Below are 115,343 nucleotides of genomic sequence, written 5' to 3'. Positions count from 1 at the left end.
GACGCTTCGCCGTGGGGCATTCCTCAGCGCTTCGAGCCAGACGGACGCACGGTGGCGACCGTGTGGTTCCCAGGCCAAGTGGCGCCCGGTCGGGGGACCACCAGCCACACCTACGTGTTCGATATTCTGGCGGCCAATCTGTCGGTACAGGATGCCAGCGGCGCTTTCTCCACCGTCGCCGAATCGGAACGGGTGCTGGGAGCGGGAACGTGGACGCTGGCAGTCCGTCTGCAGCACGAATGGCAGCCAAACTACTGGCGCGAAGCGGCGTTCATTCCGGTGATGCGGCTTCAGGTCTCCGTGGCTGGCGAGGTCTCATATGCGGTCTTCGACGATGTGCTCGGGGGCGTACACCCGTAGGTCTTCCAACTGCCCGGTCGGCCCGCTGCAATCCTGGCGCGCGGCCGACGCACGATGCCGGCGCCGCGCGGAAGGTCAGGCGCGTAGCGGCCGGCAGCCCTCGCCGAGGTTGGGCGCATGACCGTTGATCCGACGGTCCTTCCAGGCCTGCTGCTGCTCCTGGCCGAACTCGCCGTGCTGGCCGCCGTGGGCTATGTCGTGGTGCGGGTGGCGCTGCGACAAGCCGACGACCGGCTGGCGCTGGCCCAGGGTCTCGCGGTCGGCCTTTTGCTGTGGGGGCTGGTGGTCAACTTCGTGCAATACGTCGTGCCCGGGCTCGCGGGCGCGGCCGTGGGCTGGGGGGCGCTCCTCACGCTAGGCGCGGTCTTGTCCTGGCGCGCGCGCGCCCAAATCCTCCTGCCGCCTCGCACGGTTGCGGCATTCGTCGGCGTCGTTTTGGCGCTCTTCGTGGCTGGGATCGCCAGCCGGCAGCTCCTGCCGATTCCCGACATGCCGATTCACCTGGGCTTGGCGACCACGATCCGAGCCGGCGTTTTTCCGCCGGAGCTGCCCTGGAGCCCAGGGGCGCCGCTGCGCTATCACCACGGCCCCTCGCTGATGGTCGGGCTGCTGACGCCGCCGTTTGGGCCGGACTTGGCGTTCGTGTCGGAATTGCTGGGCGTCTACGCCTGGATCAGCTACGTGCTGGCGGCCGTGTCGCTCGTCGCCCAGCGCGTTTCGTGGGTGGTCGCCCTGATTCTCGCCCCCCTCCTGATCACGATCGGCGTCTGGACGACTGGCGAGTGGGAATGGGAGGGCATGGGTGGCGGAATCCTGCAGATTCCCATTCCGGCAGGGCTGCCGGCGGCGGGACTGCGCGCGTCGCTGACCGACATCTACTGGCCGTCGGTCGGGCTGGGCGAGACGTTTCCCGCACCGATCTTGCCCGACATCTGGAAACCAGAATTCACCCTGGGCTATGCGCTGGCGCTCGTGGTGTTTGAGCGCGTGGCACGCGCGGAAGACCGGTCGTGGCCTGCCGTTCTCACACTCGGCGGGCTGGTTGGATTCCTGGGCCTGCTGGTGACGACGCTCGTTCCGGTAGTGGCGGCCGTGTGGGCAGGCTCCGCGGCGTTGCGGCTCATGCGGTCGCGGCGGGATCGCGCGGCGTTGGGCGCGGCCATGCGGTCGGCCGCGGGGCTGGCGTTGGCCGCGCTGCTGCTGCTGGCCGGCGGCGGGCTTTTCACCAGCTTTTTGGACGCTTCGGCGCCCTCCGAGCTCTTGCTTGGGTGGCATGGCCATCCGGACGGATGGCTGCTGCTGGGCGTGTTCGATCCGTTGCCCGGCGGCGTGGCCCTGGTGGGGGTCGGTCCGGTGGCGTTGGCGGGCATCACCCTGCTGCTCGAGCGGCGCAGCCGGCTGGTGCTGACACTGGCAGCAGGCGTGGGCCTGCTGGCGCTGGCGTGGCTGGTGGTGAGCTATCCGCCCGCGCCCTGGGACGTGAACCGCCTGGCCGGGCACGCCCGGAACTTTGCGCTTGTGGGTCTGCTGTTGGCGCTCGCTACCCGCCTGCCTCAACTGTGGTCCGGGCGCTGGCGCTATGCGGTGGCCGTGCTGCTCGTGGGGCTTGTCGCCTGGCCGAGGGTGGTGGAACCCGTGCGGCATGCCGGCCTCGCGGTCGGCAACGGCATCCAGCTGGCCAACGCCGCGGCGGTTGAGCCGGATCGGCGCGAAGCCGAACCCGCGGGGCCTGCGGGGCGCACGCCGATGCCGGCCCTGTCCGACCGCATTGCCACCTACATCCGGGACCACACGGCCACCGAGGCGCGAGTGCTCGCCGGTGAGCCGCACCCCTATTGGCGCGTGTTCCTCGCCACCGGGCGCGCCAACGCCGCGGGATTCGCCGGTGTCATTCACCAGATCTTTCACCAGGGACCGGAGTATCTCGATGCCCTCAAGCATCTCGAGCCGGCCGCGATCCGGCGGCTGGAGATCGACTACATCTATGCGACGGATGACTGGGTGGCCGGCTTGCCCGCACGGGCGCAACGATGGCTGGCCGATCCTGGCCTGTTCGAGCTCTTGGTGCGCGACGGCGCAGAGGCGCTCTACCGCGTGCGGCCGGAATTCACGGGGTTGACCGCGGAGCCGTCCCCCGGATCGTTCGAAGCGCTGCGAGACATCCCCGCATCCACCACGGTGCATCTGACCCCACATGTCCCACCGTTTACCAAGCTTCGAGTCGCTGCAGCGCTGTCACACGCGCGGTTGCTTGGGGAGGCTCGCACCGAGCTCCTATTCGCCCGCTCATCCGTTCCGTGGGAGGTGATGCCGCTCGGGGAGCAGACGCCGGACCTTGTGGTCCTTCCCACGTCGATCGAGCCCTGGACCTGGATGTTTCTACCCGCCGACGGGCGGCGACCGATCTGGCGGAACGACGAACTCGTGATCTACGCGCCGCACGGGTCCGTCGCCCCGATCGTGACGCCGCCGGACCGCGCCGCGCCGCCCGTCGCTGTTCGGGTGTCGGGGCTGAGCGCCGAGCGAGGCCAGGTCACGTTCGATGCGGCGTTTAGCGAGCGCACGCCAGAGCACTGGACGGGCCAGGATTGGGTCATCGTCGAGCTGGACGATGGGCCGTGGCCGATGCCCGCCAGATTCCGGGGCGGCGGCCTCGGACCTGAAGTGGCCAAGTGGTTCAACGGCTTGCTCTCGGCGGGATCGGCGACGAGCGCCCACACCTACGCACTCGATGTCCAGGTTCCCAGCCTGTCGGTCCGCGATGACCGCGGCGCCTTGACTCCGCTGCCGTCGTCGGAGGGTGTGCTTGGCGCTGGAGCCTGGGTCTTGGCGCTGCGGCTGCGGCACGAGTGGCGGCCTGCAACTTGGCGGGAAGCGGCCTTCATTCCAGTGCTCCGGATCACAATCGCCGAATCCGGTGAGGTCGCGGTCGCGGTCTTCGACGACGTGCGCGACGGGACGTCGCAGTCCGAGAGTCCAGCAACGCCATAACTCCGTCGGGCAAGATGGACGAAATGCCCAGGATCGACGACAGAAATACTCGCGGCCTGCGAGCTCCCGATCAACCGAGCAGCCGCGGCCGTCGTAAGCCGTCGCCGCGCCTCGAGCACCGCGATCTGGTCGTCGAGGTCCGACGTCAACCGCTGGATGTGCCGCGGAGGTCGGGGGCTTGATCCTCGATCCGGCGGTCGTTCCGGGCCTGCTGCTGCTGGCGGCGGAATTCATCACCCTGGCCGCGGTTGGCTACATCGTCGTGCGGGTCGTGCTGCGGCAGAGCGATGAGCGTGCAGCCTTGGCCCAGGGGCTGGTGGTCGGTCTCGCCCTCTGGGGCGTGCTCACCAATTTCGCGCTCTACATCGTCCCGGGTCTCGCGGGGGCGGCCGTCGGCTGGGCCGTCCTGCTGGCCATCGGCGCCGGCCTGGCCTGGCGGACAAGCCGTCGCGTGCGGCCCCAGGCCCGCACGGTCGCCGGGTTCAGCGTCGCAATGCTGGCGCTGCTGTGGGTCGCGCTTGCCAGCCGCCAGTTGATGGTGATTGCCGACCCGCAAACCCATCTCGGACTGGCCGCCACCATCAGAGCCGGTGGCTTTCCCCCGGAGTCGCCCTGGAACGCGGGCGTCCTCATTCGCTATCACCACGGGAGGGACCTTCTCGTCGGCCTGCTGACGCCGCCGTTCGGTCCGGACCTCGCGTTCGTCTCCGAATTGCTGGGAGCCTTCGCCTGGACAAGCCTGGTCCTGATCGTGGCGACGGCGGTGCTGCAGCGGGCATCACTCGTCGGCCTGCTGGTCACGGTCCCGCTCATGCTCAGCAGCGGTCTCTGGACCCTCACCAATGTTGGACCCGGCGTGTTGCAGCTGCCCATTCCGACCGGGCTGCCCGAGGCGGGCCTGCGCGCGTCGCTCGGCGATGTCTATTGGCCGCACGTCGAACTGCCCCCGGTCACGGATCGGTCCAATGCATTGGCCGACATCTGGAAGCCTTCATACCCGCTGGGATACGCCGTGGCCTTCGTGGTGCTGCAACACGCGGCGGGCGGCAAGCGTTGGTCGTGGCGAGATGCGCTGACGCTGGCCGGCCTGGTCGGCTTCCTGGGCCTGCTGTCCATCACGCTCACGCCGGCGGTGCTGGTCGTGTGGGCCGGTTTGGCGCTGGTGCGCTTTTTCCGTGATCGAAGGACCGAGCCGGCGGCGCGGGCGGCGCTGCAATTGGGCGCGGGCCCCGTGCTTGCCGGGCTGTTGCTGCTCGGCGGCGGCGGCGCGTTTACCGGAGTCTTGGACGGATCGCGGCCGTCAACCTTGATCCTGGCGCAGGGCCTCGAGTCGGAGCACTGGCGGGCGCTAGGGTCGTTCGAGGCGCGTCCTGGCGGCCTGGGCCTGCTGGGCTTGGGGCCGGTCGCGCTTGCGGGCGTGGCGGTGGCCCTCGCGCGGCGCGACCGACTGGTGGTGACGCTGGCAGCGTGCGCCGGCGTGCTGGTGCTGGTCTGGTTCGCGGTGACCTATCCGCCGGCGCCGTGGGATCTCAACCGCCTGGCGGGGCACGCCCGCAACCTGTCACTCGTGGCGCTGTTGTTGGCGCTCGGCTCCCGCCTCTCCGACCTTCCGCCCGGACGTTGGCGCGTCGGTGTTGGCGCGCTGGTGGTGGGTCTCATCATCTGGCCAACGGCGATGACACCCGCGCGCAACCTCGGCCTCGCGGTCGGCCACGGCGTGCAGCTGGCCAATGCCCGGTGGGTGCAGACGGAACTGCGAGACCGGGGCGTGGACGTGCCCTTGCGCCGGTTTCAGCTACGGGCATTGACCGGACCCGTGGCGGACTACATCCGGGACCACACAGCCGTGGATGCACGCGTGCTCGCCACCGAGTGGCCCTATTGGAACGTGTTCCTCGGCACCGGCCGGCCGAACAACGCGGGCTTTGCCAGCGTGATCCACCTGAACTACCACCGAGGCCCGGAGTATTGGGACGCCCGCCACTACCTGGAGCCAGCCGCCATCCGGCGCCTGGACCTCGAATACGTTCACGCCACCGACCTGTGGGCAGCGTCGCTGCCGGATCGGGCCCGGCAATGGCTGGCGGATCCGAGCCTGTTCGAGCTGTTGATCCGCGTGGGCGACGAGGCGCTCTATCGCATTCGGCCGGCATTCCGCGAGCTCGATGTCGCGCCGCATCCCGAGTCGTTTGAGGCGCTGCGCTCGGTGCCGCCGGCCACCACGGTCTACCTGACTCCGCAAACCATTTGGGTGGACCGACTCCGCGTCGCGTCGACGCTGCGGCACACCCGGCTGGTCGGCGCCATCCACTCACTGCCGCTGCACGTGCGCACGACTGAGCCGTGGACGGTTGAGCCGCTGGGTGAGGACGCACCCGACCTGATCGTCCTCCCGGCGTCCGTCGAACCGTGGACGTGGATGTTTCCGCCCGGCAGCCGGCAACCCATTTGGCAGAACGACGCGGTAGCCGTCTACGCGCCAAACGGAGCCGTCGCACCAATCACGCCGTCCCGGGCGGTGCTCGAAGCACCGCCGGTGGCCGTCGAGGTCGCCGATGCCCGCATTGACGATGGACGCATCGTCTTTTCCGCCACCTTCGATGACCGGGCGCCGGAGCGCTGGACGGGACAAGATTGGGTCATCGTCGAGCTGGACGATGGGCCGTGGCCGCTTCCCGCCAGGTTTCTGGGCGACGGCCGCGGACCTGCAGTGGCGAAATGGTTTGACGGCCTGATCTCGTCGGGTTCGGCGACCGGCCCACATACCTACGAATTCGACGTGCCGACGGCACGCTTGGCGGTACGCAACGACGCCGGGGCCTTTGTGCCGCTGGACGCAGCCGAGGGCGACCTGGGCGCGGGAACTTGGGTGCTGGCGATCCGCCTGCGGCACGAGTGGCAGCCAAACGTTTGGCGGGAGGTCGCCTTCATTCCGGCGCTGGAGATCACGATCTCCGATGCCGGTCAGGTCACGTTCGCGGTTTTCGACGACGTGGGCGTGGCGACGTTGCCGCCCGGGACTCAGGCGACCCCGTAGCCAGGTCGGGCAAGATGGGCGCGATGCCTTGTCTGGACGAACATGACTCCGGCGGCGCGCCGTCGCCGGAGGCTTCCCTCAACCTCTGCCCTGGTGAGGCTGCGGCTCACGAGTCTGCGATGGCTTTGACGTGGGGGCGGCGCGCTTGACCGTCGATCCGGCGGCCATTCCGGGTCTGCTGCTGCTGGCGGCCGAGCTGACCGCGCTGGCGGCCGTCGGATTCGTGGTGGCGCGGGTGGTGCTGCGACAGACCGACGATCGGGTGGCGTTGGCCCAGGGTCTGGCCGTTGGGCTCGCCCTCTGGGGCTTGTTCACCAATTTCGTGCTCTACGTCGTTCCGGGGCTCGCGGGGGCGGCCGTCGGCTGGAGCATCACGCTCGCCCTGGGTGCGGCCCTGGCGTGGCGGGCGCCGCGCGCCATACGTCCGCGGCCGCGGGTGGCCGCGGGCTTCGCCGTGGCGGTCCTGGCGCTCATGTGGGCGGCGCTCGCCAGCCGCCAGCTGATGCTGATTCCCGACCCACCCATCCATCTCGGGCTGGCCGCCACGATCCGTGCGGGCGGATTCCCGCCGGAGTTGCCGTGGCACTCGGGCACGCTCATCCGCTATCACCACGGCACCGATCTCCTCGTGGGTCTGCTGACGCCGCCGTTCGGACCGGACCTCGCGTTCGTCTCCGAACTGCTCGGCGCCTACGCCTGGACGACCCTGGTCCTGATCGTGACCACCGCGCTGCTGCAGCGGGCATCGCTCGTCGGCGTGATCGTCACCGCCCCGCTCATGCTGAGCAGCGGACTCTGGACCTTCAGCAACGTCGGCGCAGGGGTTCTGCAGCTGCCCCTACCGGCCGGACTCCCCGAGGCCGGCATTCGGGCCTCGTTCACCGACATCTATTGGCCGCACGTCGAGTTGTCGGCGAGCGCGAACTTCTTACAAGTGCTGCCGGACATTTGGAAACCCGGATTCCCGCTGGGATACGCCCTGGCTTTCGTGGTGCTGAACTTCGCGGCGCGTCATGAACGCTGGTCCTGGGGAGCGACGCTGACGCTCGCGGGATTGGTCGGCTTCCTGGGCGTCCTTTCGACCACGCTCGTTCCGGTGGTCCTGATCGCTTGGGCCGGACTGGCCGTGATGCACTTCCTGCGCGCTCGCCAGACCGAGCCGCCGGTGCCGACGGCACTCCGCCTGGGCGCCGGTCCGGTCCTGGGTGGACTGCTGCTTCTCGGCGGCGGCGGCGCCTTCACAGGATTGCTGGATGGATCGCCGCAGGCTGGCCTGACGCTGGCAGAGAGCCTTGATTCGGTGCAATGGCAAGCGCTGGGCTCGTTCGACGCGCGTCCCGGCGGCCTGGGCCTGCTGGGCTTGGGGCCGGTGGCGCTTGGTGGCGCGGCGGTGGTGTTGGCGCGGCGCGACCGGCTGGTGGTGACGCTGGCGGCGTGCGCCGGATTGCTGGTGCTGCTTTGGCTGGCGCTCACCTATCCGCCAGCGCCTTGGGACACCAACCGCATCGCGGGACATGCCCGCAACCTCGCGCTCTTGGCGCTGGTGCTCGCGATGAGTTCGCGCCTTTCCACCTTCCCACCCGGACGCTGGCGCTACGCCGCCGGCGCGGTTCTGGTCGCCCTGATCACCTGGCCCACCGTCGTGGCGCCCGCCCGCAGTCTGGGTTTGGCGATCGGCAATGGCGTGCAGCTGGCCAACGCCCGGTGGGTGCAGACGGAGCTGCGCGACCGGGGCGTGGACGTGCCCATGCGCCGGTTTCAACTTCGGGCCTTGACGGGACCCGTGGCCGACTACATGCGGGACCACACGGCTGTGAATGCACGCGTGCTCGCCACCGAGTGGCCCTATTGGAACGTGTTCCTCGGCACCGGCCGGCCAAACAACGCGGGCTTTGCCGATGTGATCTACCTGATCTACCACCCGGGCCCGGAGTATTGGGACGCCCGCCACTATTTGGAGCCGGCCGCCATCCGGCGCTTGGGCCTCGAATACGTTCACGCCACCGATTCCTGGGTAGATTTGCTGCCGGCTCGGGCCCGCGAGTGGCTGGCGGATCCGAGCCTGTTCGAGCTTCTCTACCGCGACGGCGACGAGGCGTTTTATCGCATTCAGCCGGCATTCCTCGAACTCGACGTGGCGCCGGACCCCGAGTCGTTTGAAGCGCTGCGGTCGGTACCGCCATCGACGTCGGTCTACCTCGCCCCACAGAGCAACTGGCTGGACCGGCTTCGAGTCGCGTCGGTCCTGCCTCACGCCCAACTCGTGGGCGCCATCAACACGCTGCGGCTGGCCGCGCGTACGCCCCCGCCCTGGACGGTGGAGCCGCCCGGCGAGGACATTCCGGACCTGATCGTCCTCCCGGCGTCCGTCGAACCGTGGACGTGGGGCTTTCCCCCCGGCGCCCGGCAGCCCATCTGGCGGAACGAGGTCGTCGCGGTCTACGCCCCCAACGGGACCGTCGCGTCAATCACGCCGCCGCGGGTGACACTCGAAGCGCCGCCGGTGGCCGTCCAGATTACCGATGCCGTCCTCGAAGACGGTCGCATTGCCTTTACCGCCACGTTCGACAACCAGGCGCCGGAGCGTTGGACCGGGCAGGATTGGGTGGTGGTGCCGGTGGACACCTGGCCGTGGGAGCTGCCCGCCATCTTTCCCGACCACCGCCTTGGTCCGGAGATCGCCAAGTGGTTTGCCGGGCTGATCTCGTCGAATTCAGCCAGCAGCACGCACTCGTACGAATTCGATGTGGCGGCGGCCACCCTGGCCGTGCGGAACGACCGCGGGGCCTTGACGCCGCTCGACGCCTCGGAGGGCGGCTTGGGCGCGGGGACTTGGGTCTTGGCGCTCCGCCTGCAGCACGAATGGCAGCCAAACCGCTGGCGGGAGGCGGCCTTCATTCCGGTGATGCGGATTGACGTCGCCGAGGACGGACGGGTCACCTCCTCGGTGCACGAGAACGTCCGCGGCGAATCGCTGCCGTAGCGTTCCGCCAGGCCGTGTTTGCGCCGAATCGGCGGCGCGCGGCGCTCACGCGGCGGACCCGCCTGCCGCCAGCAGAATCGCGTAGCACCATGTGACGCATCGCGAGCGCCGACGCATCCGGTAAGAGTGGGCGAATGATCGTTGATCCGGCAGTTGTCCCGGGGCTGCTGCTCCTGGCGGCGGAGCTCGCGGCGCTGGCCGCGGTCGGCTATGTCGTCGTCCGCGTGGCCCTGCGGCAGACCGATGCACGGGCGACGTTGGCGCAGGGGCTGGTTGTCGGCCCCGCGCTGTGGGGATTGATCACGAACGTCGTGCTCTACGTTGTTCCGGGGCTTGCGGGAGCGGCCATTGGATGGAGCGTCACGCTGGTCCTGGGCGCGGTCCTTGCGTGGCGCGCGCCCCACCCGATCCGGCCTCACCCACGCATGGCGGCGGCCTTCGCCGTTGCCGTCCTGGCCCTGCTGTGGCTGACGCTCGCCGGGCGGCAGTTGCTCGAAAGCCCGGACCCCACGCTGCATCTGGGGTTGTCGGCATGGATCCGCGCGGGCGGATTTCCGCCGGAGACGCCCTGGAATCCAGGCAGCCCGGTGCGCTACCACCACGCCGTCGATTTGCTGGTCGGCCTGCTCACGCCGCCGATCGGGCCCGACCTGGCGTTCGTGCAAGAGTTGCTGGGCGCCTACGCCTGGACATCCTTCGCCTTGGTGGTGGCGACGGGGCTGTTGCGGCACGGGGCGTGGCGAGTGGCGCTGGTCGTTGCTCCGCTGCTGCTCACGGCCGGCGCCTGGACCTGGACCGACTTGGGCGGTGGCGTGCTGAAAGTTCCCTGGCCCGCCGGACTCCCGGCAGGCGACGTCGGGGGCGCCCTTGCCGAGGTCACCTGGCCATCGCTCGGTCCGTCGTGGCCGTCGGAACCGGCGGCGCTGCACGACATCTGGACGCCAGCCTTCACTCTCGGATACGCCCTCACGTTCGTGGTGCTGGGGCACGCCGCCGGACCTGAGCGCGCGACGTGGGCCGGCGTGCTGACGCTCGGGGCAATTGTCGGCTTCCTCGGCATTTTGGTGACTTCGCTCGCACCCGTCGTGGTTGTCCTGTGGGCCGCTCTGGCGGCAGTCCACATCGTGCGAGAGCGGCCCGGGGGCGGCGAAGTGCTGCGACTGGGCGCTGGGCTCGGGCTGGCGGTGCTCCTGATGCTGTTTGGCGGGGGCGCCTTCACCGGGCTCCTTGACGGTGGACCTGCCAACGGCCTCGGCCTGTCGTGGGACCTCAGTGGAACGCACTGGCAGGCGCTCGGGGCGTTCGACGCGCGTTCGGGGAGTATCGGCGTGCTGGGCGTTGGTCCCGCGGTCTTGGCGGGTGTCGCCGTTGTCCTGGCGCGCCGCGATCGTCTTGTCGTGGCACTGGCTGCGGGGGCCGCACTGCTGGTGATGGCCTGGCTGATTCTCAGCTATCCGCCGGCGCCGTGGGTGCTCAGTCGCCTGGCAGGGCACGCGCGCAATCTGGCGCTCGTGGCGCTGCTGCTCGCGCTGGCCGCCCGGCTTTCGAGCCTGGAGTCGGCCCGATGGCGATTCGGCAATGGCCTGCTGCTCGTCGTCCTCGTGGTCTGGCCGACGATTGCGGGCCCTGTGCACAGTCTCGCGGCGGCAGTTGGGAGCGGCGTGCAGCTGGCCAATACCGGATGGGCGGCGCGGGACCAGCGCAGCCAGAGCCCGGCCGCGTCTCCGCGGCGGTTTGAAATGCCGGCGATGTCGGACCGGCTGGCGAGCCGCATCCGCGACCACATCCCGTTGGACGCCCGCATGCTCACACCCGCGTGGCCGTATTGGGCCGTGTCCCTGGCAACCGGCCGGCCCGGTAGCGCAGGGTTCCCAAATCTGTCCCACCTGATCTTCTTCACTGGGCCGGAGTACCTGGACGCCGTCAGCTACCTGGAGCCCAACGCCATCCGCAGGCTGGGCGTCGAGTACGTCCATGCCACGGACGCCTGGGCGGCCGCGCTGCCACCGCGGGCGCGGGGCTGGTTGGCCGATCCGAGCCTGTTCGAACTCCTGGCGCGCGACGGCGCCGAAGCGCTTTACCGCATCAGGCAGGCGTTCCTAAGGCTCGACGTCGAGCCGCATCCCGAGTCATTCGAAGCGCTCCGCGCGGCGCCGTCGGCGGCGGTCGTGCATCTCGCCCCGGAGCTCGGCTGGTTAGACGGACTGCGCGTCGCCTCGGTGCTGTCCCACACGCGCCTGACCGGCGCCGTGGACACGCAGCCCCTGCACCTCCAGGCGCCCACGCCGTGGACGGTTGAGCCGTTGGGCGAGCAGGCGCCCGATCTGGTGGTCCTGCCGGCGTCGGTCGAGCCGTCGCTGGCGACTACCCAGACGTGGATTCAACTCTGGCGCAACGACGAGATCGCGGTCTATGCGCCGGCCTCCTGACGCAGCCGTGCCACGAATGAGTCCTGGACCGCGCACACCGCATCCACAGGAATCGGCTGATCGGCGGCCACGGGCTCGCGCACAAGGGCTCCGTAGGCAAGCCCCAGCGGCAGCACGCCGTCGGCACGTCCCGCTTCCGCCCGGTCGATCAGGCCGTAGACCAACTGCCCGCCGGAGCCGTCCAGCGTGTCGCCCGGCTGGAGGTCGCGCTTGGCATATGCCAGCACCTCGGAGGTCGGCGTCTCGCGCGGCGCGCCCGATGTCGCGCCCAGCAGCGCCGCCTGCGCAATGCTCAGCGGCGTCTCTACGCCGCACAGGTGGTACTCGCGAAACAGCAGCGTGCGATCGCCGTCGCGTGAGACGCGCGTGCCGTGGATGCGCAGGTCCTCGCGCACGCGCTCGTCGTCGCAAGTGACCACGGCCCACACGCCGGTGGCGATGTGCTCCGGCATCTCCGACGCGCCGTCGGGCGCCACGGCGTTCGCCAGATCGACCACGCCCGTCCGGTGCAACAGACCACCGGCCTCGCGCGGCGCGAACAGGTCGGCCAGCTCGTTCAAGCCGGCCGACGGCTCGTGCATGCCGCGACGGTCCGGCGGCAGGCCCGTCATGTTGGACACGGCGCACATCTCGATTTGGGACTTGGTGCCGTCGCGAAACGAGTTGTACATCTGCGCGTTCAGGCGGAGACGGCCCGCCGTCTCCGCGTCGTAGCCGAGCCGCGCCAGGGCTTGATCGGCGTCTCCGTGACGGTCGTGCGGGTAGAGCCGCGTGCCGCGTCCCACGGCCACGGGTTCCAGGCCCAACGCGACGGCCCAGTCGAACAGCTCCATGATCGCGATCGGCTGGTCGCCGGCGGCGAGCGTGTAAACCACGTCCTGCCGCCGCGCCTCGCGCGCCAAGGCCCAGCCGCAGCTCACGTCGGCTTCGACCGTGACCATCACGACATGGCGACCCCGGCGCAGGGCCTGCCAGGCGTTGTGGGCGGCCACGTCCGGGATACCGGTCGCGTCCACGAACACCTCGATGGGCGCGGAGACCAACGCGTCGGCGTCGGGCGCAAGCGCGGCATTGCCGGCTTCAACAGCCGCCTGCGCGGCGACCGGGCTCTCGCAGCGCTGCACCTGGTCGTCCGCCCAGCCGGCGGCGCGAAGGGCCTCCGCGCCATTGGACACATTGGGATCGGCCACCGCCGCCAGACGCAGACCGTCCATCTGCGCGATCTGCGCCGCGATGCTGGTCCCAAACCGCCCGGCGCCCGCCAGCGCCACCGTCACGGGTCGGCCGGCCGACGCGCGCGACTCGAGTCGCTCGAGCATTGGACGCATCATGGGGTTTTTCCTAGTCGCTCGGCGGACCGCACGGCGGCCCGCCCTTAGTCTTGGACATCAGGCCGCGACCGTCTATCGGCCACCGCGCAGTCACGAATTCTCCACGACCGCTCGGGCCCGGTGGCCCGTGCGGCGTGCAGCGTGGGACCATAGCCATTCCGGATGTCGATTGGAGGGCGCGTGATGACCAGCCTATTCCGCCGTCGTGATCTGGGAGCTGCCCAGGCGCTGCTCTGCGCGGCGGTTCTCGGCGTCGCGCTGTTCGCCTGGGGCGATCAGACCCACATGTTCAGCCGGCCTGGTCTCGCTTCGACCGACAACTGGACCTGGCGGCTCTGGCAGATCGGCGCGTTGCTCATGGGTATCTCCGGTGCCTGGTGGATCTGGCGCGGGACCTCCCGCGTGGCTTGGACCCGCAGCGTGACTTTGACCGTCCTGGCGCTGATCGGATTTCTCAACGCGTATACCGACGCCCTCTCCGCAGAGCATTTCGGGAACGTCTGGAAGACGCTCAATCCGATATTTCTCGGCTGTAGCACCATTGCCGTGGCTACCCTTTGGCGTCGCGGCGGCTTCTGGGACGGCATCGGCGCCTCGATCTTCGCCGCTCTCGGAACCGTGCTGTTCATCAACGCCTACTTCGTCAACCACGACGTCCTCTGGGAGGCGCTGAACCCGCTGCGGGCCCTCGTCTTCCTGCTGTGGGCGATTGCGGCATTGCAGGTGGACGCTCAACCCCCGGAGTCCACCCATGAATGACGAGCCTCTATTCGAAGCGGCCTACCCGTTTCAGGACGATGTGCTCGCGCTGCCCGTCGCGGACCTCGATCAGGCGTCGGAGTGGTATGGCCGGTCCTTCGGCCTCGCCGAAGCGGAGCGCCGCGACCGCCCGGTTCCCACCGTGTTCATGGAGCGTGACGGCGTGCGGTTCGGCTTCGCCGTGAACGGCGGCGATGCCAGCATGGACGGTGCGGCCATCCTGGTCAGCGACATCCACCGCGCCCGGCAGGAGCTGGAGGCCAACGGCGTCGCCACCGCGAACTGGCGCGTGGACGAGCGCGACGGGCAGAGGTTCCAGGTGTTCTTCGTCGTCGCGCCGGACGGGCTCTGCTGGTATTTCCATCAGCCCATCGGATAGCGACCGGCGGCTGCTGCGACCGGGACGAGCGGGTGAATAGCCTCGGGACCACGCCGAGCCTGCGGTGACCGTTCAGCCTTGGCGTCCCGGCGATCAGGTCGTCATGCGCAGCGTGTGGGGCGAGCGACTCCAAATCGCCATGCCCATGACGGTGATCGCCGACACCGAGCGAATCACGGCCCTTTACCTCGCCGCCGGCACGCCAATCAAGAACAAGAGCACCTATCGGTCGGACCACTTGCCGCTTGGCGACTGGGAGATGGTCGACGACGTATGGCGGGATGATCTGATCCGCATCAAGTACGCGGACGACGCGCACGCCTTCTACGCTATGTGGAAGGGCGACCGGTTCCATCGGTGGTATATCAACCTCGAAAGCGCCTACCAGCGCACGCCCATTGGCTTCGACTTCACCGACCACGTCTTGGATATCGTCGTCCGTCCCGATCTGTCCGGCTGGCACTGGAAGGACGACGACGAGCTGTCACGAGCGGTTGCGCTCGGATTCGTCACCCAGACTCAAGCCGATGCCTTCTATGCGGAAGGCAAGCGCGCGATCGCCCGGCTGGAGGCGAACCGCTCGCCGTTCGCCGACGGCTGGGAGACGTGGCATCCAGACCCGGCATGGTCAGTTCCCCCGCTGCCGAGCAACTGGGACGTCATCGACTAGCGTCGCGTGCTGCCCGGTGGCGGCCGCTAGTTCACTCAGGTGCCGAAAACGTACGTCTTAGGTTCCTCGCTACGCTCGGAACGACAAGACAGCCTGCCTACAATGCGGCTCTCGCTATGGATGGGGGACGGCCTGATGCCGACGCTCTGGGGACGTGACTACACCCGCGCGGAGTTGATGGCGCGCGTTGGCGATCTCTCCCAGGTCGGCGGCGTCCGCGAATACCGCCTGGACGGCGGCTCGGGTGATGGCGTGGAGGCGGTCGATTGCGACACGGGGTCGGGTCTGCGCTTCACCGTGCTCCCGGGGCGCGCCCTGGACATTTCGAGCGCTTCATATCGCGGCATCCCCCTGGCGTTCCGCACGCCGACGGGCGACGTGCAGGGCGCGCGCTATGAACCCGGCGGGCAGGGCTGGATTCGCACCACGGTGCTCGGCCTGCTGGTGACCGGCGGCCTGACCAACGTGGGCGACCCGGTGGACGACGACGACGCGGGGGGCGAGGAGGGCCTGCACGGACGGCTGTCCAACCTGGGCGCGACCAATGTCTGGGCGGACGGCGCGTGGGACGGCGACGAGTACCGCATGTGGGTCCAGGGGCGCGTGCGCCAGGCGATTCTCTACGGGGAAAACCTGGAGCTCGTCCGCCGCATTGAAACTTCGCTGGGCTCAAGCGCCATCGAAATCCACGACACGGTGACCAATCACGGCCACCGCACCCAGCACATGATGATCCTGTATCACATGAACCCCGGCCATCCCCTGCTCGACGAGGGGACCCGATTCCACGTGCGCAGCCGGTCGCGCCGGTTCCACGACATCTATACCGGAGCAAGCCCGGAGGGGTGGGAGGTCTACGAAGGCCCGTCCGTCGACTGGCAGGTGCAGGTGCTAATTCACGACGTGGACGCGGAGGCCGACGGCACGGTCCACGCGGCGCTGGTCAATCGCGGGCTGGGCGACGGGCTTGGGCTGGGGTTTACCTGGAACAAGAATCAGCTGCCCTATCTGAACCACTGGCGAAACACCACGCCCGGCGACTACGTGACCGGCATCGAGCCCGGCAACGCGACCGTGCTCGGTCGGGCGCGCAACCGCGCCGACGGCACCCTGCACTCCCTCGAGCCCGGCGAGACGGCGTCGTTCGACGTGCGCATCGAGGTGCTCGACGGGGCGAACGCCATCCACGCCTTCGTCGCGCTCGTCGGGGCGTAGTCCACGGCAGGCGGCCAATGACTCGCGAACGCCTGGACGCCCCCGATGCGCCGCCCGCTCACCGCGAGACCCTGCGCGTGCGCTATTCCGATACCGACGCGCAGGGCATCGCGCACCATTCCAGCTACATCCTCTGGCTCGAAGAGGCCCGGCTCGGGTGGCTGCGCGCGATCGACCTGGGCTACGCGGACCTCACCGCCGGCGGCCTGTTTCTATCGTTGGTCGAATGCAGCTGCCGCTACATCTCCCCGGCCATGGGTGAGGACGTGGTGACCGTGGACGTGTGGGTGGGCGAGATCTCACGCCTGCGGGTGCGGCTGCGCTACGAAATTCGGCGGGACGACACGCTGCTGGCCACGGCCGCGACGCAGAATGCCTTCGTGGACGGGGACGGCCGACCCAGGCGGCTACCTGCCGATCACCCGGCGTGGCTCAAGCTGCGGGAGCTTTGAGGGGGCGACCGCAGTTCACGGTTTGTGGGCGCCGTGTGCTTGTGCGCAACTGAACGGGCGGGTCTGAGACCCGCCCCTACCCAACCATCACGGGCCACCGGTGTCGACGGAACTGGATCTCGGCCCACTTCACCTACGGCAGGCTCTTTGCCGGCATGACGGGTGGATTCCCGCCTGCGCGGGAATGACTTGAACGGTGCCGCGGCCGGCTATTAGTGCGGGGGCGTGATGAAGTCGCACCTCGGTCCGGTGGCGCGGCTAAGCCTCCGATCGAGCGTCACGATCGGATAGTCGAGGGCCTCGGCCAGCGCGACGTACCACGCGTCGTAGCTGGTGACGTTTGCGCGCAGCGCCCACACGCGCTCGGCATACGGGGCGAACGAAAACAACGCAATATCCAACCGCAGCATGTCTCGGTGGCTGGCGGTGGCTTCAAGCGTTGAAATCCGGCCGGATCGCTCCATCCGGCGCAGGATGTTGCTCGTCTCGGCCAAGACGAACTCCGGTGCGGCCAGGGGGCCTTCGACAACAGCCGCTTCGGCCCAGGATCCTACGGGTCCCGTCTCGACTAGAGCCGCGACGAGGACGGATGCGTCGACGACGGCCCTCACCGCCGGTCGGCGTCGCGGGCCTCGAGGATTTCTGACGCCGTCACGCGCGTGCCGAACGCTTCCTTGCGCCGGCGTACTTCCTCCAGCAAGACGTCGTTGGAGGGCCGCGACGCGATGCGCTCCAGCTCGCCGCGCAGGAACTCCTGCATGGACTGGCCGCGACGGGCCGCGCGCGACGCCAACTCGTTGCGCACCTCTTCGGGAACGTTGCGGATGTTGATTTGGACTGGCACCGATGCGCCTTGCGGTCGGCCGATTGCAGCGTCGATGCCCAGTCGCGCAATGTCGCGACGCCCCTGAGCCTCCGCTAGTTCAGATCCGACGCCCCGTAGCCCGACAGGGTGTGGATGGGCATGTTGTGTCGAATCGACGCGTCGGTAATCACGCGCTGGGTGCGAGATGAGGTGGACGACTCGTCCAGCAGCAGGCGCAGGATGCCTCTCAACACGCCCAACGCCCTGCGGGGGACCACTCGAAAGCCCGTCACCGCCAGACGCGCCCAGCGAAGCGGAGCAGCCGGACGCCGCGGCAATGCTTCCGGTGACCTGACGACCGGCTGGTAGCGGCGGATCACACCGGGCGCGTAGCGGCGCGCACCTGCGGCCTTGCGAAAGTCGGAATGGCCATTGGCCCTCGACACGTAGAACCGATTCGGCCCTGAAAAGTCGGCGTTCGGCAGATGGCCCCATGCGTTCGCCCGCTCGCGCCTTTTTCGTGCGACCCAATCGCCGAGACGATCGGCAAGACTCCGCAGATACCCGGCAGGGTTCGTTCGCAAACCGCCCCCAGCACATGCCACGAGGGCACCTGGAGAATCGACCAGCCTGGAGTCCGGCCGGCGCCGGAAAGACGAAGACGTACGCAAGAGTCTCGCTATCCCACCGTGCCGTCGTGTCGCTGGTGCAGCACAAGCAGGTTGCCCTCCGGGTCCCGGATTGCGGCGCTGGCGCACCATTCGTTGCCCTGGGGTCCGGCCACCACCTCCACACCCTTCGCCTTGAGCTCTTGGATCGCGTCGCTCACGCTATCGACGGACAACGCGACGGCCACGCCCTCGACCTCCGCCGCCAGCGCGATCGTGGTGTCGCCGGCCGCCAGCTCCACCCACTCGTCGCCCCACGCCTGGCCGACCGGCATCCCCAGGGCGTCGCGATAAAAGCCCAGGGCCCGGTCCATGTCGCGCACCTGGATCTGAACGAAGTCGACCGCTCGAACCTTCATGCCGTGCTCGTATCCCGCGCGCGACTCATGTCGGACCGATGCTACACCGGACCGACAGTCGGCGTCCCAGCAGGCCATGGGCGGCCAAGCGATAAGGCCGTCCGATCTGCCTTTGACGAAGATTCGTTCGCCCTGAGCCTGTCGAAGGGCCGTTCATGGTTCGACCGGCTCACCACGAACGGCTCGCGCGGCGTTGAGCACTTGGCTGCTGGCAGCCGCCCATGCACCGTCAGTCGAGGGGATCGAAGTAGGTGAAGTCCGTGCCGAAGCTGTCCATGGCCTCGACCGCGGCGCCGCGCAACCGCACGCGGATGTCACGGGTCCGGTGTTTGAGCACCAGCTCCCGCGTGGGCAGCGACGCGTGCAGGGTGATGGTCTGATTGGGCGTTGGGCTCGGGAACTCCAGGTAGCCGCCGGCGAAGCGACGCTCGAGCCCGGCCGGCTCGACCTCGATATCGTCCAAATTGAGCCAATCCGGAATGCGAATCGCGACCGGCCCGCCGCGGAGCGGCGTGACCTGGAGTATGCCCTCCGCATACTTTGACTCCACCAGCGCGTCGGCGGTGTGGCGGTCGAACCACAGGTTTACGCGGGTGACGTCGCCGTCGCGGCGCACGGCGTCCGCGAACGCCTCGCAGAGCGAGCCCGTGGTGCCGGCGACGATGTCCCAGCTGGGCGCGACTTCTGGAATTCCGATCGGTCGGTGCGCGTAGGGGGCGCAGAAGCCGAACATCCCCAGCGCGCGATCGGCCACGTCGCGGCGCGCGTCGCTGTCGTCGGGTTCCGGCGCCGGCCCCGTGAACGACGTGTCCCGAAACTGCGACGGCAGGATGTGCGCGCGCAGCATCTGCTCGGCGTCGTCGTAGTAGCTCGGGTAGCCCCGCCGCGCCAGGATCAGCGCCGTCTCCAGCATGTCGCCGGTGTTGTTCAACTCGCCCTGGTCGGGGTTGCGGCCAGCGTCGCTGCGCTCCATCACCCAGCCGATCTCGTCGCGGATGGTCCACAAGCCCCGGTCGTAAAACGTGCGGACCCGTTCGAGCAACGCGGCGTCGTCGGTCAGGTCGGCCAGCTGCGCCAGCGAGGACATGACGCAGGTCGTCGAGTGCCCGTGCGCCCCGAAGCGCTCGGTTTCGTAGGAGCCGTCCGGCAGGAAGAACTTGTCGAGCGCGTGATCCTTCAGGGTCTGCGCCAGCTCCAGCGCCGCGACCGATCCGGTCGTGCGCACATATTTGACCAGCGGCCCGATGGCTCGACCCACACCCTCGACGAAGGTCGGGCGCGCCTGAAAGTCCAGGCCGGACCGGCGATTGAGCGACGCCAGGTCCCAACCGCTCTCCGGCGACCAGAACTCCTGGATCGCCGCGATGCAGCGCTCGGCCAGCTCCGCCGCCTGGTCGTTACCGCGGTGGCGCACCAGCGCGCTGAGCCCATGGAATCCCTCGCGAATGCTGTGCTCGTCCACCTCGACCAGCGGCCCGCCCATCTCGCGCCGGTTGCACGGCAGCGGCACCCGCCCGGTGAAGGAGAACAACGACCCCCGCGTGTGCTTGGCGATGGCTTCCTCGTCCACCGGCGCGCCGGTGACCTCCGCGGCCCGCAGCATCGCTTCCAGGTGACGGCCCGACACCTGCACGGCGCAGTGCCACGGGCTGAACCCGAACCAGCCGTCGGGCCACAAGCGGGAGTACATGAAGGGGAGATCGTCGTCGTCGGCGTTGAAGCAGCGGGCCATGGCGCGCGCGCCCAGCTCGATGGCGCTGCGGATGTCGGTGGTGTTGACGTTCGAGACGCGACGCGGGCCGCGCCCACCGGTCGCGACCGCCGGGGCGTCGTGCGGCTGGGCGTCGTCGGAGGCCGACCGGACCGTCATTCCCTCACCTGACCGCAGCGCTTACGACTCGCCGGCGGCGTCATGCGCGGCCAGCACGGCTTCCGCCCGCTCGCGCAGCGTCGGATCGTCGCGCTCGATGATTCGCTCCAACGCGCCGAGCGATTTGTTCACCAGTTCGGGCGGCAGCGTCCCGTCTTCGAACTCCTCGAGCGTCAGAGCGTCCACCTGCTCGAGATGGACATCGTTGACTTCGGCGATCGTGGTCTCGAGGTCGGACCAGTAGTACTTCAAGTCGTCCGACTCCCAGCCGGCGTAGACCTCGTCCCAGGTCGTCACGCCCATATGCGGCAGCAGGCTCCGTTGGAGCACGGGCTCGCGAGCGCATTGGTAACGGCCATCGACGGACATGCGGAACCGGTCGCCCCTGATCGGCAAGCCACGGTGCACCGTCAGGCTGTGGAAAATGAGGACGTCACCCTGGCGAAACTCGTTGGTCGCCCAGGCGCCTTTCAGCGGATCAATCACGGCGATGCCACCCGCGCCGAGGGCCGGTCGATAGTCGTAGACGCCCCGGCGGTGCGAGCCGGCCGCGACCGCCAGCCCACCCATCGAGGCCGGCAAGTCGTGCAGCGGAAACCACGCCGTGTAGACATCGGCCGAGCCCTGCACGTGCGGGAAGTCCTGATGCGCGGGCGTGGTGAACATCTCCCGCTGCGGGAACATCACGCGGGAGATGATGCTGGGATGGGCGAGCACCGGGGGTTCGAGCAAAGCCTCCATGACCCCGAGCAACGCCGGCTCCAGCTGCAGCGCGTGGAACGATTCGAGCAGGTAGAGCCGCGCGTAGGTGTCGTTGGGGATGCTCCCGCGGCCCTCCGGGATCCCGGCGGGGTTCACCAGCTGGTCCCGGTAGCCCTCGGCGTCGGTATAGCCCTCGTCCCGCAGGACCTCGAGAAACTCCAGCCGCACGCGCTCCAGGTTCGAGACCGGCAACAGGTCGCGTATGAAGAGATAGCCGTCCGCTTCGGCGCGGGCGCGCAGGCGGTCCGCATCGCCGACGAGGTCGGTCGAGTCGCGAAACTCGTTCATGGAACTACGGGGTGGGCAGACGGTGACGGCAGCGATGATAGCGCCGCGCGGGCTCAGTCGCTCGCGTCTCCTGCGGGGGGCCAGTCGGATTTGAGCACCGCGTAGAAGGCGTCGTCGACGCGCTGGCCATGCGCGACGCGGTTGTCGCGAACCTCGCCGACCTGGACCATGCCCACCTTCTCCAGCACCCGCCGCGAGGCGCCATTGCGCACGTCGGCGCGGGCGTACACCCGCTCCAGGTCGGTGGTGGTGAATACCGCGTTGACCACGGCGCTCACGACCTCGGTGGCGAAGCCCAGGCCCCAGCGCGGCCTGGCGATGGCATAGCCGACCTCCGCGTGACGGTTCTGCGGGTCGGGCCACAGCCCGATGTGTCCGATCAGTTCCCCGTCCAGATCGGCTGCCCACCACGACGGGTCGTTGCCCCAGTCGTCCAGCATCCGTCCGATGACGAATTCCTCCGCGTCACGGCGCGTATAGGGGAACGGAAGTGGGAAATAGCGGGCCCATTCGGCGTCGTTGCAATAGACCTGGCGGGGCTCGATGTCACGCAGCTCGAACGGCCGCAGGGTCAGTCGCGGCGTGCGGATCGTGCGCGGAAGGCGGTCCATTGGGGGCTAGCGTACGGCATTCGGTCGTGCTCTGGTCCGGTAGCCCATGCTGCGCGCAGCATTGGAGATTCACCCGTGTCCAGTCCCACGCTGCACGCAGCGCGGGCCACCGGAGGCTTCTCGTTTCTGTCGTTCCGAGGCGCAGGCGAGGAACCTAAGGGGCGGGGAGAACGCACAACGCCCTTAGGGAATCTCTGAACAAATCCCTGAACCGCACCCCAATCCGTTCGTGGTGAGCTTGTCGAACCATGAACGGCCCTTCGACTTCGCTCAGGGCGAACGGATCGGGGTCAAATCCATGGGCTTTTTCAGAGCATTCTTAGATTCCTCACTCCGTTCGGAATGACCTTTCTGTTCGCTTGGTCAGCTGCTGTCCACCATCCCCGGCACCACTGTCGCTTTGAGGGCGGTCATATTCGTGGCCGCCGCGATCGCGGCCGTCACGCCCTGCTCGCTCAGGGCGAAGTTGGTGTGCAGGCGCGGCCAGTCATGGTCGGACTGGATGGCGTGCAGGTCGCGCATGGCCTGGGCGACCTCGTGGGGCGTGAAGGCCCAGCTGCCGAGCAGCTGGATCTCCTTGGTGCAGATGCGATGCCAGCTGGTGTCGAAGCTCCCGGCGTCGGTGAACTGCCCCATCTCCACGAACGTCCCGCCGTCGCGCAGCATCTCCACGCCCTCGGGTCCGGCGGCCGGATTACCCGAGCACCCGATCACGATGTCGGCGCCCGCGCCTCCGACGGCCTCGTGCACCGCCGCTATTCGATCCGCGGCGTCCGGTGTCGCCGCGAGCGACACGGTGGCATCGGCGCCAAAGGCACGCGCCAGGGCCAGTCGCGGCGTCTCCGGATCGCCGACCGTCACCACCGTCGCGGCCCCGCGCTGGCGCGCGGCGACGGTGGCCAGCAGGCCGATGGGTCCGGCGCCCTGGATCACCACCGACGCGCCCGCGGTACCCGCCCCAATTCCCAGCGCGTCCACCCGGTTGAAGGCCCGCGTCACGGAGCTGTAGGGCTCGACCAGCGTGCCCACCATCAGCGGCATGTCATCCGGCAGCCGAAAGAGCTTGGTGGCGGGGAAGGCGTCCAGGTCCACGAACAGCATGTCGGCCCAACCGCCCCAGAGATGCGGCGGGCGCTCGAAGGGGATCTTGCGCCCGTAGTAGGTCGGATTTAGGCACTTGTTGGCGCGCTCGGGCGAGTCCACGCAGACCTCGCACACGCCGCAGGCGTTGAGCGGCGGCAGCATCACGTGGTCGCCCTCGCGGAGCGCCACGCCGGCGGCGTCTGCCCGCAGGTCCGGTCCAATCTCCTCCACCACGCCCGCCAGCTCGTGACCCAGCGTGATCGGCCATGGCAGCGCACCCGGCCAGTGCCCCTGCAGGATGTGCAAATCGGTGCCGCATACCCCGCAAGCCTCGATGCGGATCAGCGCGCCTCGCGGCGGTATCGAGGGTCGGGGAACGCGCCGCAGCACCGGGGGCGTGCCGGGACCGTCGAAGGTCACCACGCGGATGTCGCTGGCGGCAGCGGTCATTGGCTTAGGGACTCCGTTGCATCAGCCCGGCAGGTGCAGGGTACGTGCGAGGCGCCCGGACCGCTCCAGGCATCGTGGCGGTGGATTCCCGCCTCCGCGGGAATGACGGAAGGGAGGCGGGAATGACGGCAGAGCCACGGGCGTCAGTATGCCCGGCGGCACGCCACCGGCTCAGCCACGGCAGCGGCGTTCCGCTAAGTGATAGACCGCCGGACGCCACCAGGGGCCCCTGGCGACGTAAGGCCACGGTGTGGTCTGCTATCAATGCAGCGCAGCAGGCTACCGGAGCCAGGGGCCATGGGCGATATTCGCGGCGTCATTCCCATTCTCAAGACTCCGTTCGATCTCGACGACCGGGTGGACGAAGAGAGCCTGCGCCGCGAGGTGGACCACTGCGTCGACGCCGGCGCGCACGGCCTGGGAATCGCTTTCGGCAGCGAAATCCCCAAGCTGAGCGAGGTCGAGCGCACGCTGGTGGCGAGGGTCGTCATCGAGCAGGCCCGCGGGCGCATACCGGTCGTTATGTCAACCGGGTATCCCGCCACCGTGCTCGCCGTGCGCGCCAGCCAGGAGGCCGAGGCGCTCGGCGCGTCGGCGGTGATGCTGATTCCGCCGGCCAATGGCCTTTCGGAAGCGGAGCTTCACGGTTACTTCCGGACAGTCGCCGCGGCCGTCGACATCCCAATCGTCCTGCAGGTGATGACCGGCGCGCACCTCTCGGGCGACGAGCTGGCGGCGCTGGCTCGGGCGGTGCCGCAAATCCAATACGCCAAGGTCGAAAGCGCGCCGCCGGCGGAATCCGTCGCCGAGGCCATCGCCAGCGCCGGCGATCGGGTCACGATCATCGGCGGCGCCAGCGGCAGCGCGCTGATCGAGGAGCTGGAAGTCGGATCGCAAGGCACCATGCCCCACGCCGCCCTGGTCGGCTCGTTCGCGCGCATCTGGGATCTGTGGCACGCGGGCAAACGCGAGGCCGCCCGCGAGACCTGGCAGCGCGAGATCGCACCCCTCAATGCCATCGGCGGGGCGGTCTACAAAGAGATGCTGCGGCGCGAGGGCGTGATCGCCCACAGCCATTTCCGCGCGCCGGCTGAGAGCCACTTGGACACCGACGCGCTGTGCAAGCTGGATCGGCTCTGTGAGACGCTTGGCATCGGCTGAGCGCCCGCACCCGGCATGATGCGCCCATGATCGAGACGATCGTGTTCTTTGTGATCGTGGGGACGATCGTGCTCGGGGTCGGGCTCGATTTGGGATACCGGCTGTGGCGCGTCGTGACGCGGCGCAACGTGCGCGAGGCGCCGACGGCCGTTGCTCCGGAACTGCCGGTCGACGACGCCTAGCGGGCGCGAACCTTAGGGAACGCCGCCCGTGGACTCCAATCCCAACCTTCCCCCTTCTACTCAGACCGGGGAGAAGGTTAAGGTGAGGGTGGAAAAGAGGGGATGCCAATGCCGATACCGGAGCCGGACCCTATGAAACTCGCCGCGCCGGGTGACACCGGCAACCTCGGCGGCGCGCCCTGGCCGTCGGGCGACGACCTGGCCGACATGCAGGCGTCCGACTACATCCTGCACGCCACCGGCGGACGGCTGCACCGCGTGCCGGTTGCCAAGTCGACGCTGCCACACGATCCCGCGGGTCACCCGCAGATGATCCATGCGGCGCGCGCTCCGGACGGCGCCATATTCGTCAACCAGGGCTCGCTGATGTGCCGCAGCGACGACGAGGGCCGCACGTGGACGGCCTATTCGCGCGGCGACGCGGCTGGCCGAGAGCCGTCGGCCACTTTGGGCCTCGACATGTATCCGTACCGGGGTCCAATTGCCGTTCTCGACGACGGAACCTTGGTGCACGTCGGCTCGAATGACGGCATTCGCACCGATCCCATCGAGATCATGGGCTCCACCGACCAGGGCCGCAGTTGGAGCCTGCATTCCAGCCTGTCCCTGCCGACCCGCTACGACGAGCGCTACTACCACTCCATGCGGGTCATCGACGGCGGCACGCTGCTCCTGCTCTTTTGCTGCCGCGACCGACTGGTGTGGGAGCCTCCCGCCAGCGGCGTCATGCACCTGCTGGCATTCAGATCGAGCGACGGCGGCCACACCTGGTCGGAGCCTTCGCTCGTGTGCGACTGGGGCACCGAAGGCGCGGTCGCGGAGCTCGGCGGCGGCCGGCTGCTGGCAGTCGTGCGCTACCAGCGACCCCTCATGCCGGACGATGGACCCGAGGATTTGGAGCCTCAGGGCGCGCGCGGCAATCTGGCCTGGAAGCACGTGTTCCTGGCCGATTCGCCCGACGAGGGCCGCACCTGGGGCAACCTGCGCCAGCTCACCACCGTCTTCGGCCAATGCTTCGGCGCGCCCGCGGTCGCCGGCGACGGGACCATCGCCGTCGTTCACGACACGCGCTACGGCCCCGGCCCGCCGAGCGGCCGCGTCATGTTGAGCCGCGACTCCGGCGAAACCTGGGCCGACGAGGCCGTCTACCTCTACTACGGCGGCGGCGTCAGCGGCTTCAGCGCCAGCGTGACGCTGGACGACGGCGACGTGCTCTCGATCGTCGGAAGCTGCGACCACGAGCCCGCGCGCACCGTGTGGGACGCCGCCATCGGGCACACCCAGGTGACGGCGATCAGGTGGAATCCGGGGATGCTTGCCTCATAAGGCCACTCGCCTGCTCGCAGTGAGCCAGTCGAAGGGCCGTTCATGGTTCGACAGGCTCACCACGAACGGCCCTTTTTGCAGGTTGCTGAAGCAGGACCTAGCGAATCGGATTTACATCCGGTCGAGCTTCCACTGGAAGAAGTCCAGCGGAAATAGATCCGGCGCGAAGTCGGGAAACCGCTCCGGGCCGAACAAGAGCTTCACCAGCTCGCACTCGCTCACGTCGAGCGTGCGGTCGCCGCGCTGTAGCCGCCACCCGTCGGCGGTCGGCGTCGCCTCGATGTCGTTCAGATCGAGTGCACCCAGCAGCGACTCCAGGTCAATCACCTTGATCATGTAGTGATGGGTCTGGCCGAACGGGATGCCGGTCTCCAGCAGCAGGCCGGCGAGGCCGTCGTTCGATTCGGGCACGATCACGTCGAGCGTCACCACCGTGCTCTCGCCGGGCGGACGGTCGGTGGTGCTGGCGCGGGGATCGTCGATATCGCGCAGCACGCGCCGCAGCAGCGTCACGGTTGCCGCCACGTCGCCACCGTATTCGAGCACCTCCCGCTGCCACTGGGCAATGTACGCAACCGGCTCGCCTCCGCTCAGCGCCACGAGCAGCCGGTCGGCCCGCGACTGCGCCACCAAGGTGAAGTAGTGCGCGTCGCGGTCGGCGCCCATGGGTTCGCGCGCATACATGGCCGTCAGCGCCGCCACGTGCGAGCGCCAGTCCTCGGTGATCTCAACGTCGGGACTCGGCGGCAGCAGGGTGATGTTCGCCCGATCCAGGGTGTGGCTGCGCTGCCGCGTGCCCATTTCCCAGCCGAAGCGGCGATAGTAGTTCTGGCTCACCGTGCCCAGCATGGCGACGTGATGTCCGCTCTCCCGCATGACCCGGTGCGCGTCGTGCAACACGGCGGTCCCGAGCCCGAGCCGGCGGTGGTCCGGGTGCGTGACGAAGCCATTGATGCCGCCAAGCTCAAGCCGGCCGCGCGGCGTGCGCACCGTGGTTGGGGCGATGGCCACCGCGCTCACGACCAGCCCGTCGTGCGTGATCACGCGGATGTTGTCGAGGTTTGCGGGGTAGTAGACGTGCGGCCAGTCCAAGCCCATGGACGGCATGCGCGTCGGCTCCCCGGCGCGTGAGTTGAGGGTCCGCAACGCCAGGTTCTGCAGGTCGAGCATGGCCCCGAACTCATGCGGGTCGCACGCCCGCGGTCCGTCGTAGCCAGCGGGTACGGGCGGCGCGTTCGGAGATCGCGGCGAGTGATCAGCCAACGGCAACTCCGAGTCGCTCGAGCTCGGCGGTCAGCCGCAGCGCGGCGTCGGCGGTATCCACGTCCTTCTTGCCGTAGCACACGACCATGGTCCGTTGCCCCGCCTCGCTCGCCCGCTGGACGATAGTGGCACGTTCTTGAATCTGGGCGTCGCTGTACCGCAAGCGTCCATCGCCACCGCCATTCAAAGCAGCCGCCGGACCGCGGAACCGGAAGTACGCCAGGTCACCGGCATCCGTCGGCAAGGCCGCCGCATCCGACGCCGACGGGTCGTGACGCACGCGCACCATGTTGTGGGTTCGCAGCGCCTCCGGGATCCGCGCGCCGAGCTCGTCGTCGGGCGGGTCGGACAGCTCCACCGCCAAGGGCAACTCGCCGAAGCCCTCGCGCAGCACACTCAGCGAACGCTCCAAGTCAATCGTCGCGCTCGGCTTGCCGGGGAATTGCAGCAGGTATCCGGCGAACTTTCCCGCGTCGACCAGCGGCCGCGCCATCGCCAGGTGCCGCGCAAAGCCCATCGCGTCGGCCTTGTCCGGATTCCGCAACCAGCTTGAGACGAAGCGATGCGCCTTCAGGCTCAACATGAACCCGTTCGGCGTCTGGTCCGCCCAGGCGGCGACGGCCGTCGGGGCGATCATGCGGAAAAAGGTGGCATTCACTTCCACGCCCGACAGCCGCGTGGCGTAGGCCGCCAGCTTGTCACCCGGCTTCGTCCCGCGCGGATAGAACCCGCGCAGGTCGTTCCAATTGGCGGTGCCCACGATCACGCGGCCCCGCATGGTCACGGCGCGACCGCCGGTGGAGACGTTTGCAGTGTCCGGTAGGGGCGGGTCTCGGACCCGCCCGACGCAAAGCAACCGGCGCGCCTCGGTATTCGACCGGACTGGATTCCGGCTTCCGCCGGAATGACGGAGGGATTGCGCAAGAGTCTCTGCGCGCGGGTTCAGCTCGCCTTTTGCTGGACGCGCGGATCGGTGGGGTCGCCGGGGTAGCCGTAGGGTCGGTAGTCCACCGGCCCTACCTTCGGCCAACCCTGGCCGCCCAGCGCCTGGAAATCGTCCAGGCGACCGCACAGCCAGAAATACATACGGGCCACCGCTAGGTAAGACTGGCGCGGCGCGGGCGCCGCATCGGGGCCGGGGCCGTAGACGGCCGTCGCCGGGTCGAAGTCCGGCTCGCGAATCCAGTCGCGCCGCGGCACCGTGGTGCGCCAGTAGTTGTACTTCAGCAGATTGCGAATGCCCGAAGCCGTCGACTTCGTGCGCCGGTGCCACACGGAGTAGGCCGAGATGAAGATCGACCCGGCGGGCGCCGCGCTCGACACCGTGCCGCGGAACATGCCGTAGAGCCCGGAGCTGCCCTGGCCGAAGGGCCAGTAGAGGTGCGAGCCGGGCAGAAAGGCTGTGGCGCCCATCTCGACCGTCGTGTCCTGCGGGTAGTAGTAGACCTGGAGGTAGTTGAGCTCGTGGCTCGACAGCGAGCCGCCGTCACGGTGCCAGCCGTAGGCGCGGGCCGGCATGTGGACGCGGTGGCTCGACATGATCCTGGGCAGCGCAAAGTCTGATCCCAGCAAGCAGCGCACCGCGCCGGCCGCCACGGGGTTGCACAGAACTCCGTCCACGAACCAGTCCTCGTCGAGGATCTCGTTGGGCTCGTGGTTGGCGAAATCACCCGGCTCGATGTGCGGCGCATGGTCGTTCATGAAATCGACGACGCGCTGGTTGACGTCGTCGGGAACCACGCCCTCCAGCGGCAGATAGCCCGACTTGCAGAAGTCGAGGACCTGGGAATCGGTGAGCGTCGGTTCGCAGTCGTGCGTGCGCATGGTGGGCTTACCTCACCTTCTCCAGGATGAACTCGACCCCCGGTCCGTGCAGCTTCGTTTCGTCCAGCATCACGGCCAGCTCGGGGAATTTGATGATGCGCCAGCCGTCGTTCAGGGCGTCCATGACGGTGTCGTAGGGCATATCGTCGGGGTTCGGCGGACCCTCGTCGATCTCACCGTCCCGCGCGATGAACATGCCGATCACCGCCGAGTTGACCGACGCGGTGCCGGCCTGCACGTACAGCAATTCCTGGCGCTTGCCCTCGTCGTCGGCCAGCGATTGCAGGGTGTCTCGCAGGTCTGCCTCGGTGAGCGTGCCGGAGCGAAAACGCCGGATGCACGACTCGATCGTGGCCTGCCGTGACGAACTCATGACCAGTGCGCCTCCGCGTGACTCTGGGGCTCGATTCTGGTGCGGCAGCCTATCACGGTGATGGCCCGAGCCTGCTGCCCGGTTAACCGGCCTTTTCGCGGGCGAGGTCCGGCTCCCTCTCCCATGGGGAGAGGGTCGGGGTGAGGGGACGCACCGCCGGCCGAGGCCGATGCTCAGGCCGTCAACCCACGCCGCGTAGACTGCCAACCACCATCCGCCGAACCGGAGGCACGCGTATGCCCCTCTGCCGCGACACGTCTCCATCAATCCCATGAGCTGGCGCGTCGTCGAGCACGTCACCGTCTACCGCGAGACCGGGCACTACGCCACCGCGCCCAACGTCGTCCGCACGCCTGAGGGCGAGTTGCTGGTACTGTTTCATCGCGCGCCGCATCTCGGCCACGCCCACCACAGCCATCCGCTGTTCGACGTGCGCGCGGTCGCGTCGCGCGACGAGGGCCAAACCTGGAGCGAGCCGTGGCTGGTCACCAACGACCCGCGCGGCGGCGTGATCGACTTCGGCACGCACACGCTCAGCGACGGCAGCATCTTTCTCCACGCGTCGAGCAACGAGCTCGTGCCCGCCCAGGGATTCGCCGACTTCACATTTCGCAAGCCGCCGCACGCGCGCGACGTCGGGTCGCCGCAGCATTCGACCTGGATCTCCCGACCGGGGATCCCGTTCTGGGTGCGCTCCCGCGACGGCGGGCGCACCTGGACCAATCCGATGCGGTTTCCCCGCCTTCCGGACGCCGAATGGGGCCATCCGGCGGAGCATTCGGGGGTGTGCCGCAGCGGCTTGCTCGAGCTGCCCGGCGGCCGCTTGCTCAAGCCCAGCAAGGCCACCGAGCGTCCCCGCGGCGAGCAGCCCTACTTCGGCATGCTGCGCGTCTCCGACGACTTTGGCGAGACCTGGACCTACGGCGGCCGCATCGCCGAGGACCCGATCGTGCACTTCAGCGAGCCGACCATTCACCGCACGCACAGCGGCCGCCTGGTGGTTCTCTATCGCTGCCATCCGAGGGGCTCGCCGCGAATCCAACTGTCGGGGCGGCAGGGCGGCACCATCGTTGCGCGGGTCGAGTCGGATGACAACGGGCAAAGCTGGTCGCCGTGGCGTCCGACCTCGATCTACGGCAGCCCGAGCCACATGCTCCCGCTCAGCGACGGGCGCGTCTTCGTCACCACCGGCACGCGCTGGGACGGGCAGCGCGGCTGCATCGTGCGCGTCACGGACCCCGAGTGCGCCGACCTCGACACCTGCCCCGTCCTCGACGTGCGCAGCGACTCCATGACCTCCGATTGCGGCTATCCCTGGGCCGTCGAGCTGCGGGACGGCCGCGTGCTGGTGGTCTACTACTACACCCACCGCGACCTGCATCGCGGTATCGAGGCCACCGTCGTCGAGGAGGTCTGAGCGCCCCGTCCGGCAGGGGTATCGGTGGCGCGGTAGCCTCGGCACGTCAGGCATGCGAAGCGCACGGAGGTTCCCATGGAGCGGGTCTGCTTCACCTTTCAGATCAAGCCCGGCACCGAGGACGAGTACAAGCGCCGGCACGACGAAATCTGGCCGGAGCTGGTGGAGGCCATCCAAGAGTCGGGCTTCACCAACTATTCGCTCTTTCGGCGCGGACTCCAGATCATCGCCTACGCGGAGTGCGAGCCGGACGTCGCCACGTCCTTTGGCAAAATCGGGTCCTATGACGTCAACACCCGCTGGAGCGCGTGGTTCGAGGACGTGATCGAGGAGCTGACCGACGAGGACGGTCATATGTTCTTCGCGCCCGAGGTCTGGCACCTGGACTGAGGGCGCCGAGCGGCCGCGGCGTTCCGGCGGCCTCCGACGCCGCGCTCACGCGGAGGTAGGGGCGGTTCGCGAAGCGCCCTCCGGCGAGTCTCATCAACTGTCACTGCGAGCGCCCGCTCTGTCACTCCGAGCGCAGCGAGGAGTCTCAGATGACTGAACCCGGCGGTGACCCGTGAGGAGACGAATGGCGTCTTGCCAGTGGCTCGCCACTTAGATTCCTCGCCTGCGGCTCGGAATGACATGTCAACGACCGACAATCTGGTGGTCCAGACTGCGCGCAGCCTGGGAGCTTCGTGAGCGGCCGGTCCCACGCTGCACGCAGCGCGGGCCACCGAAGCACCTCCCTGTCGCTCCGAGCGCCCACCGCGTCACTCCGGGCGCCCACTCTGTCACTCCGAGCGCAGCGAGGAGTCCAAGGGGCAGGGAAAATGCACAGCGTCCTTAGATTCCTCGCCTGCGGCTCGAAATGACAGGTCAAGGGCCAGCCACTCTTGGCCGCGGCCAGGCGGGGCGGTTAGGGTGAACGCCTAATTCCGCAACAACCACCCATCCAAATGCCCACCACCTCTCAGCCGAATTTCCTCTTCATCACCACCGACCAGCAGCGGTGGGACGCGCTGGGCATCCACAACCCGCGCATCCGCACGCCGGCGATGGACAGCCTGGCGCGCGACGGTATGCGCTTCGACCGCGCCTATCCCACCAATGCCATCTGCGCCCCCGCCCGCGCCAGCATGATTACGGGACGCAGCCAGCGCGGGCATCACGTCTTCAACAACGTCAATCTCAGCGAGGCCATCCCCGTGGTGGGCGACTCGCTCCGCCAAGCCGGCTACGCCACGGCGCTGGTCGGCAAGCCCCACTTCAAGAGCGGCGAATACGAGGACGTGCTCCCGGAACACCCGCCGCCCGGCGCGCCGGTCGATCCCGACGACGGCCTCTGGTACGGACCGTATTTTGGCTTCGACTATGTCGAAATCCTGGGCGCCCACACCTATCCCAAGGGCCACTGGCGCGTCTGGCTGGAGCGGCATCACCCCGAGGGCCTGGAGCTGTGGAAGCCGGTCAACGCGCTGGAGCCGCGCACCGGCGCGTTTCATAGCTGGAAGAACGCCGTCCCCGCCGAGTGGCACTACACCCATCGCACCGCCGACCGCACCGTCGACTGGCTGCGGGACCACGGCAGTGAGCGGCCATTCTTTCTCTGGATGTCGTTCTACGACCCGCACCAGCCCTTCACGCCGCCGCGTCCCTACTGCGACATGTACGACCCCGCAGACATGCCGTCGGCCGTCCCTCGGGAGGACGTGAGCAACAAGCCGCCACAGTATCAATACGCCCGCGACGGACTCCCCTACCAGGGCTACGACACTACAAGCGGCTGGGACGGCGACCACCACGGCGAGATCGTGGCCCACTACTACGGCATGACCACCTTCATCGACGACGGAATCGCCCGCGTGCTGGCCGAGCTGGAGCGGCTGGGCCTGGCCGAAAACACCCACGTGATCTTCAGCTCGGACCACGGCGAGGGTCTCAACGATCACGGCATCGCCGCCAAGCCGATGATGTCCTACGAGTGCGTCAACCGCGTGCCGCTGCTCTGGCGCCACCCGCTGACCGTCGAGGCGGGCCGCGTGCACGGCGGCGTGATGACGCAGCTCGACCTCGTGCCCACGTGGCTCGACCTCGCGGGCGCGGATCCCTTGGTCGGCCAGGAGGGCCGCAGCTTCGCCCCGCTCCTGCGCGGCGAGACCGAAGCGCATCGCGACGCGGTGATCGTGGAGCGCATCGCCATCTTCGGCAGCGGTCGTCCCGAGCTCGTCGGCCTTGGCAAGGCGCATCCAGCGCCCATCACGCAGCGGGTCAAGATGCTCGTGACCGAGGACTGGAAGCTGCTGCACTACGGCACGACCGAGTACGGCGAGCTCTACAACGTCAAGGACGACCCGGAGGACCTGCACAACCTGTGGGACGATCCGGCGCACGCCGGCGTGCGGGCAGAGCTTGTGGAGCGACTTCTGATCGAGCTGATCAACGAGGAAGGCGGCGATCCGCACCTGGTCACCGACCACCAGCCGATTGCCGGCAGCCTGCGCGACGCGCGGCTCATGGAGCCTCAGCCCGAAGCCAAGGCCGACCTGGAGCAGCGGCTGCGAGACCTCTTGGCGTAGGGGCAGGCCCCCCGCGCCCTCTGCAGGCGGCCACGGGCGTAGCATTGCTGGGCGGCGCTGAGGCGTCGCCCCTGTAACCGCGCCTATGGCACGACCACGCGCCGACTTCGTCACGGTCTTCGCCGTCCTGGCGGTAACGGCCGTCGTGGCCACCGCTCCGGGGCCGCTGCTCGTCGTGATCCGCGACGAGTTCGGGCTTACCTACGCCCAGCTCGGACTGATCTTCTCGGCTCAGGCGCTGGCGGGCGTCCTCACCAACATTCCCGCCGGTATGGTCGCCGACCGGCTGCCCGCCCGCGTGCCGATCGCTGGCGGCGGGCTGGGGCTTGCAGCGGGCACGCTGCTCATGGCGTTGGCGCCCGGATACGTCGTCCTGCTCGCGGGCAAGCTGATCGGCACGGTGGGCGCCACGTTCATGACGACGAGCAGCATCGCCTACACCGTGTCGCAGGCGGACTCCGAGCAGCGCGGTCGCGTGACCTCGCGCGTGATGTCCGGAGTCCAGGTGGGTGCGTTCATCGGTCCGGCGCTGGCGGGCGTCATCGCCGCCGCGTTCGACTGGCGGGCGGCCCTGATCGTGACGGCGGTGCTCAGCTTGTGCGCCGCGGCAGTCGCGCTTCCCGTCATTCGCGGCGGGGCCCCGTCCCGTCCCGAGCGCAGAGCGCGCATGTTCAGCCTCGACGACCTGCGCCTGCCCCGCGTGGTCTGGCCGCTCATCGCGTTGTCCATGCTGCTCACCGGTCCGGTCATCGGACAAAGCCGCGTGGTGCTGCCGCTCTACGCCGGCGAGGGCCTCGCGTTCACGCCCGCGGTCGTGGGTCTCGCCATTTCCGCCATGAGCGCGGCGCGAGCCGTGCTTACCTTCGTGAGCGGCAACCTGATGGACCGCGCCGGCCGCGGCAGCGCGCTCCTGGCACTGGTGCTGGGGGCGTTCGGGGCCGCGGTGCTGCTGACGCTGCCGCTGGGGCTGGGCGTGTTCATCGCTGCGGGCGCGCTGGCGTCGATCACCGGTCTGGGCGCGGTGCTGCCGTCGGTGCTCATCGGCGACCGGGTGCCCAAGGAATTTGTCGGTCGATCCCTGGGCGTGCTGCTGACCATGGGCGCGCTGGTCCAGCTCGGCGTCGCACCGGCGGTGGGCTTCCTGCTCGACGTGCGCGGCTACGACCTCGTGGGCGTCGCCATGGCCGTCCTGATCGGCGTCGCAGGCATCATCGGCTGGCGGGTGGTGGGCGACCTGCCGTGGAGTCGGCGTGGGCCGGACGCATCCGCCTGATGCGATGATGCATTCATGCGAGTGACCGTAACCATCGACGACGACGTTCTTGCCGCTGCCCAGGTCTTGGCCGACCAAAGCGGACGCAGTCTCGGCAGCGCCTTGTCGGTGTTGGCCCGGCGCGGATTCGAGGGCGCATCCACAGCTGGCGGAGACGGAGATCCAACCGTGTTCGCCGTTCCGATCGACGCCGAACCTGTCACCAGCGAGGACGTCTATCGATCACTGGATGAGTGGCCGTAGCGCCCTGCTGGAGTTCGATTTGGTTTTCGCCCTCTGCGTCATTCCGGTCTGAAGCGGCTCGCACCAGATCTAACCGCCAATCGCTAGATCAAGATTCCACCTCGGCGGCAGTTGACTCGATCCACAGGCCGGAGTGGTCGTGGGGCTCGGCTAGGGCCACGACGCGCAGGTAGCTCACCCCACGCGTCTCGTGCAGCTGCGGGGCTGTCGTGACCTGGCGGCCGTCGACCGAAACCCGGCACGTGCGGCCCTCTTGCGTATCCCAGGCCAGCTCGACCGTGTGCCAGCGCCCGGCCTCGAGCGCGGGTTCATCCGCGATCCGACCCTCCGGCGCGACCGGGACGTTGAAGGTGTTGTGGAACTGGTCCTGGGGATCGAACGGTGTCGAGAAGTGGTCCGTGAGGCTCAGCCGAAACGGACCGGCGCCTGGTTCCACGCGCAGTCGGATTTGCACGCGTCCCCGCCGTCCGGCGGGGAAGTTCCAAACGGCTGCCGACGTGCGGCCCGGCTCTTGCTTGGTCAGTCGGAGGGCGAAGGCGACGGCGCGGTCAGGATGGGGCTGCCGCTGGACGCCGGCGGTGCCGAAGATCGACCAGTCCTCATGCCCGTCCGCGAAGTCGCTGCTCTGCCGGGTCTCGTAGAGCCAGGCCGGATCCATCCGCATCATCAACACGCGGCCCTCGCCTTGCCCCGACACGATGATGACCGCGTCGTCGGTCGTGACCACGGGGAACGGATAGGCGGTGCCGAAGTCACCCTTGATGGGCGGCGGATCGTGGCGGCGCGGATCGCGCAGCACCTCGCGGGCGCCGCGCCAGGTCTGACCGTCATCCTCGGATATGGCCGCGTGCAGCACGTGGCGTCCGCCATAGGCGTAGGGGAACCGCTGGCAGCAGTTCCAGAGCAGCACCAGGCGGTTGTCGCTGAGGCGCACCAGGCCCACGGGCGAGTCGGACGAAACGAGCGGGGTGGGACGAGCGACGGACCACTCGGCGCCGTCGTCAGAGAACGACTCGTAAAGCCGGCCGGTCTGCGTGCGCAGGAGCATCCAGACGCGCCCGTCGAGCTTCTGGATGATCACCGGCTCGTCGGCGCCGTAGGCCGGAATCGGCGCCCAGGATTTGATGTCGCGCGTGCCCTGGCGCCACGTATCCCCCGCGTCGTCGGAGTAGACCACCGTCGAGTAGAACGCGCCGGCGAAGCTGAATGCGTCCAGCCCCGTATCGACCCGGTGCGCCCAGGTCTGGCCCGTGGCCGATGCAAACGGCAGCACGATGCGGCCGCCGCGAAGCTGAATCACGCTGTTCAGCGCGCCGGTGAATCCCTCCCAGATCCGCTTCGGCTCGGTCCACGCCTCGCCGTCGTCGCGCGACCTGAGGTGCCAGATGTCCAGGAACTTGCCGCGGTATGGGCCCTCGTGGGCCACCCCTTCGCCGGCCAGCGGGGCGCCGAATACCCCTGAGCCGCGGTCGTGCATGAAGAAGCAATGGACCTCGTCGTCGGCGTCCGCGAGCACCTCCAGACCGCCCCACAGTCCCGCGGTTTCGGGCAACGTCAGCACGTCGGGCGCTTCGTCCCAGGTGCGCCCGTCGTCGTGCGAGACGATGCGCGCGACGCGCGGCGTCGGGATGTCCGCGTCCTTGAGAAAGAAGCCGTCGAGGCGTCCGTCGCGGCGTCGCACCACCATTGGCCGCTCGACGTCCGGCGGAAGGTCGATCAGGACTGGTTTCATGAAATTCCTCCTCCCACGTGCGCACCAGCGCTGGCCATCCAGTCGGAGTCGAACGGGATCACGTTCTTCGCTCGGAGTCGGTTTCGTCACGGTGCTCACCGCGGGCAATTTCTCCCTTGATCGGAGGTGATGAGCCGGGCAGCGTCCGCACCGATGGCTGGAGACTCCGTCTCCCGGATTCGGTAGTCTTCGGCAGCGTCTTAAGTACCCAGGTCCAGACGACAATCCAGCCAATGACAGTCCATCCAATAACTAGATTCACAAGGAAAATAGACGCCGTACGCTCATGCTCTTTGAGATGAGCGACTAGGGACGGGGAAAGATAGAGAAAAGAACCACAAATAATGACCACCGTTGCCAACAGTATTCCGATGGCTGTAAACTCAGATCCAGTATTGTCGAACACTAATCGCTGAGCCCTTGTTTATTCGCGCACCCAATGACAGGCGGCATTTAACTCCAGCACCTCCCTAGTGCATCGGTTTGTGCACTGTATCTCAACTCCCCTGCGGCCTCTTCAATTGCTCGACGGCGATCTAGGGATCGGTCGCCGAGCGCGCCGTCGCCCGATCCACGATCTCCACGTGCTGGATCAGGTCGGGCAGGTCGAAGTCCAGCGGTCCCTCGGCTTCGGCGAGATGCCCGTCGCGCATGACCATCGTCTGGTCGGCGATCTGGCTCAGTGCCGGATCGTGGGTCGCCACCACGGCGGTCACGCCCTCGGCGGCCACGATGTGGCGGAAGAGCAGCATGATTTCGAGTCCGGTATTGCTGTCCAGCTCACCGGTGGGCTCGTCGGCCAGCAGCACGTCGGGTCGATTGGCGATGGCGCGGGCAATGGCCACCCGCTGCTGCTCCCCCCCGCTCAACTCGAACGGGCGGTGATCCGCGCGCGATTCCAGCCCCACGAGGCGCAACACCTCTCGCGTGCGCTCGCTCCACGTCGCCGGCGGCGCGCCCGCCACGCGCATGGCCAACTCCACGTTCTCCCGCGCCGAGAGGACCGGCAGCAGGGCAAACGTCTGGAATACGAAACCCAGGCTGCGGCGGCGCACGGCGGCCAGCTCGTCCTCGCCCAGCGCCCCGAGGTCGGCGCCGTCGAACATCACCTGACCGTCGGTGGGGACGTCCAGGCCGCCGATCAGGTTCAGCAGGGTCGTTTTGCCCGAGCCGGACCGTCCGCGAAGCGCATGGAGTTCACCGCGGGGTATATCCCAGGTCGCGCCGGCCACGGCCGTCACCGCCGCGGGGCCCTCGCCGTAGCGGCGCGACACGTTGAGCAGTTGGACCACCGGCGACCGGGCGGACGTGCTCACGATGGCTCCGCGATCACGTTGGACCGTAGATGCACTCCCACGCTGCACACAGCGTAGGCCACCGGAAACAACAGGCTCCGTTCGCCCTGAGCCCAGTCGAAGGGCGCCGTCCATGGTTCGACAGGCTCACCACGAACGGCGACTGATCCCACGCTGCACGCAGCGTGGGCCACCGGCGTCATGGCTTGGCCTCGGTTCCGCCACGCTCGCCGGAGGGGTCCGCCGGCCGCACCACGAGCCGTCCCTCATCGGCGTCGACATCCACCGTCGCGCGACCCGAAATGCCCAGCTCTTCGAGATAGTCGCGGGGAATCTGGAGGCGGCCGGTCTCGTCGACGATCACGTATTCCTCGTGCGCCGACTCGTCGGCGCCCGGGAGCCCCACGCGCCGCACGATCTCCGAGCTGGTCTGGCCGTCGCGGATCGCCACCACGCGGCCCACGTGGCGCGTGACGTCCCGGTCGTGGGTCACGATCATCACCGTCAGCCGCTGGTCCTGGTTGAGCCGCTGCAGCAGCTCGTAGATATCGCCGGCCGTCTGGTTGTCGACCTCGCCCGTGGGCTCGTCCGCCAGCAGCAGCTCGGGCTCGTTGGCCAGCGCCACGGCGATCGCCACCCGCTGCTGCTCGCCGCCCGAAAGCTGCGGCGGCCGATGGCTCATCCGTTCCGACAGACCGCACGCCGCCAGCAGCTCCCGCGCCCGCCGCTGCTCCGTCGGCCCCGCGCCGCCCGCGAACAGCATGGGCGCCAGCACGTTGTCGAGGGCGCTGAGATAGGGGATGAGGTTGCGGGCGCTCTGTTGCCACACAAACCCCACGTCGTAGCGCTTGTACTCCGCCAATTCGGCGCCCGAGGCGTTGACCAGGTCAAGCCCGCCGACGCTGCACGCGCCCGCCGACGGCCGGTCGAGGCCGCCCAGGATGTTGAGCAGCGTGCTCTTGCCGCTGCCGCTGTTGCCCACGATGGCCATCATTTCGCCCGAGGCAACCTCGAGATTGAGTCCGCGCAACGCCACGACCTCGAGTTCGGCGACCTTGTAGATCCGCACCAGGTCCTGGCAGCGCACGTGAACCGCGGCGCTCATCCGGTTTCCTCGCCGAACTTGATGGCCTCGTGCGTGCGCACGCGCCGCAGGAGCCAAATCGACAGCGGCAACGCCGCGGCGATGAGCACGCCGAAGACCACGTAGATCTTGGCGATGTCGTCCCAGGCGGTATCGACGATAAAGGGTGGAAAGGCATCGCGCTCCCCGGCGCTCAGCTCGAGGAACGGCACGAACAGCGCGGCTGTCACCATGCCGATGGCCGTCCCCACGGCCGTGCCGAGCAGCACCAGGAACCCCTGCTCCAACGCCACGATGGCGGCCATTTGGCGCGTGGAAATCCCCATGGCGCGCAGGATGCCGAACTCCTGCACGCGCCGGCGAAACGACAGGACCGCGTGCATGCCAAAGCCGCTGAGCGTGAGGCCCGCGGCAACGATGAACGCCAGCGTCAGCAGGCCAAACGTGCCGACCAGCACGGGGTCGCGGCGCGCTTGGACGATTTCGTCCCTCGCGTCCACGGTGCGCAGCGCCCGAATATCGAGATCGTTCAGCGGCTGGATGATCTCGTGGGCCGGCGCGTTGGGCAGCAGTCGCGCATAGGTGTTCCACGGCGAGCGCCCAACCACGCGGTCGACATAGGTGAGATTGCCGACCGCGAAGGAGCCTAGACCTCGATTGTGGCCCGGCAGCGCGTCCATCCACCCCACCACCACGAAGGGCACCACCACCCGATCGATCTCCATGGTCACGGAATCGCCAAGCTGCACACCCATGGTCTCGTGAAATGGTGCGCGCTCGAGGATCACGCCGCGATCGTCCGCCGCCAGCGCGTTGGCAAGTGCATTGAGCGATGTCGCGGCGTAGTCGTCGCGCCAGGCAATAGTCCGGGCGAATGGAATCGGATCGACCGCGTGCAGCCGAACCTCGCGCAGGGCGTTCACCGAGGGCGTGTCGACATGCAACAGCGCGTTCTTGACCCGGTGTCGCGCTGCCTCCGTGACGACATGCCGGCCGCGGTCGTCCACCACGTCCAGGTGGCGATCGACCGGCGCGATGTACCAGGACCTCGCGTCCGCGTCGAAGTGCCCGCTCTCGACGATCTGGGCGTCGGCGCCGGTGGCGAAATAGACGCGATCGATGATGTTGCGATCGATCGTCGCCGCGAACGAGGCGCTGAAGGCCCCCAGGGCAAAGGTCAGCGAGAGCAGCAAGACCAGGCTGGTGTAGTGGGTCGGGCTGCGGCCGACCTGGCGCAGGGCCACGAAGGCGCTGACGCCGGAAACGCGCGACGTCAGCGCCGCAAGCGCGCGCACGAGATAGGGAAAGGCGCGGAGGGCGAAGACCGAGACCGCGAAGATGAAGAGAATCGGCGCCAGGACCAGCAGCGTGTCGGCCAGCAGCAGGTCGTCCTCGGTCTCGCCGGGCAGCGCTTCGACGCTGCGCAGCAGATAGAACCCCGCAACCGCCGCCGCCAGCAGCAGCACGTCCAGCAGCCGCCGCTGATAGAGCGGTCGGTCCAGGCTGCGCGAGGCCTGCTGCTTGGCGCCCACGATGCTCAGCCGGGCCGCCGCCACGACCGGCCCCAGCATGGCGAGCAGGCTGACCCCGATCGCTCCCGCGCCGACGGCCGCCTGGCTGCTGGTCAGGGCAACGTCCAACGGCGCGCGCGCATCGAAGGCCAGGAAGCTCGCCGCTTGTCCGATGGCCTGGGCAAAGCCCGCGCCCAGCGCCAGGCCGATCGCCAGCGCCGGCGCTCCAAGCAGCAGCCCCTCGACGACAAACACGCCGACCAGCTGGACCACGCCGACGCCGCGGCTGCGCAGCAGCGCCACCTCCTGGCGCTGGCGTTCGATGGCCAGCGACACCGAGAGCCGCATGAAGCCCAGCACCATCAGGACAATGGGCACGCTGAGGGCCAGCAGGGCCACGGTGAGCACCACCAGGCGGCTCTCAAACCGTTCGAGGTCGCGCTCCAGGCGGGTCTTCACGCCCATGTATGGCAGGACCCGCTCGGCGATCGTGCGCACGGCGAAGATGCCCTCGCGCGTCCGACCGGCGGACGACGCCTGCAGGGCGACGGCGTCCAGTGGAGCGAACCACACCGCGCGGTCCAACAGGCGCGGATGCGACACGTCGGGATAGCGCGCCAGCAGACCGTCGATGAACGCGCCCGGCGGAGTGAAGAGCGTGTTCTTCGTCAGCTCCTCGACATCCTCGGGCCAATAGGCGTGGCGCCCGTCGATGAGTGCGAAGCGACCGACGATGTCGACGGCGACGACCGCCTGGGGCGTGTCGAGCGCCCGCGGGTCGCCGAAGCGCAGCTGCACCTGGTCGCCGACCACCAGGCCCCCGGCGTCGAGCATGTCCGTCGCGGCAACCGCCTCCACCAGCGGCGCCAGCACACCGGACGGCAGGCGCAGCGTGTATACCTCGTCGACGGGTGCGCGGCCTTCCAACAATTCGACGTTTTCCGCCAGCCCGCTGATCGCGGCCAGCCCGCCCCAGGGCACGCCCTCGCGCAGGGGTGCGTCCGGATCGTCGGAGGTGAACAGCAGGTGCCGGTTGTCGGACCGGACCAAACGCACGATGGCATCGGGCGGGACACCGAGGTGGGTGGCGGCGGCCTCGCCCAAGAACCGGTCGGCGCGGCGATACGCCGCCAGCGACGTCGTGGCATCGTCCGGCAGCTGCGCTTCGCCGTGCTCGATCACCACGCCCAGGTCGAGCGGCCCCGGCGAGGCGCGCAAGTGCTCGCGCAGCAGGCGGGTGCTCATGCCCTCCGCATAGAGCGGCACGGCGGTGACCACGCCGACGGTGAGCGAGAGTCCCAGCAGCGTGGTCAGGGCGTGGATCGGATTGCTGCGCAGCCGCCGCGCGGCGAATCCCACGAGGGCCAGCACGGTCCGCCCGGCGGCGCCGACCCCCGAGAGGATCACGAGCGAACGGTGGCGAAGATCATGTCGCCCTCGGACAGGCCGTGGACGATCTCGACCTCGTCATCGGTCTCCATGCCCAAGGTCACCGGCAGCGTCCGGCGGCGGCCGTCGATCAGGGTCTCGACGAACGAGCGACCGTTAACCGTCCACACGGCGGTTGCGGGCACCTTGAGCACTCCGTCGGACGCGCCCAGCAAGACGCTGATGACGCCCTGCAGGCCGATGGTCACCGGTTGGTCGCCCCAATCGACCGCCAGTTGGATGAAGGGCTTGTCCGACGCATCGCCCGTGTCCAGCGGCAGCGTGACGACCGTTCCCTCGAAGGGAGTCTGGGCAAACTCGCGCAACGTGACGTTGACCTTTTGATCGATGCGCAGGTTGGCGGCTTGCGTCGGGCCGGCCACGGCCTCGAAGACCAGGTCGGTGGCTCTTGCCAGCTCGATGGCCGGGTCGCCGGGGGCGACCTCTCGCCCGCGCACGGTCAGCACGCGCGAGATGATCGCGTCGTAGGGCGCCGCAATGTCGAGCTGCGTGGAGCGGCTCTCGAGCAGGGCGATTCGCTCGTCGATGCGCTCGGCCTCGGCCCTCAGACGCTCGGCGTCCACGGCAAGCGGCGAGGTGCCGGCATCCAGCGCGGCCCGCGCCTCCGCCACCAGGTCATATTCGTATCGCGCCGAGGTGAGCGCCGCCTCCGCCGCGGCCAGCTCGGCGGCCGGCGGGCCGGCCGTCAGCCGATCCAACTCGGCCTCCGCCGTCAGCAGGTCCAACTCGGCGGCGGTTTGCGCCCGCCGCGCCGCGCGCAGCCGGGGTGGCCCGTCCGGGCCGGCCGCCTGCTCCTCCAGCGCGCGCGCCTCGGCGACCGCGAGCTCGGCGGCGGCCAGCTTCGCGGCGGCTGCCGCAATGGCACGCGCCGTGGAATCCTCGGGCAGCGCGTCGCGCTCCGCCTGGGCTTCAGCCAGGTCGGCCTCGCGCAGCGCAACCTCGGCGCGCGCGGTTGCCACCAGCGCGTCGACCGAACTCTCGGCGGCCTCGACCGCCGTGTGGCGGTCGGTAAGCACCTGTGTGAGCAACGCAATGCGCGCGTGGTGGAGGTTCACCTCATGGTCGGGCGCCGGCGCGGTGAGCGCGTCCCACACCCGCTGGCGCTCGGCGAACTCTGCCGCCGCCGCGAGCACGGCGCGTTCGGCGGCGATCCGTTCGGCGGCCAGACGAGCCTCGACCGCCGCAAGCTCCTCCAGGATGGCCACCTCGGCCTCGCGCGCGGCACCGATCTCGGCGTTCAGCGACTCCGCGTCGAGCGAAATCAGGACGCTGCCCGCCTGCACCATCACCCCGCGCTGTCCGCGTACCGCGCCCACGACGCCGGGCACCTCGAACGTCAGGATCTCTTGCCCCCGGGCCTCGATTAGCCCCGGGATTCGCAGGCGGTTCTCGAGCCGTCCGCGCACCACCGGAACCAGTGGGTCCTGTGATTCGGCCCGGGGATCGGGCGCGAGCGTGGGCGTGGCGTCGGCGGCGGGCTCGACCGGATCGCAGGCGGCGACCGCGAGGACGACGGCGCCGCAAACGACGAGGGCCGCCAGCGCAAGGCCGAGGCGCCGGGCGGCGCCCACGGCCGTTCGAAGCGAGGCTCTGCGATTCAGGACCAGGGGTTGACGCCTCCCTCGATCATCGTCTGCTGGAGTGTATGCCGCTTCGGGGCACTGCGGGTCGACGCACGCCTCTACGTCGGCGCCGCCGCGGGCAGCCGGGCGCGCTTGCGCCGAGTTTGCGAACATAGGCCCACGCACCCGCGGGAGGTGATTCCATGTCCATAAGGCTCGCCTGCGCCGATTTCACCTGGCCTCTGCTCCGCCACGAGCAATCCCTGGCCCTGATCTCCACCCTCGGCTTCGAGGGCGTCGATCTTGGGATCTTCGGCAATCGCTCGCACATTCGCCCCGAGATGATCCACGGCGACGTGCCCATGTGGGCCGGCATCCTGCGCGAACGGCTGGAGCGGAACAACCTCGAGCCGGCGGACGTGTTCCTGATCCCGAGCACCGAGCCGGGCGGCATGGTGCCGAACAACCCCGATCCCGCCCAGCGGGAAGCCGGGCGCATGTACTTCAACGACGTGGTGGAGCTGTCGCGCCGCCTCGAAGCCAAGGGCATCTCCTCGACGTGCGGCGTGCCGTTCGAGGGCGAGTCTCCCACCGAGTCGCTGCAGAACTCCGCCGAGGAGCTCAAATGGCGGGTCGATCAGGGTGACAAGTACGGCATCGCGGTCTCCGTGGAGCCCGCGGTCGGCACCAACGCCAACACCGTGGATCTGGCGCTGGAGATGCTGGGCCTGGTGCCGGGCCTCAAACTCACGCTCGACTATTGCCACTTCGTCTACCAGGGCATGGAGCAGACCAGCGTGGACCCGCTGCTGCCCCACGCGCGCCACTTCCACTGCCGCGGCTGCGCGCCGGATCGAATGCAGGTGGACTTCGACGAAAACGTCATCGACTACCGACGCATCATCGAAAAGATGCAGGACGTCGGCTACGGCGGCTGGTTTGGCGTTGAGTTCGTCTGGACGGCGATCTGGAACTGCAACCAGGTCGACAACACGGCGGAGACCATCCGCTTTCGCGACCTGGCGCTGGCGGTCATCAACGGCACGGAGCACGTGCCATTCATGCACTCGATTTAGCGGGGCGGCAAGCAGCCTGGGGCAACGCATGGACGGTCAGGCACTGAGCAGCAGCGAGGCGGACGCCATCCGTGTCTGAGCGACGCCGCGCCGCAGCCGAGCAAACGCCTCTGATCACCCGGATTCGGCTCGGGCTTGAGAAATACGCCGGGCGCTGGCGGCAGGCCGGCGCAGCCATGGCGACCATTCACGCACTGCGCGGCGACTCTGCGACCGGCGGCCGCAGGTTCACGCGGGATGAAATGAATCAGCGGTGAGGATTTCCTCGACACTGAATAGCGACCGGCCGACGAGTGTCACCGTCTGAGCCCGCAGGCGCTGCACGCCTGAAGGTCTCGTGAGTACCATGACTGAAATGGTTGGGCGTGACGGCACGGCGGCGCGACTTCGGACAGGCCTGCTCCTGCTGGTGGCGGTGGGCGTGGCGGGCACTGCCTTGGCGCTGGCCTACGAGCGCCACTGGCTCAGCCCCTGGCAGTTTGTGCCGTGGATCACGCTCGGGATTATGCTGGCAACCACGATCGCCTTGGCCGCTCGCCAGACGGCGGCGACGGTCAGGCTGGCGCGGGTGGTCGCCGCAATAGTCATCGCGAGCGCTCTGCTCGGAACCTGGCAGCACGTCGCCGCGAATCTCAACCCAGAGTCGCATGATCACCAGCACGAAGACAGCCGCGAAGGCATGACGAGCGCCCAGGACTCCGACCACCATGCGGAGACGGAAGGCGACGGCCATCACCACGACGATGGGAAAGCGGACGACGACCATCACGCCCATGACGAAGAGGGCGCTGCGGACGACCACCACCACGCCGACGACAAGAGTTCGGACAGCGCTGCCCACGACGCCGCGGAAGCAGACGAGTCCGCCCCCAGCCCGGGCTTCGTCGACGTGATCATCGGCGCGGTCGGCCATGCGCCGGTCCCCGCCGCACTGTCGCTCGCGCCGATCGGTCTGGCGCTGGGACTGGCGACGATCGGCCTCGGCGGCTCCCGTACTGCCTCGAAGGAATAGCTGGCGAACGCCGGACGGCGGCGATGAAAACGGCGGCGCGTGAATAATGGACGCTGTCGCGCGACTCACGCGATTCGCCTAGCCCACTAGCACCGCCCGATTTTTCGTGCGCGGGGGGCCTCCGGCTTCTACGATGCAGGTGGCCGCGTGTGGCGCGGCCTGAGGGGTAGGGTGCAGCAATGATCAAGCAGGCGAGATACAGCAACGGATCGCGCGAGGTGGTGATCAGCGCGTCGGAGCCGGACGTGTGGCTGGAGGTCACCGACAGCGTCGTCAACTTTCCGGGCCTTGTGGAGCTCGAGGGCGACAACCTCTTCATGTCCTATCACCGCGGGCGGCACGGCGGGGTGGAGCCGCTGGCGGCGGTAGTCTCCAGCGACCTGGGCGCGACCTGGCAGCCGGCGCCGGACGACTCGCCGTTCATCGACCGGCATCCGGACACCGGCCTCAACACCATGGATTTCGGTTCGGGAGTCATCGGCTACCCCAGCGACGGCACGATCACCCGCATCGACACCTACCCCCTCGAGAACTACCAGGAGCCATACCTGAGTGCCGAGGGGCCGTATCACCTTGTCCAGCAGCGGGCGGACTCGACGTTTCAGCTGCGCCGGTGGTCGAAGGCGGGCGAGCTGCTGGAGCTTCACCCGTTCAAGGTCGAGGGATTTCCGTGGGAGGCGGCGTCGTACGAGAACTACTCCCGCCTGATCGAGCTGGACAACGGGGACTACATGACCGTGTTCGAGCAGCAGGTCGGCCCGCCCGAGCTGCTCGAAGGGCTAAGCCCCAGCGGGCGTCAGATGGTGCAATACAGCTTCTCGAGCGCCGTCATCCGCTCGTCGGACCGCGGGCGCACCTGGCGGTTCGTCGAGCACTTCCATCCCCACGACCACAAGCCGGTCTACGGCCCGGCGGATCGGACGGTGGACGAGGGGTTCGACGAGCCGGACGTCATCCAGCTCGACAACGGCGACATCCTCTGCATGATGCGGACGGGCGGCTACTCGCCCATGTTCCAGTCTCGCTCGACGGATGGCGGCGAGACGTGGTCGGCGCCGGAATCGGCCGGCTGGCAGGGCGTCAAGCCGCGCCTGCAAAAGCTGGACAACGGCGTGCTGGCCTGCGTGGCCGGGCGCGGGGCCTATGGGCATCCGCAGATCACGCACGTGATGCTCAGCCTGGACGGCACCGGCGAGCATTGGGAGTACCCGTTCGCCTTTCACACCGGTCCCGGTTGCTCGTACACCTCGGTGATTCAGCGGGGCAACCAGCTGCACGTGGCGTACTCGCACTCGGACTTCACGCGCGAGCTGGGCACGAACGAGCTGCCGACGCAGTCGATCCGGCGGATCGTGATCGACGTTGAAGTGGTCTAGGCGACTGATGCGAATCCCCCTCATCCCAACCTTCTCCCGCCAGGGGAGAAGGGGCCGGACTGGGACGCGTTGGTAGGGCCGATTCGCGAATCGCCCTGCCCTGAGCGGATATCTTGAGCATGACGCCTCCTGAGCGCCGCCAAAGGAATCAGTCGTGACGGCCATTGCGAACGTTCGGGCGCGGGAGATTCTCGATTCGCGGGGCAACCCGACGGTCGAGGTGGACGTCACGCTGGAGAGCGGCGCCATTGGCCGTGCGGCGGTGCCTTCGGGCGCTTCCACCGGTGCCCACGAGGCCCTCGAACTGCGCGACCAGGACCCCGAGCGCTATCACGGGCGCGGGGTGCAAAAGGCCGTTCACCACATCCTCAGCGTGCTCGGCCCCGAGATCGAGGGCGAGGACGCCACCAACCAGACCGCCGTGGACGCAATGCTGCTGGCGGCGGACGGCACGCCGAACAAATCCTCGCTCGGCGCCAACGCCATCCTGGGCGTCTCGCTCGCCGTGGCGCACGCGGCGGCGGATGAGGTGGGGCTGCCGCTCTACCGCTACCTGGGCGGGCCGTTCGGCGCAACGCTGCCCGTGCCGATGATGAATCTGCTCAACGGCGGACAGCACGCCGCCGGCAGCACCGACTTCCAGGAATTCATGGTCATGCCGGTGGGCCGCCCGACGTTCAGCGAGGCGCTGCGGGCGGGCGCCGAGGTCTACCACGCCCTGCACAACGAGCTGTCGCGGCGCGCGTTGTCGACCAGCGTCGGCGACGAGGGCGGCTTCGCGCCGGCGTTATCCTCCAACGCCGCGGCGATGGAGCTGCTCGTGCAGGCCATCGAGTCCGCCGGCTATCAGCCTGGGGCGGACGTGTATCTCGGCATCGATGCCGCGGCGACCGAGCTGATCCAGTCAGACGGGACCTATCGCCTGGACCGCGAGGACCGCACGTTGACGCGCGCGGAGTTGGTCGAGTTGTGGGTCGAGTGGGCCGACCGGTTTCCGCTGCTGTCCATCGAGGACGGCATGGGTGAGGACGACTGGGAAGGCTGGCGCGATTTGACGGCGGCCCTGGGCGACCGCGTGCAACTGGTGGGCGACGATCTGCTGGTCACCAGCACCGAGCGTTTGGAACGCGCCGTCGAGGAGCAGGCGGCGAACAGCATTCTGATCAAGGTCAACCAGGTCGGCTCGCTCTCGGAGACCCAGGCGGCGATTGAGATGGCCCAGCGCGCGGCGTTCGGCGTGGTGATTTCGCACCGCTCCGGCGAAACCGAGGACACGACCATCGCCGATCTCGCGGTGGCCACGAACGCCGGACAGATCAAGGCCGGGGCGCCCTGCCGCACCGACCGCGTGGCCAAGTACAACGCGCTGCTGCGCATCGAGGAGGACCTGGGCGCGGCGGGGCGCTACGCCGGTCCGCAGGCGTTCACGAGCATTCGCCGAGTCCTGGTGTGACGCCGGACGATCTGCGGGATCTGTTGGAGCAGGTCGCCGGCGGCGCGATCAGCGCCGAAGCCGCGATGCAGCGGCTGCGCTATCAGCCCATCGACGACCTGGGCTTCGCCCGCGTCGATACCCATCGCGCGCTGCGCACCGGCATGCCGGAGGTCATCTACGGCGCCGGCAAGAGCCCGGCCCAGATCGCCGCCATCGCGGCGTCGCTGGCGGTCCACGCGCAGCCGGTGCTCGTCACCAAGACCAACGCGGCGGCCTTCGCGGCCGTGCGCGCTGAGCTGCCGGACGCGGTGTTTCATGAGGACGCGCGCATGATCACCCGTGCGCCCAAGTCGCGGCCCGAACCCAGTGGGCGCGTGCTGGTGCTCACCGGCGGCACGTCCGATGCGGCGGTGGCGGCGGAGGCCCACGTGACGGCCCAGGCGCTCGGCGCCGGCGCGACGACCATTGGCGACGTTGGCGTGGCGGGCCTGCATCGACTGCTCGGCCAGCGGGAGCACCTGGACGCTGCCGACGCCATCGTGGCGGTCGCGGGCATGGAGGGCGCCCTGCCCAGCGTCGTCGGCGGCCTGACGGACCGGCCGGTGATTGCCGTGCCCACGAGCGTCGGCTACGGCGCGTCGCTGGGCGGCATCGCGGCGTTGCTGGCCATGCTCAGTGGGTGCGCGCCCGGTGTGTCGGTGGTGAACATCGACAACGGTTTCGGCGCGGGCTACCAGGCGGCGTTGATCGCGCGGCGCGCCGGCGGAACGACGACCGAATGACCATCGCCCGCGTCGATTGCCCGTCGGGCGCCAGCGGCAACATGTTCCTGGGCGCGCTGCTCGATGCGGGGCTGGACCAGGCCGCGCTGGAGACCGAGCTGCGCACGCTCGATCTGCCGCCGTGGCGCCTGATCCGCCAGTCGGTGCGCAAGGGGCCGATCGCGGCGACGCGCATGGACTTCGAGATCGAGGCCGCCGCCGGGCATGGAACGCTGAGCGACCCCGCGTCGATGGCGGCGGTCATCGGAGCGAGTGGGCTGAGAGCGCCCATCAGGGACCGGGCGCAGGGGATGGTGCGGCGGCTGGCCGAGGCCGAGGCGGCGGTTCACGGCGTGAATGTGAACGAGGCGCACTTCCACGAGCTCGGTGCGGTGGACGCGGTGCTCGACATCGTGGGCGCGTGCGCGGCCATGGATCTGCTGGGCATCACCGGCATGAGCACGTCGGCCATCAATGCGGGCACGGGAACGGTCAAGACCTCCCACGGCGTGCTGCCGGTTCCGGCCCCGGCGACGCTGCAACTCCTCGAGCGGTCGCCACTGGAGATCTACGCGACCGACGTTGTCGCGGAGCTGCTCACGCCGACCGGAGCCCTGGTGCTGACCGAGTTCACCACGGACGCCGGCCACGCGCCCGCCATGCGCGTGACGGCGACCGGATACGGCGCGGGCACCGCCGACCTCGCCATCCCCAACGTGCTGCGGGTCACGCTGGGAGAGGCCGGAAGCACGCTCGGCACGGACGTGGTGACCGTGATCGAGGCGAACGTGGACGACATGAACCCGGAGCACTATCCGTCGGTCAGCGAGCGGCTGTTTGAGGCCGGCGTGTTGGACGTCACCCTCACGCCGCTGGTGATGAAGAAGGGGCGACCGGGGACGCTGATCCGCGTGCTGGCGCCGCCGGAAACGACCGACGCCGCGGTCGACATCCTGCTGCGCGAGACCTCGACGCTGGGAGTACGGCTGCACGACGCGCGACGCGTGAAGGTGCCCCGGCATTCGCTGCGCGTCGACACGCCCTACGGGGCGATTGGGGTCAAGGCTTCGTACGTCGACGGACGCCTGCGCGACGTGGCGCCGGAGGCCGACGACTGCGCCCGCGCGGCGCGCGAGCACGACGTTCGCTTGCAGACGGTTTACGATGCGGCTCGGGCTGCCGCATGGGAGGCCGCGCCCCCGACTCAGCCGGCATTGGGAGGCCCAGATGACCGATCGTGACGATCACCAGCCGCTGCAGCAGACCCACGGCGAGACCGTGCGCCTGAACCGCCAGCCGGTGGGCGTGGTGCGCGCCGAAAACGCCATCGTGCGCGGCGGGTCGGTGCGTCGCATTCAGACCGACGTCCTCCAGAGTGACGCGTCGGCCATCGGCGTTGCGCGGGCCGATGCCCTCGCCACCGGACAAACGTTGGTGGGGGGCGTGGCGGCGCGGGAGGCCACCGTGCGCAACAGCGCCGTCGCGGGCGCCCTGACCGCCAACGCGAAGCTGGAGAATGTGGCGGCGTCGTGGGTCGTGGCGGGCAACGTGCAGGCCGACCGGGTGCTGACGCTGGCCGTGGTGGGCGCCAACATCCAGGGCAACGTGCGGGCGCTGTTCGGCCCGCGAGCGGCCGTGGCCTTCGGCGTGGCCCTGGGGCTGTCGACGCTGGCGGCGCGCCTGATCGGGCGGCTGCTGAAGTAGAGCCGCGCCGCTACCCTGGATAGCACGTCGTCGGGAAGCGGATTCGCCTGGATGAAGTCTTGGACCCCCATGCTGCACGCAGCATGGACCACCGGCTCACCGGATCAGTCAATCCTGGAGGCGGCTGGTGGAGGCTGAGTTTCGCGTCTACCGCAGCGACGACAACGAGGTGCGGGCGTTCCAGCGCCGGATGCCGTCTGAGCTGTTCCCCACCTGCGTGCACCTGCTGGGCCGCTGGCAGGACGCGGGCTTGCCGCTGCGGCCGACCGCGCGGGGCTTCGCCCTGCAGGCGCCGCTGGAGGAACGGCTGCAGAGCATTGTGTGGGTCTACGCGCCCGACGCCCGGCATCGCGAGCCGCGCCTGGAGGTTGCCCTGGACCTGCTGCGCCGTCGCGGCGTGCCGGCGGAGGATCTCGAAGCGCTGCGCGAGCGCCTGGATCACTATGTGGACGCCGAGAGCGCCGCGGGCCTCGCGACCGTGACGATCACAAGCTCGCTTTCAACGGAAGACGCCGAGCGGCTCGCGGGCGCGCTGGTGCAGTTTGCACGTTCGCTCAGCTGACCCGCGGCGCGTCATGAACCGGATACCTCGCTCACGCAAGTGGACCACGCTCGTCGTGGTCATGACCAGTGTGTTCATGGCCACGCTCGACTCCAGCGCCGTCAACATCACGCTGCCCACGTTGGCCGTCGAGTTGGACGCAACGTTCGACGCGCTGCAGTGGGTGGTGCTGGCCTACCTGTTGGTCATCACCGGGCTGCTGCTGCCGTTTGGCCGCGCCGCCGACGTGCTGGGGCGGCGGCGGTTTTTCGTGGCCGGACTCGCGATCTTCGTGGTCGGCTCGTTGCTGTCGGGCATGGCGATCAACGTGTGGATGCTGGTGGCGTGTCGGGTCCTCCAAGGCCTTGGCAGCGCCGCCACGCAGGCCATCGGCGCGGCGCTGGTGATCGACGCGTTCCCAGAAAACGAGCGCGGCCGCGCCATGGGATGGGTGCTCAGCGCGGTGTCGGCGGGTCTCATCACCGGGCCGCTGGCCGGAGGTGTGCTCGTGGGCACCATCGGCTGGCGCTGGATCTTCTACCTCAACGTTCCGGTCGGCCTCATCAGCCTGGCGTTGGGGCTGCGGTCGCTTCCCTACGCCGCGCCCGTTGGACCTCGGCGGTTCGACTTCGCCGGGGCGGCGTCGCTGGTGGCCGGCGTCATGCTGGTGCTGTTCGGGCTCAATCGGGTGCAAGTCGCGGGTGTGGCGGCGCCGCTGGTGCTGGCGCCGTTGCTGACGGGGATTGTGCTGCTCGGCGGGTTCCTGGCGTGGCAGCGCCGCTCGCCGGCGCCGACGGTCGACCTCGCGATGTTCCGCGTGCGCGAGCTGAGCGCGGCCACGCTGTCGGCCTTCCTGGCGTTCGCCGGGCTGTCGTCGCTCGTCTTGCTGCTGCCGTTCTATCTGCAGCGCGGTCTTGGGCTGGCACCGGTGCAGGTCGGTCTGGTGCTGGCGACGATTCCGGCGCTCATGGGATTGCTGGGGCCGCCATCCGGGGCGCTCGCCGATCGCCTGGGGCCGCGCCCCGTCGCCTCGGTGGGCGTGGCGCTCACGGCAATCGGGCTCGCCCTAATGGCCACGCTTGGCGACGCGGCCGGACCGGTAGACGTCATCGTTCGGACCCTGGTGACGGGCGTGGGGCTCGCCCTGTTCAACAGCGCCAACGCCAGCTCGCTCATGGGCGCCGCCGCGCCGCGCCATCGCGGACAGGCCAGCGCCACCATGTCGCTCGCGCGGAACACTGGGCAGTCGGTGGGACAGGCACTGTGGGGCACGCTGTGGGGCGTGCTTGCGGCGGCACTTCTGGGCGTCGCGGTCGTCGGCGATCAGCCGCTGGACACTGCCTTTGACGCCTTTCGCGTGACGTGGACGGCGGCCGCGGCCGTCACCCTGCTGGCGCTGGTCGCCTCGCTGGCCCGCGGGCCGGGTGGCGCCGACGCGGATTCATCGGCCGAATCTTCTAGGCGGGCCGCCTGATGTCGATGATGGTCGGCGGCGCCGCCGTGGGATCGGAGCTTGCGTCCGCATCCGGACGCAGCGGGTCCGGCGATCCGCCGGGTCCGCGCAGCCGGCGCAGATAGTCAAGAGCCTTGCGCGTATCGCTGGCGATGCGCGGAGCGACCGAAGTCCGCACCCGCAGGCGAAACAGCCAGTAGGTAAACGACTTATAGCCCGGCCACGCCAGCCGCCGCGGCGGGTCGTCGCCACGCTCCTCCGCGTAGGCGGCCAACAGGTCCGACAGCGAGCGACCGTAGATCCGCTCGTAGATTCCGAGGCTCGCGGACGCGTCCAACGCATGAGCCTTCGCCGCCTCGAGCTCGACGGCGCAGTGAAGCGCCTCCTCAACGGTGACGCCGTAGAAGTAGTTGAGGTAGGCGGAATAACCATCCGGCCCCAGGGCGTCGCGAAACTCGGCCTCAGTGAGCGGAATCGGCGGCTCAGCGGCGAAAAGGAGCCGATCGAGCTCGTTGCGCTTGGCGCCGCCGCCCGCGGCGACCAGGCGTTCGATGACCAGCAACAGGTCCAGCGCCTGCCCGTCGATGAGATACACCAGCCGCCGCTGCCGCACAATCTCGGAGCGAAGCGTCCACACGCCGGCCGCGCGGAGCGCCGCCAGGTACCAATGCGCGCCGAGAGCCAGCTCGGCCCGATATCGCTCGAATGGCCGGGCGGCGTGCAGCGGCGCGTGATCCGTCATCGCCGAGCCCCGCCACGAAGATCTTTGGGTAACCCATTCGTCATTCCCGCGAAGGCGGGAATCCACCCTTCACTGAATCTGGAGGCAGGTGGAACCCGCACGGCCGTCCTTCGGCTGACTGGACGTTGCAAAGGACTCCCACGCCGATAGGTACGATCACGCCCGCGAGCCACGCACGATTGGCGAGGGCGACGATCAAGCTCACGATTCATTGCGACGGCGCCAGCCGCGGCAACCCGGGACCGGCGGCTGCCGGCGTGGTTGCGCTTGACGAGCAGTACGAGATCGTGGCCCGGGCCGCGGTGCGGCTGGGCGTGATGACCAACAACCAGGCCGAGTATCACGCCGTGTGGACCGGCATGCAGCTGGCCGGGCAGCTCGGGGCCACGGAGGTCGAGTTCCGGTTGGACAGCGAGTTGGTGGTGCGGCAGCTCAGCGGCGAATGGCGCATCAAGCACGCCGGTCTGCGCCCGCTGGCGGAACGCGTCCGGGCCGCCCAGCCGGACGGGGCGCGGGTGCGCTACGCCCATGTCAGCCGAGAGGCCAACGTCTTGGCGGACCGGCTGGCCAACTGGGCGCTGGACCGCATCGATCCGGCAGACGCCACGCCGGGCTAGCGGCGGCGCGGACGCGCAGGCGGCGGCCGCCCAAAATTCTCAAGGAATTTTCGGCAAATCACTTGACGCCGGGTGGGGTCTATGGTTTACTTCCGCCGTTGAATCACTACTGAAGTGGTGATTTGTGGGGGAACGTGGGGAGGATGACCGCGAGCCGCAAGCGATCTCGCGAACGTCATGAGCAATGCACGGCATCACCGGACTTCGAGTCCACCAGCTCGACGCCAAGGGGCGTTTGGCCTTCCCCAGCAAGTTTCGCGCCTTGCTTCCCGGCGGCGGCGTGCTCACGGTGGGCGCCGAGCGGTGCCTCACATTTTATCCGAGCGAGCGCTGGCGCCAGATCGAGGAACGTCTGGGGGACATGGATCCCCTCGACCCCGACGTGCGCGACACCAAACGACGCGTCTTCGGCATGGCCGAGCGCGTGGACTTCGATGGGCAGGGACGGATCAACATTCCGTCGCATCTCATCGACTTCGCTGGACTGGCAAAGAAAGTCGCCGTGATTGGCACTGGCGATGTCATTGAAATCTGGGACGCCGATACCTGGCGCGATCAGCGCGACCGTATCGACGCGGACGCCGTCGCGATCATGCGGCGAGCCGGTGGAGGCGCCCCACACTAACTTTCGGGTGTTCTATGGGGGACGCAGTGCCTCCCCTGCGTCCCCCATACACCAAATCTCCGAAGGGAGCGTCGGCAGTTCACGCTCCAGTGCTCGTTGCGGCGGTCATTGATCTCACGGGAGTTTCACGCGGGGGGAGCTACGTGGACGCGACGGCCGGCGCCGGGGGGCACACCCAAGCACTCCTAACCGCCGGAGCCGCACGCGTCCTGGCCCTCGATGCCGATCCCGACGCGGTGGAGCGGCTTCGCGACAGATTCGCTCACGATTCCCGCGTGTCGCCCGTGCAGGCGAACTTCCGTGACCTGGCGCGCGTCGCCCCGGCCCACGGCTTCGACCGCGCCGACGGGGTGATTTTCGACCTCGGACTGTCCAGCGATCAGCTCGACGATCCGTCGCGCGGATTCTCATTTCAGCACGACGGGCCGCTCGACATGCGCTTCGATCCGAACGACGGCCGACCCGCCCTGGACCTCGTCAACCACCTGCCGGAACCCGAGCTGGCGGAGCTGCTGCGCCGCTATGGCGACGAGCGACGCGCTGGGCGCATTGCCCGCCGCATCGTGCAGCGCCGGCCGATCACCACCACCGCGGTGCTGGCGGCGACGGTGAAGCGCGCCATCCCCGGTCGCCAGCGAATCCATCCGGCCACCCGCACGTTTCAGGCGTTGCGCATGGCCGTCAACGACGAGATGGGCGCCCTGACGGCCGGCCTGCAGGCCGCGCACGATCTGGCCGCCCCGGATGGCCGCGTGGCGGTAATCGCGTTCCACAGCCACGAGGACCGCATCGTCAAGCACCGGTTCCGCGCCTGGGCCGACGCGGGAACCGCCGAGATTCTCACGCGCTCGCCGCTGCGCGCCGACGCCGCCGAAGTGACAGCCAATCGGCGGGCGCGCAGCGCCAAGCTGCGCGCCGCGCTTCTGACGCTGCCCCACTGATGGCCACTCCCACCGAGGTACGCCATGGCCGTCCGTGAGGCGCGGATCCAGCGCCGCGTGGCGATGCCGGCGCAATTCGTGCAGGTGGTCCTGCGGCCGATCAGCCCGTCGCGCCTGGTGCTGGCGCTCATCGTGGCAGCCTTCGTGCTCGCCATGGTCTGGGTGCAGCAGACGCAGGCGATCGTGCGCGTGGGCGGCGAGGTGCAGTCGCTGGAACGGCGGCTCGAAGGGCTCCTCCAGACCCAACAGGACCTTCGCGCGCAGCTGGCCACCGAAAACGATCTGCCAACCGTGCAGCGGGTGGCCTTCAGGGACCTGGACATGCGCGAACCGACCAATCCGCTCTACGTCAGCAGTCAGGCCCTGCCGCCTGGCGTGTCGCTGGACCTGCCGGTCTGGGCGGCGCCGAGCCAGCGGCTGTACGCGATGCCGTGGTGGGAAGAATTCCTGCGAGCGATCAGTGCCAAGATCACCAGCCTCCGCGAGTAGGCGCCCGGTCACCGACCGCGCCGGCGCGCCCGCCGACCCGAGCCGGCGTCTGGCGGTGATGCTCGGGGGCGCCGCGCTTGGGGCTAGCGTCCTCGGTTGGCGCCTGTACGACTGGCATGTCAACCAGGCGGCGGATCTGGCCGCCCGCGGCGCCGGTGAGCTGCTGGCACGGACCGAGCTGCACCCGCGACGAGGCACGATCTTCGACATTTCCGGCGACGTGCTGGCCATCGAGCGCAGCGCGATCAGCGTGGTGGCGGACCCAAGCGTGGTGCACGAGGAGAGCGCCCCCTTCGACATCGCCAACCGCCTCGAGGACATCCTGGGTCTCGATCCTATTTCGGTTGCCAACGCGATCAGCAACCCGCGATCCCGCTATGCGCTGCTGGCGCGCGGCATCTTGGACGACGAGCATCGGCGGTTGCGGAGCGCCGTCGCGGCCGATGAGCTGCCGGGCATCAGACTCGAGCCGGATCGCGTGCGCGTCTACCCCAACGGCCGGCTCGGCTCCCACGTGCTGGGCTTTCTCGGCGAGCGCGTCGATCGACCCGGCGATGTTGTGGGACAGGCCGGGGTGGAGGCGCACTACGACGACCTGCTGTCCGGCAGCCCCGGCCTGCGCACGTCGGACCTTGACCGTCTGGGCCGCGAGATCCCGATCGGGCGTCACAACTTGCTGCCGGCCCGCCACGGGTCGCATCTCACGCTCACCCTCAATCGCACCATTCAGCACATCGTGGAGGAAGAGCTCGAGGTCGCGGTCGAGCGCTTCAGCGCGGCGTCGGGCTCGGTGATCATGCTGGACCCGCGCACCGGGGCGATCCTCGCGCTGGCCAACGTGCCGGACTATGACCCGGCGCGGGTGCACGAATACCAGTCCTTCGGCCCGGAGTTCGCCAACCGCGCGCTGAGCCACGTCTACGAGCCGGGCAGCACGTTCAAGCTCGTCACCATGGCCGCCGGCCTGGACAGCAAGTCCATCACGACCGAATCGACCCATGACCTGCCGGGAACCATTCGCTACTTCGGCGAGGAGTTCAAGAACTGGGACTTGCAGACCTATCCCGACCAAAACATGACGAGCGTCCTGCGTCATTCGAGCAATACCGGCGCCATCTTCGTGGCGGACAAGACTGGTCCGGACCGCTTTTACAGGTACATCGACAAGTTTGGCTTCGGTGAGATCAGCGGCGTGGACCTCAGCGGCGAGGTGCCGGGCATCGTGCGCCGGCGCGGCGACCGTGGGTGGTTCCAGGCCGACCTGGCGGCCAACTCGTTCGGCCATGGGATCGGGGTAACCGCGCTCCAGATCGCCGCCGCCATCGGCGCGATCGCCAACGACGGCGTGCTCATGCGTCCCCACATCGTGCGGGCGGTTGAGCACCCGGACGGCCGGCGAGGCTTCGTGCAGCCGCAGGAGGTGCGACGGGTCGTTTCAGTCGAAGCGGCGCACGAGCTCATGCGGATGATGGAGAGCGCCGAAGGCGGCATTCCGAACAATCCCGCGACCGTGGCCGGATATCGCACCGCCGGCAAGACCGGCACCTCGGAAATCCCGGTCGGCGGGCGCTTTCAATCCGACCTCTCGATCGCGTCCTACGTGGGATTCGGCCCGCTGGAGGATCCCCAGCTGCTCACGCTGGTGGTCATCAACCGGCCCCAAGAGGGCTATTTCGGCGCCTTCGTGGCGTCGCCGACGTTCCAGCGCATCATGACCCGGGTTTTTTCGTACCTGCGAATCCCGGCGCGGGCTGCCTGAACTGATGGCGACGCAGGCACAGCCCGCCGCGCGTGGGCTCCGCTGGCCCCCGCAGGACCCGATTCTGCTCCTGCTCACGGTGCTGTTGCCGTTGGGCGGCGCGGTCATGGTTGCCAGTGCGCGCATTCCGGCGGTTCTCGGCGAGGGGGCGCCCCTCGACGCCGACACGATTCAGCAGATGATCTTCGGCATCACGGGCCTGGTGCTCGCATTGGGCCTGAGCGCCGTGGACTACCAGCGCTACGAGCGGCTCGCCCTTCCTGCCCTGGGCATCGCCTGGCTGCTGCTGCTTGGGGTCTACTTTTTCTCGAACGCGCCGCCGCAGTTGGCGGCCCGACGCTGGTTCGTCATCGGCGACTTCACACTGCAGCCCAGCGAGTTCGCCAAGCTGGCCCTGATTCTGGCGCTGGCGAAGCTGGCCAAGCTCTTCGGCAACCGCGTGCGCGATTGGCGCATTGGCCTGCTGGGCGGCGGCGGGCTGCTCGCGGCGGTGGTGCTGCCGGTGGTGGCCGAGCCCGACCTGGGTACGGCCGTCACGATGGCGGCGGTGGGTCTGGCCATGCTGTTCGTGGCCGGCGTCCGGCTGCGGCACCTGGCGGTGCTGCCGCTCGGCGCGCTCGCGGCCGGCGCCATCTCCATCGCCGTGCACGAGTACCAGCGGGCACGCGTGGTGGCGTTTCTCACGCGCGACCCCGAGGTCACCAATACCGGCTATCAGGCCGCGCAGGCCAAGATCGCCCTCGGCGCCGGCGGGGTTACCGGCCGCGGCCTGGGCGCCGGCACGCAAAAGTTCCTGCTGCCGGTGCCCGATTCGGACTCCATTTTCGCCGTGATTGGCGAAGAGTTCGGCCTCGTCGGCACCGGCCTCGTGCTGGTGCTCTTTCTCGCGTTGTTCGTGCGCGGCATTCAGATCGCGGGATCGACCGAGGATCCATTCGGCCGCTTGCTGGCCGTCGGCATCGTCACCCAGCTCACGTTTCAGGCGTTCGTGAACATGGGCGTGGTCACGGGATTGATTCCGGTCACGGGCCTTACGCTGCCATTCGTGAGCCTGGGCGGGTCGTCGCTGCTCGCCTCGCTGTTGATGATGGGCATTTTGCTCAACGTGGCGCGAAAATCCGCCTTGCAGCGGCGCGAATGAGAATCGTGCTGGCCGGCGGCGGCACCGCCGGACATATCTTCCCGACCCTGGCCGTCGCGCGGCGCTTGCGCAAGCTGCTGGGCGACGCGGAGGCCGACCTCACCATCGTGTGCGGGGCGCGTGAACTCGACCGCGAGCTATATCGCGGCGTGGAGTTCGACCTCTTTCCGATTCGCGTCCGCGGCATCGTGGGTGTGGGGTTGGCCCGGCTCCCGGCACGGCTGTGGCGCCTGGGCGTCTCGACGGTTGCCGTGTGGCGCGACCTTGGCGCCCGACCGCCCGACGCGATCGTCCTGAGCGGCGGCTACGTCAGCGTGCCCGTCATGCTGGCCGGGTGGCTGCGGGGCATTCCCCGCCTGATCTTCTCGGGCGACGCGCAGCTGGGATGGGCCACCAAGGCGCTGGCCCCATTGGCCACCGTCGCCACGGTGGCATTCCGCGAGGCGGTAGGGCAGCTGCGCGGCACGCGCGTCGAGTTCACCGGGTATCCCCTGCGGGAAGCCTTTGCCCATCCCGATCGCGACGCGGGCCGGGCTCGCGTCGGCGTGGCGTTGGACGAGCCATTGGTGCTGGTGGTGGGCGGCAGCCAGGGCGCGCATGCGGTCAACGCCGCCATCGCCCGGGATCTCACCCAATTGCTCGACCGCGCCGTCATCGTGCACGTCACCGGGCGGGGCGATTTCGAGTGGCTCGCGTCGGTGCGTGAGCGCCTTTCCCCGGACCGGCGCGCGCGCTATCACGTCCACGCCTTCATCAATGAGGGCTTCGCCGACCTTATGGCCGCGGCCGACCTGATCGTGACGCGCTCCGGCGCGACGGCGGTGGCGGAGCTCGGCGCCGTCGGCGCCCCGGCCGTGATCGCGCCCGGCGCGTTCGGGGCCGGACACCAAATCGCCACGGCAAACGCCGTCGCGGCGTCCGGCTCGGCGGTCATTCTGTTGGAGGATGACCTGGCCCGCGGCAAGCTGGCGTCGACCATCACCGATCTCTTGGCCGACACGCCGCGGTTGGAGCAGATGCGTGGCGCCTCGGCCAAGCGCGGTCGACCGGACGCCGCGGATGCCGTGGCCCGGCTCGCGATCGGGCTCGCCGATCCGACCTGGCAGGCGGCCCCGGCATGAGCGCCGCCGGCCGGCTGCTCGGAGCGGACGTGCGCCGCGTGCACGTGGTCGGCATTGCCGGCGCGGGCATGTCCGGCGTGGCGGCCGCGCTGCTCGATCTCGAGCTTCGGGTCAGCGGCAGCGACCTGCGCGCCACGGCCGCGACGGAACAGCTGCAGGCGCGCGGCGCGCGGATTCATCGCGGCCACGACGCGGGTAACGTGGCCGGCGCCGACCTGGTGGTGCATTCCGCCGCCGTTCCCGCCGACAATCCGGAGCTTGTCGAGGCCCGGACCCGCGGCGTGCCGGTGGCCTCGCGCGCGGCGATCATCGCCGAGCTCTTCAACGCGTCTCGCGGCATCGCCGTCGCCGGCACGCATGGCAAGTCCACCACGAGCGCCATGATCGCGGCGGTGCTGCGGCAGACCGGCCGCGATCCCAGCTTTCTCCTCGGCGCCGCCAGCCCCTCGCTCGATCACGCCAACGGGCGCTACCGCCGGGACAGCTGGATGGTGGTGGAAGCCGACGAGTTCGACTCGGCGTTCCTCGCCTATCGGCCCGAGATTGCCGTGATCACCAACCTAGAGCGCGATCACCTGGATTACTTTGGGACCGAGGCGCGCATGGTGGAGGCCTTCGCGGCCTTCGCAGCCGGACTTCCCGCCGACGCCCGACTGATCGCCCGCGGCGATGTGGCTCACTTGCGCCGTGTCGCGGCCGGCGCACCCACGCCGGCGCTGTGGTTCGGACCGGACGAGGCGTGGGATGTCGAGACCTACACGCCGGCGGCCGGCGGAAGCGAGGTGGCGTTCCGCACGCCGCACGGGCCGATGGCCTGCCGGCTGCCGCTGCGCGGGCGTCACAACGCCTGGAACGCGCTGGCGGCGCTGACGGCCTGCACGCTGGCCGGGGTGCCCGTGGACGAGGCCGCGTGCGCGCTCGAGTCGTTCGGCGGGGTGGAGCGCCGCTTGCAGCTGCGCGCCTGCGGCGGCGGCGTGCGGGTGCTGGAGGACTACGCCCATCATCCGACCGCCGTGCGCGCCACCATCGCGGCCGCGCGCGAGTTCACCCATCGGCGGCTGTGGGCGATCTACCAGCCGCTGCTCCGCAGCCGCACGCTCGACCTGCTGGACGACTTTGTCGATGCGTTTGCGGGCGCCGACCGCGTCACCTTTGCCGAAATCTATTCGCCACCCGGCCGCGAACACGGAATCGATGCCAGCTCGGCGCTGCTGGCCGCCCGGGTGCGACATTCCGACGCATGCTTCCTCCCGTCCTTCGACGCCATCGCCGACCTAGTGGCCGCCGACGCGGCCGACGGCGACGTGATCCTGGTAATGGGTCCCGACTCCGTGACCCCGCTGGCCGATCGCATCAGCGTTTGGGTCGACACGCGGGCCGCGGCATGAGCGCGTCGCCGGCGCTCCCGGAGCACCTCGCCGTGCGCGAGCGCGAGCCGCTGGCGCGCCACTCCACCTTCGGCGTGGGCGGACCGGCAGACCTCTGGGTCGAAGTGCACGCGGTGGATGACTTCGTGGCGGTTCTCGATGCCGCCGAGGCGGCCGGGGCGCCGCGCACGGTGGTGGGACACGGCACGAACCTGCTGGTCGCCGACGCCGGCATCGAGGGCCTGGTGATCAGCAACAACTGCGTCGGATTGTCGTTTGACGCGGCCGCCGGCCTGGCGCGCGTCGAATCGGGACACACGATGGCGCGGCTTGCCCGGCAGGCCGCCGCAGGCGGGCACGCGGGGCTCGGGTTCGCGATCGGGGTGCCCGGAACGGTTGGCGGCGCCGTGTTTGGCAACGCCGGCGCCTGGGGCAGCGATATCGCGGCGGTGCTGACGTCAGCCGAGGTCTGGTATCCCGACGGCGTGCGACAGCTTGGCCCGGACGACCTGGCGTTCGCCTATCGGCACAGCGCCTTGCAGAACGATCCTCAAGCGCCGGTGGTGCTGAGCGCGTCCCTCGCCATCCAGCCTGGCGACCCCGACGCGCTGCAGGCGCAGCTGGAGACCTTCGCGCGCCGTCGATTGGATACCCAGCCGCGCGGCCAAAACGCCGGCTCGTTCTTCAAGAACCCGAGCGGTGACTACGCGGGGCGCCTCATCGAGTCTTCGGGACTCAAGGGATGCGCTCGCGGCGGGGCCTTCGTGTCGCCGATGCACGCCAACTTCATCAGCAACGACGGCACCGCCACGGCGGCGGACATCCTGGCGCTGGCGTTGCACGTGCAGACCACCGTCCAGCAGCGGCACGGAATTCGACTGGAGCCCGAAGTTCGCGTGCTGGGTCGCTGGGAGGCCGCCGTCTCGGAGCTGATGGCATGACGACCGACCCTCGTCCGTGGCACGTCCATCTGCTGTCGCTGGGCATTGCCGGCCTGACCACCATCTTGCTGGTCTGGATGCTCACGTCGCCGGTGCTGAAGGTGCGCAACATCACCGTGCACCGCGCCGCGTCGTCACCGCCGCCGGTGGTGAGCGCGGAGCAGATCGAGTCACTGGTCGGCCAGTACGTCGGGGCCAGCGTGTTTCGCGTCGACACCGCTGCCATCCGCGGCGAGCTGTTGGAGATTCCGGGCGTGGCCGACGCGTTGGTCGACGTTGCCGTCGACGGCCATCTGACGGTGACTATCGCCTACGACGCGCCCGTGGCGAACTGGATTGTCGGCGGGCAGAGCTACCTGGTTGACGCCGACGGCCAGATATTGGCCGCGCGCTATCGGCCTGACCTCGAGCTGACCATCGAGGACACCGGCGCGCGCGAGACCGCTCCGGGCGAGCACGTCAATCTGCCCGCCTTGCTCGCCGCCCATCAGCTGCAGAGCAACCTGCCGCTGCTGCGGGTGTTTCCGAACCGGATCCAATATGCGGCCGGCAATCTGACGGTCATCGATCACTCCGGCCGCGAGCTGCAATTCGGCGGCATCGAGCGGCTCGAGCCGAAGCTCGTGGCGCTGCAGGCCGTGCTCGAGCGAGCCAACCGCCGCGGCGAGCGCATCGCATCCGTGGACCTGCGACCCGTGGACCGCCCCACCTATCGCACCACCAACGCCCCGCCGCTGATCAGCACGATCGGGGACTCCCCGTGAGATAGCGGCGCTGGGGTTGGCTGAGTCAGCAGACATCCGGGGGGCACTGGAGAGACAGACGTTGGCACGTAATCGAACGGTCGTCGGGTTGGACGTAGGCACGACCAAGACCTGTGTGGTCGTTGGTCGGGAATATCGGGACACGCAGCTGCATGTGCTGGGCATCGGCACGGCGCCTTCGCTTGGTCTCAAGGGAGGGCAAGTGGTCGACATCGTGCAGACGATCAAGGCGATCGACGACGCGGTGATGCGTGCCGAGGAGGCATCGGAGACGCGGGTGCGTCACGTGGTGGCCGGCATCGCCGGGGGGCACCTGCAGTCCCATAGCCAGCACGCCGAGCTGCGGCTCGGCGCCGACGATCCGACGGTCCGGCCGCGTCACATGAACAGCATCGTGCGCACGGCGGCGGCTATCTCGCTGCCGGCCGAGCGCGAAATCGCCGCCGTGATTCCCAAGACCTTCAGCGTGGACCACCTGACCGACGTGCTGGACCCGCGCGGGCTCACCGGGCGGTGCCTGAAGGTCGAGGCCCACGTGGTGACGGGCGCCACCAACGCCATGACCAACCTGGAGCGCTGCGTGACGGGGGCCGGCTGCGAGGTCCGCGACCGCGTCCTGCAACCGCTGGCGTCGGCCGCGTCCTGTCTCACCGAGGACCAGCGGCGGGAAGGCGCGGCGGTGGTCGACATCGGCGGCGGCACGACCGACGTGGCGATTTACGTGGGCGACGCCTGCTGGCACATTGCCGTGCTGCCCATGGGCGGCGCGCTGGTCACGTCCGACATCGCGCGCGGACTGCGCCTGCCGCTGCGAGTGGCCGAGGCCCTCAAGATCCAGCATGGTCGGGCCGATCCCTACGTCGATGCCGACGAGTCGGCCGTCGAGGTGCCGGGCTTCGACTACGGCGCGCCGGTCGCGGTTCGCCGCCGCGACCTGGCCCAGGTCATCGACGCGCGCATGGAGGAAATCTTCTCCCACGTGAAGGATGAAATCGTGCGCAGCGGGTACTACGACGTGCTCACGGCCGGCGTCGCCTTGACGGGCGGCGGGTCGCTGATCCCGGGTCTGGCGGCCAAGGCGTCGGAGATTCTGGAGCTGCCCGTCACGCTGGGCCGGCCGCAGGCGCTCTGGGGTCTGGACGAGGGCATGCGCGAGCCGCAGTTCAGCACCGCCATCGGCCTCACGCTCATGGGCGCGACGCCGCGCCCGGATCACGGGTGGCTGGATCAGCGGCCGGTGCGACGGGCCGGCGGGGTGCTCACCAGCTTCGGGTCGTGGCTGCGCGGCCTGGTCGCGCCGGCCGCAGCCTGATGAAATGTCCCACAGACGCTTTACTGTTGTGCATAATGAGAAGCCGAACGCGCGAGCTGACCGCATGACGTCCGCCAGCGCTGGACTCCGGCGACAGGGGACCAAGACATGAACGACGATACCGGCAGCACGGGCCGCATTACACGACTCACGACGCCGCGGCGCGGGGCATCCGAGCCTCCCAGCGAGCAATCCGCCACCATCAAGGTGGTCGGCGTGGGCGGGGGCGGGAGCAATGCCGTCGACCGGATGATCGACGTGGACGTCAGCGGCGTGGATTTCATCACCGTCAACACCGACGCGCAGGCGCTGATGCGCTCGCAAGCGTCGGTGCGCGTGCACATTGGTGAAAAGGCCACCCGCGGGCTCGGATCCGGCGGCAACCCGGCGCTGGGCCACAAGGCGGCGGAAGAATCTGCCGAGGATCTGCGCCAGTCGCTCGAAGGGGCCGACATGATCTTCATCGCCGCCGGCATGGGCGGCGGCACGGGCACGGGCGGCGCTCCGGTCGTGGCCGAAATCGCGCAGGAAAGCGACGCGCTGACCGTGGGCGTCGTCACCCGTCCCTTCGCCTTCGAGGGCACGGCGCGCGCGCGCGTGGCCGATGAAGGCATCCAAGACCTTGGCGAGCGCGTCGACACGCTGGTGGTGATTCCCAACGACCGCCTGCTCAACGTGGCCGACGCCAAATCCACGATCAGCGAGGCCTTTGCGCTGGCCGACGACGTGCTGCGACAGGCGATCCAGGGCGTCTCCGACCTCATCACCATGCCTGGCCTTATCAACCTGGACTTCAACGACGTGCGGGCCGTCATGACCGACGCCGGCACCGCGCTCATGGCCATGGGCGAGGGCCAGGGCGAGACCCGCGCCACCGACGCCATCACCCAAGCCCTCAACAGCCCGCTGCTGGACACCTCCATGGACGGCGCGCGCGGCGTGCTGCTGAACTTCACGGGCGGCTCCGACATGACGCTGTACGAGGTGAACGAGGCGGCGGAGATCGTGGCCAAGACCGCCGATCCGAACGCCAACATCATCTTCGGCACCGTGGTCGACGAGTCGCTCGAAGGCCGCATTCACGTCACCGTGATCGCGACGGGGTTTCAACTCGAGCGCAAGGAAGTGCGACCCGCCACGCGGTCGCGCGTGCGAACGCCCGCCTCGCCCCGCGTGCGCGAGCTGGACTTCTCACCCGGTCCCGAGGACCAGCCCGAGATCGAGATTCCGGCATTCCTGCGGCGCCGGTCCGCCGGATAGGCGCACGACCGGCCGCCAACCGCCGCCGGCGCTCGTCCGCGCCTAGAATGGCGGGATGCAGGGGGCCCCTACGGTCGATGACGGACTACGCCTGCGCATCGCGTCGGTGCGGCAGGAGATCGCGGCAGCGTGCGTCGCGGCCGGCCGTTCGCCCGAGTCCGTTGAGTTGGTGGCGGTGACCAAGACCGTGCCCGCCGACGTGGTGCGCGCGGCGCTCGCCGCGGGACTGACGACGTTCGGTGAGAATCGAGTCCAGGAGGCCGACGCCAAGATTCCCGAGGTGGGCGGCGGGACGTGGCATCTCATCGGGCACCTGCAACGCAACAAGGCGCGCACGGCGGTCCAGCGCTTCGCCTGCATCCAGAGCGTGGACTCCCCGCGACTGGCGCGCCGGCTTGATGCGGTGCGCGAGGACCGGTCCGTGGACGTGCTGGCCCAGGTGAACCTCACCGGCGCGTCGACGCAAGAGGGCGTGGCGCCGGCGGACCTGGATGGGTTGTGCGCGGTGATCGACCGCGAGACCGGTCTGACCCTGCGTGGCCTGATGACCATCGGTCCGCTAGGGGGCGATCTCGCCGCGCTGCGCGCCTGCTTCCGCGAGCTGCGCGAGGTGCGCGACGCGCTGCGGGCGCAGCTCCCCAACCAACCGCTGACCGAGCTGTCGATGGGTATGACGGACGATTTCGGCGCGGCGATTGCCGAGGGCTCAACGATGATTCGCGTGGGACGGGCTATCTTTGGCGGTCGCCCTGCGGCCGCAACCGCGGTGCCCGCGCCACCGTCAATGGACTCGCCATGCTGACCGGTCTCCTCGACTTCTTGAACATTCTGGTCACGATCCTGGTGTTCGCGATTGTGGGCCGGGCGCTGCTGTCCTGGTTCGTCCAGGACCCGAGCCATCCGCTGATGCGTCTGCTCATCGACGTCACCGAGCCGATTTTGGCGCCGATCCGCAATCGACTGCCCTCGTCCTGGATGATCGATCTGTCACCGTTGATCGCGATCCTGGTCATTCAGATCGTCTGGCAATTGATTGTGGCGATCGCAACGCAGCAGTAACGCAGTGGCGTTGCTTCCGTGCTGCCTGACGCCGTTTGTGCGGCCCGGATGCCCCTGCCTGCGCCTCGGCTTGGTATCACCCGGATGATTCCCCGCCGCACCCAGGCGACGCGCTTCGCCAGTGCCTAGCTCGGGCCTCCAGCGACCGCGCGGTACGGCCGACCGCCTGCCGGCCGACGCGCCCGCGTGGGACGGCGTCCTGCGCGCCTTCGCGCGCGAGTGCCGGCTGCGCAACTTTCAGCCCATCAGCACGCCGACCTTCGAGACCACCGAGCTGTTCGACAAGGGCACCGGCGCCACCACGGACATCGTGCAGAAGGAGATGTACACCTTCGACGACCGCGGGGGCGACTCGCTGACCCTGCGGCCGGAGGGCACGCCGTCCATCGTGCGCGCCTACCAGCAGCACGGCATGCACGTGCTGCCGCAGCCGGTGAAGCTGTACTACGTCCTGCCGGTGTTCCGCTACGACCGGCCGCAGGCCGGCCGCTTGCGCGAGCACCACCAGATCGGGGCGGAGGCCTTGGGCGACCCCAACCCGGCAGTGGACGCCGAGGTGATCGACCTGCTCTGGAGCACGCTTCGCGCGCTGGGGATCTCGGACCTTGCGCTGCACGTCAACTCACTCGGCGATCCCGAGTCGCGGCCGGAGTACCGCGCCGCGCTGGTGGCCTTCTTCGCGCCGCACACGGACAAGATGTGCGCCGATTGCCAGCAGCGGCTGACGCAGAACCCGTTGCGGCTGCTCGATTGCAAGAAGCCGCCGTGCGAGCGCGTGAGCGCCGACGCGCCGCGTTCGCTCGACTACCTTGGCGACGCCGCGCGCGAGCACTTTGACACGCTGCGGAGCCTCCTTGGGGCGCTGGATATTCCGTGCACCCTGGACCACCGGCTGGCCCGCGGCCTGGACTACTACAACCGCACCGTGTTCGAGATCGTGCCGCCCGACGGCAGCGCGCAGAGCACCGTCGGCGGCGGTGGGCGCTACGACTACCTGGCCGAGACGCTCGGCGGCTCGCATCTGCCGGGCGTCGGGTTCGGCAGCGGCATCGAGCGCATCCTGCTCAATCGCGAGCGCGTCGGGCTCGAGGAAGCGTCGCCGCCACCGCCCGAGGTGTATGTGGCGCCCCTGGCCGATGCGGCGCTGACGGTCGTGACCACAGTCGCCGCGGGACTGCGGCAGGCGGGCGTCGCTACCGAGGTCGGCTACGCCGCCGCGAGCCCCCGGTCCCACCTGCGCCGCGCCAACGCCGTCGGCGCGCGCGTGGCGCTAATCGTCGGCAATCGAGAGGTGGAGGCCGGGCGTGTGTCCCTCAAGCCCCTCGACGGCGGCGACCAAGTCGACGTGGCGCTGGACGACGTCGTGTCGTCCACGCAGGCGGTTCTGGCCGATACGGCAGCCGCGAGCGACGCATGATCGCGGTCGTCGACTACGGGGCCGGCAATCTGCACAGCGTGGAGCGCGCGCTGCGGCACGTCGGCGCCGAGATCACCGTGACCCACGATCCGTCGGAGATTGCGGACGCCGCCGGCGTCGTCCTGCCCGGCGTCGGGGCCGCCGCGGATACCATGCGCGGCCTCGAGCGTGCCGGCGTGATCCCGGCCATCCTGGACGCGATCGACCGCGGCGTGCCCTACCTGGGCATCTGCATGGGGCTCCAGGTGCTCTACGAGGCCAGCGACGAGGACGGCGGCACGACCTGCCTGGGCGTGGCGCCGGGACGCGTGGTGCGCTTCCCACCCAGCCAGCACGTGCCGCACATGGGCTGGAACCAGGTCCACCAGCAGGTCGAGTCGCCGCTGTTCGCGGGAATCCCGCAGGACGCCAACTTCTACTTCGTGCACTCGTACTTCGCGCCGATTGACGGCGATGCGCACGTGGCCGCGACCACCGACTACAGCGTCACCTTCACCAGCGCGCTGCTGCGCGACAACATCTTCGCCACACAGTTCCACCCGGAGAAGAGCGGCGCCGCGGGCTTGCGGCTCTACGCCAACTTCGCGCGCTCGGCGGGACAGCACCCGCCTGACGACGCCGGCCCGTGATGGAGGTCTATCCGCCCGTCGATATCCGCGGCGGTCGCTGCGTGCAACTCGTGCAGGGTGACTTCAATCGAGAGACGGTCTTCTACGACGATCCGGTGGAGGCGGCCCGGCATTGGATGGCGCAGGGCGCCGCTTGGCTGCACGTCGTCGATCTCAACGGAGCCCGCGACGGCGTCAGCACGAATGCCGCGATCATCGAGGACATCATCAAGGTAGCGGGTGATGTCCCGGTGCAGGTCGCGGGCGGCCTCCGTTCGCCGGCCGACATCGAGCGGGTGCTGGGGCATGGAGCCGCGAGGATCGTGCTGGGAACTGCCGCCGTGCGCGATCCCGAAATGCTGGCGCGCGCCGCCGCCGCTCACCCCGGCCGGATTGCCGTGGCGGTGGAGGGACGCCAGGGCATGGCGGTCACCGACGCCTGGGCGAAGGAATCCACGCTGACCGTCGCTGAACTGGCGGCGCGGGCGGTGGACGCTGGGGCCGCAGCCATCATGTACACCGACGTGGTGGTCGAGGGCATGCTCGAGGGACCGAACGTCGCGGGCACGCGCGATCTGGTCGAGCAGGTCGGGGCACACCTGCCGGTCGTCGCCTCGGGCGGCGTGGCCTCGCTTGACGATATTGCCCGGCTGCGCGACGCCGGAGCGTCCGGCGTCATCATCGGCAGCGCCCTGTATCGCGGGGCGTTCACGCTTGCCGAGGCCATCCAAGCGGCCGCCGGTGAAGCCCGATGCTGACCCGCCGAATCATCCCCTGCCTCGACGTCAAGAACGGCCGCAACGTGCGCGGCGTGAAATTCTCAGCCGACGTGGACGCCGGCGATCCCGTCGAGCTGGCCGCGCGCTACGACCGGGAGGGCGCCGACGAGCTGGTCTTCTACGACATCACGGCCTCCGCCGAGGGCCGCGACATCATGAGCGATCTCGTGGAGCGGGTGGCGTCGGAGGTCTTCATTCCGCTAACCGTGGGCGGCGGCCTGCGCAACGCCGACGACATGTACGCCATGCTGCGGCGCGGGGCGGAGAAAGTGTCGATCAACAGCGCCGCCCATCGCGATCCCGACTTGATTCGGATCGGCGCCGACCGGTTTGGGTCGCAGTGCATCGTGCTCTCCATCGACGCGCAGCTTCGCAGCGACCGCGCCGAGCCGTGGTGGGAGGTGGTGCTGGACGGCGGGCGCACGCCCACCGGACTCGATGCCATCGAGGTCGCCGAGCGCGGCGTCGAGCTTGGCGCGGGCGAGATCGTGATGAACAGCATCGACGCCGACGGCACGCGCGCCGGATATGACCTGGACCAGCTGCGCGCCGTGTGCGACGCCGTGCCGGTGCCGGTCGTCGCCTCGGGGGGCGCCGGGTCGATCGAGCACATCCGCGCGGCGTTGGTCGAAGGCCGCGCCCATGCCGCGCTGGCGGCGTCGATCTTTCACTTCAAGATGATCAGCATCGAGCGCGTCAAGCGCGAGTTGGTAGCCGCAGGGCTGCCGATGCGCATGGATCCCTTCGCCAACAGCGGCTCAGCCCTCAACGGCAGCTAAGGAACCTCGGGCGCGATCAGGCGTGGCTGAGCCCCGTCAGGCCAGTCCAGGTGTCCCACGAACAGGCCGCGAGTGCGGTTGGACTCGCGGTAGCGGAAGTCCTCGGGGTCGGCGGAGCAGTGGGTGATCCACCACTGGCCCTCCCAATGAAACACCTCCGAGGCGTGGCAAAAGCCCAGCCGCTGCGGCTCGTAGCCGTGGAAGTCGTAGGGCGAGTCGGAGGCGACGAAATGCGTCCACCAGCCGTGCTTGAAGAAGAGCCAGAACTTGCCGTCTTTGGGCACCACGCAGGGCGACTCGACCTCCAGCGTGGGCTCCTCGTCGAAGGGCCACGCCTTCATGGTGAACACCGGCCCAATCTCCTGCCAGTGCATGAGGTCGTGCGACATGGAGGCGGCCACGCATACCAGGTTGTGGCCGAACTTCTCTTGCACGCGCGCCACCCAGTAGGCCACGAAGGTCCCGTCGTCGAGCCGGATGATGTGCGGATCGCGGCAGCCGCCGTAGGAGCCGCCGAGGCGGCGGGCGACGGAGAGGAAGTCGCCGCCCGCGTCGCGGTGCATGCGCTCCACCTCGTCGGGCCGCGGCAGACCGAATCCCGGCCACTTGGCCCAGGAGACCGAGGGCACGATGACGGGATTGCCCGGAAAGCGCTCCCAGTTGAACAGATCAGTCGACGTGGCGAGGCAGATGCGCTGCGTGCGGTGCACATCGGTCACGCAGTAGAGCATGTAGAAACAACCCTCGTGCTCGATGACGTAGGGCGCAAAGCAGGTCACCTCTTCCGGCCAGACACCGGTGGCCGTGAGCGCCGGCGGATGCACGGTCCACTGCATCAGGTCATCGGAGGTGGCGTGGGCGAGCGAGTCTTCGACGCCGTGCATCTCGCCCGGACCGGTCACGTCGCCGATGATGCCGAAGAAGTGCCAAAGGCCGTCATGCCGGATCAGGCAGTGGTCGTTGAGATAGCGGCCCGGATAGGTGAGCACCTCCCGAAACGCGCCAAGCTGCACGTCACCGTAGGGACTGCGGCGGGTGGACCGCTGGGCCATAGACACTAGTGCACAACCGATTTCGACAATGGTAGCCAACTTGTGAGCCTCCACCTAACTCCGGAGCTCGAAGCTAACCTACCATGCAACATCTCGGTCACAATGTCCGATCACCAATCGCCACTACCATGACATTACGAATATATTCCGACTTCGTCCTACCATAGATTTACTGCTTCACCGCATCCTTGCGCTTGGTTTCTACATGCTGCCACACATCTTCGAGAAACGATATTTCTTCGCTGGTAACACTTCGTCTTCCTGAATGGAAAACACGATTTCGTATCATATTTAGACGATCCATCCAGGCTAGTCTCTTACTCTTGGATCGTGCCGACCGATCAAATGTCCAAGACGATTCAAAGCTCCGCCAATTCCTAGGGAGCTCAGCTATTCTCTTGTAGTCGAGTAGTTCTAGAAACTGATGTGGCTCCCCGCCCTCTTCGCTAACTTCTGCCTTTTGAGCTGCGTTACCGCGAACCCCTTGAGGAACGCCCAATCTCCACCAGTCGTTCCCATCACTTCCATATTGCGATTTCAGAATAGAGAAAGTCACCATTCTGATGCAATCTTCAATCTCGGCAATGAGTTCACGGGCGTAGCCCAAAGCCTGATCGCTATGCTGCCTAATGTGCTCCTCGAGACCCGACGGATTGAACTCACTATTGGCCTCATGCGCTATTGCCATGAGCTCGAATCCATAGGCCAGCGCTGCACCGCTTCCGTAGTGTCCCTTAAATCGGTTCAAATCCACGTCCGAGGCGCCAGCAAACCACCCCACAACCGGCTCTACCAACGTGTTCACTGAGCCAACCAATGCGTCAGCCGATAACTGTCCTAAACCCGCGCCCTCCGCACCGCTGTCGTTATGCTGCAAGGCTGCATGAAATAACCGAAGCAGCGCCGCCACACCTCGATTTGTACATAAGAATCCACCTGCCGATCGAGCTTTCTCCCATTGCTGGGGAGCTCCCTCGCCAAACAGATGAATGAACTTTCCAATAGTCGCCGAGGCCCGGGATCGCGTAGTGTCATAGTCGCGTTGGTAAAGATATCCCGGGTAAAACACACCGCCCCGGACCTGCCCCACCAAGCGACTGCCGCTTATCGCCGTTGCGAGCTCCGGCAGAGTGAGGGGCCTGGTCTTACCATCGGTATCCCACTCCGTGGCGACGAGATCGAATAAGGGCGAGTCCAGATTCTCCGACAAATCAAGAGCGATCTGAGATTGGAGGCTACGCAACATCACTTCCGGCGAGGAGTCCTCGGTCGTAAGTTCCGGCTCCAATTCGACAAGCAAACTTCTCGGCACTCTCACCTGTTTACTATTGATGTCGACAAACAATTTCACCTCTTCCAAAGGATCGAGGCCTTCGAAGGCTAGCACTGGCACACGGCCACGGCGTCCCCACTCGCTAAGCGAGAAGCCGTACAATCGGTGCTGACCGTCGATTACCCAGGCGCATTTGTATGTATTCGGCAAATGTAGAGTGCCCAACGTTGTGGGCTCATCCGATGTTGGACCCGCGATATCAAAGCGCAAACGCCTCGAGTGCCGAAAATTCACAACGATATTGGTCGGGAATATCCCGCCGGTTTGATTGATGTGGCCAGCAATATCCCTTAGCCGTTTCTTGCGCAATAGACGCTGATAGGTACCGACAGCAGCAGCATCGATCTTTGCACGGTGACTCACGTAGCATAGCTTCAATAGGCGGTCCGGTTCGATCGCGAACTGATAAAACGTCTTGCCGCCGAAAGTCCCCCGAAGAGCAGGTACGGTACCCCGCAAACCCTGGACAGGCGAGTCCTGCAAAAGGTCTGCTTGAAGCTGATGCCTTGATGCGGGACCGATAATATTAACTAGCCTAGAATAGTAGTCAAGCTGCCTGTCAGTTATCGTAGATATATGGTGCGCTTTTGCCCGCTCGACATCATTTCTGCTCCACCTTATATTCCTTGTTACATATAAGAAGCAAACCCTAGGACGATCCGGAAACCAGTCGTGAATAGACTGCCGAATTGAATCTTGCAATCCGCGCGTCTCATTTAGGTCCTTTTGCAACGATCTCGCGCGGCTATTCTGCGATGCCTTACATTCCACGACCACAGCCGTCTCACCATCGATCGCCAGCACGTCAACCTGCTTCGGAGGCACTGTCGGGTCCATTCCACTGAGCGGAATCCTGAACTGACGACCTCCGCTCAACTGCTGAAACCCCATTCTGGCAAGGAGAGTCCACACTTCATCTTCAAGCATCTGACCTTGAGGTTTTGGCTTGCGAATCCGAATAGTTCGTTTGTTACGCCGGACAATCTGCCAGCCTTCAGCGATATAGCAGTCTTCTTGCGCAGCCGGAACCGTCCGCTCAAGGAACGCACGGCGACGCTTTCGGAGCTCCCGTTGGATTTCAGCTCCCGTGACTAGTCCAGGGAGCTCCTCTGTGAGATCTTCTGCGTCGGAATTCAAGGAATCCGTCTCAAGAGTGAAGTCGCGACTGGGGCCGAATTTCGTGATTCAATATCTCACGGTTGAGTTCATTGCCCCACTGCGACCAGCCTGACCGATCGTGCCGCGCAAAAAGCTCAAGATAAGGTCCAGGACTACACTGCTCAATAACGTCGTACAATTCGTCCGGTTTTCGTGAGTGCTCACGTTTCCGAGTGGACATTATGTTTACCTGTCTCCGTCCGGGTTGAAAGGTACGAATAGACCCCCGGACGCCGAACAGAACGAGCTCGGTGACATTTCGAAAGTAGAATCCAACCCCGCGACCGTCTGGGCCACCGTCTTTGCGAATCTTATACCAGACGAGATTCGTCTTGTACTCGAATCCCCAGTGCTTCATCACTGCAAGACCCTCTTGGATGAGCGCATTTGGAACCCACAGGTACAGATGGCTTCTCTCGAGAGCAAGATCTGCGACCGGGAGGGATTTGATTTCCGAGATTGATAGAGACGCGTACCTCGGTAGCCGTCTGTACTCAGGGGCCACTCGCCCGGTTCGATTATTGAACCTCCAAGGCGGGTCGGCCAGAATCGTCCCAAACGACCCATTGACCGATCTGGTCAGATCTCCCAGCAGTGTGAATGAATTGTGGTTGGCGAGCGTGCTCGGAACTCTCTCGTCGACGGGTCCCTGGCTGTTTGCCTGCATTTCAGTCCACCCCACCGGCTGTGTGCACACGGCCAGTATACGCGGGGATCAGCATTAGCCCTTTTTGCCGCCGCCGACTACGACGTCGTTACTTATCCGATCAAGGGTGTCTGTAGATCATCGTGTTCGAAAGATCCTCTCGCGCCAAGCTGCACGTCGCCGTATGGGCTGCGGCGAATGGAGCCAGGCATCTATGCGACCTCGGACCTCGACCGCGCCAGTGCCACGCCGATCATCGAGTCGCGCGTCACGAGCTCAGCCAGCTCTTCCTCCGGCAAGTCGGCGGTGCCGTGGGGCCGCTCCGGCAGCACCATGTAGCGCAGCGACGCGGTGCTGTCCCACACCCGGATCTCCTTCGACTCGTCAACGGTGAGGCCGAATTCACGGAGCACCGCGCGAGGCTCGCGGACTACGCGGGATCGGTAGGCGGCGTCCTTGTACCAGCTGGGCGGCAGGCCGAGCACCGGCCAGGGGTAGCATGAGCAGAGCGTGCACACGACGACGTTGTGCACCGCAGGCGTGCTCTCCAGCACCACGATCTCGGCTCCCTCGGCGCCGCCAAAGCCGAGCTCGGCGATTGCCTCGGTGCCGTTCGTTAGCAAGCGTCGCTTGTAGTCGGGATCGACCCACGCCCGAGCCACCACCTTGGCGCCGTTCAGCGGGCCGATGTCCTGCTCGTACGTCCGCACGATCTCGTCGATGGCGTCCGTGGTCACCAGGCCCTTTTCGACCAGCAGCGACTCCAGCGCCCTGGCGCGGAGCGCGGCGTACGATTCAGCCTCGGCGTGGTGATCGACGTCGTGGTCGCCGCTCATGCGTCCGTACCTTCAGCGACGCCCGAGCCCAGTGGCTCCAGGTAGCCCTCCCACATGTCGACGTGGACGGCCGTGCCCGGCTCCGTCGACGCTCCCCAGAGCTCGGTTCCCTCGAACCTGACGCTGTAGAGCTGCTGTGCCGGAGCGGAGTCGTTCTCTCGGCTGTCGTCGGGCAGGTCGTAGGCGGCATAGACGGCGTGAATGACGCCGCGCTTTCCCTGCGCATATCCGGGCAAGCGGGTGTGCCCGCCGTGCCGGATTCGGCGGGCTCGCACGCGATCCCCCACGTCGAAGGCCGGCGCCCGTGCGGGCGTCCTGCGAACGTCCCGCTGCCGATACATGCCCTGGCGAACACGTTCCGTCAGCTCCGGGTCGACGCGCCGCGTCGGGCTCGCTCCCGGGTTCCGGCGAAAGTAGTCGCTCTTTGCGTCCAACTCCTCGGCGCTGAGCGCGCCCCGCGCCATGAGCCCGCGCTCTAAGGCGAGCATCCACCGCTCGTAGTAGCCGGAGAGGTACTCGTCCGGGTCGAGACTCTCCAGCCTCGGGCGCGAAAGGCCGTCCTTGACCGCGATTACCAGCCCGAACACCCGGCCCTCCCATTCGCTGTGGAAGACCGGCTCGTCCAGTTCAGGTTCGACGCGCCCGTAGCCCGGCGCGCCGCCCATGTCGTGTATGCCGCTGATCTCGATGGGTCGGCCCCGCTTCTATCTCACGCGATCAGCGTCGATCCCTAGGGTCCAATCCGCTCGCCCCTTCGACAAGCTCAGGGCGAACGGATTGGAACAGTCCCATCGACTGACTGAGACCGCGCCTACACCTCCACCGCGCGAACTTCCTCCGACCAGTCGGTCCAGATGCTGCCCTTGGGGCCGGCGGCCAGGCGATCGTCGGGCCAGGTGTCGGGCTTCTTGTGGAAGCCGTAGAGCGTGGCCTGGCGAATGATGTCGGGGTGTTCGTTCCACCCGGCCAGGTGCAGCATGATCGTGTGCCAGAGGACCACCGACCCGGCGGGTCCGGCGGTCATCACGGGTTCCGTGTCGTCCTTGATGGCGCCGATCGGGGGATCGGTGTAGCCCACGAACCTGGGCGCGTCCTCGCCGTTGGCAATGGCCGTCGCCCCGTGGTTCGTGGTCTCCCAGTAGTCCCAGATGCGGTGGTGGCTCCCGGGAAAGAGCATCAGCCCGCCCGCGCCCGGCGGCACGTCGTCGAAGTAGACCGCCGTCTGCAGCAGCTGGCGCCTGTTGTAGAGCCCCTCGCCCGCGTGGGCCCCGCGCCAGTCGGGCGGAGTCGAGACCGGGCTGTTCGGCAGCGTGCAGTACATGCCGCGGGTGCCCTGGCCCGTCACCCAGTGGGGACCGGTCGTCGGCAGCCGCAGCGGTCCGGTCCTATTGGTCGGCGGACCGGTCCATTCCCTCGTCTTGTCGCCCAGGTGAGACTCCATGCCCTTTACTGCGCCTTCGGTCAAGTAGCACGGCCCCGTGGTGTGGCCGGTGGCGTCCAGGCCCGCGGGGTAGACCACCTCGCCCTCGCCCAACAGCTGCTCGGCGACGTCCCACACCACGCGGGCGCCGATGTCCAGCAGCAGGTCCTCGGCCCCGTTGCGGATGTAGAACCGGTGCCCCCTACCGCCGAAGTAGGGGTCGCCGCCCGTCACTTCGCGGGTATAGCTGGCGTTCTCCTCGTCGGTGAACGGGACCCAGGTGGCGGGGTCGTCGCGTTTCATGCTGGGCCGGCTCTCGGCGATGGTTTCCCACATTTGATCGCGGGCCTGGCGGCAGAGATCGGCGTCGACGACGCCCGGAAGCACGAGGTAGCCGGTGCGCTTGAACTGGGCGATCTGGCTCTCGGTGAGGCGGGCGGCCTGGGGAACGGTTGGGGCGGGCGCTGGCATGGGATCCGGTCCTTGTGTGGGTGCTGCCCTCACGCTGATGCGTGAGTATGGCCCACGGCGCGGCCGGTCACCAGTGACGGCGTCTTGCGAACGTCCCGCTGCCGATTCATGTCCCGGCGGACACGCTCCGTCAGCTCCGGGTCGACGCGCCGCGTCGGGCCCGCTGCCGGATTGCTGCGAAAGTAGTCGGTCGTTGCGTCCAACTCCTCGGCGCTGAGTGCGCCCCGCGCCATGAGCCCGCGCTCCAAGGCGAGCATCCACCGCTCGTAGTAGCCGGAGGGGTATTCACCCGGGTCGAGGCTCTCCAGTCTCGGGCGCGAGAGGCCGTCCTTGACCGCGATTACCAGCCCGAACACCCGCCCCTCCCACCCGCTGTGGAAGACCGGCTCATCCGCCTCGGGCTCGACGCATCCGTAGCCCAGCACGCCGCCCATGTCGTGGATACCGCTGATCTCGATCGGTCGGCCCGCCTCTATCTCACGCGATCAGCGTCGATCCTTACGGTCCAATCCGCTCGGCCCTTCGACAAGCTCAGGGCGAACGGATTGGAACAGTCCCATCGACTGACTGAGACCGCGCCTACACCTCCACCGCGCGAACTTCCTCCGACCAGTCGGTCCAGATGCTGCCCTTGGGGCCGGCGGCCAGGCGATCGTCGGGCCAGGTGTCGGGCTTCTTGTGGAAGCCGTAGAGCGTGGCCTGGCGAATGATGTCGGGGTGTTCGTTCCACCCGGCCAGGTGCAGCATGATCGTGTGCCAGAGGACCACCGACCCGGCGGGTCCGGCGGTCATCACGGGTTCCGTGTCGTCCTTGATGGCGCCGATCGGGGGATCGGTGTAGCCCACGAACCTGGGCGCGTCCTCGCCGTTGGCAACGGCCGTCGCCCCGTGGTTCGTGGTCTCCCAGTAGTCCCAGATGCGGTGGTGGCTGCCCGGAAAGAGCATCAGCCCGCCCGCGCCCGGCGGCACGTCGTCGAAGTAGACCGCGGTTTGCAGCAGCTGACGCGTGTTGTAGAGGCCCTCGCCGGCGTGAGCCCCGCGCCAGTCGGGCGCGGTCGAGACCGGACTGTTCGGCAGGGTGCAGTACATGCCGCGCGTGCCCTGCGCGGTCATCCAGTGGGGGCCGGTGCTGGGCAGGCGCAGGTATTCCGTTTCGCCCGAGCCCTTGCCGGTCCACTCCTCGCGCCGGGGGCCCATGTGGACTTCCATGCCCTCGGCGATCTTCTGGGTCATGAAGCAGGGACCGGTGGTGCAGCCGGCATCGTCGACCCCGCCGGGGAAAACCACCTCGCCCTTGCCCAGCAGCTGCTCGGCGATGTCCCACACCGCGCGGGCGCCGATGTCGAGCAACAGATCCTCCGCGCCGTTGCGAATGATCATGCGGTGGCCGCCGCCGGAAAAATAGGGATCCCCACCGACCTCGGGCCGAGCGTAGCTTTCTTTCTCCTCGTCGGTGAACGGGACCCAGGTGGAGGGGTCGTCGCGTTTCATGCTGGGCCGGCTCTCGGCGATGGTCTCCCACATTTGATCGCGGGCCTGGCGGCAGAGATCGGCGTCGACGGCGCCCGGGAGCACGAGGTAGCCGGTGCGCTTGAACTGGGCGATCTGGCTCTCGGTGAGGCGGGCGGCCTGGGGGACGGTTGGGGCGGACGCTGGCATGTGATCCGGTCCTTGTGTGGGTGATGCCCTCACGCTGATGCGTGAGTATGGCCCACGGCGCGTGCCGTAACCAGCCACGTGGCCCAGAACGTTCAGCCACTTCTGATGAGCCGACCTGCGGCCTCGGCTGGAGGGCCGGTTGGGGAACCCGCGCTCGGGTCATGAGCGGGCGTCCGCAGTACGATCCGGTGCATTGTGAGCAGCGGCCCGGTTCCCCACGACCTCAAGGGCGTCGCGCGGACGACCCTGACCGAGTCCGACATCGACGACCTGCGCGTCGGCGCCTGGATTCTCGGGACCGGCGGCGGCGGCGATCCCACCTACGGGTACCTCTGCCTGAAGAATCTCTATGCGCAGGGCCGCGTGGTCGATGTCATCGACCCGATGGACCTGCCGGACGACGCCCATGTCGCTGCGGTCAATCAGATGGGGTCGCCGCTGCCGGCGGAGGAGCGGCTGACCGATCCGGCGACGGTGACCCGGGCGATCCGCGAGATGGAAGCCTACGCCGGCATCCAGTTCACGGCCGTGATGCCCTGGGAGATTGGCGGCGGGAACGCGTTTCAACCGCTGCTGGCGGCGGCCATGCTGGGTTTGCCGGTGGTGGACGCCGACGCCATGGGCCGGGCCTTCCCCGAAGCGCAAATGACGAGCTTCGCGGTCATGGACTTCACCTGCCATCCGCTGGTGATGGCCGACATCCGGCCGAACACGGTGATCATCTCGGAGGCGGTGGACTGGAAGTGGCTCGAGCGCCTGCGCCGCCGCGCCTGCACCGAGTTGGGCGCCGTAGCCGCCACCTGCAACCCGCCGCGGACGGGACGCGAGGTGAAGACCGGCTCCCATCTCTACACGGTCGGCAAGGCGCTGCGGATCGGCCGGACCATCCGGCGCGCCCATGCGGAGCATCGCGATCCGGTGGCCGCTCTGCTGCATCAAGAGGGCGGCGTGGAGCTGCTGCGCGGCAAGGTGACGGACGTGGAGCGGCAGACCACCGGCGGCTACCTGCGCGGACGGCTCGACGTCGCGGGTCTTGGTGGCGACGCCGGCGCCACCATGCGCATCGCGTTTCAGAACGAGTTCACGGTCGCCTGGCTGGACGAGAAACCTTGCGCGACCACACCCGATCTGATCTGCGTGCTGGACCAGGATTCCGGCGAAGCCGTCGGGACGGAGGTGGTCAGGTTTGGGCAGCGGGTCGCGGTCGTCGCATTGCCCGCGCCGGAGATGCTGCTTACTGCGCGCGGGCTCGAGCTCACGGGGCCACGGGCGTTCGGCCACGATCTCGACTTCCACCCGCTCTTCACGCGGTGACCCGGTGAGAGTCATCGGCATCGACGTTGGCGGGACCAGCACCGACGCCGTATTGCTGCATGAGCGCGAGGTGCTTCATTATGTCAAGACGGCGACTACGGCCGATGTGAGTTCGGGCATAGCGGCGGCGCTCGATGCACTGCTGGCGATGGCCGGGCCGGACGCAAGAAGCGTCGACGCCGTCATGCTGGGCACGACGCACTTCACCAACGCCATCGTGGAGCGGCGCGGGCTCACGCCAACCGCCGCAATCCGCATCGGCCTGCCGGCGACCGCCTTTCTGGAGCCCTTCGCCGACTGGCCGCGCGAACTTGCCGCGGCCGTCCGCGCGCGGCATTTCATGGTGCGGGGCGGCCACGAATACGACGGGCGCCCGATCGTGCCGTTCGACGCAGCCGCGGTGGAGTCGGCGGCACGCGAGATTCGCGACGCCGGAATCCGCGCCGTGGCGATCACGTCCGTCTTCTCGCCGCTCGACGCGACGCTGGAACAGCGCGCCGGCCGGATCGTGCGCAATGCGTGTCCCGAGGCCAGAGTCACGCTGTCGCATCGCCTGGGGCGCATCGGCCTGCTGCCGCGCGAAAACGTGACCATCCTCAACGCCAGCCTGGTCGACCTGGCACGCACCACGACCGCCGCGTTTGCCGACGGTCTCCGGAGGGTCGGGATCGACGCGCCCGTCTATCTGACGCAGAACGACGGGACCATCGCGCGAATGGAGCAGGCGGCGGAGCTGCCAATCCTGGGCGTGGCGTGCGGCCCCACCAACAGCATGCGAGGCGCGGCATTCCTGTCGGGCATGGCCAACGCGTTGGTCATCGACGTGGGCGGCACGACGACTGATGTCGGCTATCTCCGGCACGGTCTCCCCCGCCAGGCCAACCGCGTAGTCGAGATCGGCGGCGTGCGCACGCTGTTCCAGATGCCGGATCTGCTGTCGCTGCCGCTCGGCGGCGGGTCGAGGGTTACGGCAGCGCCACTGGCCATCGGACCGGAGAGCGTGGGCTTTCGGCTGACCGAGCTTGGCCGCGTGTTCGGCGGGAACGTCACCACAGTCACCGATGTGGCGGTTGCCGCCGGAGCAGCGTCGCTGGGCGATCCGCGTCGCGTGGCCGACCTGCCGGACGGTTTGGTCGGCGACGCGATGGCGATGGTTCGCGCCACGCTCGAGGACGCCATCGATCGCATGAAGCCCGACGCGGAGCGGCGGCCGGTGATTGCCGTCGGCGGCGCGGCGTTCCTGGTGCCGGACGGACTCGCCGGCGCGGGCGAGACGGTGCGGGTGCCGCATGCCGCGGTTGCCAATGCCGTGGGGGCCGCGATGGCCCAAGTCAGTGGCGAATCCGACCGGGTTTATCGCGACGTGCCGCGCGACGAGGCCATCGCAGCGGCGACCACGGCCGCCCGAACGGACGCCATCGCGGCGGGCGCCGATCCCGACACGCTGGAGGTCGTGGAGGTCGAGGATCTGCCGCTGGCGTACCTGCCCGGCAACTCGCGTCGCGTGCGAGCGAAAGTTCTGGGAGACATCGCGCTGCCGCAGCTGCCGGGCCGGCGCCGGTGACCGAGTACGCCGGCGTCATGGGTGAACGGCGCCGAACTCGACCCTGAACCACTCGCGAGCCCGGTGTCGGGGATCCGTCGGAATTCCCGTCAGCCGCGTCTCACACCTCCGTGGTCGGTACAGCCAGGGCAAGCAGCATGAGTCCCGCCCAAGCCGTCCGCAGCCATCGCGCTCGCATGACCCGCGAGCCGCTAGTTCTCGCAGTAGGCCAGCCCAAGGCGCTCGAACTCATGGATCACCGCGAACCGCAACGCCGGCGGGATGCAGCCCGACAGTTGATTCCCGGCCAGATTGATTTCCTCAAGCCGGAAAAGCCCCGCGAATTCCTGGGGGACCTCGCCCGTTAGGTTGTTTCCGTGGAGCAAGAGCGCCTGCAGATAGGACACGCCACCGAGGCTGACCGGAATTGGTCCCGTCAGCTCATTGTTGGACAGATCGAGCCGCCTGAGTCCGAAATTTTCGCCCACCTCCGGCGGTATCGGACCAGTCAACTGATTATTTGACAAATCCACATGGTCCATGAGCACCCCAAACAGACTGATAGGAATCGTTCCAGTCAGCAGATTGTCTGAGAGATCGATCATATTCAATCTCCCCATTTCTCCAAGCTCAAAAGGAATCGATCCAGTAAGTTGATTCCCAGACAAGTCCAATTCCCAAAGCACAAAAAGATTTCCGATCTCGGCAGGGATTTCTCCAGTGAGCTGATTACCTCCAAGATAGAGCCATTCAAGCATGGACATCTGACCAAGCTCAGCCGGGATTGTTCCCGTGAGCTGGTTGTCTTGGAGATTAATACGGTATCCGTTCGGGAGTTGCGCGAGCTCCGGCGGAATGGAACCTGAAAGCCGGTTATTGCCGAGAGCCAGACTCCTGAGACTCGGCATCTGTCCAAGCTCCGGTGGAATGGGTCCGTCAATGAGATTGTCGCTTAGACTCAGAGTCCAGAGTGACTCGAGCCCGCTGAGTTCCGCGGGAATCGGCCCCGTCAGTCGATTGTTGTGGGCAACGAAGTACAGAAGATTCTTGAGCCGACCGATCTCTGGTGGAATCGGTCCTTCCAACTGATTGTTGTAGAGATACAACTCGGACATCTCACTCAAATTACCGAGCGAGCTCGGAATCGGACCGGTCAATTGATTGTCATTGAGATGCAGATACCAAAGATGCCGAAACTGTCCAAACGTCTCGGGAATCGGTCCCGACAACTGGTTGTACGCCAGAAATAGGTCACGCATCAGGCTGAGCGCGCCGAGCTCCGAAGGAATCGCGCCGGTCAGCTGGTTGCCGCTGAGTCGGAGCCTGTCAAGGCCGCTGATCTGACCAAGCTCCGCGGGTATTCCACCCGACAGCCGATTCCACTCGAGGTTAAGGCCCGTGAGGCTTCTCAGGTTTCCGAGTTCGGGCGGGATTGGTCCCGTCAACCGGTTGGTTCCCAGTGAGAGATACCGAAGATTCGGAAGTTGGGTGAGCTCCAGGGGAATGGGTCCCGTCAAATGATTGTTTTCGAGGTTGAGCAACCCCAGCTGGGTCAGTTGGCCAAGTTCTACAGGAATGGTTCCCTGGAGATACATGGAGTCCAGCTTGAGGAAGGTGAGGTTGCTGAGATTGCCGATTTCCTTTGGGATGACCCCGGTGAGATTGTTGGCAAAGAGATCGAGAAGCGTGAGGCTGGTCAGGGCGCCGATTTCCGGTGGAATTGTTCCGCTCAGCTTGTTCCAGCTGAGGTCCAGCTCCCTCAGCTGCGTGAGCGCCGTCAACTCGATTGGAAACACGCCCGAGAGCCCGCGATGCCTTACGTCTAGACCTCGCACGCGCGGCGGAGTGCCGCCAATCGCCACACCCTCCCAGCTCGTGATCGGACGGTCGTCCGCCCAGTCCAAGGGTGGGGACGCGGCAAGCACGTCCCGGATGCTGAGCAACGTCTCGCAGTCGCGCACCAATCCTGGGTTGTCGGCCGGATTGGCGACAGCAGTACCGTCTGCGCAGCCGGCGGTGGACACCTGGTCAACTGTCGGACGGACGCCCAGCCGGTGGAGATCGCCTTCCGAGTCGTGGCGCACCAGGAGCTCCAGGTCGGACCCGTCGGGCGCCATGGTGTAGAGGGCAACGCCGTCGTCCCACGCCGGCCGCCTGAGTTCGAGTCGTCCGATGGCGATGCGAGTCCCATCGGGCGACCAGGCGCCTGTCATGCCCCTTCTCAGTCCAAGGGGGGACGTTCCGATCTGCGTTCCGTCGGCTTTGGCGACGCATATGAGCGCACCGCAGCCGTACATGATCATCGACCCGTCGGGCGACCAAGTCAGGGTGTCCACCCAAATGTCCTTCGGATCCATGGCCTCATAGTCCGTCGAGATGCCGCCGCCGCTCGTCGCGTATCCGGACGAACCTGGTTCATCCCGTTCCACGTTGACGTTGCCGTAGGATGCTCGGCCGCTGGACAGCTCGATCTTGGTTACCCGCTGGAGGTCCGAGCCGTCGGCGGCGATTGTGAAGAGCGCCAACTCGTCGCCATCAGGTTTGGCGAATGCCAGTCGCTTCCCGTCCGGTGTCCACGCCGGACGGCTATTGGCCACCGTGAGCAACCGGAGATTCGATCCGTCACTGCCGACCGCGTAGATCGCCGGTCCTCGCACCTCGGTCCGGTCGTAGCCCACGAAGGCGATGTGCCCGCCGTCCGGTGACCACACCGGCGTCTGTCGGCGAATTGCCTCGCGCGGCAGCAGCGGACCCGAGGCAACCACCGTCTCCTGACCGCTAGCCACATCGACGACGGCGACTCCGTATCCCGAGTCGTAGTCCCACTGGACAAACGCCACCTGCGAGCCGTCAGGCGACCATGCCGGATAGTCGTCGTAGTCTTGGTTCGTCGTGAGCTGTCGCCGCCCTGAGCCGTCGAGTTGCAACGAGCCGATCTCGTAGGCGAACGCGCCGGGCAAATCGCCTCGCCTCGCTCGGTCGAGATGCTCGAATGTCGAATAGACGAGGCTCGCGCCATCCCGGGACATTTCTACCGCATGAAAGGCCCAGTGTTGATACTCCCGACCGGCCAACCGGCGCATCTCCGTGGCGGCATCCACCACGAACTCGACCGACGAACCGTCGGTCCCAATTCGATATACGCGTGAGCCGACAATGAAATAGATACTATTCGAGTCTTTCGGGCCCCAGATCAACGAGTTGTCGGGCAATTCCCATCGCGCACGAAGCGTGAGACCAGAGTCGCCACCGCCGACGCTGATTTCGGCCCGTTCGTCGTTGGAGGTCATCGAAGAGGTCTGAATAGGGACCGACTGGATTTCCGTGACAACGACGGATTCCCGCGGTGTCGGTGTCTCCGCGGGAACCGGCGTGGGCGTCACTTCCACGACTTCGGGCGTCTCGGTTTTCAGGGCATAGACGCTGCCGTCGGCAGATCCGACATATACCGTGTTCTCAACGACGGTGAAGGATCGCCGACCCCTTCGCTCGCCCAGATCAAGTGACCAGATCAGCTGCCCATTGGCGGCGTTGAAGGCCTCGAGCCGTCCATCGTTGGATTGGGCGTAGAGGATGCCATTGGCAACCACGGGATGGCGTAGCGTCCGAGGGCCGATGTCGACCCCCCAGATCAGTTGATCGGAGACGACGCCCTCCCCCAGCGGATCCCTCGCATAGAGCTGGCCTCCATCGGAACCGATGAACACGAGCCCCTCATGAAGCGCGGGCAGCGTGTCGATGAAGCCGTCCGCCCCCAACACCATGACCGTCTGGCCGGTGGCGGCATCGCGGCCAAAGAGTTGCCGGCCGCTTGACACATAGACGACGTCTTCGACGACGAGCGGCGGAAGTGGTTGACGTTCGTAGTCGACCGACCAGAAATAGTCGCTCCAGATCATCCGACCGTCGTCCTCATCGACGGCGTAGACATCGCCGGCCGTCATGAGGAAGACCCTTCCCCCGGCGGTAACCGGTTGGGCTGCTGGGGGCGATGGCGTGTCAAACGTCCAGGCGACTTCGCCGGTCGACGCATGCAGCGCGTAAAGGTCGCCGTCAACGCTGGCCACGAACACCCGAGACCCCGAAACGGTTGGCGCGATTCCGGGATCGAACGCAATTGGAATCGCTGCGACCCAGACTCGCTCGCCCGATGCCGCATTGACGGCATGCAGCTTGTGCACCCCCTGATCTCGCGCACTGAGAAAGACCATTCCACCGCTGACGGTGGGTCGAGATTTCACCGGATCTCCGGTGTCGAACTTCCACCGCAACTCGCCGGTGCCGGCGTCCAGCGCGTAAAGGTGGGCGTCGTCGGATCCCGCGTAGACGACTCCGTCGGCTACCGTCGGCGAGGATCTGACGGCGCCGCCGGTGGCAAAGCTCCACCGCAGCTCGCCGGTGCCCGTGTCGAGAGCGTAAACGTGGGCGTCATCCGATCCGGCGTAGAGCACGCCGCCGCTGACGGTCGGAGCCGGAACGACGGAACCGCCGGTCGAAGACTGCCAAAGCGGAGCGGGACTGCGATTCGCTCGTCCAATGCCGTCACCGTCTGACGAAATCACATCCGACAGGCAGGCGCGATGGCCGGCAACGAATTCCTGGAATGCGGGGGCGCTCCCGGGGCTCGCGTCGGGGAGCAGGAAGATTCCAAATCGCGAATCGGCGAGATGCGACCGCACACAGGATTGGTGGTCGCCGGTCAGCCCGTCGATTTCCCGCGATAGCAATGCCAGAAACGCTGCCGCCCCTAGCCTGGGATGCAGGCAGCCCTGCGCCTTCATCACCAATTCGGGATTTGGCCGATAGGGCTTGCCGAGCACCAACCCTAGAAACGCTTCTCCGATCTCAATGTTGATGCACGAGCTATCCGAGTCGCCCCACATTCCAAGCCGGCGCTCCACGGGGTGCGCGTCTTCGCCCGCGAGCTCCAGATCGGGAATGCAGGTCCGCAGCCGATCGACCAAGGCTTGGCGGGCCGCGGCATGATCCGAACTCGTCCTCGACGGCATCCCGCTCGCGATCTGGGCCTCGGTGAACTCCCGGCGAACGCAATCTTCTTCGTCTCTGAAGACCCCGCCGGACGCGGTGGGAAGCAGGTCGAATAGCAAGCTGCCGACCGTTGAGTCCGTCAAACAGCTCAACATCTGCTCCTGCCACGGGGGAGCGTCAGCCGCGGTCGCCCGTCCCAGGAGTGACGCGATCACCGCCTCACTAACCTTGGTGTGGAAGCACAAGCCCTCTTCCTCGCTGTTTCCCGAGATCGAATTGACCAACGAGCCACGCAGCGGCTGAATGTTGCAGGCGAGGAGACCGCGATAGACGCGCCGCGAGACTTCGGCGCTTTCGGAAGTGGCGTCCGGAAGCTCTCCAGCCAAGAAGTCCGCAATATCCGTTGGGCCCAGAAACTCCCGGGCGCAGCTGAGGCTGTTTTCGCTGACGTCGTGCCAGCCCTCGCCCCACCAAAAGATGAACACGCGCAGGGCTGTCTCCGGCTCGAGACAGCGAAAGAAGTCCGCGTGCCAGGGCGCCAGCGGGGAGATGAATTGAAGCAATACTCCGCGGAGGGCCGACGCCAACTGCGTGACTCCCAGTTCGCCCCGAATGCACGTTTGCTCAGCCGTCGTTAACGCTTCGAAGACGGTGCGCCAACTGGTTTGGAGGAACTGACCGAAGGCATCGTCCCGCGTGCCAACGCCGGGCTGCAGACCCAGGAAGAGCGCCGTTTGGCTGGAGGGCGGAGTGGGCGACGGCGTCGCAGTGGGCGTGGGCGTGGCTTGCGGCGTCGCGCCGCCGGTTGCCTCTGGGGCCGAGACCGGCGCCGGGCTCGGCTCGACGACCGCACGCGCCGCAGGCGGCGAAACGGCAGGCTTGGACTCCACGGCACCGTACGTGGCGCCCACGGCAAGGACCACGAGGCCCGCGAGAGCCGCCCGCCGCCACCATGCTCGCATTTGCTCGCACTCACCGGAGCCTGCACCTGGCAGGCCGCGCATTCTAGGGCAGCGAGCGCAGACGGAGTGCCATGCTCGCAGGTTATCGACCAGTCACGGAGTGAAGGCGAAGGCAACGGCAGCGACTGCCCGGTTTCGATGGTCGTTTTTCGGTCAAAACTCGAATCGACTTGCGCGACTTCAGTCACCTAGCCTGTGCGCATGCGCCGCCGACTCCGCCTGATCCTGCACGAATACACGATTCGAGCACTGCCGGGCATTGCCCGACGGAAACGAGTGACCATTGCGGAGTGGGTCCGCCGGGCCTTGCGTCGGGCGAGCGGCAGTCGTCAATGGACGGTCGATGCCAAGCTGCGCGCCATCGCCAGGGCGTCCCGCCACGAGTTCCCGACCGCCGATGTTGAGGACATGCTTCGGGAAATCGAGCCTCGATGACGAGCAGCGCCCCGGACTCCGCCCACCCGGCGGACGCCGAACCGCTCCCACGCCGGCACATCGTCTTGACCATGGGCGGGCTCATGCTCGCCATGTTCCTGGCCTCGCTGGACCAGACGATCGTGAGCACGGCCATGCCGCGCATCGTCGCCGACCTGGGCGGGTTCGACCGGTTCACCTGGGTCACCACGGCCTATCTGGTCGCGTCCACCACGGTGGTGCCCATCGCCGGGCGGCTGTCGGACCTCTACGGGCGCAAGGCCTTCTTCCTCGGCGGCATCTGCGTTTTCCTTGTTGGATCGATCCTCGCCGGCCTGAGCCAGTCCATGGACCAGCTCATCGCCTTCCGCGCGATTCAGGGCATCGGCGGCGGCGGCATCATGGCCATGTCCTTGACCACCATCGGCGATCTGTTCTCCCCCGCGGAGCGCGGCAAATACCAAGGCGTGGTGGCCGGGGTGTACGGCCTCTCATCGGTGATTGGCCCCACCCTCGGCGGATTCATCACCGACAGCCTGTCCTGGAACTGGGTCTTCTACGTCAACCTGCCCGTGGGCCTGCCGGTGGTCGCCCTGTTTATTCGCTTCTTCCCCAACATCAGGCCCGTGGGACGGATTCACCGCCTGGACTACGCGGGCATGGCGCTGCTCGCGCTGATCGTGGTGCCGCTGCTCATCGGCTTGTCGCTGGGCGGCATTCAGTACGAGTGGCTCTCGCCCCAGATCATTGGCATCCTCGCCTTCGCCGCCGTCATGATCCTGGTCTTCGTGGCGGTGGAACGGCGGGCCAGCGACCCCATCATGCCGCTGAGCATCTACTCCAACCGCACGGTGAGCGTGTCGCTCGTCGCCGTCTTCCTCACCGGATTCGGCATGTTCGGGTCCATCATCTTCATTCCGCTGTTCTTCCAAGGCGTGCTCGGAGCGTCAGCGACCAGCAGCGGCTCGTTCCTCACGCCAATGATGCTGGGCATGGTGGTGGCGGCGGGGCTGGCCGGGCAGACCCTGTCGCGCCTGGGCGGGCACTACCGCATCCAAGGCCTGATCGGCATCGTCGTCATGGGGGTCGGGGTGGCGTTGATGTCGCGAATGACCGCCGAAACGTCGTTCGGCCAGGCGGTCGCCGGCGTCGTCATCACGGGCATCGGTCTCGGAATCACATTTCCGAGCTTCACCATTGCGGTGCAGAACGCGGTTCCGCCCAATCTGCTCGGCGCCGCGACTTCGGCGACCCAGTTCTATCGCTCCGTGGGCGGCGCCTTGGGCCTGGCGGTGCTCGGCTCATACATGGCCAACCGGTTCGCCACCGGACTCTACGACGCGCTGCCACCGCCGATCCGGCAGGCGCTGCCCGAGGGCCAACTCGCGGAGATGTCCAACAACCCGCAAGCGCTGGTGAATCCGGAGGCGCTGGATCAGCTGCAGGCCGGGTTCGCGGGCCGTGGGCCGCAGGGCGCCAAAATGCTGGATCAACTTCTCGCCACGCTGCGCGAGACGCTGACAACGGCCATTGGCGACGTGTTCCTGCTGGTGACCGCGGCGCTGGCCATTGCCTTCGTGGTGACGATGTTTCTCAAGGAGATCCCGTTGCGCACGCAGCGGCCGGGAGCGCGACACGACTGACCAGCGCCGCGGATCAAGCGGCGACACGCCGGTGGCGGCGGTGGTCTTCGATCTGTTCAACACCCTCACCCTGCCGGTCGATCGGTCGATGTTCCGCGCCTCGCTGACGGAGATGGCCTGCGCCGTCGGCGCGGAGCCCGATGCTTTCGCACAAGCCTGGTCCGACACGTGGCGGGAGCGATTCAGCCGCGCATATCCAACGGCCGAAGCCGATGTTCGGAGCGTATGCACCGTGATTGGCTTACACATTGATACCGAGGGAATACGCCGGGCATCGCAAATCCGCGCCGAGTTCGCGCGGCGCACCCTTCGGCCGCGGGCCGACGCGGTCGCCACGCTGGTTCGGCTGCGCTCATTGGACCTCCGCACCGCGCTGATCAGTGACTGCTCGCCCCCAGTCCCGGCCCTCTGGTCGGCGACGCCGTTCGCCCAGTGGATCGAGGAGCCCCTGTTCTCCTGTGCGGAGGGGCTGATCAAGCCCGATCCCGCTCTCTACCTGCGGGCATGTGAGCGACTCGCGGTGGCCCCGGGGGCCTGCGTCTACGTGGGCGATGGCGGCAATGGCGAACTCAGCGGCGCCGAGCGCGTCGGCATGCGCGCGATTCTTATCCGGACGCCCGCGACTTCCGCTGCCTATGATTCGGAGCGAACCTCGTGGCCGGGCGAAGCGATCGACGCGCTCGGCGAGCTTCCCGAGCTCATCATTCGAGCGGGAATCGCCGCTGCCGATTGACGCCGCGCAGCGTCCTCGAAGGACGGGAGGACGACATGGCCGACCGTCGCCGAGGGTGGAACGGCGGTGCATCGGTGCGGGCGGTGGTCTTCGATCTCTTCAATACGCTGACGCCGCCGGTCGACGACGCAGCGTTTAGGGCGGCGAGCATCGAGATGGCCCGTGCCGTCGGCGCGGAACCCCACGCCTTCTCGCAATCATGGTCCGACCTTTGGCAGGAGCGATATGACGGCACATTTCCGACCGTCCAGGCGTGCGTGCGAGGCGTCTGTGAAGCAATCGGAGTGCGAGCCAGTGCCGCGGCCATTGACGAGGCGTCACGAATTCGCGTCGATTGCACGCGGCGCGTCTTGCAACCGCGACCAGACGCGCTGACCACGCTGGCTCGGCTGCGCGCGCTGGGCCTCCGGACAGCCCTCGTCAGCAACTGCATTCCAGAGGTCCCGCTCCTATGGCCCGCAATGCCCTACGCCGACGCGATCGACGTGCCGCTATTTTCCTGCGCGGAGGGGCTGACCAAGCCCGATCCGGCCATCTACTTGCGCGCGTGCGAGCGCCTGAGAGTTGATCCAACGGACTGCATGTACGTGGGTGACGGCGCGCAAGGTGAGCTCACGGGTGCACAGCGTGTCGGCATGCGAGTCCTTCTCATCACGACGCCGGGCAGGCCCGCTCCGGAGCTTTCGGAACAAGAGTCGTGGCGGGGAGAGTCGATCGACGCGCTGGGCGAGCTTCCCGGTCTAATCACCGCCTCAGGATCCGCCGCGGCCAATTGACCACCACCGTCGTGTAGGGGCATCCCTACTGGGAGTTGACCGGTAGCCCTTCGCGGGCACGTCCGGCTCCCTCTCCCCACCGTGGGAGAGGGTGGGGGTGAGGAGGGTCCGCCCAGTGGCCCGCGCTGCGTGCAGCGTGGGATCGGCCTTGGATGAATCACCCATGCTGCGGGGCATACGCCACCGCACTTGACTGGTCATTCCGAACGAACGTGCGGAATCTAGAGTGCCCGGCCTCGCGGCCGGAGTCGTGGATCTGAGACTCCTCGCTTCGCTCGGGGTGACAGATGGCGCAGCCAGACGTTGCACTTCATCCTAGGCTCGGGCGCCTCTGACTTCGATTGACGCCGAGCCACAGACGCGGTTGGCTATAAGCAGCATGGAGCGCGAACCCACGCACCTGATCGAAACGCAGGGACTCACCAAGCACTTCGAGCCGCGCGTCCCCCGCAGCCGTCCGTGGGAGATCGTGCGGCGGCGAGCGCCCAACGTTTCCGGCGAACCGATCGTAGCGGTATGCGACCTGAACCTGCGGATTCCGGCGGGCGAGTGCTATGGCCTGCTGGGCCCGAACGGCGCGGGCAAGACGACGACCGTCAAGATGCTCTCCACCCTGCTGGAGCCCACCGCCGGCGCCGCGCTCGTCTGCGGCTACGACACTGTGCGTCACGGTTCAGACGTGCGCGGCAGCATCGGCGTCATGTTCGCCGGCGAGCGCGGGCTCTACTGGCGGCTGACCGGACGCGAGAACCTCGAGCTATTCGGTCGCATGGAGTACATGACCGGGTCGGCCATCCGCGAGCGCACCAAGCGCCTGCTGGACCACCTGGGGCTGGCGGATCGCGCCGATCAGCTGGTTGAGACTTACAGCACGGGCATGAAGCAGCGCCTCAACCTGGCCCGCACGCTGCTCCACGACCCGCCGGTGCTCATGCTGGACGAGCCCACCGCGGCGCTGGACCCGTCCGCCGCGCGCGGGACGCGCCGGCTGATTCGCGAGCTGAGCGGCGAGGGCAAAGCCGTTTTGCTCACCACGCACAGCATGCACGAGGCCGAAGAGATTTGTGACCGCGTCGGCATCATTCACCGCGGCGCGCTGGTGGCCGAGGGCGCCCCGCGGGAGCTGATCCGCGAAGCTGGTCTGGAGCCGCGACTCGAGCTGCGCCTCAGCGGCGACCTCCAGGCCGCCCGGACGGCCCTAGGCGACCAGGCGCTGTGGTGGGGCGACGCGGCGGACGATGGGTCCATCGAGGCGGCGGTGCGGGCGGCGGACGGATGGCGCACGGCCCACGATCTCGATGAACGGCTGCGCCGGGACGGCGTGACCATCGAGGACGCCCGTCTGCGCGACGCCACGCTCGAGGACGCCTTCATCAAGCTCACGGGCGCCCGCCTGGAGGATCCGTTTGAGCGCGTCTGAGCTCTGGCGCCGAGCCCTAGCGCACCTCGCGGCGTTCGTAGCGGTTGCCGGCAAGGCCTCGCGAATCCAGCGGCGCGAGGGATGGTTCTGGCAAATTGGCGTGGTCGCCGCGTTGACAACGGCACTGCCCGTAGTGCTCAACGCTCGCGCGCTGGCCGGACCGGACGAGGCGCAGGCCGCGACCTTCGCGGCCGCGGCGGGCACCGACAACTACCTCGCGTTCGCCACCATTGGCACCGTCGTCATGGTCTGGATCGCGACGACCATGCAATCGGTCGCGATCGGGCTCTCCAGCGAGCGACACATGGGCACGCTCGGGATCGCCTGGACCTCGCTCACTCCTCGAACGCTCATCCTGGCCGCGGATGCCGCGGGCCGAGCGCTGGCGCAGATCGCTTTTGCCGTCGTGATGTTCGCGGCCGTGTGGCTGCTGTTTCGCTTCGAATTGAGCCTCGTCCCGCCGGCGCTGGTGTTGGTACTGGTCACTGCCGTCACGGCCAGCATCGCGGTTGGCGTGTTGATGGCCGGATTCGTCATGCGGTATCGGGAAGCCGGAATCCTGTTCGGCACGTTCACCGTTGCGTCGGGAGTCTTCGCCGGCATCGCGTACCCGACCACCGTCCTCCCGGAGTGGGCGCAGGCGGTGGGACACGCGCTGCCGCTCACCTGGATTGCCCGCGGACTCCGGGCCGCGCTGGTCTTCGGCGACGCCCCGGAGGCGTATCTGACGGCGGCCGTGTTGTTGGGCATGACCCTCGTCCTGGCCGCCGTCGGATGGTGGCTGTTCGCGCGATTCGACCGCGCCACACGCCGCCGCGGCTTGCTGGAGGCGTTTTGAGGCGCCCCATGACGGACGAATTTCGACCCGCGCTGCTGGCGGTGTGGGCATCGTTCCTATGCCGATGGCAGGAGATCGGACGCGCCAAGGTCCGTTTGCTGTCCCTCTTGGTCAACGTGGCGACGCTCCTCATCCCCCTGCTGTTGGCGCAGCTGGCGTTCGGCAGCGAGGGATTCGCGGCCAGCGGCGGCGGGGAGCACGTCGTCGCGTTCGTCGCCGTCGGGTGGCTCGCGCTGCATGTCGCCCAAAGTGCAGCCACGGGGACCCAGAGCTATCTGCGCTGGGGGAATGAGACTGGCGTGTTGCCGCACCTCTGTACCACTCGAGTCGCGCGATGGGTGCCGATTGCCGGCGTGACGCTGTTTGAGCTGGCGACCATGCTTGTATTGGCGGTCGCCGTCCTGGTCGCCGTGTTGCTGGTCGCAGGCGGGTTTCCGGCAGCGAGCCTCCTTAGCATTCCCGTGATTCTGCTCAGCCTGGTCGGATTCGCTGGCATGGGGCTGGCCTGGGGCAGCGTGGCACTGGTGGTCCGGCAGTGGCAGGTCCCGCGACTATTCGACAGCATCGCCTTCCTGCTCGCGGGCGCGGCCTTTCCGATCGCCGTCCTGCCGGCCGAGATTCGCTGGCTGAGCTACGGCCTGCCCCACACCTACGCCCTGGATGCCATGCGCCACACGCTGCTCGGAACGCCCACACTGATCCCCCTCTGGGCCGAGATCTTGATCCTGTGCCTCACCGCCGTCGTCGCCGGCATCGGCGGCGTCGCCATCTTCAACCGCCTCGACCGCTACGCCACCCGCCACGGGCTGGTGGGGCTGTATACATAGGCCAGCCACGCCCGCCGATCCGGCCCCCTCTCTCCACTGTGGGAGAGGGTTGGGGTGAGGGGATCCGGACTGGCCCGTCATTCCCGCGGCGGTGGGGCGGTGTAGGGACGGGCCTTGTGCCCGCCCGATTCCGGCTCGGCGGACCGCCGGCGCGGCCCGACCCACCATCCAAGTCTGTCATTCCGAGCGCAGCGAGGAATCTAGAGTTCGCAACCTCCGCCCCACAGCCCACCGCCTTCCCGGTGGCCCACGCTGCGCGCAGCGTGGGCCACCAGCACGAGCGAAGCCCAACGTGCACCGGCCGGATCACCTCCCAGCCCGGTGCCCTACGCTACGGACGCTGCGAGAACCGTCGAGCGCAAACACAACAGCCGTGGGAAATGTCGCGATCGTCGAGGGCATCGAAACGGAATTCGTCGACGACGCCCTGCGGGTGGCCTTCGACGCCTTCGCCAAGAAGTTTCGCCTGGGCTTCCGCGACGCGGACGACCTGATCCGGCTCTTTCACGACTCGGTCGACACGACCAGCTGCTTCTCGGCCTCGGTGGATGGACACTTCGCCGGCATCCTGACCCTTAGGTCGGGCAGCCGGGAGTTCTTTCACCTGAGCCTGACTGCCTTGTTCTTTCGCTTCACGCCCGTGCGGGCGTTCCGCATGCTGGGCAACCTGCTCTTACTGTCCGAGGGCGTTGGCCCCGACGAGTTCATCGTGGAGGCCCTGGCCGTCGATCCGTCGTTCCGCGGCCTGGGCGTCGGCACCGCCCTGATGCAAGCCGCCGAGGCAAAGGCCCGCACCATTGGCAAGCACACCATGTCGCTGGGCGTAATCACCGAAAACGAAGGCGCCATCCGCCTCTACCAGCGGCTCGGCTACACCACCACCAAAACCTGGGACGGCTTCCTGGTCCGGCTGGTGGCGGGATCAACTGCCGTGCATCGCATGGAGAAGTCCGTGGGCGGCGAGTGACAGCACACCCCGCACAGCGGCAGGGCGTGCGGCGACATGGCCATGTAGGGACGGGCCTTGTGCCCGCCCGCGTCGAGCACGGCGGCCCACCGCCGGGTCCGGTTCCCACTCCCCACGGGGGAGGGCGTCGGACGCCGGAGTGACGGCGGGGTGACGCACCTGACGAATTGACCTCCATCCTCACCTTGCCCCTCGACGTTGACCTTGCGGAATTCAGCCGGGCTTGGAGATGACCGTCCGCATCCCGCCCGCGCCCAGGTTCAACGAAGGGTGGATTCCCGCCTCCGCGGGAATGACGGAGGGTTACGCCAGGGTCTCCTCGAAGGGGGAAGGGAAGACTGCAGCGCCTACGTGATGTGGAAGTCGGTGGCGTATTGGATGAGGCCCAGGCGGGCGGCGACGCGGCGTGAGGCTTTGTTGGGCCACGAGGTGCTGTAGAGGGGGATGCGGCCCTGGCGTCGCACCGCGTCCGCCCAGGCTGCCGTGACGGCTCCGGCGTAGCGGCGGCCGCGGTGCCCGGGGAGGGTCTCGACGCCGGCCTCGGACGCGGCGGAGGTCGAGCGGGCGCTGAAGCAGACCGATACCGCCATGCCGTCGACGACCACGGCCATGACGGGGTCGCGGACCGTCAGCTCGTCGGCCAGCCAGGCGAATTCGGGGCTGAGCCGGTTGGTGGTGCAGGGGGTGATCTCGATGAGGTCGGGCGGCCCAAGACTTCCGCCTTCGAGGACTCTTGCGTGGTTGGCCGGAGGCTCACTGCCCTTGCCCGGATCACCCTCACCCTGGCCCTCTCCCGTCAAGGGAGAGGGGATATCGCCCGACCTGCGGCTTCCGGGGGCCTTTGCGTAGGTGGTCGGCAATCCACTCCCGGCGCCCGGATTACCCTTACCCGCTCCCACCAAGGGAGAGGGGACCGGGCCCACCCTCCGCCCGCCAGAAGTCGGATCACCATCGCCCTGACCCCCTCCCCAGCCCTCTCCCTTCCAGGTGGAGGGGGCTGAACCGGAATGACGGAGGGTATTCGCAGCTGATTCGACATCTGGGAACCTGAATGCCGGGCCGAAGTAGATGTTCTGGATCGGTTGCTCGGCGGCGAGCAGCGCTTCGATTGCCGCGCGATTGACCGGTTCGCGGTTGGGATCGTTTGAGGTCAAGTCCGGGGCCGCCAGGTTGCGCAGGACGGCTCGGGTTGATTCGTCCATGCCGCGTCGGAAGCGGAGCACGCAGCGTTCGGTGCTTCGACCGAGGTAGAGGCGGGGAGCCGCGACCTGGTCGGGTTCGGGGTCGTTGGTGGCGACGAGGTTTCCCTGCTCGTCCTGGGTGAACAGGGCGGCGAGGTGCAGATCGAGAAGGTCGGCGGGTTCAGTCAATGGCGATCTTTCAAATAAGTCGGTCTCCCACGCCCAAGCCTCTAAAGCACCCTCACCCTAACCCTTCCAGGGAGAGGGAACCGGACCTGCTTTCCAAGCTCCGTTGGAGGGGTCATGCACGGGTCTCCAACGGGATTCCTGTGGACCAAGCCGACCGTCCGAGCGGCATGAGGAATCCTAACGACACGGCGCCTCCTTTTGACCCCTTAGATTCCTCGCTGCGCTCGGAATGACAGATCACTGCGCCTGGGATGGCAATTCGACGCGCGCCACGCGCCCGCCTCACCTCCCGTCACTGCGCCGGCTCGGCGTCGGGCGGCAGCGTGGCCTTCAGTCCGAAGAGCGACGGCAGCCGTTCGGGTCGGTCCAGCAGCCGCCACCAGCCGTCGTCGCCCTGGACCATTTCGGGCAGCGCCTGGTAGCCGGCGAACGGATATTCCTTCAGCGACTCGATGCGGAAGCCCTGAGCGGCAATCGCGCTGACGATCTCACCCAGGCTGTGGTTCCACTCGTAGGTCGTGGTGTCCCTAATCTCGGCATCGTCCCCGGTGTAGGTGCCGGGCTCGTCGTAGCGGATGGCGTCACCCTCGAAGTACGGCTGCGTGATCACCAGCCGCCCGTCGGAGCGCTCGTCGTCGAGCGCGTGCGCGAGGGGATGCCCATCGCGGATGTAGAAGGTCCCGCCGGGACGCGTGAACCGTCGGACGACGCGCGCCCAGGCCGTCACCGAGGGCAGCCAGCAAAGCACGCCCTCGCTGGCATAGACGATGTCGAACGTCTCGGGGAGGACCTGGGGCGCCTCGTGGACGTCGGCCAGGACGAATCGACCCGGGACGCCGCTGCGGCGGCCAATATCGCGCGCCGCCTCGATCGAGCGCTCGGAGAAGTCGATGCCGGTGACCGTGGCGCCAAGCCGCGCCCACGACAGCGTGTCGAGGCCGATGTGGCACTGCAGGTGGAGCAGGGATTGCCCCCGGACCTCGCCGAGGTGGGCGCGATCGAAGTCCACCGCCTGGGTGAGCGTCCGAGCGCCCGCGACGAAGTCCTCGACGCCGTAGAACTCCGAAGCCAGGTGCGCGGGAACGCGCGAGTCCCAGTTGGCGCGGTTGGTGTTTCGATGTTCGTCGAGCATGGGTGCGGATTCTGCCGAAGCCTCTTCAGGCACGACCACTCGGTCGGGCGAGCCCTTTTCGATGGTAAAGGGCATCGCGCGAGATCCGAGCGGGACGCCGGAAATATCTAGCCGGCGTCCGTGTACCCCTGGCCCCAGCAGACGACCTTTCCGTCGAATCGCAGGCCGCAGGTGTGGCTCGCGCCACTGCTGATGGAAGCGAATCGCTCATCAGCTGGCGGCGCCGCCTGGCCAAAGCCGACTTCGTAGGTGCGTCCGGACAGAACGTAGGTGTCGCCCAGCGCCGCGCCCCAGCAGACGGCGGCGCCGTCTGCCCGCAGGGCGCAGGTGTGGCTCGCGCCGCTGCTGATCGCGGTGAAGCGTTCGCCCTCGGGCGGCGCCGCCTGGCCGTAGTCGTCCTTCCCCCAACAGACCGGCGAGCCATCGGCTCGCAGGGCGCAGGTGTGGCTGGAGCCGCCGCTGATTGCCGCGAACCGCTCGCCCTCGGGTGGCGCCGCCTCACCGTTCCGGTTGCTCCCCCAACAGACCGGCGATCCGTCCGCGCGAAGCGCGCAGACATGGAAGTCGCCGTAGCTGATTGCATTAAACCGCTCGCCCTGAAGCTCTGCCGGCAAATAGTGTCCACCGCGAACGCTGTTGACGAAGCCCGAGCACACGACGGTCCCGTCGCTCCGCAGGCCGCACGAGTCGGAGTTGCCACAGGTGATGGCGACGAACGTCTCATCCCGCGGGGGGAAGGCCGCGCCGTTCGTATTTTCGCCCCAGCAAATCGCGGCGCCGTCCGCTCGCAGACCGCAGGTGAACGACGTGCCGGTGCTGATGGCAGTGAATCGCTCGCCTTCCGGCGGCCATTCGCGCGCATAGTCGCCCCAGCGCCCCGATTGCTCCGGGTCCGGCAGCTGATTGCCCCAGCAAACCGTGGTTCCGTCCGGACGCAGGCCGCAGGTGTAGTCCCAGCCGGCGTCGACGGCCACGAAGGTCTCGTTGGCGATGTCCGCATAGGTCGTGCGCTCCGGTTCGGGAGTGTCGTAGCCCTCGCCCCAGCAGTGGGGTGAGCCGTCCTGGCGCAACGCGCAGGTGAAATGGGCGGCGGCGCTGATTGCCGTGAACTGCTCGCCGCGCGGCGGATGCGCCTGGCCGTACCAGGCGCCGTACGACGGTTCGTAGTTGATGCCCCAGCACACGGCCGTGCCGTCGGGCCGCAGTCCGCAGGTGTGGGAGTGGCCGCCGGTCACCGCGACCAGCCGCTCATGGTCCGGCGCGATCGATTGGCCTCGTCGGGAGCCGCCCCAGCACACCGTCGAGCCGTCGCCGCGGATGCCGCACGCGTGCGACTGGCCCATTCCCAGCGCCACGAAGCGCTCGTGCGCCGGCGTCGATTCCCAAAGCCGGTAGCCCACACTCCAGCACATCGCCGAGCCGTCCTGACGCAGCGCACAGGTGCTTTCGCCGCCGCTGGCAATGGTCGTGAATCGCTCACCGGCCGGCGGCTCCGCGTCGTCATCGTCGAACCAACCGCCCCAGCAGACGACCTGGCCGTCGGCCTTGAGGGCGCAGGTGTGCAATGAACCGCTGGCAATGGCGACGAATGATTCGCCGCGAGGCGGCAGCGCCTGATTGCGATAGCCGGCGAACTTGCCTTCGGGTGTACGGTTGCTGCCCCAGCAGATAGCCTCGCCATCGGAGGCCCGCAGGGCGCACGTGTGGTCGCCCCCGGCGCTGATGGCGCTAAATGTCTCCGGCGGCGGGTTGGCCTCACCAATCTCGTTGTCACCCCAGCAAACGGCCGTTCCATCGTTACGCAGGCCGCAGATGTGGCCGTTGCCGGCGCTGATCGACGCCAACGATTCGCCGCTAACGTCGTCGAAGGGTTTCTCCTTGGGATAGCCGGATCGGTGGCCCGGTCCCTCGCCCCAGCAGATCAGGGTCGAGTCCGTCGCCCGCACGCCGCAGGTCTGGTCCTGGCCGGCGCTGATGGCGGAAAAGGTCTCTCCATAGGGCGGCCTGGCCTGACCCTGATAGTCGTAGAGGAAGTCGTGGCTCGATCCCCAGCAAACGGCGGTCTTGTCGTCGGCGCGGATGGCGCAGGTGTGAGCGCGACCGGCGGTGATGGCGGTGAAGGTGAGTCCCGCCGGCGGCGAGGCCTGGCGGTCCCAGTCGAAACCCCAACAGACGGCGGTGCCGTCCAAGCGCAGACCACAGGTGTGTACGGCGCCGCTGGCGATGTCCATGAAGCGTTCGTCGGCCGGCGGCGAAGCCTGCCCTTCGTCGTTGGCGCCCCAGCAGACGGCGGACCCGTCCTCGCGCAGGGCACAGGTGTGCGCCTTGTAGAGGCCCATCCCGCTACTGATGGCGATGTATCGCTCGCCTTCGGGAGGCGACGACTGGCCATCCTCATCGCTCCCCCAGCAGACGGCGACGCCGTCCTGGCGCAGGCCACAGGTGAACCCGAATCCGCTGCTCACCGCGGTGAAGCGGTCGCCCGCCGGCGGCGTGGACTCTCCGGCATGGTCAGAGCCCCAGCACACGACGGTGCCGTCGTCCCGCAAGGCGCAGGTGTGTCCGCCGCCGCTACTGAGGGTGGTGAACTGCTCGCCATAGGGCACCGAGAGCTCGCCGCTGAGGTTGGGATAGCCGTTGGTGAGCGTCCAGCACACCGGGCGGCCATCCTCGCGCAGGGCGCAGGTGTGTCCGTAGCCGCCGCTGACCGCGCGAACCCGCTGCTCGCTGATGATCTCGTAGGTGGAGCGCCCCGCCGAGGCCACCGGGGTTTCGTAGCCATCGCCCCAGCAGACGGGTCGTCCGTCCTGGCGCAGGCCGCAGTTGTGCACATACCCCAAGCTGACGGCCGAGAGCGTGACGCCCGGTGGAGCTCCCAACGCGCCCTCGCCCCAGCAATTCAGCGTGCCGTCCGGCCGCAGGCCGCAGGCGTAGCGCGCGGCGCTGGCGATCGAGTCGTACTGGTCGACGGTCGGCGCGCGCGCTACGGCGTCGTCCTCATCACCCCAGCAGAACGGGCTGCCATCGGCGTTCAGGGCGCAGGTGTGGTTGGCGCCGCTGCTGATCGATACGAATTGCGCTCCTTCGGGGGGTGAGGCCTGGCCGTCCTCGTTTTCGCCCCAGCAGACCGCCGCGCCGTCCCCGCGCACGCCGCACGTGTGCACGTGTCCGCTGCTGATGGCGACAAGCTGCTCGCCGTCCGGCGGCGACGCCTGGCCCTGCCCGTTCCAGCCCCAGCAGACCGGCGTGCCGTCCGCCCGCAGGGCGCACGTGTGCGCAAAGCCGCTGCTAAGAGTTGTGAAGCTCTCGCCGGACGGCGGCGCCGTCCGGCCGCTCGACGGATCGCCCCAGCAAACCGGCGTGCCGTTCGACCGCAGGGCGCAGACATGCCGCTCCCCGCTGCTGAGAGCCACGAATCGCTCATTGGCCGGCGGCGACGCTTGGCCGTAATCGTCCATGCCCCAACAGACGGGGGCGCCGCTTGGATCAAGCGCGCAGGTGAAGCGATGGCCGTTGCTGATCGAGGTGAGCACCTGACCGCTGACCGCCTCGAAACCGCGGGTGCTCAGGCCTTCGGGGATTTCCGTGCCGGGCCCGAAGCGCCAGCACCGGTGTGACCCGTCCGCGCGGAGTCCGCAGGTAAATCGAAAGCCGCTGCTGATGGCGACGAACCGCTCCCCGGGTGGCGGGGACGCCTGGCCGGCGTCCTGGGCGTAACCGAAGAAATATTGAATCGCTCCCCAGCAAACGGGCGTGCCGTCGGCTCGCAGGCCGCAGGTGTGGGAGGCGTTGGCGCTGATGCTGACCAACCGCTCGCCGGCAGGCGGCGAGGCCTGGCCCTCGTCGTTGTCGCCCCAGCAAACCGCCGTACCGTCGGGCCGCAGCCCGCAGGTGTGCACCCAGCTGCCGCTGATGGCGGTGAATGTCTCGCCCGCCGGCGGAGACCCGCGACCAAACAGGTCGCTGCCCCAGCACACCGCCGTGCCGTCAGCCCGGAGGCCGCAGGTGTGGGACCAGCCGCTGCTGATGGCGGTAAATCGCTCGCCTTCGGGCACCGAGGTTTGATCGACACGGTCGCTGCCCCAACAGACGGCGGCGCCATCGGACCGCAGGGCGCAAGTATGGTTCGAGCCGCTGCTGACGGCGACGAATCCCCCGCCGGCGGGCGGCGCCGCCTGGCCGAAGTCATCCTCGCCCCAGCAGGCAATGGCGCCGTCCAGCCGCACACCGCAGGTGTGGGCCCAGCCGCTGCTGACGGATGCGAATTTCTGGCCGACCGGGGGCGATGACCGCCCATACCCATCGTCGCCCCAGCACCAGGCTGTGCCGCTGGCATCGAGGCCGCAGACATGCACACCACCGCTGCTGATCGACTTCAGGGGAACGTCGGGACCGGTCGGCTTGGGTGGGAATTCCTCGGGTCCCTGGAAGTGCTCGCCCCCGGGCGGCGACGACTCGCCATATTCGTCGCTGCCCCAGCACACCAACGCCCCGTCATCGCGGCGAATGCCGCAGGTGTGCTCCCGACCACTGCTGATGGCGCTGAACTTCTGCCGCTCCGGCGGTGGATCGACCCAGCCCCAGCAAACGGCCGTGCCGTTGGTCCAAAGACCGCAACCGCCCTGCCCAGCCATTTCACGCCCGCTGATGGCGGTGAGGCGCTGGTAGCCGCGCGGATATTGGCCGCTGTAGACCACGTCCGATCGCGCGCCCCAGCAGATCGGCGAGCCGTCGAGCTCAATGCCGCAGGTGTAGCCATAGGCGCTGTCCACCACGAGCAGCGGCACCTCGGGGGGCGCTTCCCATCCCGTGTGGCCGTCCCAGTACGGCTCGGGCCCCCAGCACACGGGGATTCCGTCCGCGCGCAGCCCGCAAGTGTGACCGGAGCCGCTGCTGACGACGGTGAAACGCTCGCCTTCCGGAGGTGTGGACTCACCGGATTGATCGCTTCCCCAGCACACGGCCCTGCCGTCCGCCCGGAGGCCGCAGGTGTGGTAGGAGCCGCTGCTGATGGACACGAAGCGTTCGCCGTCAGGCGGCGAGGCCTGGCCCCAGTTGTCGCGTCCCCAGCAGACCGCGGTCCCGTCCTGGCGCAAGGCGCAGGTGTGCTGTCCGCCGGAGTCAATGGCCGCAAACCGCTCCCCCTCAGGCGGATTGGACTGGCCGAAGCCAACCTGCCCAAAGCCGGGCCGCTGGGCGCCGTCCTGAACGCCCCAGCACACGGGCTCTCCGTCGGCCCGCAGCGCGCAGCTGTGATAGTCGCCGCTGCTGATGGCGATGAACCGCGCGCCGGCCGTCGTCTGTTGGGACTGGGCAGCCGAGGGCGGCGTGAGCGTGAACACCGGCAATCCCGCGACCTCGTGCCGCGCGACGGGCGCCTTGGCGGCGTCCGGAATGATCACGTTGCTCAGCCGCTTCACCTTGTCCGGCACGTTCTGCAGGTTGACGCGGCCGACCGTGGTCCCGGGCGCGGGTACGTTCCAGATCACGAAGACGGTGCGCTGGGCGCGCAGCAGCTGAAGGCCTTGGGGATTGCCGTTGACCTCCCGCTCCTCATAGCGAATCGGCAAGCCGTAGAGATTCAGCCAGTCGGGCTCGCCGAGGAACCGCTCCTTGATGGCCGCGTTCTGGTCCAGCAGTGCCAGGTGATTGCGGGTGATGGTGGCGAAGTTGGCCCCTCGATCGGCCTCGAGCACCTGGTGCGACGGGACGTTGGGTAGCTCGACCTCGGGGTACCGGTTCGCCAGCACATCGAGGGTGTTGTAGTAGTTCATGCGGGACTTGCCGGGGTCCCACTGGAGGATGGCCTTTTGAAAGGCCTGCAGCGTGAACGGGCCGCTGACCCAGCGCTGGCTGATGGGATAGCCGAGAGCCTGGAGGTCGCGGTCGCGGACGAAGTCCCACAGCGGCACGCCGCCACCGTTGGTCACAGCGAAGCCGTCATTGGGATCGATGGTGTCGCCGCCGGTGATGGTGAAGAGGCAGCCGTCGTCGAGGCCAACGCCCTCGCAATCAAGTGCCGCCGCGGGCGAGCGGAAGGTGGGCGCGGCCGCGGCGGCAACAGCCACGACAAGGGCAACCGCGAATAGCGCAGCGATCCCAGGCAATCGGCGGCGTCCACGAGCTAGATTGCGCGCCTGCATGCCTTTTTGGCCCATGATCACGGGATTCCCCCGCAAGAGATTACGCCGCCGGGGACCGAATCGTTCCCTCGGTTTTCGGAAATTCACCGGTTTCTTTGGGAGTCGTCAATCGCCGGCGCGGTGAGCAGGGAGGGCGGTGCCGATCGAAGAGCCGGGTGTGTGCTGCCAACGGAGACCTTCGCAGAATCCAGCCAAGCTTGAGGATGACCCGGCGCTTCCCATTCGCCCCAGGTTCAATGAAGGGTAGATTCCCGTTCCCCGCCTGCGTGGGGACAGGCTCCGCGGGAATGACGAAAGATCACGCGCAGGTTTCCACGGGCAGTAGCACCGCGTTTCACCGTGGTGCCAGACAACCGACATCAGGAGCGTTATTCGTGCTTGGCGCGCCAACGTAGAGTGAGGTAGCACCATGCTCTCACCGTGGCTGGACAACTTGATCTGGGACGCGGCGGTCCTTCTGGCTGCCGTGTTGTTGGACCTGCTGCTGCCGGAACCGCCCAACGCGTTGCACCCAGTCGTCTGGATCGGGAAGGTCACGGGGGCGCTGCGACGAGTCGCTCCGCAGCAGCCGGTCGCCGCCTTTGCCTTCGGCTGCATGATGGTGGCCGCAGTCGTGGGCGGTGCGGGCGCCGCCGCGTGGTTCGGTTTGGCTGCGCTGGCCGCCATACATCCGATTGCGTACCTGATCGCCGGGGCCGTGGTGCTGCGCACGGCGTTCGCGGTGACTGGGTTGACGGCGGCGGTGCATCGGACCAGGCGGGCGCTGGCCGAGGGTCGGCTGGATGCCGCGCGGGAGAGCCTGCGCAGCCTGGTCAGCCGCAACGCCGCCGCGCTTGCCCCGCCGCTGGTGGCCGCCGCGGCGATCGAGTCCGTGGCCGAAAACACCTCCGACAGCTTCGTGGGGCCCTGGCTGGCGTTTGCGGTCTTCGGCGTGCCGGGCGCCATCGCCTATCGGGCGCTGAACACCATGGACAGCATGGTGGGCTACCGCGGGACGACCGAGTACCTGGGCAAGGCAGCCGCTCGGCTGGACGACCTGACGAATCTGATTCCCGCCCGATTGAGCGCGTTGCTGCTGCTGGCGAGTGGCCGGCTGGCGCGGCATCCGGTGGGCCGCGCCTGGCGCACAATGCGGCGCGATGGCGGCACGACGGCCAGCCCAAATGCGGGATTGACCATGAGCGCGATGGCGGGGCTGCTGGGAGTCTGCTTGGAGAAGCCGGGGCACTACCGACTGGGCGAGGGGTTCCGCGACCCGGAGGCTACCGACATCGGCCGCGCCGTGACGATCGTCAATCGGACGGCGGCGCTTGCCGTCGTCGTTTCGCTGGGCGTGCTGGCCGCGCGCCACGCGATTACCGGTTGACCGGACCACGCCACCCAACATGTCCACGGTGCACGGGGGATTCGACACCGCCGAATTGCGTGCCGCGAACCTGACGCGTGACCAGGTGTTGGACTTCAGCTCCAATATCAATCCGCTGGGACCGTCGCCGCGAGTGCGGCAGGCCGCGGCCGAGGCGGACCTCTCGGCCTATCCCGATCGTGAGTGCCTGATTCTGCGTGAGGCGCTGGCCGTCAGACTTGGCGTCGGCGTCGATCAGCTGTTGGTTGGCAACGGATCGACGGAGCTGATCCACTTGCTGGCTCACGCCCATGTGCCGCCTTGGTCCACCTGCCTGGTGTTCGCGCCGACATTCGGAGAGTACGAAGCGGCGGCGGATGCTACCGGCGCGCACATGGAGTTTGTGGTGTCCGCCGCGGCGGATGGATTTCGGTGGTCCATCGACGCGGCGGTGGAGACTATCGCGGCAACGCGTCCGGCGCTGGTGTTTCTGTGCAACCCGAACAATCCCACCGGCGTCTACCTGGATCGTGAATCCGTGGAGCGGCTGTGCGCGGCCGTGGGCCCGGACGGGCTGCTGGCGCTGGACACGTCATACGTGCCGCTGGCCGACGCCGGATGGGACGCGCTGCCGCTGCTGCAACGCGGCAATGTGGCGTTGCTGCACTCAATGACCAAGGACCATGCGGTGGCCGGCGTGCGGCTGGGCTACATGGCGGCGCCGCCGCCGGTGGTTGAAGCCAGCCGTCATCTCCAGCCGTCGTGGAGCGTGAATGCCGTGGCGCAGGCAGTGGGCCTTGCCGCGCTCGCGGACGCGGCACACGTGGCCGCCGCGCGGGAGGTCATCGCGGAATCCAAGGCCCAGCTTCAGGCACAGCTTGCCGCCCTGGGCGTGCCGGCGGTTCCCTCGGCCGCCAACTTCATGCTGGTGCGGGTGGGCGATGCCGCCGGTGTGCGCCGTGCGTTGCTGCGTCGGCGAATCCTGGTGAGGGACTGCACGTCGTTTGGCCTGCCCGACTTCATTCGCATTGCCGTGCGCCGGCCCGAGGAGTGCGCCCGGCTCGTGGCGGCGCTGCGGGACGTGCTGGCGCATGGGTAGCCGCCGCGCCAAAGTGCTGATGGTCCAGGGCACGTCGTCGCATGCGGGCAAGTCGGTCGTGGCGACGGCCTTGTGCCGCATCTTCGCCCAGGACGGATTTCAGGTTGCGCCCTTCAAGGCGCAAAACATGTCCCTGAATTCCTACGCCACGCCCGACGGCGGCGAGATTGGCCGGTCCCAGGCGGTGCAGGCCGCGGCGGCGCTGGCGGCCCCGAGCGTGGACATGAACCCCATCCTGCTCAAGCCCGAGGGCGACCGCCGCTCCCAGGTGGTGCTGCTGGGCCGGCCGCAGGCCGCCGCCTCGGCGCGCGAGTACCAGCAACTCAAGCCCGAGATGTGGTCGACGGTAACGGCGGCGCTCGATCGGTTGCGAGCAGAGTTTGACGTTGTGGTGATCGAGGGCGCCGGGAGCCCCGCGGAGATCAACCTCAAGCAGCACGACATCGTCAACATGCGGGTCGCGCTCCACGCCCAGGCGCCGGTGCTGCTGGTGGGCGACATTGATCGCGGCGGGATCTTCGCCCAGCTCGTCGGGACGATGGAGCTTCTGGAGCCGGAGGAGCGGGCGCTCGTCGGCGGGCACGTGATCAATAAGTTTCGCGGCGATCCCTCGCTGCTGGACTCGGGCCTGGAGTTCCTGCGCGAACGCACCGGCGCACCGGTGGTGGGCGTGGTGCCGTATTTCACGGACATCCACATTCCGGAGGAAGATTCGGTCGGTCTGGTGGCAGACCCAACGATCGACGACAAGGCGGCAATCGACGTTGCCGTGATGCGGCTGCCGCGAATCGCCAACTTCGACGACTTCGATCCGCTGCGGCACGAGCCCGGGGTGCGGGTGCGACTCGTGGCACGGGCGTCTGAGTTTGGCGATCCGGACCTGGTGGTCATCCCCGGGAGCAAGACCACGGTGGCCGATCTTGGCTGGTTGCGTGAGCGGGGCCTGGCCGACCGCATCACGAAGGCGCGTCGCCGTGGGATGCCGGTGATCGGCATCTGCGCGGGCTACCAGATGCTTGGCGAGCGGCTGTTGGATCCGGACTCGGTTGAATCGCGGGCAGCAGAGACGCCGGGCCTGGGGCTCCTGCCGGCCACTACTAGATTTCATTCGGACAAGGCGACGTATCAGGTCAAGGCGCGGGTCGCCGGGAGCCAGGGTCTACTGAGCCGGTGCAGGGGCGCGCAGGTCGTCGCCTACGAAATCCACATGGGGGTGACCACGGCCACAGACTGTTCCAGTCCCTTTTTGGTGGAGGAGCAGTCTGGACAACGCATCGACTTCTCGGACGGGGCAATGGATGCCGAAGGCCTGACGCTGGGCACCTATCTGCACGGCCTCTTTCACAATCGGGACGTGCGCCGCTCGATTCTGGCCTGCGCCGGCGCGCGGCGCGGGCTCAGCCTGCCGACCGACCATGACGACATCGAGCCGAACGCCGAGTACGACAAGCTGGCGTCGCTGGTGCGTGAGCACCTCGACATGGGATTGATCTATGGCCTGACAGGTCTCGAGCGGTGACTTCATCGCTCTGCGCTGATCCGGCCGAAGGCGTCGTCGCGCGCGGCGTGGCTTGGGCGCCGGGCACCTGCGGCGAGCTAGCCCAGGGCGAGTTGGACGGCACGACCGTGATGGTGACCTGTCCCATCGACATGGGCTCGACGGCGACGGTTGAGGTATCGGACGGCGCCGGATGTGTCGACGGTCCCGCCAACGCTCCCAAGGCCCGCCGGGCCGTGGCGCTCGCGCTGGAGTTTCTCGGGCATCGAGACCTGGACGCTCGCCTGAGCTTGGAGAGGTCGCTGCCGCGAGCCAAGGGCATGGCCAGCAGCACGGCCGACGTGGCGGCGACCATCGGTGCGACGGCGGCGGCCTTGGGCGCGGCGGTGTCGCCGCGGCAACAGGCCGACCTGGCGCTGTACGTGGAGCCAAGCGACGGCGTGATGCTGCCCGGCATCGCGCTCTTCGATCACCGCGGCGGTCGTGTGGCCCGGTCGCTGGGAGACCCGCCTCCGATGCGCGTCCTCGCGCTGGAGTTTGCCGACGAGGTCGATACCGAGGCCTTCAACGCGGTGGACCGACGCGCCGAGCTTCGATCCCACGCCTCGCGGTTTCGCGACGCCCTGAACCTCATCACAGCCGGATTGGCCGACGGAGACGCAAAGCTCGTCGGCGAGGGCGCGACGCTGAGCAGCCTGGCGAACCAGGCGGTGCTCCCCAAGCCGCAGCTCGCGACGGTGCTCGAGCTGGCACAGGCCGCCGGAGCCGTCGGCGTCAACGTCGCGCACAGCGGCACCGTGCTGGGGCTGCTCTTCGCGGACGACGCCGACCGCATCGGCTGGGCCGCGCACCACGCGCGGACTCGCCTGCCGGGCCTCGTCGCGGTGCATGACCGCCGAGTCGTCGGCGGGGGTGTGGTTGCTGGCGGCAGCGGCGCCGCGCGTCGCTAGGGTGCGCACGCCCGAAATCGACCGCCTCGGTCAGAGTCCGAGCAGCGATGGGGACTGCTTAGGCTACCCGCAGAAGGAAAGCCCGTCAGCTTCGACATCGTTGTCGGGGATCTTTTTCCAGACCACCGGCAAGCAGCCCGTGAGCTGATTGTTTCCGACGCGGAGAAACTGAAGATTGCCCAACCGCCCCAACGCGGGCGCAATGGGGCCTTCGAACTGGTTAGAGCTGAGATCCAGCTTGCTCATGCTGATCAGGCCGCTCAACTCCACGGGGATTTCACCGGTCAGTTGGTTGTCGTTGAGATGCAGGAATTGAAGGCTCCGCATTTCGCCGAGCTCACCTGGAATCGGTCCGGTGAGCTGATTGTTTGCCAGGCGGAGCTCGTACACCCTTTCCAGCCCGCCCAGCTCCGCCGGAATCGGCCCCATCAACTGGTTGGAACTCAGGTCCAGCACGCTGAGTTCAGTCAGTTGCCCAAGTGCTGCGGGGATCGGGCCAGTCAATTGGTTGTCGTCAAGCATCAGCCGCCTTAGGGATCGCAGCTGGCCAAGCTCCTGGGGAATTGTTCCCGTGAGTTGATTGGCCCCTAGGCGCAACTCGTCAAGATTGCGAAGCGTGCCCAACTCCGCAGGAATCGGCCCGGTCAACTGATTGTGGTCGAGGTGCAGCCGCGTCAGGCTTCTGACTTCGCCGAACTCCGTCGGAATCGTCCCCGTGAGCCGGTTGTTGTGAAGGATCAGGTGGTGGAGTTGGGTCAGTCGAGACATTTCGTTTGGGATGGGGCCCGTGAGTTGGTTGTTCGAGAGGTCCAGCGCCGTCAGATTCACCAAGTTGCCCAAGTTCGCTGGAATAGTCCCAGTCAACTGGTTGGAAGCGAGACCAAGGCCCGTCAGCTTCGGCAAGTTGCCCAGTTCCGGCGGGATAGCCCCCGTTAACCGGTTGAAAGCAAGACCAAGGCCCGTCAGCTTCGGCAGATTTCCCAATTCCGGCGGGATGGTGCCAGTCAACTGGTTGTTGGATAGTCCGAGAACCGACACATTCGCCAAATCGCCTAATTCGGGTGGGATCGGACCGGTCAACTGGTTGTCGTAGAGCTTGAACTCCCACACCCTTTCCAGCTGGCCCAGCGTAGCCGGGATCGGCCCCGACAACTGGTTTCCGTGGAGATAGAGCGTCCCCAGTTTGGTGAGGCGTCCTAGCGACGCCGGGATCGGACCGGTCAACTGGTTGTCGTAGAGCCAGAGCTCGTCCAATTTCACCAGTTCGCCAAGCTCTGGTGGAATCGGCCCGGTCAGCTGGTTTGCGCCAAGGTACAGCCACGCCAGGTTGACCAGTTGGCCAAACTCCGCCGGGATGCCGCCAGACAACTGATTGTGGCCAAGGGACAGCCACCAAAGTTTTGTTAAGTTGCCGAGCGTCGCCGGAATCGCACCGGTCAGCTGGTTGCTGCCGAGCAGCAGCTCGGCCAAATCGGTCAACCGGCCCAGCTCCGCCGGGATAGACCCCGTGAGTTGGTTTCCTCCAAGGCTGAGCGCTCGCAGCTGGAAGAGGTGGCCCACGTCCGGCGGAATCTCGCCGGTGAGCTGATTGTCGTGGATATCCAACTCTCTCAGGTTAATCAGCCTGCCCAGGGTCGCCGGAATGGCACCAGTCAGCTCGTTGCCGGCGAGGTCGAGCTCCGTCAGCCTGACCAACCGGCCCAGCTCCTCTGGGATTTCGCCCGTGAGATTGTTTGAGCTGAGATTCAGCTTCCTCAGACTGGCCAGCTCGCCCAGTGCCGCCGGGACGGTACCCGACAGTCCACGCTGATAGAGGTCCAGCTCCTGCACGCGCGACGGCGTGCCGCCAACAACCACCCCTAGCCAGGTGCTGAGGGCGCGATCAGCGCTCCAGTGGAGCCCGGCGGCGCCAGCCAAGGAGTCGCGAATGCTCAACAGCGTCGCGCAGTCACGCACGAGGCCGGGATTAGCCTGCGGCTGCGGCACGGCTGCGCCATCCGCGCAGGGACCGCTCACTGGGCCCGCGGAGTCCCCAACGCCGTCCGCCGGGGTCGGCACGCCGCAAAACGGATGCTCCGGAGGACCGACGTCATTTTCGCGAACGATTGCCAGAGCCGCTGGAATGCAGCCCGTGAGCCGATTGCCGGCAAGGCCAAGCTGCTCCAACACGGCCAGCTCACCGAGCGCCGACGGAATGGCGCCCGTCAACTGGTTGTTGGCGAGGTTGAGAATGGTCAGGTTGTCCAATTGGCCCAATTCCACCGGGATTGGCCCCGTCAGTTGATTGTTGGCGAGGTTGAGAATCCCGAGCGACCGCAGTTGACCGAGGTCCGCGGGTATTGGTCCCGTCAACTGGTTGCTGGAGAGGTCCAGCTCCCCCAATCCCCACATATGGCCCAGCGCCGCGGGAATCGACCCCGTCAGCTGGTTGCCGGCCAGCCGCAACCGCGCCAGATTCGCGAACTCACTCAACGCCTCTGGCATGGCGCCGGTCAGCTGGTTGCGGCTGAGGTCCAGCCGCCACAAGTTGGAAAGCTTGGTCAACTCGGTAGGGACCGACCCCGTCAAAGCGTTCCCAGACAGATCGAGTTCACGCAGATCCCTCAGCTGACCGAGCGCCGACGGGACAGAGCCGCTCAGCCGGTTGTTTGCCAGGGACATCTCGGTCAGGCTCGTTAGTCGGCCCAACGCTGGCGGAATCGGGCCTGAAATCTGATTGTGGTCGACCCGCAGCACTTGCAACGCTGCCAAGCTCCCCAGCGTGTCCGGCAGCGCCCCGGTGAGCCGGTTTTCTCCGAGGTGCAGCCCCCTGAGGCTTTCCAATTCCCCCAAGGCCGCCGGGATCGAGCCCGTCAACTGGTTGCCCAACAGGCTCAGCACCTCCAGCCTCGTCAGGTTGCCCAATTCCCGTGGAATCTCCCCGTTCAACTGGTTGAGGCCGAGGGTCAGTTCCGTCAGGTTGGTCAGCTGTGTCAGCGCCACGGGAATTGTCCCCGTCAGGCTGTTTCCCCAGAGGCTGAGTCTCCGCAGCTCCGTCAACTGGCCGAGTTCCGGCGGAATCTCGCCTGTCGCGCCGATGCTGCTGATCTCCAGGTAGCGCAATTCCGTGAGGCTGCCGAGCTCGGGCGGAATCATCCCGCCCCGATACTCGCCGTACAGATAGAGCCCGTGCACACGGGGTGGGCTCCCGTCAATGTAGATGCTCTCCCATTTGGACATTCGCGTGGTGGGACTCCAATTCAACGATCCGTCCGGCATCACCACGTCGCGAATCCGCAGCAGAGTGCGGCAGTCGCTGACCAAGCCGGGATCGGCTTGCGGATCCGGTACGGCGCGGCCTTCGCAGCCTTCGGTGTCCACCGTGACGGCCGGCCGTGCGGTGGCCGCCGTGACTGCGGGCCGCAACCTGGCCGCGACCGCTTGATCGTGAATATGGTCATTTCGTGTCGGGACCGGAGCCAGAGTCGCCGGCGACGCGGGCTCGCGCCCCGGCTGCGACGTGTCCCCTTCGGCAAGCGGGCGCTCGCCCGTCTGGGCGGTGGACAGGGGAACCGCCGGCGGCCGGAGACCTGGCTGTTCGGCGGGCGGCGCGCCGTCGCAGACGGCCCCAGCCAGCATGACCGCCAATCCGACGGTCGTAAGCAGTCTGCGAATCGAGCGTGACGCCGATGGTTTCGCACGCATGCCTGGCCGGGCCATCACCTCTTGCCTCCCCCAAGAGACAATACGCGGTTCGGTGGTCAATCGTTCCCTCGGCTCGCGGGACAACCTTGGTCTTTTGATCGAAGCGTCGTCGCCGCGCGAGGAGTCCCTTGAACAAAGAGGTAGGGACGGATCGCGAACCGTCCCTCTCTGCGGGTCAGCAGGTTCAGCGGCCGCTAGATTCCCGCCGTCGGGGGCTTTTGCAAAATCCAGTCTGACGTAGGTTGGTCGGAGGAATCCCGGCAGTCCCCAGATTCAGCGAAGGGTGGATTCCCGCTCCCCGCCTGCGCGGGGACAGGCTTCGCGGGAATTACGGAGCGGTTACGAAAGGGTCTCCCTTCGCAGGAGTGACGGACGAGCTATGCAAAGGTTTCCGCGAGCGGGCGTGGAACGACCGTGGTTACCGCCCGCCCGTTCCTTCTCCGGGCATTCGGGCCGAGGCAAGGGTGCTGATGTTCACCGGCACCCCGGCGTACATCACGATCACGTCGTCCGCCGCGGCGGCGACGATCTGGTTGACGCGCCCCAGCTCGTCGGCGAAGGCGCGTGCCAGCTCATTCGCCGGGATGACGCCGAGGCCTACTTCGTTGCTGACGACGATCCAGGAGGCGTCGCCGTCTTCGTAGAGCTTGAGCAGACGGTCGGCTTCGCCCGAGATGTCCGGGCGGGCCTGGCTCTCGTCGGCGGGCCTGAGCAGCAGATTGCTGACCCAGAGGGTGAGGCAGTCGAGCAGCACGGTGTCGTAGTCGGGCAGGCGCGGAACCAGGGCCGCTGCCGGGTCGAGCGGCTCTTCGAGCGTGTCCCAGTGTTCGGGTCGCTCCGCCCGATGGGCCTGGATGCGGGCGGCCATTTCCGCGTCGCCGGCCTCCGCCGTGGCCACGACCAGCACGCGTTGCCCGGTCTGCGCCAGCGTCTGTGCATGGCGGCTCTTGCCGGCGCGCACGCCGCCCAGCACCAGGGTCAGCCGCTTGCTCATATTGGAGTATCACGGTCCTCGGCGGGCAAGTGGCTGATGTCGTTCCACCGAACGAGCGTGCGTCCGTCCGAGTGATTCCGGATGATGGCCAGGCTGGCGCAGTGGATCCGAAAGCGCCAGAAGTCGGTGACCGCCAGGTCCAGCAAGGCGACGGCTAGGGCGCGAATCGATCCGCCGTGGGCGACGATCAGGATGTCCTCCGACGGATCATGGCGCTCGGCGGCACGGGTGCAGAATCGTCGCACCCGGTCCAGCACCTGCCAGGTGTTCTCGCCGCCCGGGGCGGCAAATGCCTCGTTGCCCGCGCTGATCCGCTCGGACAGCGCGCCTGGACGCCGGGCCTCGATCTCCTCCGCCGTCAGGCCCTCCCACTCGCCAAAGGAAAACTCGCGGAGGTCCGGATCGGTGGCGATCGCGATGTCACGGTCCGCCGCGATGATTTGGGCGGTCTCGTGGGTCCGCGCGAGATCGCTGCTGTAGATCGCATCGAAGGGGAGGTCTGTCAGCCGCTTTGCCAAGTGGCTCACCTGGCGCCTGCCGGTGGCATTCAGGGACACGTCCACCTGGCCTTGAATCCGCTCGGTGCGGTTCCAGTCGGTTTCGCCGTGACGCACGAGATACCAGTGACCCATCGTCCCTCCTACGAACGCCCGCCGGCGCCAATAATCAATTGCGTCACTTACCAGAACGGGGCGTCGACCAGCGCCGGCGCCACGCTGAGGCCCAGCAGCAGGACCGCCACTTCCCCGACCTCATTGGTGGCGCCGTAGGTGTCCCCGGTCATGCCGCCGAGCAGGCGCCGAAACCACCAGCCGAGTCCCAGCGCGACTCCCGTAGCGATCCCCAGCAGAAGAATCCCCGCAATGCCCAGGAGCAGCCAACCGGCCAGCGCGGCCGTGGCGAGGGCCATCACGAGCTGACGCCAGCTGGCGCCGGCCTGGAACGCCGTACCGAGGCCCTGGGATCGGACATAGGGAAACACACCCATGGTGGCCACGATGCCCCAGCGCGACAGGCAGGGGAAGAGGACCAGGAGGCTGGTGCGTTCCGCGTCGGAGATTCCCGTCACCAGGGTCCATTTCAGCAGCAACAGGCTCGCACCGCCAACGACGGCGAACGCGCCGACGCGGGAGTCGCGCAGAATCTCCAACCGCGCCTCGCGGTCGCGTCCGCCGAGCACTCCGTCGCAGGTATCCAAGAATCCTTCGGTATGGATGGCACGCGTCAGAGCCAGCAGGGCCGCGACCAGCAGCGCGCCCACCGCCGGTAAGGGCAAGACTTGGCGCG

Annotated in this window: 96 protein-coding genes (2 of these 96 cut by a window edge); 60 read left to right on the top strand and 36 right to left on the bottom strand. The window is 67.9% G+C overall.

The features are described 5' to 3' along the window. The 5 genes from OXG79_07585 to OXG79_07565 all read left to right on the top strand — a co-directional run. Positions 1-360 carry the final stretch of a hypothetical protein gene (locus tag OXG79_07585; protein MCY3783633.1) on the top strand. 2,448 nt of this gene lie to the left of the window's left edge, so only the last 360 of its 2,808 coding nucleotides appear in the window; its start codon lies off the left edge, out of view; it ends in the stop codon at positions 358-360. Positions 361-477: 117 nt separating this feature from the next. Continuing rightward, positions 478-3,351 (top strand): hypothetical protein, encoded by a 2,874-nt coding sequence (locus OXG79_07580; GenBank protein MCY3783632.1) that lies wholly within the window; start codon positions 478-480, stop codon positions 3,349-3,351. 178 nt (positions 3,352-3,529) lie between these two features. Next, complete coding sequence (locus OXG79_07575; GenBank protein ID MCY3783631.1) at positions 3,530-6,388, top strand: hypothetical protein; 2,859 nt, start codon at positions 3,530-3,532, stop codon at positions 6,386-6,388. 145 nt (positions 6,389-6,533) lie between these two features. Continuing rightward, entirely contained in the window at positions 6,534-9,371 is a 2,838-nt protein-coding gene (locus tag OXG79_07570; GenBank protein MCY3783630.1) for a hypothetical protein, read from the top strand. A gap of 134 nt (positions 9,372-9,505) precedes the next feature. Further along, entirely contained in the window at positions 9,506-11,800 is a 2,295-nt protein-coding gene (locus OXG79_07565; GenBank protein ID MCY3783629.1) for a hypothetical protein, read from the top strand. On the opposite strand, the gene OXG79_07560 is transcribed toward OXG79_07565, so the two are convergent. Next, a complete protein-coding gene (locus OXG79_07560) occupies positions 11,782-13,119 on the bottom strand; it encodes a flagellar biosynthesis protein FlgA (GenBank protein MCY3783628.1) in 1,338 nt (445 codons plus the stop codon). The genes OXG79_07565 and OXG79_07560 overlap by 19 nt on opposite strands. A 195-nt stretch (positions 13,120-13,314) precedes the next feature. Between OXG79_07560 and OXG79_07555 the strand changes: the two genes are divergently transcribed. From OXG79_07555 to OXG79_07535, 5 genes are all read left to right on the top strand, one after another. Continuing rightward, positions 13,315-13,890, top strand: a complete 576-nt coding sequence (locus OXG79_07555) for a hypothetical protein (GenBank protein MCY3783627.1) — start codon at positions 13,315-13,317, stop codon at positions 13,888-13,890. Next, positions 13,883-14,269, top strand: a complete 387-nt coding sequence (locus OXG79_07550) for a VOC family protein (GenBank protein ID MCY3783626.1) — start codon at positions 13,883-13,885, stop codon at positions 14,267-14,269. The genes OXG79_07555 and OXG79_07550 overlap by 8 nt, the downstream gene beginning before the upstream one ends. A 64-nt stretch (positions 14,270-14,333) precedes the next feature. After that, positions 14,334-14,939, top strand: a complete 606-nt coding sequence (locus OXG79_07545) for a DUF402 domain-containing protein (GenBank protein MCY3783625.1) — start codon at positions 14,334-14,336, stop codon at positions 14,937-14,939. A 135-nt stretch (positions 14,940-15,074) separates the two neighbouring features. Continuing rightward, a complete protein-coding gene (locus tag OXG79_07540; GenBank protein ID MCY3783624.1) occupies positions 15,075-16,154 on the top strand; it encodes an aldose 1-epimerase family protein in 1,080 nt (359 codons plus the stop codon). Between the two features lie 17 nt (positions 16,155-16,171). Next, positions 16,172-16,606 (top strand): thioesterase family protein, encoded by a 435-nt coding sequence (locus OXG79_07535; GenBank protein ID MCY3783623.1) that lies wholly within the window; start codon positions 16,172-16,174, stop codon positions 16,604-16,606. A gap of 212 nt (positions 16,607-16,818) precedes the next feature. On the opposite strand, the gene OXG79_07530 is transcribed toward OXG79_07535, so the two are convergent. The 8 genes from OXG79_07530 to OXG79_07495 form a co-directional block, all read right to left on the bottom strand. Further along, on the bottom strand, positions 16,819-17,217 hold the full coding sequence (locus OXG79_07530) for a type II toxin-antitoxin system VapC family toxin (protein MCY3783622.1): 399 nt from the start codon (positions 17,215-17,217) through the stop codon (positions 16,819-16,821). After that, positions 17,214-17,450 carry a hypothetical protein gene (locus tag OXG79_07525; protein MCY3783621.1) on the bottom strand — a complete coding sequence of 79 codons (237 nt, stop codon included), beginning with the start codon at positions 17,448-17,450 and terminating at the stop codon, positions 17,214-17,216. The genes OXG79_07530 and OXG79_07525 overlap by 4 nt, the downstream gene beginning before the upstream one ends. Positions 17,451-17,524: 74 nt before the next feature. After that, entirely contained in the window at positions 17,525-17,665 is a 141-nt protein-coding gene (locus OXG79_07520) for a hypothetical protein (protein MCY3783620.1), read from the bottom strand. Positions 17,666-18,090: 425 nt separating this feature from the next. After that, on the bottom strand, positions 18,091-18,438 hold the full coding sequence (locus tag OXG79_07515) for a VOC family protein (protein ID MCY3783619.1): 348 nt from the start codon (positions 18,436-18,438) through the stop codon (positions 18,091-18,093). 229 nt (positions 18,439-18,667) lie between these two features. Then, complete coding sequence (locus tag OXG79_07510) at positions 18,668-20,308, bottom strand: hypothetical protein (GenBank protein ID MCY3783618.1); 1,641 nt, start codon at positions 20,306-20,308, stop codon at positions 18,668-18,670. Between the two features lie 21 nt (positions 20,309-20,329). Beyond that, complete coding sequence (locus OXG79_07505) at positions 20,330-21,358, bottom strand: phytanoyl-CoA dioxygenase family protein (protein ID MCY3783617.1); 1,029 nt, start codon at positions 21,356-21,358, stop codon at positions 20,330-20,332. Between the two features lie 53 nt (positions 21,359-21,411). After that, complete coding sequence (locus tag OXG79_07500; protein MCY3783616.1) at positions 21,412-21,969, bottom strand: GNAT family N-acetyltransferase; 558 nt, start codon at positions 21,967-21,969, stop codon at positions 21,412-21,414. A gap of 363 nt (positions 21,970-22,332) precedes the next feature. Further along, on the bottom strand, positions 22,333-23,502 hold the full coding sequence (locus OXG79_07495) for a zinc-binding dehydrogenase (protein ID MCY3783615.1): 1,170 nt from the start codon (positions 23,500-23,502) through the stop codon (positions 22,333-22,335). A 297-nt stretch (positions 23,503-23,799) separates the two neighbouring features. On the opposite strand from OXG79_07495, the gene OXG79_07490 reads away from it, so the two are divergent. The 3 genes from OXG79_07490 to OXG79_07480 all read left to right on the top strand — a co-directional run bounded on the left by OXG79_07490 (position 23,800) and on the right by OXG79_07480 (position 26,171). Next, positions 23,800-24,663 carry a dihydrodipicolinate synthase family protein gene (locus OXG79_07490; GenBank protein ID MCY3783614.1) on the top strand — a complete coding sequence of 288 codons (864 nt, stop codon included), beginning with the start codon at positions 23,800-23,802 and terminating at the stop codon, positions 24,661-24,663. A 26-nt stretch (positions 24,664-24,689) separates the two neighbouring features. Then, positions 24,690-24,845: a hypothetical protein gene (locus tag OXG79_07485; GenBank protein MCY3783613.1), complete on the top strand. Its 156-nt coding sequence runs from the start codon at positions 24,690-24,692 to the stop codon at positions 24,843-24,845. Positions 24,846-24,977: 132 nt separating this feature from the next. Continuing rightward, positions 24,978-26,171, top strand: coding sequence for a sialidase family protein (locus OXG79_07480; protein MCY3783612.1), 1,194 nt, complete (start codon positions 24,978-24,980; stop codon positions 26,169-26,171). A gap of 111 nt (positions 26,172-26,282) precedes the next feature. On the opposite strand, the gene OXG79_07475 is transcribed toward OXG79_07480, so the two are convergent. From OXG79_07475 to OXG79_07460, 4 genes are all read right to left on the bottom strand, one after another. After that, complete coding sequence (locus OXG79_07475) at positions 26,283-27,341, bottom strand: GNAT family N-acetyltransferase (protein ID MCY3783611.1); 1,059 nt, start codon at positions 27,339-27,341, stop codon at positions 26,283-26,285. An 85-nt stretch (positions 27,342-27,426) separates the two neighbouring features. Next, a complete protein-coding gene (locus tag OXG79_07470) occupies positions 27,427-28,212 on the bottom strand; it encodes a DUF72 domain-containing protein (protein MCY3783610.1) in 786 nt (261 codons plus the stop codon). 164 nt (positions 28,213-28,376) lie between these two features. After that, positions 28,377-29,258: a phytanoyl-CoA dioxygenase family protein gene (locus OXG79_07465; GenBank protein ID MCY3783609.1), complete on the bottom strand. Its 882-nt coding sequence runs from the start codon at positions 29,256-29,258 to the stop codon at positions 28,377-28,379. 7 nt (positions 29,259-29,265) lie between these two features. Then, on the bottom strand, positions 29,266-29,631 hold the full coding sequence (locus OXG79_07460; GenBank protein MCY3783608.1) for a hypothetical protein: 366 nt from the start codon (positions 29,629-29,631) through the stop codon (positions 29,266-29,268). Between the two features lie 271 nt (positions 29,632-29,902). Between OXG79_07460 and OXG79_07455 the strand changes: the two genes are divergently transcribed. The 5 genes from OXG79_07455 (at position 29,903) to OXG79_07435 (ending at position 35,128) form a co-directional block, all read left to right on the top strand. Next, on the top strand, positions 29,903-31,048 hold the full coding sequence (locus OXG79_07455; protein ID MCY3783607.1) for a sialidase family protein: 1,146 nt from the start codon (positions 29,903-29,905) through the stop codon (positions 31,046-31,048). Between the two features lie 75 nt (positions 31,049-31,123). Then, a complete protein-coding gene (locus OXG79_07450; protein MCY3783606.1) occupies positions 31,124-31,438 on the top strand; it encodes an L-rhamnose mutarotase in 315 nt (104 codons plus the stop codon). 554 nt (positions 31,439-31,992) lie between these two features. Then, a complete protein-coding gene (locus OXG79_07445; protein MCY3783605.1) occupies positions 31,993-33,612 on the top strand; it encodes a sulfatase-like hydrolase/transferase in 1,620 nt (539 codons plus the stop codon). Between the two features lie 85 nt (positions 33,613-33,697). Next, entirely contained in the window at positions 33,698-34,885 is a 1,188-nt protein-coding gene (locus tag OXG79_07440) for an MFS transporter (protein MCY3783604.1), read from the top strand. A gap of 15 nt (positions 34,886-34,900) precedes the next feature. Continuing rightward, positions 34,901-35,128, top strand: a complete 228-nt coding sequence (locus tag OXG79_07435) for an antitoxin (GenBank protein MCY3783603.1) — start codon at positions 34,901-34,903, stop codon at positions 35,126-35,128. 88 nt (positions 35,129-35,216) lie between these two features. Here the strand turns inward: OXG79_07435 and OXG79_07430 are convergent, their stop codons facing one another. From OXG79_07430 to OXG79_07405, 6 genes are all read right to left on the bottom strand, one after another. Continuing rightward, positions 35,217-36,860 carry a sialidase family protein gene (locus OXG79_07430; protein MCY3783602.1) on the bottom strand — a complete coding sequence of 548 codons (1,644 nt, stop codon included), beginning with the start codon at positions 36,858-36,860 and terminating at the stop codon, positions 35,217-35,219. A 58-nt stretch (positions 36,861-36,918) separates the two neighbouring features. Further along, positions 36,919-37,212 (bottom strand): superinfection immunity protein, encoded by a 294-nt coding sequence (locus tag OXG79_07425; GenBank protein ID MCY3783601.1) that lies wholly within the window; start codon positions 37,210-37,212, stop codon positions 36,919-36,921. 184 nt (positions 37,213-37,396) lie between these two features. Continuing rightward, positions 37,397-38,176, bottom strand: coding sequence for an ABC transporter ATP-binding protein (locus OXG79_07420; GenBank protein ID MCY3783600.1), 780 nt, complete (start codon positions 38,174-38,176; stop codon positions 37,397-37,399). 178 nt (positions 38,177-38,354) lie between these two features. After that, entirely contained in the window at positions 38,355-39,260 is a 906-nt protein-coding gene (locus OXG79_07415; protein ID MCY3783599.1) for an ATP-binding cassette domain-containing protein, read from the bottom strand. Beyond that, the gene (locus OXG79_07410; protein ID MCY3783598.1) at positions 39,257-42,157 is read right to left on the bottom strand and encodes an ABC transporter permease; all 2,901 of its coding nucleotides are present in this window, start codon (positions 42,155-42,157) and stop codon (positions 39,257-39,259) included. The genes OXG79_07415 and OXG79_07410 overlap by 4 nt, the downstream gene beginning before the upstream one ends. Further along, positions 42,154-43,770, bottom strand: a complete 1,617-nt coding sequence (locus OXG79_07405; GenBank protein MCY3783597.1) for an HlyD family efflux transporter periplasmic adaptor subunit — start codon at positions 43,768-43,770, stop codon at positions 42,154-42,156. The genes OXG79_07410 and OXG79_07405 overlap by 4 nt, the downstream gene beginning before the upstream one ends. A 194-nt stretch (positions 43,771-43,964) precedes the next feature. Here OXG79_07405 and OXG79_07400 point away from each other — a divergent pair, with 194 nt between their 5' ends. The 10 genes from OXG79_07400 to OXG79_07355 all read left to right on the top strand — a co-directional run bounded on the left by OXG79_07400 (position 43,965) and on the right by OXG79_07355 (position 53,140). Next, on the top strand, positions 43,965-44,837 hold the full coding sequence (locus tag OXG79_07400) for a sugar phosphate isomerase/epimerase (protein ID MCY3783596.1): 873 nt from the start codon (positions 43,965-43,967) through the stop codon (positions 44,835-44,837). A 71-nt stretch (positions 44,838-44,908) separates the two neighbouring features. After that, positions 44,909-45,094, top strand: coding sequence for a hypothetical protein (locus tag OXG79_07395; GenBank protein MCY3783595.1), 186 nt, complete (start codon positions 44,909-44,911; stop codon positions 45,092-45,094). 179 nt (positions 45,095-45,273) lie between these two features. Then, a complete protein-coding gene (locus OXG79_07390) occupies positions 45,274-45,849 on the top strand; it encodes a hypothetical protein (protein ID MCY3783594.1) in 576 nt (191 codons plus the stop codon). A 179-nt stretch (positions 45,850-46,028) separates the two neighbouring features. Next, a complete protein-coding gene (locus tag OXG79_07385; protein MCY3783593.1) occupies positions 46,029-47,225 on the top strand; it encodes a sialidase family protein in 1,197 nt (398 codons plus the stop codon). 154 nt (positions 47,226-47,379) lie between these two features. After that, positions 47,380-48,678 carry a phosphopyruvate hydratase gene (eno, locus tag OXG79_07380; protein ID MCY3783592.1) on the top strand — a complete coding sequence of 433 codons (1,299 nt, stop codon included), beginning with the start codon at positions 47,380-47,382 and terminating at the stop codon, positions 48,676-48,678. Further along, entirely contained in the window at positions 48,675-49,442 is a 768-nt protein-coding gene (gene larB, locus OXG79_07375; GenBank protein MCY3783591.1) for a nickel pincer cofactor biosynthesis protein LarB, read from the top strand. The genes eno and larB overlap by 4 nt, the downstream gene beginning before the upstream one ends. After that, entirely contained in the window at positions 49,439-50,662 is a 1,224-nt protein-coding gene (gene larC, locus OXG79_07370) for a nickel pincer cofactor biosynthesis protein LarC (GenBank protein MCY3783590.1), read from the top strand. Before larB ends, larC begins: the two co-directional genes overlap by 4 nt. Further along, a complete protein-coding gene (locus tag OXG79_07365; GenBank protein MCY3783589.1) occupies positions 50,649-51,125 on the top strand; it encodes a hypothetical protein in 477 nt (158 codons plus the stop codon). The genes larC and OXG79_07365 overlap by 14 nt, the downstream gene beginning before the upstream one ends. A gap of 127 nt (positions 51,126-51,252) precedes the next feature. After that, positions 51,253-51,687 carry a hypothetical protein gene (locus OXG79_07360; GenBank protein ID MCY3783588.1) on the top strand — a complete coding sequence of 145 codons (435 nt, stop codon included), beginning with the start codon at positions 51,253-51,255 and terminating at the stop codon, positions 51,685-51,687. Positions 51,688-51,700: 13 nt separating this feature from the next. After that, on the top strand, positions 51,701-53,140 hold the full coding sequence (locus OXG79_07355) for a DHA2 family efflux MFS transporter permease subunit (protein MCY3783587.1): 1,440 nt from the start codon (positions 51,701-51,703) through the stop codon (positions 53,138-53,140). On the opposite strand, the gene OXG79_07350 is transcribed toward OXG79_07355, so the two are convergent. Next, positions 53,124-53,861, bottom strand: coding sequence for a hypothetical protein (locus tag OXG79_07350; GenBank protein ID MCY3783586.1), 738 nt, complete (start codon positions 53,859-53,861; stop codon positions 53,124-53,126). The two genes, OXG79_07355 and OXG79_07350, sit on opposite strands and share 17 nt — an antisense overlap. Before the next feature lie 179 nt (positions 53,862-54,040). Between OXG79_07350 and OXG79_07345 the strand changes: the two genes are divergently transcribed. The 18 genes from OXG79_07345 (at position 54,041) to hisF (ending at position 70,840) form a co-directional block, all read left to right on the top strand. After that, positions 54,041-54,478, top strand: coding sequence for a ribonuclease HI family protein (locus OXG79_07345; protein MCY3783585.1), 438 nt, complete (start codon positions 54,041-54,043; stop codon positions 54,476-54,478). 184 nt (positions 54,479-54,662) lie between these two features. Further along, positions 54,663-55,103 (top strand): division/cell wall cluster transcriptional repressor MraZ, encoded by a 441-nt coding sequence (gene mraZ, locus OXG79_07340; protein MCY3783584.1) that lies wholly within the window; start codon positions 54,663-54,665, stop codon positions 55,101-55,103. Positions 55,104-55,129: 26 nt separating this feature from the next. Further along, a complete protein-coding gene (rsmH, locus tag OXG79_07335) occupies positions 55,130-56,044 on the top strand; it encodes a 16S rRNA (cytosine(1402)-N(4))-methyltransferase RsmH (protein ID MCY3783583.1) in 915 nt (304 codons plus the stop codon). A gap of 24 nt (positions 56,045-56,068) precedes the next feature. Then, positions 56,069-56,533, top strand: a complete 465-nt coding sequence (locus OXG79_07330; protein ID MCY3783582.1) for a hypothetical protein — start codon at positions 56,069-56,071, stop codon at positions 56,531-56,533. Beyond that, positions 56,505-58,292: a penicillin-binding protein 2 gene (locus tag OXG79_07325; protein MCY3783581.1), complete on the top strand. Its 1,788-nt coding sequence runs from the start codon at positions 56,505-56,507 to the stop codon at positions 58,290-58,292. Before OXG79_07330 ends, OXG79_07325 begins: the two co-directional genes overlap by 29 nt. A gap of 4 nt (positions 58,293-58,296) precedes the next feature. Beyond that, positions 58,297-59,433, top strand: coding sequence for a putative peptidoglycan glycosyltransferase FtsW (locus tag OXG79_07320; protein MCY3783580.1), 1,137 nt, complete (start codon positions 58,297-58,299; stop codon positions 59,431-59,433). Beyond that, positions 59,430-60,554: a UDP-N-acetylglucosamine--N-acetylmuramyl-(pentapeptide) pyrophosphoryl-undecaprenol N-acetylglucosamine transferase gene (locus OXG79_07315; GenBank protein ID MCY3783579.1), complete on the top strand. Its 1,125-nt coding sequence runs from the start codon at positions 59,430-59,432 to the stop codon at positions 60,552-60,554. The genes OXG79_07320 and OXG79_07315 overlap by 4 nt, the downstream gene beginning before the upstream one ends. Beyond that, positions 60,551-61,942, top strand: a complete 1,392-nt coding sequence (murC, locus tag OXG79_07310; protein ID MCY3783578.1) for a UDP-N-acetylmuramate--L-alanine ligase — start codon at positions 60,551-60,553, stop codon at positions 61,940-61,942. The genes OXG79_07315 and murC overlap by 4 nt, the downstream gene beginning before the upstream one ends. Continuing rightward, entirely contained in the window at positions 61,939-62,862 is a 924-nt protein-coding gene (gene murB, locus OXG79_07305) for a UDP-N-acetylmuramate dehydrogenase (protein MCY3783577.1), read from the top strand. Before murC ends, murB begins: the two co-directional genes overlap by 4 nt. Then, complete coding sequence (locus OXG79_07300) at positions 62,859-63,626, top strand: cell division protein FtsQ/DivIB (protein ID MCY3783576.1); 768 nt, start codon at positions 62,859-62,861, stop codon at positions 63,624-63,626. Before murB ends, OXG79_07300 begins: the two co-directional genes overlap by 4 nt. A 61-nt stretch (positions 63,627-63,687) precedes the next feature. Next, positions 63,688-64,938 (top strand): cell division protein FtsA, encoded by a 1,251-nt coding sequence (gene ftsA, locus OXG79_07295; GenBank protein MCY3783575.1) that lies wholly within the window; start codon positions 63,688-63,690, stop codon positions 64,936-64,938. Between the two features lie 108 nt (positions 64,939-65,046). After that, positions 65,047-66,198: a cell division protein FtsZ gene (ftsZ, locus tag OXG79_07290; protein MCY3783574.1), complete on the top strand. Its 1,152-nt coding sequence runs from the start codon at positions 65,047-65,049 to the stop codon at positions 66,196-66,198. 55 nt (positions 66,199-66,253) lie between these two features. Beyond that, positions 66,254-67,000 carry a YggS family pyridoxal phosphate-dependent enzyme gene (locus OXG79_07285; protein MCY3783573.1) on the top strand — a complete coding sequence of 249 codons (747 nt, stop codon included), beginning with the start codon at positions 66,254-66,256 and terminating at the stop codon, positions 66,998-67,000. After that, positions 66,994-67,257: a YggT family protein gene (locus OXG79_07280; protein MCY3783572.1), complete on the top strand. Its 264-nt coding sequence runs from the start codon at positions 66,994-66,996 to the stop codon at positions 67,255-67,257. Before OXG79_07285 ends, OXG79_07280 begins: the two co-directional genes overlap by 7 nt. A gap of 121 nt (positions 67,258-67,378) precedes the next feature. Beyond that, on the top strand, positions 67,379-68,674 hold the full coding sequence (hisS, locus tag OXG79_07275; GenBank protein MCY3783571.1) for a histidine--tRNA ligase: 1,296 nt from the start codon (positions 67,379-67,381) through the stop codon (positions 68,672-68,674). Next, a complete protein-coding gene (gene hisH, locus OXG79_07270) occupies positions 68,671-69,303 on the top strand; it encodes an imidazole glycerol phosphate synthase subunit HisH (protein ID MCY3783570.1) in 633 nt (210 codons plus the stop codon). The genes hisS and hisH overlap by 4 nt, the downstream gene beginning before the upstream one ends. Further along, entirely contained in the window at positions 69,303-70,040 is a 738-nt protein-coding gene (gene hisA, locus OXG79_07265) for a 1-(5-phosphoribosyl)-5-[(5-phosphoribosylamino)methylideneamino]imidazole-4-carboxamide isomerase (GenBank protein ID MCY3783569.1), read from the top strand. The genes hisH and hisA overlap by 1 nt, the downstream gene beginning before the upstream one ends. Continuing rightward, a complete protein-coding gene (hisF, locus tag OXG79_07260) occupies positions 70,034-70,840 on the top strand; it encodes an imidazole glycerol phosphate synthase subunit HisF (protein ID MCY3783568.1) in 807 nt (268 codons plus the stop codon). The genes hisA and hisF overlap by 7 nt, the downstream gene beginning before the upstream one ends. Here hisF and OXG79_07255 read toward each other — a convergent pair. The 8 genes from OXG79_07255 to OXG79_07220 form a co-directional block, all read right to left on the bottom strand. Continuing rightward, positions 70,837-71,892, bottom strand: a complete 1,056-nt coding sequence (locus OXG79_07255) for a hypothetical protein (protein ID MCY3783567.1) — start codon at positions 71,890-71,892, stop codon at positions 70,837-70,839. The genes hisF and OXG79_07255 overlap by 4 nt on opposite strands. A 169-nt stretch (positions 71,893-72,061) precedes the next feature. After that, on the bottom strand, positions 72,062-74,362 hold the full coding sequence (locus tag OXG79_07250; protein ID MCY3783566.1) for a DGQHR domain-containing protein: 2,301 nt from the start codon (positions 74,360-74,362) through the stop codon (positions 72,062-72,064). A gap of 10 nt (positions 74,363-74,372) precedes the next feature. Next, on the bottom strand, positions 74,373-74,978 hold the full coding sequence (locus OXG79_07245) for an MT-A70 family methyltransferase (protein MCY3783565.1): 606 nt from the start codon (positions 74,976-74,978) through the stop codon (positions 74,373-74,375). A gap of 263 nt (positions 74,979-75,241) precedes the next feature. Beyond that, positions 75,242-75,865, bottom strand: a complete 624-nt coding sequence (nthA, locus tag OXG79_07240) for a nitrile hydratase subunit alpha (GenBank protein MCY3783564.1) — start codon at positions 75,863-75,865, stop codon at positions 75,242-75,244. After that, positions 75,862-76,548 carry a nitrile hydratase subunit beta gene (gene nthB, locus OXG79_07235; GenBank protein MCY3783563.1) on the bottom strand — a complete coding sequence of 229 codons (687 nt, stop codon included), beginning with the start codon at positions 76,546-76,548 and terminating at the stop codon, positions 75,862-75,864. Before nthB ends, nthA begins: the two co-directional genes overlap by 4 nt. A gap of 128 nt (positions 76,549-76,676) precedes the next feature. Further along, the gene (locus OXG79_07230; protein ID MCY3783562.1) at positions 76,677-77,756 is read right to left on the bottom strand and encodes a phytanoyl-CoA dioxygenase family protein; all 1,080 of its coding nucleotides are present in this window, start codon (positions 77,754-77,756) and stop codon (positions 76,677-76,679) included. Positions 77,757-77,785: 29 nt separating this feature from the next. Then, positions 77,786-78,199, bottom strand: a complete 414-nt coding sequence (locus OXG79_07225) for a nitrile hydratase subunit beta (GenBank protein ID MCY3783561.1) — start codon at positions 78,197-78,199, stop codon at positions 77,786-77,788. A 136-nt stretch (positions 78,200-78,335) separates the two neighbouring features. Further along, positions 78,336-79,415: a phytanoyl-CoA dioxygenase family protein gene (locus tag OXG79_07220; GenBank protein ID MCY3783560.1), complete on the bottom strand. Its 1,080-nt coding sequence runs from the start codon at positions 79,413-79,415 to the stop codon at positions 78,336-78,338. Between the two features lie 195 nt (positions 79,416-79,610). Here OXG79_07220 and OXG79_07215 point away from each other — a divergent pair, with 195 nt between their 5' ends. Both OXG79_07215 and OXG79_07210 read left to right on the top strand, forming a co-directional pair. Beyond that, a complete protein-coding gene (locus tag OXG79_07215; GenBank protein MCY3783559.1) occupies positions 79,611-80,729 on the top strand; it encodes a DUF917 domain-containing protein in 1,119 nt (372 codons plus the stop codon). A 4-nt stretch (positions 80,730-80,733) separates the two neighbouring features. Continuing rightward, a complete protein-coding gene (locus OXG79_07210) occupies positions 80,734-82,293 on the top strand; it encodes a hydantoinase/oxoprolinase family protein (GenBank protein ID MCY3783558.1) in 1,560 nt (519 codons plus the stop codon). A 191-nt stretch (positions 82,294-82,484) separates the two neighbouring features. Here OXG79_07210 and OXG79_07205 read toward each other — a convergent pair whose 3' ends face one another. After that, a complete protein-coding gene (locus tag OXG79_07205; protein ID MCY3783557.1) occupies positions 82,485-88,223 on the bottom strand; it encodes a PQQ-binding-like beta-propeller repeat protein in 5,739 nt (1,912 codons plus the stop codon). Positions 88,224-88,424: 201 nt separating this feature from the next. Here OXG79_07205 and OXG79_07200 point away from each other — a divergent pair, with 201 nt between their 5' ends. The 8 genes from OXG79_07200 to OXG79_07165 all read left to right on the top strand — a co-directional run bounded on the left by OXG79_07200 (position 88,425) and on the right by OXG79_07165 (position 95,841). Beyond that, on the top strand, positions 88,425-88,658 hold the full coding sequence (locus tag OXG79_07200) for an antitoxin (GenBank protein MCY3783556.1): 234 nt from the start codon (positions 88,425-88,427) through the stop codon (positions 88,656-88,658). Further along, a complete protein-coding gene (locus tag OXG79_07195; protein MCY3783555.1) occupies positions 88,655-90,280 on the top strand; it encodes an MDR family MFS transporter in 1,626 nt (541 codons plus the stop codon). Before OXG79_07200 ends, OXG79_07195 begins: the two co-directional genes overlap by 4 nt. A gap of 31 nt (positions 90,281-90,311) precedes the next feature. Next, positions 90,312-91,013, top strand: a complete 702-nt coding sequence (locus OXG79_07190; GenBank protein MCY3783554.1) for an HAD family hydrolase — start codon at positions 90,312-90,314, stop codon at positions 91,011-91,013. Positions 91,014-91,048: 35 nt separating this feature from the next. Beyond that, on the top strand, positions 91,049-91,789 hold the full coding sequence (locus OXG79_07185) for an HAD-IA family hydrolase (protein MCY3783553.1): 741 nt from the start codon (positions 91,049-91,051) through the stop codon (positions 91,787-91,789). 379 nt (positions 91,790-92,168) lie between these two features. Next, a complete protein-coding gene (locus OXG79_07180) occupies positions 92,169-93,209 on the top strand; it encodes an ABC transporter ATP-binding protein (protein ID MCY3783552.1) in 1,041 nt (346 codons plus the stop codon). Continuing rightward, on the top strand, positions 93,196-94,047 hold the full coding sequence (locus OXG79_07175) for an ABC transporter permease (GenBank protein ID MCY3783551.1): 852 nt from the start codon (positions 93,196-93,198) through the stop codon (positions 94,045-94,047). The genes OXG79_07180 and OXG79_07175 overlap by 14 nt, the downstream gene beginning before the upstream one ends. A gap of 8 nt (positions 94,048-94,055) precedes the next feature. Next, positions 94,056-94,874 carry an ABC transporter permease gene (locus OXG79_07170; protein ID MCY3783550.1) on the top strand — a complete coding sequence of 273 codons (819 nt, stop codon included), beginning with the start codon at positions 94,056-94,058 and terminating at the stop codon, positions 94,872-94,874. Between the two features lie 373 nt (positions 94,875-95,247). Then, complete coding sequence (locus OXG79_07165) at positions 95,248-95,841, top strand: GNAT family N-acetyltransferase (GenBank protein ID MCY3783549.1); 594 nt, start codon at positions 95,248-95,250, stop codon at positions 95,839-95,841. A gap of 347 nt (positions 95,842-96,188) precedes the next feature. On the opposite strand, the gene OXG79_07160 is transcribed toward OXG79_07165, so the two are convergent. From OXG79_07160 to OXG79_07150, 3 genes are all read right to left on the bottom strand, one after another. After that, positions 96,189-97,211, bottom strand: a complete 1,023-nt coding sequence (locus OXG79_07160; GenBank protein MCY3783548.1) for a GNAT family N-acetyltransferase — start codon at positions 97,209-97,211, stop codon at positions 96,189-96,191. Positions 97,212-97,503: 292 nt separating this feature from the next. Then, positions 97,504-98,418 (bottom strand): class I SAM-dependent methyltransferase, encoded by a 915-nt coding sequence (locus OXG79_07155; GenBank protein ID MCY3783547.1) that lies wholly within the window; start codon positions 98,416-98,418, stop codon positions 97,504-97,506. A 32-nt stretch (positions 98,419-98,450) separates the two neighbouring features. Next, positions 98,451-104,411: a hypothetical protein gene (locus tag OXG79_07150; protein ID MCY3783546.1), complete on the bottom strand. Its 5,961-nt coding sequence runs from the start codon at positions 104,409-104,411 to the stop codon at positions 98,451-98,453. Positions 104,412-104,895: 484 nt separating this feature from the next. On the opposite strand from OXG79_07150, the gene cbiB reads away from it, so the two are divergent. From cbiB to OXG79_07130, 4 genes are read left to right on the top strand one after another with little or no spacing between them, the layout of a single operon-like run. Beyond that, positions 104,896-105,852 carry an adenosylcobinamide-phosphate synthase CbiB gene (gene cbiB, locus OXG79_07145; protein MCY3783545.1) on the top strand — a complete coding sequence of 319 codons (957 nt, stop codon included), beginning with the start codon at positions 104,896-104,898 and terminating at the stop codon, positions 105,850-105,852. Between the two features lie 19 nt (positions 105,853-105,871). Further along, positions 105,872-106,930, top strand: a complete 1,059-nt coding sequence (locus tag OXG79_07140) for a histidinol-phosphate transaminase (GenBank protein ID MCY3783544.1) — start codon at positions 105,872-105,874, stop codon at positions 106,928-106,930. Beyond that, a complete protein-coding gene (locus OXG79_07135; GenBank protein MCY3783543.1) occupies positions 106,923-108,449 on the top strand; it encodes a cobyric acid synthase in 1,527 nt (508 codons plus the stop codon). The genes OXG79_07140 and OXG79_07135 overlap by 8 nt, the downstream gene beginning before the upstream one ends. Further along, positions 108,446-109,378 carry a GHMP kinase gene (locus OXG79_07130; GenBank protein MCY3783542.1) on the top strand — a complete coding sequence of 311 codons (933 nt, stop codon included), beginning with the start codon at positions 108,446-108,448 and terminating at the stop codon, positions 109,376-109,378. Before OXG79_07135 ends, OXG79_07130 begins: the two co-directional genes overlap by 4 nt. A 63-nt stretch (positions 109,379-109,441) precedes the next feature. On the opposite strand, the gene OXG79_07125 is transcribed toward OXG79_07130, so the two are convergent. The 4 genes from OXG79_07125 to OXG79_07110 all read right to left on the bottom strand — a co-directional run. Continuing rightward, on the bottom strand, positions 109,442-112,783 hold the full coding sequence (locus OXG79_07125) for a hypothetical protein (GenBank protein MCY3783541.1): 3,342 nt from the start codon (positions 112,781-112,783) through the stop codon (positions 109,442-109,444). Between the two features lie 697 nt (positions 112,784-113,480). Continuing rightward, a complete protein-coding gene (gene cobU / locus OXG79_07120) occupies positions 113,481-114,056 on the bottom strand; it encodes a bifunctional adenosylcobinamide kinase/adenosylcobinamide-phosphate guanylyltransferase (protein ID MCY3783540.1) in 576 nt (191 codons plus the stop codon). After that, positions 114,053-114,688, bottom strand: coding sequence for a histidine phosphatase family protein (locus OXG79_07115; GenBank protein MCY3783539.1), 636 nt, complete (start codon positions 114,686-114,688; stop codon positions 114,053-114,055). The genes cobU and OXG79_07115 overlap by 4 nt, the downstream gene beginning before the upstream one ends. A 47-nt stretch (positions 114,689-114,735) precedes the next feature. Further along, positions 114,736-115,343 carry the 3' portion of an adenosylcobinamide-GDP ribazoletransferase gene (locus OXG79_07110; protein ID MCY3783538.1) on the bottom strand. The gene runs 145 nt beyond the window's last position, so 608 of the gene's 753 nt are visible here — the last part of the coding sequence; its start codon lies off the right edge, out of view; the stop codon is at positions 114,736-114,738.

Source organism: Chloroflexota bacterium (assembly GCA_026706485.1).
Classification (GTDB): domain Bacteria; phylum Chloroflexota; class UBA11872; order UBA11872; family UBA11872; genus JAJECS01.
This window is presented reverse-complemented; position numbering and strand designations above follow the sequence as displayed.

What these genes read in the sequence shown, in the direction of transcription:
- OXG79_07580 (MCY3783632.1), top strand. Translation starts at nt 478, where the DNA reads ATGACCGTTGATCCGACGGTCCTTCCAGGCCTGCTGCTGCTCCTGGCC.
- OXG79_07565 (MCY3783629.1), top strand. Translation starts at nt 9,506, where the DNA reads ATGATCGTTGATCCGGCAGTTGTCCCGGGGCTGCTGCTCCTGGCGGCG.
- OXG79_07560 (MCY3783628.1), bottom strand. Translation starts at nt 13,119, where the DNA reads ATGCTCGAGCGACTCGAGTCGCGCGCGTCGGCCGGCCGACCCGTGACG.
- OXG79_07555 (MCY3783627.1), top strand. Translation starts at nt 13,315, where the DNA reads ATGACCAGCCTATTCCGCCGTCGTGATCTGGGAGCTGCCCAGGCGCTG.
- OXG79_07550 (MCY3783626.1), top strand. Translation starts at nt 13,883, where the DNA reads ATGAATGACGAGCCTCTATTCGAAGCGGCCTACCCGTTTCAGGACGAT.
- OXG79_07540 (MCY3783624.1), top strand. Translation starts at nt 15,075, where the DNA reads ATGCCGACGCTCTGGGGACGTGACTACACCCGCGCGGAGTTGATGGCG.
- OXG79_07535 (MCY3783623.1), top strand. Translation starts at nt 16,172, where the DNA reads ATGACTCGCGAACGCCTGGACGCCCCCGATGCGCCGCCCGCTCACCGC.
- OXG79_07515 (MCY3783619.1), bottom strand. Translation starts at nt 18,438, where the DNA reads ATGAAGGTTCGAGCGGTCGACTTCGTTCAGATCCAGGTGCGCGACATG.
- OXG79_07510 (MCY3783618.1), bottom strand. Translation starts at nt 20,308, where the DNA reads ATGACGGTCCGGTCGGCCTCCGACGACGCCCAGCCGCACGACGCCCCG.
- OXG79_07505 (MCY3783617.1), bottom strand. Translation starts at nt 21,358, where the DNA reads ATGAACGAGTTTCGCGACTCGACCGACCTCGTCGGCGATGCGGACCGC.
- OXG79_07500 (MCY3783616.1), bottom strand. Translation starts at nt 21,969, where the DNA reads ATGGACCGCCTTCCGCGCACGATCCGCACGCCGCGACTGACCCTGCGG.
- OXG79_07495 (MCY3783615.1), bottom strand. Translation starts at nt 23,502, where the DNA reads ATGACCGCTGCCGCCAGCGACATCCGCGTGGTGACCTTCGACGGTCCC.
- OXG79_07490 (MCY3783614.1), top strand. Translation starts at nt 23,800, where the DNA reads ATGGGCGATATTCGCGGCGTCATTCCCATTCTCAAGACTCCGTTCGAT.
- OXG79_07485 (MCY3783613.1), top strand. Translation starts at nt 24,690, where the DNA reads ATGATCGAGACGATCGTGTTCTTTGTGATCGTGGGGACGATCGTGCTC.
- OXG79_07480 (MCY3783612.1), top strand. Translation starts at nt 24,978, where the DNA reads ATGAAACTCGCCGCGCCGGGTGACACCGGCAACCTCGGCGGCGCGCCC.
- OXG79_07475 (MCY3783611.1), bottom strand. Translation starts at nt 27,341, where the DNA reads ATGCTCGACCTGCAGAACCTGGCGTTGCGGACCCTCAACTCACGCGCC.
- OXG79_07470 (MCY3783610.1), bottom strand. Translation starts at nt 28,212, where the DNA reads ATGCGGGGCCGCGTGATCGTGGGCACCGCCAATTGGAACGACCTGCGC.
- OXG79_07465 (MCY3783609.1), bottom strand. Translation starts at nt 29,258, where the DNA reads ATGCGCACGCACGACTGCGAACCGACGCTCACCGATTCCCAGGTCCTC.
- OXG79_07460 (MCY3783608.1), bottom strand. Translation starts at nt 29,631, where the DNA reads ATGAGTTCGTCACGGCAGGCCACGATCGAGTCGTGCATCCGGCGTTTT.
- OXG79_07455 (MCY3783607.1), top strand. Translation starts at nt 29,903, where the DNA reads ATGAGCTGGCGCGTCGTCGAGCACGTCACCGTCTACCGCGAGACCGGG.
- OXG79_07450 (MCY3783606.1), top strand. Translation starts at nt 31,124, where the DNA reads ATGGAGCGGGTCTGCTTCACCTTTCAGATCAAGCCCGGCACCGAGGAC.
- OXG79_07445 (MCY3783605.1), top strand. Translation starts at nt 31,993, where the DNA reads ATGCCCACCACCTCTCAGCCGAATTTCCTCTTCATCACCACCGACCAG.
- OXG79_07440 (MCY3783604.1), top strand. Translation starts at nt 33,698, where the DNA reads ATGGCACGACCACGCGCCGACTTCGTCACGGTCTTCGCCGTCCTGGCG.
- OXG79_07435 (MCY3783603.1), top strand. Translation starts at nt 34,901, where the DNA reads ATGCGAGTGACCGTAACCATCGACGACGACGTTCTTGCCGCTGCCCAG.
- OXG79_07430 (MCY3783602.1), bottom strand. Translation starts at nt 36,860, where the DNA reads ATGAAACCAGTCCTGATCGACCTTCCGCCGGACGTCGAGCGGCCAATG.
- OXG79_07415 (MCY3783599.1), bottom strand. Translation starts at nt 39,260, where the DNA reads ATGAGCGCCGCGGTTCACGTGCGCTGCCAGGACCTGGTGCGGATCTAC.
- OXG79_07400 (MCY3783596.1), top strand. Translation starts at nt 43,965, where the DNA reads ATGTCCATAAGGCTCGCCTGCGCCGATTTCACCTGGCCTCTGCTCCGC.
- OXG79_07385 (MCY3783593.1), top strand. Translation starts at nt 46,029, where the DNA reads ATGATCAAGCAGGCGAGATACAGCAACGGATCGCGCGAGGTGGTGATC.
- larC (MCY3783590.1), top strand. Translation starts at nt 49,439, where the DNA reads ATGACCATCGCCCGCGTCGATTGCCCGTCGGGCGCCAGCGGCAACATG.
- OXG79_07365 (MCY3783589.1), top strand. Translation starts at nt 50,649, where the DNA reads ATGACCGATCGTGACGATCACCAGCCGCTGCAGCAGACCCACGGCGAG.
- OXG79_07355 (MCY3783587.1), top strand. Translation starts at nt 51,701, where the DNA reads ATGAACCGGATACCTCGCTCACGCAAGTGGACCACGCTCGTCGTGGTC.
- OXG79_07350 (MCY3783586.1), bottom strand. Translation starts at nt 53,861, where the DNA reads ATGACGGATCACGCGCCGCTGCACGCCGCCCGGCCATTCGAGCGATAT.
- mraZ (MCY3783584.1), top strand. Translation starts at nt 54,663, where the DNA reads ATGCACGGCATCACCGGACTTCGAGTCCACCAGCTCGACGCCAAGGGG.
- OXG79_07330 (MCY3783582.1), top strand. Translation starts at nt 56,069, where the DNA reads ATGGCCGTCCGTGAGGCGCGGATCCAGCGCCGCGTGGCGATGCCGGCG.
- OXG79_07320 (MCY3783580.1), top strand. Translation starts at nt 58,297, where the DNA reads ATGGCGACGCAGGCACAGCCCGCCGCGCGTGGGCTCCGCTGGCCCCCG.
- OXG79_07315 (MCY3783579.1), top strand. Translation starts at nt 59,430, where the DNA reads ATGAGAATCGTGCTGGCCGGCGGCGGCACCGCCGGACATATCTTCCCG.
- murC (MCY3783578.1), top strand. Translation starts at nt 60,551, where the DNA reads ATGAGCGCCGCCGGCCGGCTGCTCGGAGCGGACGTGCGCCGCGTGCAC.
- murB (MCY3783577.1), top strand. Translation starts at nt 61,939, where the DNA reads ATGAGCGCGTCGCCGGCGCTCCCGGAGCACCTCGCCGTGCGCGAGCGC.
- OXG79_07300 (MCY3783576.1), top strand. Translation starts at nt 62,859, where the DNA reads ATGACGACCGACCCTCGTCCGTGGCACGTCCATCTGCTGTCGCTGGGC.
- ftsZ (MCY3783574.1), top strand. Translation starts at nt 65,047, where the DNA reads ATGAACGACGATACCGGCAGCACGGGCCGCATTACACGACTCACGACG.
- OXG79_07285 (MCY3783573.1), top strand. Translation starts at nt 66,254, where the DNA reads ATGCAGGGGGCCCCTACGGTCGATGACGGACTACGCCTGCGCATCGCG.
- OXG79_07280 (MCY3783572.1), top strand. Translation starts at nt 66,994, where the DNA reads ATGCTGACCGGTCTCCTCGACTTCTTGAACATTCTGGTCACGATCCTG.
- hisH (MCY3783570.1), top strand. Translation starts at nt 68,671, where the DNA reads ATGATCGCGGTCGTCGACTACGGGGCCGGCAATCTGCACAGCGTGGAG.
- hisA (MCY3783569.1), top strand. Translation starts at nt 69,303, where the DNA reads ATGGAGGTCTATCCGCCCGTCGATATCCGCGGCGGTCGCTGCGTGCAA.
- hisF (MCY3783568.1), top strand. Translation starts at nt 70,034, where the DNA reads ATGCTGACCCGCCGAATCATCCCCTGCCTCGACGTCAAGAACGGCCGC.
- OXG79_07255 (MCY3783567.1), bottom strand. Translation starts at nt 71,892, where the DNA reads ATGGCCCAGCGGTCCACCCGCCGCAGTCCCTACGGTGACGTGCAGCTT.
- nthA (MCY3783564.1), bottom strand. Translation starts at nt 75,865, where the DNA reads ATGAGCGGCGACCACGACGTCGATCACCACGCCGAGGCTGAATCGTAC.
- OXG79_07230 (MCY3783562.1), bottom strand. Translation starts at nt 77,756, where the DNA reads ATGCCAGCGCCCGCCCCAACCGTTCCCCAGGCCGCCCGCCTCACCGAG.
- OXG79_07220 (MCY3783560.1), bottom strand. Translation starts at nt 79,415, where the DNA reads ATGCCAGCGTCCGCCCCAACCGTCCCCCAGGCCGCCCGCCTCACCGAG.
- OXG79_07205 (MCY3783557.1), bottom strand. Translation starts at nt 88,223, where the DNA reads ATGCGAGCATGGTGGCGGCGGGCGGCTCTCGCGGGCCTCGTGGTCCTT.
- OXG79_07200 (MCY3783556.1), top strand. Translation starts at nt 88,425, where the DNA reads ATGCGCCGCCGACTCCGCCTGATCCTGCACGAATACACGATTCGAGCA.
- OXG79_07195 (MCY3783555.1), top strand. Translation starts at nt 88,655, where the DNA reads ATGACGAGCAGCGCCCCGGACTCCGCCCACCCGGCGGACGCCGAACCG.
- OXG79_07185 (MCY3783553.1), top strand. Translation starts at nt 91,049, where the DNA reads ATGGCCGACCGTCGCCGAGGGTGGAACGGCGGTGCATCGGTGCGGGCG.
- OXG79_07180 (MCY3783552.1), top strand. Translation starts at nt 92,169, where the DNA reads ATGGAGCGCGAACCCACGCACCTGATCGAAACGCAGGGACTCACCAAG.
- OXG79_07170 (MCY3783550.1), top strand. Translation starts at nt 94,056, where the DNA reads ATGACGGACGAATTTCGACCCGCGCTGCTGGCGGTGTGGGCATCGTTC.
- OXG79_07155 (MCY3783547.1), bottom strand. Translation starts at nt 98,418, where the DNA reads ATGCCCTTTACCATCGAAAAGGGCTCGCCCGACCGAGTGGTCGTGCCT.
- cbiB (MCY3783545.1), top strand. Translation starts at nt 104,896, where the DNA reads ATGCTCTCACCGTGGCTGGACAACTTGATCTGGGACGCGGCGGTCCTT.
- OXG79_07140 (MCY3783544.1), top strand. Translation starts at nt 105,872, where the DNA reads ATGTCCACGGTGCACGGGGGATTCGACACCGCCGAATTGCGTGCCGCG.
- OXG79_07135 (MCY3783543.1), top strand. Translation starts at nt 106,923, where the DNA reads ATGGGTAGCCGCCGCGCCAAAGTGCTGATGGTCCAGGGCACGTCGTCG.
- cobU (MCY3783540.1), bottom strand. Translation starts at nt 114,056, where the DNA reads ATGAGCAAGCGGCTGACCCTGGTGCTGGGCGGCGTGCGCGCCGGCAAG.
- OXG79_07115 (MCY3783539.1), bottom strand. Translation starts at nt 114,688, where the DNA reads ATGGGTCACTGGTATCTCGTGCGTCACGGCGAAACCGACTGGAACCGC.